This window comes from Streptomyces sp. CT34 (genome assembly GCF_000805335.1).
Lineage (GTDB): Bacteria > Actinomycetota > Actinomycetes > Streptomycetales > Streptomycetaceae > Streptomyces.
Genome location: NZ_KN708638.1, coordinates 3467014 through 3549743 on the forward strand (window position 1 = coordinate 3467014; position 82730 = coordinate 3549743).

At 66.4% G+C, this 82730-nt stretch carries 80 protein-coding genes, 1 tRNA gene and 3 pseudogenes; 42 read left to right on the top strand and 42 right to left on the bottom strand.

Going from position 1 to position 82730, the window contains the following annotated elements; genetic code table 11:
• On the bottom strand, positions 1-619 hold a 619-nt coding region (locus RZ84_RS36585), incomplete at its 3' end, for a TetR family transcriptional regulator (RefSeq protein WP_107068274.1).
• A gap of 102 nt (positions 620-721) precedes the next feature.
• Here RZ84_RS36585 and RZ84_RS39755 point away from each other — a divergent pair.
• The 3 genes from RZ84_RS39755 (at position 722) to RZ84_RS40125 (ending at position 1983) form a co-directional block, all read left to right on the top strand.
• Entirely contained in the window at positions 722-886 is a 165-nt protein-coding gene (locus RZ84_RS39755) for a hypothetical protein (protein WP_043264765.1), read from the top strand.
• 11 nt (positions 887-897) lie between these two features.
• Complete coding sequence (locus tag RZ84_RS15085; RefSeq protein ID WP_052230489.1) at positions 898-1179, top strand: hypothetical protein; 282 nt, start codon at positions 898-900, stop codon at positions 1177-1179.
• A gap of 465 nt (positions 1180-1644) precedes the next feature.
• On the top strand, positions 1645-1983 hold the full coding sequence (locus RZ84_RS40125) for a hypothetical protein (protein ID WP_157878819.1): 339 nt from the start codon (positions 1645-1647) through the stop codon (positions 1981-1983).
• 488 nt (positions 1984-2471) lie between these two features.
• Here the strand turns inward: RZ84_RS40125 and RZ84_RS15090 are convergent, their stop codons facing one another.
• From RZ84_RS15090 to RZ84_RS36595, 11 genes are all read right to left on the bottom strand, one after another.
• On the bottom strand, positions 2472-3875 hold the full coding sequence (locus RZ84_RS15090) for a peptide MFS transporter (RefSeq protein ID WP_157878820.1): 1404 nt from the start codon (positions 3873-3875) through the stop codon (positions 2472-2474).
• A gap of 743 nt (positions 3876-4618) precedes the next feature.
• The gene (locus RZ84_RS36590; protein WP_347232756.1) at positions 4619-4942 is read right to left on the bottom strand and encodes an antibiotic biosynthesis monooxygenase family protein; all 324 of its coding nucleotides are present in this window, start codon (positions 4940-4942) and stop codon (positions 4619-4621) included.
• Entirely contained in the window at positions 4939-5265 is a 327-nt protein-coding gene (locus tag RZ84_RS15095; protein WP_043264767.1) for an antibiotic biosynthesis monooxygenase family protein, read from the bottom strand. The genes RZ84_RS36590 and RZ84_RS15095 overlap by 4 nt, the downstream gene beginning before the upstream one ends.
• A 2-nt stretch (positions 5266-5267) precedes the next feature.
• The gene (locus tag RZ84_RS15100; protein ID WP_043264768.1) at positions 5268-6017 is read right to left on the bottom strand and encodes an SDR family NAD(P)-dependent oxidoreductase; all 750 of its coding nucleotides are present in this window, start codon (positions 6015-6017) and stop codon (positions 5268-5270) included.
• A 12-nt stretch (positions 6018-6029) separates the two neighbouring features.
• Positions 6030-6494, bottom strand: coding sequence for an SRPBCC family protein (locus RZ84_RS15105; protein ID WP_043264769.1), 465 nt, complete (start codon positions 6492-6494; stop codon positions 6030-6032).
• Positions 6494-6751 (bottom strand): acyl carrier protein, encoded by a 258-nt coding sequence (locus RZ84_RS15110; protein WP_043264770.1) that lies wholly within the window; start codon positions 6749-6751, stop codon positions 6494-6496. Before RZ84_RS15110 ends, RZ84_RS15105 begins: the two co-directional genes overlap by 1 nt.
• A gap of 31 nt (positions 6752-6782) precedes the next feature.
• Entirely contained in the window at positions 6783-8045 is a 1263-nt protein-coding gene (locus RZ84_RS15115; protein WP_043264771.1) for a ketosynthase chain-length factor, read from the bottom strand.
• Entirely contained in the window at positions 8042-9319 is a 1278-nt protein-coding gene (locus RZ84_RS15120; RefSeq protein ID WP_043264772.1) for a beta-ketoacyl-[acyl-carrier-protein] synthase family protein, read from the bottom strand. Before RZ84_RS15120 ends, RZ84_RS15115 begins: the two co-directional genes overlap by 4 nt.
• Complete coding sequence (locus RZ84_RS15125; RefSeq protein WP_241777714.1) at positions 9316-9705, bottom strand: cupin domain-containing protein; 390 nt, start codon at positions 9703-9705, stop codon at positions 9316-9318. The genes RZ84_RS15120 and RZ84_RS15125 overlap by 4 nt, the downstream gene beginning before the upstream one ends.
• Positions 9706-9740: 35 nt before the next feature.
• Positions 9741-10112 (bottom strand): TcmI family type II polyketide cyclase, encoded by a 372-nt coding sequence (locus tag RZ84_RS15130; RefSeq protein WP_043264774.1) that lies wholly within the window; start codon positions 10110-10112, stop codon positions 9741-9743.
• A gap of 176 nt (positions 10113-10288) precedes the next feature.
• Positions 10289-12226, bottom strand: coding sequence for an AfsR/SARP family transcriptional regulator (locus RZ84_RS36595; protein WP_347232757.1), 1938 nt, complete (start codon positions 12224-12226; stop codon positions 10289-10291).
• Between the two features lie 272 nt (positions 12227-12498).
• Here RZ84_RS36595 and RZ84_RS38935 point away from each other — a divergent pair, with 272 nt between their 5' ends.
• On the top strand, positions 12499-12660 hold the full coding sequence (locus RZ84_RS38935) for a hypothetical protein (RefSeq protein ID WP_157878821.1): 162 nt from the start codon (positions 12499-12501) through the stop codon (positions 12658-12660).
• A gap of 280 nt (positions 12661-12940) precedes the next feature.
• Positions 12941-13822 (top strand): helix-turn-helix domain-containing protein, encoded by an 882-nt coding sequence (locus RZ84_RS15140; RefSeq protein ID WP_043264776.1) that lies wholly within the window; start codon positions 12941-12943, stop codon positions 13820-13822.
• Between the two features lie 169 nt (positions 13823-13991).
• Here RZ84_RS15140 and RZ84_RS38940 read toward each other — a convergent pair whose 3' ends face one another.
• From RZ84_RS38940 to RZ84_RS38950, 4 genes are all read right to left on the bottom strand, one after another.
• A complete protein-coding gene (locus RZ84_RS38940; protein WP_157878822.1) occupies positions 13992-14150 on the bottom strand; it encodes a hypothetical protein in 159 nt (52 codons plus the stop codon).
• Between the two features lie 93 nt (positions 14151-14243).
• Positions 14244-14384 carry a hypothetical protein gene (locus RZ84_RS41110; protein ID WP_241777715.1) on the bottom strand — a complete coding sequence of 47 codons (141 nt, stop codon included), beginning with the start codon at positions 14382-14384 and terminating at the stop codon, positions 14244-14246.
• A gap of 265 nt (positions 14385-14649) precedes the next feature.
• Positions 14650-14853, bottom strand: a complete 204-nt coding sequence (locus tag RZ84_RS38945) for a transposase (RefSeq protein WP_157878823.1) — start codon at positions 14851-14853, stop codon at positions 14650-14652.
• 285 nt (positions 14854-15138) lie between these two features.
• Positions 15139-15321, bottom strand: coding sequence for a hypothetical protein (locus RZ84_RS38950; protein WP_157878824.1), 183 nt, complete (start codon positions 15319-15321; stop codon positions 15139-15141).
• A gap of 160 nt (positions 15322-15481) precedes the next feature.
• Here RZ84_RS38950 and RZ84_RS38955 point away from each other — a divergent pair, with 160 nt between their 5' ends.
• The 4 genes from RZ84_RS38955 to RZ84_RS15175 all read left to right on the top strand — a co-directional run bounded on the left by RZ84_RS38955 (position 15482) and on the right by RZ84_RS15175 (position 19012).
• Positions 15482-15964, top strand: a complete 483-nt coding sequence (locus tag RZ84_RS38955) for a hypothetical protein (protein ID WP_157878825.1) — start codon at positions 15482-15484, stop codon at positions 15962-15964.
• Entirely contained in the window at positions 15961-17307 is a 1347-nt protein-coding gene (locus RZ84_RS15165) for an MAB_1171c family putative transporter (RefSeq protein ID WP_157878826.1), read from the top strand. The genes RZ84_RS38955 and RZ84_RS15165 overlap by 4 nt, the downstream gene beginning before the upstream one ends.
• A gap of 45 nt (positions 17308-17352) precedes the next feature.
• Complete coding sequence (locus tag RZ84_RS15170) at positions 17353-17823, top strand: DUF4334 domain-containing protein (RefSeq protein WP_078894648.1); 471 nt, start codon at positions 17353-17355, stop codon at positions 17821-17823.
• 118 nt (positions 17824-17941) lie between these two features.
• Complete coding sequence (locus RZ84_RS15175) at positions 17942-19012, top strand: NAD(P)-dependent alcohol dehydrogenase (protein ID WP_241777716.1); 1071 nt, start codon at positions 17942-17944, stop codon at positions 19010-19012.
• 194 nt (positions 19013-19206) lie between these two features.
• Here RZ84_RS15175 and RZ84_RS15180 read toward each other — a convergent pair whose 3' ends face one another.
• Complete coding sequence (locus tag RZ84_RS15180; protein WP_043264781.1) at positions 19207-19872, bottom strand: TetR/AcrR family transcriptional regulator C-terminal domain-containing protein; 666 nt, start codon at positions 19870-19872, stop codon at positions 19207-19209.
• Between the two features lie 122 nt (positions 19873-19994).
• Between RZ84_RS15180 and RZ84_RS15185 the strand changes: the two genes are divergently transcribed.
• Positions 19995-20429, top strand: a complete 435-nt coding sequence (locus tag RZ84_RS15185; protein ID WP_043264782.1) for an ester cyclase — start codon at positions 19995-19997, stop codon at positions 20427-20429.
• 87 nt (positions 20430-20516) lie between these two features.
• Entirely contained in the window at positions 20517-21359 is an 843-nt protein-coding gene (locus tag RZ84_RS15190; protein WP_043269946.1) for an IS5 family transposase, read from the top strand.
• Positions 21360-21455: 96 nt separating this feature from the next.
• Here RZ84_RS15190 and RZ84_RS15195 read toward each other — a convergent pair whose 3' ends face one another.
• The 5 genes from RZ84_RS15195 to RZ84_RS15215 form a co-directional block, all read right to left on the bottom strand.
• Complete coding sequence (locus RZ84_RS15195; protein ID WP_043262602.1) at positions 21456-21860, bottom strand: hypothetical protein; 405 nt, start codon at positions 21858-21860, stop codon at positions 21456-21458.
• The gene (locus RZ84_RS15200) at positions 21857-22699 is read right to left on the bottom strand and encodes an IS5 family transposase (RefSeq protein WP_043262603.1); all 843 of its coding nucleotides are present in this window, start codon (positions 22697-22699) and stop codon (positions 21857-21859) included. The genes RZ84_RS15195 and RZ84_RS15200 overlap by 4 nt, the downstream gene beginning before the upstream one ends.
• A 637-nt stretch (positions 22700-23336) precedes the next feature.
• On the bottom strand, positions 23337-25211 hold the full coding sequence (gene asnB / locus RZ84_RS15205; protein ID WP_043264783.1) for an asparagine synthase (glutamine-hydrolyzing): 1875 nt from the start codon (positions 25209-25211) through the stop codon (positions 23337-23339).
• A complete protein-coding gene (locus RZ84_RS35040; RefSeq protein ID WP_052229949.1) occupies positions 25208-25741 on the bottom strand; it encodes a PNPOx family protein in 534 nt (177 codons plus the stop codon). The genes asnB and RZ84_RS35040 overlap by 4 nt, the downstream gene beginning before the upstream one ends.
• Positions 25738-26199, bottom strand: coding sequence for an anthrone oxygenase family protein (locus tag RZ84_RS15215; protein ID WP_347232758.1), 462 nt, complete (start codon positions 26197-26199; stop codon positions 25738-25740). The genes RZ84_RS35040 and RZ84_RS15215 overlap by 4 nt, the downstream gene beginning before the upstream one ends.
• 178 nt (positions 26200-26377) lie before the next feature.
• On the opposite strand from RZ84_RS15215, the gene RZ84_RS15220 reads away from it, so the two are divergent.
• Entirely contained in the window at positions 26378-27979 is a 1602-nt protein-coding gene (locus tag RZ84_RS15220) for an FAD-dependent monooxygenase (protein WP_043264784.1), read from the top strand.
• Between the two features lie 100 nt (positions 27980-28079).
• On the opposite strand, the gene RZ84_RS15225 is transcribed toward RZ84_RS15220, so the two are convergent.
• The 5 genes from RZ84_RS15225 to RZ84_RS15245 all read right to left on the bottom strand — a co-directional run bounded on the left by RZ84_RS15225 (position 28080) and on the right by RZ84_RS15245 (position 34680).
• Positions 28080-29678 carry an FAD-dependent monooxygenase gene (locus RZ84_RS15225; RefSeq protein WP_043264785.1) on the bottom strand — a complete coding sequence of 533 codons (1599 nt, stop codon included), beginning with the start codon at positions 29676-29678 and terminating at the stop codon, positions 28080-28082.
• Positions 29679-30056: 378 nt separating this feature from the next.
• Positions 30057-31625: a multicopper oxidase domain-containing protein gene (locus tag RZ84_RS15230; RefSeq protein WP_043264786.1), complete on the bottom strand. Its 1569-nt coding sequence runs from the start codon at positions 31623-31625 to the stop codon at positions 30057-30059.
• Positions 31622-32089: a hypothetical protein gene (locus RZ84_RS15235; RefSeq protein WP_052229950.1), complete on the bottom strand. Its 468-nt coding sequence runs from the start codon at positions 32087-32089 to the stop codon at positions 31622-31624. Before RZ84_RS15235 ends, RZ84_RS15230 begins: the two co-directional genes overlap by 4 nt.
• Before the next feature lie 252 nt (positions 32090-32341).
• Positions 32342-33025: a hemerythrin domain-containing protein gene (locus RZ84_RS15240; protein ID WP_043264787.1), complete on the bottom strand. Its 684-nt coding sequence runs from the start codon at positions 33023-33025 to the stop codon at positions 32342-32344.
• A 113-nt stretch (positions 33026-33138) separates the two neighbouring features.
• The gene (locus RZ84_RS15245; protein ID WP_043269954.1) at positions 33139-34680 is read right to left on the bottom strand and encodes an MDR family MFS transporter; all 1542 of its coding nucleotides are present in this window, start codon (positions 34678-34680) and stop codon (positions 33139-33141) included.
• A gap of 129 nt (positions 34681-34809) precedes the next feature.
• On the opposite strand from RZ84_RS15245, the gene RZ84_RS15250 reads away from it, so the two are divergent.
• Complete coding sequence (locus tag RZ84_RS15250; RefSeq protein ID WP_241777717.1) at positions 34810-35346, top strand: MarR family winged helix-turn-helix transcriptional regulator; 537 nt, start codon at positions 34810-34812, stop codon at positions 35344-35346.
• A 526-nt stretch (positions 35347-35872) separates the two neighbouring features.
• Here RZ84_RS15250 and RZ84_RS15255 read toward each other — a convergent pair.
• Positions 35873-36364: a MarR family winged helix-turn-helix transcriptional regulator gene (locus RZ84_RS15255; RefSeq protein ID WP_043264788.1), complete on the bottom strand. Its 492-nt coding sequence runs from the start codon at positions 36362-36364 to the stop codon at positions 35873-35875.
• Positions 36365-36842: 478 nt separating this feature from the next.
• Between RZ84_RS15255 and RZ84_RS15260 the strand changes: the two genes are divergently transcribed.
• The 4 genes from RZ84_RS15260 to RZ84_RS15270 all read left to right on the top strand — a co-directional run bounded on the left by RZ84_RS15260 (position 36843) and on the right by RZ84_RS15270 (position 41526).
• Positions 36843-37394 (top strand): RNaseH domain-containing protein, encoded by a 552-nt coding sequence (locus RZ84_RS15260; protein WP_241778059.1) that lies wholly within the window; start codon positions 36843-36845, stop codon positions 37392-37394.
• Positions 37395-37774: 380 nt separating this feature from the next.
• Complete coding sequence (locus tag RZ84_RS36610) at positions 37775-39838, top strand: Mu transposase C-terminal domain-containing protein (RefSeq protein WP_157878828.1); 2064 nt, start codon at positions 37775-37777, stop codon at positions 39836-39838.
• On the top strand, positions 39777-40493 hold the full coding sequence (locus RZ84_RS15265; RefSeq protein ID WP_347232807.1) for an ATP-binding protein: 717 nt from the start codon (positions 39777-39779) through the stop codon (positions 40491-40493). Before RZ84_RS36610 ends, RZ84_RS15265 begins: the two co-directional genes overlap by 62 nt.
• Positions 40494-40920: 427 nt before the next feature.
• Complete coding sequence (locus tag RZ84_RS15270) at positions 40921-41526, top strand: hypothetical protein (RefSeq protein ID WP_157878829.1); 606 nt, start codon at positions 40921-40923, stop codon at positions 41524-41526.
• Positions 41527-41824: 298 nt separating this feature from the next.
• Here the strand turns inward: RZ84_RS15270 and RZ84_RS15275 are convergent, their stop codons facing one another.
• Positions 41825-42211: a helix-turn-helix domain-containing protein gene (locus RZ84_RS15275; RefSeq protein WP_063772679.1), complete on the bottom strand. Its 387-nt coding sequence runs from the start codon at positions 42209-42211 to the stop codon at positions 41825-41827.
• Positions 42212-42363: 152 nt separating this feature from the next.
• Here RZ84_RS15275 and RZ84_RS38960 point away from each other — a divergent pair, with 152 nt between their 5' ends.
• The 6 genes from RZ84_RS38960 (at position 42364) to RZ84_RS36615 (ending at position 46826) form a co-directional block, all read left to right on the top strand.
• Entirely contained in the window at positions 42364-42543 is a 180-nt protein-coding gene (locus RZ84_RS38960) for a hypothetical protein (protein ID WP_157878830.1), read from the top strand.
• A gap of 54 nt (positions 42544-42597) precedes the next feature.
• A complete protein-coding gene (locus tag RZ84_RS15280) occupies positions 42598-43482 on the top strand; it encodes an IS982 family transposase (protein ID WP_043262718.1) in 885 nt (294 codons plus the stop codon).
• Between the two features lie 25 nt (positions 43483-43507).
• Positions 43508-44158, top strand: coding sequence for a hypothetical protein (locus RZ84_RS15285; protein WP_043264791.1), 651 nt, complete (start codon positions 43508-43510; stop codon positions 44156-44158).
• A 237-nt stretch (positions 44159-44395) separates the two neighbouring features.
• Complete coding sequence (locus RZ84_RS15290; protein ID WP_043264792.1) at positions 44396-45319, top strand: hypothetical protein; 924 nt, start codon at positions 44396-44398, stop codon at positions 45317-45319.
• Positions 45316-46065, top strand: a complete 750-nt coding sequence (locus tag RZ84_RS41115; protein ID WP_043264793.1) for a hypothetical protein — start codon at positions 45316-45318, stop codon at positions 46063-46065. The genes RZ84_RS15290 and RZ84_RS41115 overlap by 4 nt, the downstream gene beginning before the upstream one ends.
• Positions 45993-46826: a hypothetical protein gene (locus tag RZ84_RS36615; protein ID WP_241777719.1), complete on the top strand. Its 834-nt coding sequence runs from the start codon at positions 45993-45995 to the stop codon at positions 46824-46826. The genes RZ84_RS41115 and RZ84_RS36615 overlap by 73 nt, the downstream gene beginning before the upstream one ends.
• A gap of 1011 nt (positions 46827-47837) precedes the next feature.
• Here RZ84_RS36615 and RZ84_RS15305 read toward each other — a convergent pair.
• From RZ84_RS15305 to rfbB, 3 genes are all read right to left on the bottom strand, one after another.
• On the bottom strand, positions 47838-49241 hold the full coding sequence (locus RZ84_RS15305) for a class II 3-deoxy-7-phosphoheptulonate synthase (RefSeq protein ID WP_052229953.1): 1404 nt from the start codon (positions 49239-49241) through the stop codon (positions 47838-47840).
• Positions 49242-49347: 106 nt separating this feature from the next.
• Positions 49348-50217 carry a glucose-1-phosphate thymidylyltransferase RfbA gene (gene rfbA, locus RZ84_RS15310; RefSeq protein WP_043264795.1) on the bottom strand — a complete coding sequence of 290 codons (870 nt, stop codon included), beginning with the start codon at positions 50215-50217 and terminating at the stop codon, positions 49348-49350.
• A gap of 64 nt (positions 50218-50281) precedes the next feature.
• Positions 50282-51256 carry a dTDP-glucose 4,6-dehydratase gene (gene rfbB / locus RZ84_RS15315; RefSeq protein ID WP_043264796.1) on the bottom strand — a complete coding sequence of 325 codons (975 nt, stop codon included), beginning with the start codon at positions 51254-51256 and terminating at the stop codon, positions 50282-50284.
• A gap of 492 nt (positions 51257-51748) precedes the next feature.
• On the opposite strand from rfbB, the gene RZ84_RS42490 reads away from it, so the two are divergent.
• The 8 genes from RZ84_RS42490 (at position 51749) to RZ84_RS15355 (ending at position 60545) form a co-directional block, all read left to right on the top strand.
• Positions 51749-52684 carry an acyltransferase gene (locus RZ84_RS42490; protein ID WP_347232759.1) on the top strand — a complete coding sequence of 312 codons (936 nt, stop codon included), beginning with the start codon at positions 51749-51751 and terminating at the stop codon, positions 52682-52684.
• 41 nt (positions 52685-52725) lie between these two features.
• Positions 52726-53952: a glycosyltransferase family protein gene (locus RZ84_RS15325; protein ID WP_198539992.1), complete on the top strand. Its 1227-nt coding sequence runs from the start codon at positions 52726-52728 to the stop codon at positions 53950-53952.
• The gene (locus RZ84_RS15330; protein ID WP_052229955.1) at positions 53949-54533 is read left to right on the top strand and encodes a hypothetical protein; all 585 of its coding nucleotides are present in this window, start codon (positions 53949-53951) and stop codon (positions 54531-54533) included. Before RZ84_RS15325 ends, RZ84_RS15330 begins: the two co-directional genes overlap by 4 nt.
• A gap of 165 nt (positions 54534-54698) precedes the next feature.
• Complete coding sequence (locus RZ84_RS15335) at positions 54699-56867, top strand: prenyltransferase/squalene oxidase repeat-containing protein (protein ID WP_157878831.1); 2169 nt, start codon at positions 54699-54701, stop codon at positions 56865-56867.
• Positions 56868-56950: 83 nt separating this feature from the next.
• Positions 56951-58105 carry an MFS transporter gene (locus RZ84_RS15340; RefSeq protein WP_241777720.1) on the top strand — a complete coding sequence of 385 codons (1155 nt, stop codon included), beginning with the start codon at positions 56951-56953 and terminating at the stop codon, positions 58103-58105.
• Positions 58102-59034: an NADP-dependent oxidoreductase gene (locus tag RZ84_RS15345; protein WP_043264798.1), complete on the top strand. Its 933-nt coding sequence runs from the start codon at positions 58102-58104 to the stop codon at positions 59032-59034. Before RZ84_RS15340 ends, RZ84_RS15345 begins: the two co-directional genes overlap by 4 nt.
• Before the next feature lie 81 nt (positions 59035-59115).
• Entirely contained in the window at positions 59116-60054 is a 939-nt protein-coding gene (locus RZ84_RS15350) for an alpha/beta hydrolase (RefSeq protein WP_043264799.1), read from the top strand.
• Between the two features lie 161 nt (positions 60055-60215).
• Positions 60216-60545 carry an ArsR/SmtB family transcription factor gene (locus RZ84_RS15355; RefSeq protein WP_043264800.1) on the top strand — a complete coding sequence of 110 codons (330 nt, stop codon included), beginning with the start codon at positions 60216-60218 and terminating at the stop codon, positions 60543-60545.
• 226 nt (positions 60546-60771) lie between these two features.
• On the opposite strand, the gene RZ84_RS15360 is transcribed toward RZ84_RS15355, so the two are convergent.
• From RZ84_RS15360 to RZ84_RS15370, 4 genes and pseudogenes are all read right to left on the bottom strand, one after another.
• Entirely contained in the window at positions 60772-61119 is a 348-nt protein-coding gene (locus RZ84_RS15360; protein WP_078893795.1) for a DUF427 domain-containing protein, read from the bottom strand.
• A gap of 302 nt (positions 61120-61421) precedes the next feature.
• Positions 61422-62096 (bottom strand): annotated as a pseudogene (locus RZ84_RS15365) (transposase); the annotation flags it as partial.
• A gap of 171 nt (positions 62097-62267) precedes the next feature.
• Entirely contained in the window at positions 62268-62750 is a 483-nt protein-coding gene (locus tag RZ84_RS38965; protein ID WP_157878832.1) for a hypothetical protein, read from the bottom strand.
• 62 nt (positions 62751-62812) lie between these two features.
• Positions 62813-63136, bottom strand: a complete 324-nt coding sequence (locus RZ84_RS15370; RefSeq protein ID WP_052229957.1) for a helix-turn-helix domain-containing protein — start codon at positions 63134-63136, stop codon at positions 62813-62815.
• A gap of 518 nt (positions 63137-63654) precedes the next feature.
• On the opposite strand from RZ84_RS15370, the gene RZ84_RS15375 reads away from it, so the two are divergent.
• From RZ84_RS15375 to RZ84_RS15395, 5 genes are all read left to right on the top strand, one after another.
• Positions 63655-64086 carry a hypothetical protein gene (locus tag RZ84_RS15375; RefSeq protein ID WP_157878833.1) on the top strand — a complete coding sequence of 144 codons (432 nt, stop codon included), beginning with the start codon at positions 63655-63657 and terminating at the stop codon, positions 64084-64086.
• A gap of 433 nt (positions 64087-64519) precedes the next feature.
• The gene (locus RZ84_RS15380; RefSeq protein ID WP_043264802.1) at positions 64520-65092 is read left to right on the top strand and encodes a hypothetical protein; all 573 of its coding nucleotides are present in this window, start codon (positions 64520-64522) and stop codon (positions 65090-65092) included.
• 592 nt (positions 65093-65684) lie between these two features.
• Positions 65685-66479: an integrase gene (locus RZ84_RS15385; protein WP_157878834.1), complete on the top strand. Its 795-nt coding sequence runs from the start codon at positions 65685-65687 to the stop codon at positions 66477-66479.
• Positions 66472-67983 carry a hypothetical protein gene (locus RZ84_RS15390; RefSeq protein WP_043264803.1) on the top strand — a complete coding sequence of 504 codons (1512 nt, stop codon included), beginning with the start codon at positions 66472-66474 and terminating at the stop codon, positions 67981-67983. Before RZ84_RS15385 ends, RZ84_RS15390 begins: the two co-directional genes overlap by 8 nt.
• A 144-nt stretch (positions 67984-68127) precedes the next feature.
• Positions 68128-68203, top strand: a tRNA-Arg gene (locus tag RZ84_RS15395).
• 424 nt (positions 68204-68627) lie between these two features.
• Here RZ84_RS15395 and RZ84_RS41130 read toward each other — a convergent pair.
• Positions 68628-69356 carry a hypothetical protein gene (locus RZ84_RS41130; protein WP_241777721.1) on the bottom strand — a complete coding sequence of 243 codons (729 nt, stop codon included), beginning with the start codon at positions 69354-69356 and terminating at the stop codon, positions 68628-68630.
• Here RZ84_RS41130 and RZ84_RS15405 point away from each other — a divergent pair.
• A pseudogene (locus RZ84_RS15405) lies at positions 69343-69928 on the top strand (superoxide dismutase). The gene RZ84_RS41130 and the pseudogene RZ84_RS15405 sit on opposite strands and share 14 nt — an antisense overlap.
• Before the next feature lie 122 nt (positions 69929-70050).
• Here RZ84_RS15405 and RZ84_RS15410 read toward each other — a convergent pair.
• Complete coding sequence (locus RZ84_RS15410) at positions 70051-71298, bottom strand: serine hydrolase domain-containing protein (protein ID WP_052229960.1); 1248 nt, start codon at positions 71296-71298, stop codon at positions 70051-70053.
• 572 nt (positions 71299-71870) lie between these two features.
• On the opposite strand from RZ84_RS15410, the gene RZ84_RS38970 reads away from it, so the two are divergent.
• Both RZ84_RS38970 and recQ read left to right on the top strand, forming a co-directional pair.
• A complete protein-coding gene (locus RZ84_RS38970; RefSeq protein WP_157878835.1) occupies positions 71871-72038 on the top strand; it encodes a hypothetical protein in 168 nt (55 codons plus the stop codon).
• 235 nt (positions 72039-72273) lie between these two features.
• The gene (recQ, locus tag RZ84_RS15415) at positions 72274-74238 is read left to right on the top strand and encodes a DNA helicase RecQ (RefSeq protein WP_107068277.1); all 1965 of its coding nucleotides are present in this window, start codon (positions 72274-72276) and stop codon (positions 74236-74238) included.
• 78 nt (positions 74239-74316) lie between these two features.
• Here recQ and RZ84_RS15420 read toward each other — a convergent pair whose 3' ends face one another.
• Together RZ84_RS15420 and RZ84_RS15425 are read right to left on the bottom strand one after the other, a co-directional pair.
• On the bottom strand, positions 74317-75600 hold the full coding sequence (locus RZ84_RS15420; protein WP_043269979.1) for a sensor histidine kinase: 1284 nt from the start codon (positions 75598-75600) through the stop codon (positions 74317-74319).
• Positions 75597-76343: a hypothetical protein gene (locus RZ84_RS15425; protein ID WP_241777722.1), complete on the bottom strand. Its 747-nt coding sequence runs from the start codon at positions 76341-76343 to the stop codon at positions 75597-75599. The genes RZ84_RS15420 and RZ84_RS15425 overlap by 4 nt, the downstream gene beginning before the upstream one ends.
• A gap of 368 nt (positions 76344-76711) precedes the next feature.
• Here RZ84_RS15425 and RZ84_RS15430 point away from each other — a divergent pair, with 368 nt between their 5' ends.
• Positions 76712-77023 carry a hypothetical protein gene (locus RZ84_RS15430; RefSeq protein ID WP_052229961.1) on the top strand — a complete coding sequence of 104 codons (312 nt, stop codon included), beginning with the start codon at positions 76712-76714 and terminating at the stop codon, positions 77021-77023.
• Between the two features lie 146 nt (positions 77024-77169).
• Positions 77170-77352: pseudogene (locus tag RZ84_RS15435) on the top strand (transcriptional regulator); the annotation flags it as partial.
• 22 nt (positions 77353-77374) lie between these two features.
• Here RZ84_RS15435 and RZ84_RS15440 read toward each other — a convergent pair.
• Positions 77375-79000, bottom strand: a complete 1626-nt coding sequence (locus tag RZ84_RS15440; protein WP_241777723.1) for a glycosyltransferase family 39 protein — start codon at positions 78998-79000, stop codon at positions 77375-77377.
• A gap of 235 nt (positions 79001-79235) precedes the next feature.
• On the bottom strand, positions 79236-82181 hold the full coding sequence (locus RZ84_RS15445; RefSeq protein ID WP_043264806.1) for a D-alanyl-D-alanine carboxypeptidase: 2946 nt from the start codon (positions 82179-82181) through the stop codon (positions 79236-79238).
• A gap of 262 nt (positions 82182-82443) precedes the next feature.
• On the opposite strand from RZ84_RS15445, the gene RZ84_RS41135 reads away from it, so the two are divergent.
• The coding region (locus RZ84_RS41135; RefSeq protein WP_241777724.1) for a GOLPH3/VPS74 family protein at positions 82444-82730 on the top strand (287 nt) is incomplete at its 3' end.

Genomic DNA, 82730 nt, shown 5'->3' on the forward strand with positions numbered 1-82730 from the left:
AGTGCCTTCGGCCGATACTGATCAGCCGCAGCTGCCGCCGCGCCCGCCAGACCACCTCGTCCGCCGCCCCCTCGGCCCCGTCCTCCGCCGCGTCGATCAGCTCCGCGGCCGTCGTCACCAGCCGGTCCACATACAGCTCGGCCAGCATCCGCACGTCCTCGTCCCGCCAACCCGCCGACGCCGGCTGCGTCTTGAGCGCCTCGGCGACCTCCTCCGTGAACCGCGCCAACTCCCCCGCGATGGCCTGCCGCACGGCCCGCACACCGCCGTGCCGCTCCCGGGCCACGAACCGCACATGGGCGGGGTGTTCCCGCACATGCCGCTCCACGACCGCGACCGTACGGTCTATCCGCTCCTCCGCCGCCGGCTCCACGAGGATCGCGCGCACCATCGCGTGCAGGCTCCCCAGCGCCTCCTCGACGAGCGCGACGCCCAACTCCCCCATATCCCGGAAGTGCCGGTAGAACGCGGTCGGGGCGATGCCCACCACCCGCGTCACCTCGCGCAGCCCCAGACTGCTCAGGCTCTGCTCCTCCAGCAGCCCGAGCGCCGCGTCGAGCAGTGCCTGACGGGTCTTCTGCTTCTGGGCCTGCCGGACTCCACCCACACTGTGACTCATGTCATCCAGTAAACAACCGTTCTCCGAACCATTCCACTCCCGCGCAGTCGTAGACTGAGGATGTCAGTGAACAACTGTCCTCCGAATTCCGAAAGGAAGATCATGCTCTTCCTCGTCGCAGCCCTCCTCCTGATGGGGATCGCGCTGGGCACCGCGGCACACCTCCCCCTCCCCGTCACCCTCGTCGCCGCCGCGGTCATCGCCACCTGGCTGCTCGTCTTCTCCGTACGCGAACGCCGCAACCAGGCGGGAGGCACCCCCCGATGAACGCCGCCACCATGAAGCCGACCTCCGCCTCCCCCGCCTCCCCCGCCGCCCGCCCCGCCCGCTCCCACGCGGACGGCATGGCCGTCGCCTCCTTCGTCCTGGGCCTCCTCGGCACCCTGGTCCTCAACGTCGTACTCGGCCCCTGCGCCCTGGCCCTCGGCACCCTCGCCCTGACCCGCGGCACCACCCGCCGCGGCCGCGCCCTCGTGGGCATCGCCCTCGGCGCCGCCGACCTGATCCTCCTCGCCGCCCTCACCGCCGCCGACGGCACCCTCAGCTGGCACATCGGCTGACCCCACCCCGGCCCCGCACCCCACGCCCCCCACCCGCCATCCGCTACGCTTGTCGCCGGACCGGATCACCCGGGTCGCCCCGCCTCCGTGAGATGTGTCGAGAATTCCTTTTCCCCAGGTCAGCACGGGTGAGCTGCGAGCCCCGCAAACGCCTGCCTCGTGATTCCCAAACGCCACTCCTGCCTTTTCGCAGGACACGACAGGTGTAGCGGGTGTCGGTCAGCAGTCCCACTCCTGCCACCACAAGTCGAGGTCTCCACCTGGCGAGCGAGGCAGGTCTGACAGGTGTCATCCGGCCAGCCCTTCCGGCTTGCTACTTAAATAGCAAGATTGCAGGGTTCTGGTGTACCCACTCCTCACATCCCGTGGCCGCGGTTCGACCGGCGCGCCTACCTCCTGCTACTGGACGACCAGCACCGGCTCCTACTGTGCGGCGGATGCTGCAGCGGCTGGACGGTTCCCCAGGTGCGCATCGGCGAGGTCGGCAGCTTCGAGGCAGCTGCCACCAGGTTTTTGGCTGATCGCTTCCAGCTCCTCGACCCCGGCTTCGGATCCATATACGGAACGCGGCAGTCACGGCCGGACGACGACTGGGAATTCGATCGCGTCACCGCATCTCGCCTCTTCTTTGTTCGACTCAGCAATAGGCAGTCAGCGGCTATCGAGCTGAGTTCCGCCACGCACGTCAGGTGGGGACTTGAAGAACTAAAGAGGCGACGGCGAGAGATTTCCCCGGAAGGAGCCGTCCTACTCGTGACCGGATATGTCGAGGGATGGATTCCTGATGGCCCTATCTCACTTTAGCTTGCCGGGGATGGGTTATGCATCTACATATCATTGAGCTGCAGATTACCTTCTCGGTCAGCGGGATCGACATTCAGTGCGTCACTTCTGAGAGAGAGCCGTTTCCGCGTACCCATGATTGTACGCACCAGGCAGACGCAGCTGCCTCTCACGGCACGGCGGCGCTTGTTGGCCTCGGTCATGCCGCCGCGCCGGTCACGAGGCCGACACGTCCGCCGATCAGAGGCAGGCGGCGTTCGCAACCGGAAACTGAGGGATCGGCGAACGGATGGAACGCGTCTCGACGACGGCCAAGCTCAGCTGACGCCCACAACGCGCGGCTGCAGGCGGATCGCGCGCCCCGATCTCGCGTCGTTGTCGGGTGACGAGCACGTGCGAATGGCAGCGCTCACGTGGTCGCTCGCGGTGGAGTATGTGATCAGTAGACGAGCCGATGGGATGCCGCCGCCACGGGCGGCAGTACCCGCAACCGCAAAGGCGCATCTACCTCAATCACCCGGATGCGTCCGGATACGCAAATTATCGACGGATAGGCCGACTGCGACAGCTACCGCTATGACCAGGATTCCCAACGACAGGAAGTAGAGGGGGAGCGGGACAATGGCTGTCAACCGGAAGAGTTGACCGCCCAGAACAACACCGACTGCACCGAACAAGCCGTTGAGGGCGAGAAATTGGCTGGTTGCACCCGGCGGTGCGACTTCGGCCGCAAGCACCATCGCCGCTGGTGCCAGGGAGAGTTCACCCACCGCATAAAGCAAGTAGGCCAGCAGCAGCCAGTAAGGGCCAACCGGGCCTCGGAGGGCGATCAGCGCGGCCGCAGCCATCAGCAGGAAGCTGAACCCTCCCGCCATGAGTCCGGCGGCGAACTTCACCGGCGCTTCGGCCTGCGGACCGAGGCGGCGCCAGAGGCGGGCGACAATCGGGGCAGCCACAAGGACGAAGGCGGGGTGGACCGATTGGAACCAGCTGGCCGGCACCTCGAACCCAAGCACGTGACGATCAGTGTGGTGTTCGGCGAAAAGGTTCAGTACCGAACCACTCTGGGCGAAAACCATCCAAAACGCCGCCGATGAGGCCATGAGCATGGTGAACCGGCTCAGCTGACGCCGCGCAGCACGCCCCGTCCAGGGGGATCCGCGGCGCAGTAGCGCCAGGTAGCCGAACGGCAGGGAAAGGGTGGCCAGCCCCAGAACAGTAAGAACTCCGCTTACCGAGCCAGCCAGCGCCGCCACCGCCACCAGTACACCGACGACGAGAACAGCGGGAGCGCTCCTCCGCAGCACACGGGTTGCTTCGCTCCGGCGGATCGGTCGGAGCGGGCGCTGGCCAAGGTCGCCGAAGCGCCCCAGCGCGAAGGTGAACTGTAGGAGACCAATAGCCATTCCGAGCGCCGCAACGGCGAACCCCAGGTGCCAAGAGACCTTCTCTGCAACCAATCCCGTGGCGACCGGCGCGATCAGCGCACTGACTTGGATGTACAGGTAGAACAGCGAGAAGGCGGCCTCACGCTCCTTGTTGCTCTCGGTCAGCATCGCCACCAGTGCTGCCATGGCCGGCTTGACCAGCCCGGTCCCAATGACTAGCAACAACAGCCCGCCGTAGAGGGAGGCACTCCACGGTGCGGCAAGTACGGCATGGCCGCAGGAGATGAGGCAACCGCCGAGCAGAATCGACCGGCGGGCCCCCAGCACGCGGTCCGCCAGCCAGCCGCCCGGAAGCCCAGCCAAGAAGCTCAGCGACATGTAGCCGGCGAATACCGTGGTGGCTATCTGCGGCGCCATGCCTAGTCCGCCTTGACCGGTGGATGACGTCAGATAAAGGACGAGTATGGCAGCCATGCCATAGAAGCTGAAACGCTCCCAGAGGTCGACGGCGAGCAGGGTGCCCAAACCGCGCCTACGCCCCCTGGCGCGTTGAGCTTTGGTGTTGTGCCCTGCCACAAGTGATGTGTGCACTATCACCGCTCGGTCCGAGGGTGCATCGTTGCTCGTGGTCACTTATTCCTCCTTAGGAGTCGCAGTGGTCGACAGTCGATTGCGCACCGACAATGCCTGATCGATATCAAAAATTCCGCAGAGCCCCGACAAGTAAGCAGCATTTCAAAAAGGCACCGAATTAACCCATGAACCTACCTGCTTAAATGGCACCGCCGCCACACTGCCACCTCGAATCAAACCCACCACCAGCAGGCTTCGATCGAATCTCCAACTCCTCGCTGAATAATCCTGAAGCAGAAGGAGGAATGATGACACTGATTCGACTGCGCCTCATCGGGCAGACTCAGAGCCTGATACCGAAGAACCCTATACGACACGAATTCGGGATCCGGTCATGATGCGACATAACGAGGGACCCGCTACTGACCGTCGAGGCGCTCACGTTTCGCCGCGGGGCGTCAGGTCAGCCAGGGAGCAGATCACTAATGCGGTAGTCGAGCTTTACACGAAAGCGAGCGGCGAGCATGAGTACGCAATTCGAGTTATTCTGTCCAGGCAATTAAAGGATCCGGGACTCCCGAACATTCTCCACGAGAAGAATGACTCTGCATGAAGGAGAGGGAGGAAGAGCCGGCCGCAGCCTACACATGGCTGCGGCCGGCGTTGTCTCCTGTCAGCAAGGCTTCTGTCGTGACCTAGGCACCACGAACCGCGCCATAGCTGGCTAGCTCCCGATATATTTCAAACGGTCGCTCACGCTGGGTGTCCCGGAACTGACGAAGCGGGGCCGTCTGTTGCTTGTGCCCGGCACTGCTTTCCCAAGACGCAAACGCATCCCAGTTCGACCACCGGCTGACTACCACGTAGCAATCCGGGCGCCCCACTGCGGTAAGCAGTTCATTGCCGAGCAGTCCGGGTGTTCCCTCCATCCGCCGGCTGGCCTCGTGATAGGCCACGAGGACAGCCTCGGGATCATCGCTGAGATGGTAGAGGACCACCTCGACCGCGCCAATTGTCACGACTGTTGCCCAGCCGAGCCAGCTAGGGCCGCGACGACATGCATGGTGGTCATTGAACCGCCACTCCGGTAAGGATGAAGCAACTGGCGGTGCTTCAGATGCCCGTCACTGGTCTCGAACTCCCGGAATTGGGGCTCGTCCACCCAGTCACTGACGATGTAGTAGATCCCCTCCTCCTCGGCGCTCCGAGAAAGCCACTGACCGATGTTCGCCGGATGATCCGTGACCGAGTCGCCGACCTCACGCCATACCTGCTCGAAATCGTTCTCCATGCCGGTCTTGATCTGCATGCGTAGCATCACCCGGAAGACCTGATCAGACATTCTCATATCCCCCCGTCGACGTTGAACGTTTCACCGGTGACATAGCTCGACAAGTCGCTGAGCAGGAACAGCACCGGGCCAGCCAGCTCAGTCACGGTTCCGAGCCGGGCGAGCGCTGTCTTTTGCGCATACGTGGCGCGCAGTCCTTCGGCCCGGTCACGCGGCATGGCGTCGAATGCCTCGGTCTCGATCACACCAGGCGCGACGACGTTCACCCTGATGCCCTTCGGCCCGAGTTCCTTGGCAAGCGAACGGGTCAGGCCGATCATGCCGGCTTTCGCCGCGGTATAGTGCGCGCGGAGCGGGATCCCCGCTGCGGCACCGCGTGAGCCGATGTTGACCACAGAGGCCCCAGTCGCCAACAGAGGCAGTGTCTGCTGGATGACCCGGTAGGCAGCAGTGAGATTGGTGTCAAGGACCTTTGACCACTCGTCAGCAGCCAGTTCTCCGAACGAGATGTGGCTGATGACGCCGGCGTTATTAACCACTGCGTCGAGGCGGCCGAACCGTTCCCTAGCGATGCCGATCAACCTATCGACTTCGGCTATCTCTCCAACATCGGCGCGGACTACGTGGTGGGCACCACCGGTTTCCTTGAGCTCCCGGACAAGACTGTCGACCGCCTCGCCCTCGTGACGGTAGCAGGTGAGTACATCGGCACCTGCGCGAGCAGCCGCCAGGACAATGCCGCGCCCGATGCCGCGGGTTCCGCCCGTCACGAGGATCTTCTTAGCCTGTAGTGCCAATTGCATGAAGTTTCCCCTTCACTGCTGTGCGGCAACGCGCGCCGCAGCTTCGATCTTTGACTTGATCAGTGCCATCTGCACGACGGTGTTGCGATTGAGCCGCTCAGTCATGCCCGCGTCATCCAAGGGAGCTTCGGGCTGCATCTCGAAGTCCTGGATCCAGCGCATGCGGACCCCGGATGGCTGCTGCTGGTACTCCCACCGGATGTTCATGTACTTGAAAGGGCCTGTCTCAACACGGTGAGCACTCACCGTGCGGCTCTGCTCGTCCGCGACCCTCTTGGAGACCCAACTCCACACCTTGCCCGTTTCGTCAGGGTGCAGTGCGAGACGAAAGGTCACACTGTTTCCGTCGCGCTCCAGGATCTCTGCTGACGCGTACTCGCTGAACAACTGCGGCCAGGACTCGACGTCGTTGGTCATGGACCACACAAGGTCCATGGGCGCGTCTATGGTGATCGCGTTGTCGGTGTGCCCAGCCATCAGCGAGCCACCTCCACGAGGCGCCCGTTGACATACGTCACGACCTCTTGAGGCGTGGAGCCCTTCTCGACATCCCCGTCCGGTATCTCGATCCCGTACTCACGCTCGATACGGTTGACGAATTCCAGCAGGGCCAGTGAGTCGTAGCCGAGTTCAGCAAATTCCGTGTCAGCGACCGCCTTGCCGCCCAGGTCGATCTGCTCGTCGGCGCCGGCGCCGGCACGCAGGATCCTGATCACGTCCTCGACTGTAAACATTCTCTTCCTTCCTTTCTCTCGCCGTTTTCGTTTACTTCTTCACATTGCTACGGTTGCCAGCGCCAACCACGAGCGCCGAGGTGAATCCCCCGTATCCACGCGCGAGGATCAAGGCAGTCCTCGGTTTGGTCTGCCTCGGCCTGTCAAGCACCAGGTCGATCTCGCAGTCCGGGGCCACTCGTTCGAGCCCCGCACTGTGCGGGATCACACCGGAACTCAAGGCAAGAAGCGCGGTGGCGGTGTCCAGCACTGCTCCGCCGGCGTAGAGCCTTCCGGTCAAGGTTTTAGGCGCAGTTACCGGGACTCCGGCGGGACCGAACACCTCGGCAATCGCTCGCGATTCATCCAGGTCTCGCTCCTGCACTCCGGAGGCATCCGCGAAGACCATGTCCACCGCTTCGGAAGTGATCCGCGCGTCCGCGAGCGCCCGACGGATCACACCCGCCAAGGCTGGCGGGCGCGATGAGTCGGCCGGGGGATCGAATCCTGCGGCATAGCCAAGCAGTTCACCGTAGTGTTCAGCTCCCCGTGCTGCCGCAGCAGAGGCGGTCTCGACTACCAGCATGGCTCCGCCCTCGCCAGGGACGAAACCACAGGCGGAGGCGTCGAAGGGCAGGTAGGCACGGGTGGGATCGTCCTCGGTGGACAGGCCGCCCCCCGACATCTGGGCCACCAGGCCATAGGGGCACAGCGATGCGTCCGTGCCGCCGCTGAGCACCAACCGAGACCCCGTGTTCAGCAACCGGCGCGCCTGCCCGAGTGCGTCCAGGCCGCCTGCCTGTTCGCAGCAGATCACGCCACACGGCCCACGCATGCCGTGTTGGATGGAGACCTGTCCTGTCGTCGCGGCATAGAACCAGGCGATGGACTGGTAGGCACTCACCCAGGCTGGGCCCTGGAGGTAGAGCCTTTCCATCTCATGCTGGCCGAACTCGGTACCACCGGAGGAACTTGCCGTCACGACGGCCATCTCGTACTCAGGAAGATCCGCGGGATCCACGCCCGAGTCCTCAAGGGCGTGCGCCGCGGCCACCAGGGCGAAATGGGTGTAGCGGTCGGTCTGGGGAACTATCCGGCTCGACACCCCGTCCTCTGCGACGAAGCCAGGCACCTCCCCGGCCACACGCACCGGATATGACTCCGGATCAAATCGCATGATACGCCCGAGTCCACTCTTCCCGGCAAGCACAGACTCCCAATGCTGCTCGAGTCCGATACCCGTCGGCGCCACCACACCGAGTCCGGTGATCACGGCCCGCTCCCGAGGCCCAGTACCAAGGCCCGATGCTGTCATGCCGCTGCCCTCCCGCCGCTACTGGCTCCGCCCCGCACCATGGCGGTCTGGAACCCACCGAACCCGCTCCCGACGCTGAGGACTCGATCCATACGGTGCTCGCGTGCAGACACCGGTACATAGTCGAGATCGCACTCGGAGTCGGGGACGGTGAGATTCGCGGTCGGTGGCACGACCTGGTGCCGGAGCGCAAGGGCACAGGCTGCGATCTCCAACGAGCCGATGGCGCCTAGTGAGTGCCCAATCATCGATTTGATGGAACTCACAGGTACTTCATACGCGCGCTGTCCGAGACTCTTCTTGAAAGCGGCCGTTTCGTGTCGGTCGTTCTGCTTGGTGCCGGACCCGTGCGCGTTGATGTAATCAATGTCTTCCGGATTCAGCCGCGCGCGATCCAGGGCAGCCCGAATGGCCTCCGCCATCTCCCTGCCGTCCGGCTTGAGTCCGGTCATATGGAAGGCGTTACTACGCCCAGCAAAGCCCAGGATCTCTCCATATGTCTCGGCACCGCGGCGACGGGCGGCCTCAGCTTCCTCTATCACCATGACCGCCGCACCCTCTCCGAGAACGAACCCATCCCGCCGGCCGTCGAACGGCCGGGAGGCGTGCCGGGGATCCTCGTTGTTGGGTGTTGTCGCCTTGATCGCGTCGAAGCAGGCTGAGGTTATGGGCGACAGCGGTGCATCGGTTGCGCCGGCGAGTACCACATCAGCAGTGCCTTCCTCTATCAGCTGGACGCCGTATCCAACGGCGTCCAGCCCGGAAGTGCAACCGGTGGAGATCAGCGCAACCGGTCCTTCTGCAGCAGCCTCCCAGGCTACCTCCGCAGCGAGCGAACTCGGGACCATATACCCGTACAGATGAGGCACACCGTAGGTGTGGTCGACCAGCCACTGGTTGCCGCCGTCGGAGAGGACCGCGTACTCCTCTTCGAGACCCATGGTGCACCCCACCGCGCTGCCGACGCTCACGCCGACCCGGCTTGGATCGCCGCTCTGCAGATCGATACCGCTGTCGTCCATGGCTTCACGAGCTGCGACGACTGCGAACTGGGCAGCCCGGTCCATGCGCCGCGCTTGCTTCTGGGTCAGTCCTGCGGCGAGTGGGTCAAAGTCGCACTCAGCAGCGACCTGAGAGCGGAACTTCGAGGGGTCGAAGAGGCTGATTCGGCGAGTGGCGGTGCGCCCAGCTGAGAGAAGTTCCCAGTACGCCTCGCGGCCGACACCCCCCGGCGCGACAACTCCGACACCTGTGATGACCGCGCGGCGGGTCACCGCACACCACCGACCTCGGGGCTGCTCGCGTCCAGATGCACCGGCACCTCGGTGTCCACATGGCCGAGTTCAGGCCGTGGGGCGAGAGGCGACAGGTGGAAGACCGCTTCGGCCGGCTCTGTCCCAACGTTGAGCAGGCGATGCCGCATCCCGATGGGGACCAATAGGGAATCGCCTGGAGCGAGTGAAACCGGCTCGCCATCCAGGCTCATCTCCAGCCGCCCGCGAATGATGTGCAGGAACTCCTCTGAGTAAGGGTGGGTGTGCTCCGTCACGTACTCGCCAGGAAGCAGACGAAGCACACCTCCGAAGCCGGACGTGCAGCCGACGGTCTTCGGGCTGAGTGTGACCCGGATGTCTCCACCGCGCTTCGTGTTGGCCGCCACCGTTTCTGCGGCAACCTTGGCAGTCCCAGAAATGCTCACCTGCCACCGCCAAGGTTCTCGGCAACGGGCTTGGTCACAACTGAACCGCCGTGAGGCGTCCAACTGTAGAAGGGGACCGCCATGGCGTCCTTGGGTTCACGCCAGTCGGGATCGAAGGGCGAAATGAACTGGGCGAGACGGGTATTGATCTCCTGGTAAAGCGGATGGCTGCGCGCCCTGTACAAGTTCGGCGAAATGTCTGACTCTGCCTCGACCAAGTGGAAGTAGAGGTTGTGGAATGCGAACAAAGTTCGCCTCGACACCCCGATCATGTGTGGCAATTCGGAGCTGTCCGAATCGGTGAATACCTTGGCCACGTCCTCCGCGTCGGCGAGGTCCATCCTCGCCACAATCAGTGTTCGCTGCAAGATGCCCTCCTTGGCATGCTCTCGCTACCGACTTCATGCTGACGCGTAGCGTTCGAAGGACGCTCAAAATAGTCTGAAAGACTGCTGACGGCCGGCTGACGGCGTTCAAGCATGACAGCGGCTTGCCGCCCCCTTCGGGTTCGGCAAGCCGCTGTCATGCGTTATGAGGTGACGAGTTACCTCCGCGCACCGAAGTGCAGCAGCGAGTCATCGCTGCAACTATGCTCCACTGCCCTATCCAGCGGGTCGCGTTCGGACCATAGCCGCAGTAGAGCTTGTCTGATCAGCCGAGGAATCGTGTAGGCGGACTCCTGCAGGGTTCGTGACGACTTCGTGGGCGGCATGGGCAGCTCATCGACCAGATAGAGATCAACCAAGGAATCGAGCAGGGTCTCGAGATCCTCGCTGCCGGGCACCAAGTTCTTCAGATCGTCGACATGCCAATGGGTCTTCGCCCGGCCAGCCATGTGGCAAAGCAGCCGACGCTGTTCTTGTGAGAGATGCCGATAACTGGACTCGACTCTGCCTCCAAGAGAACACCCCTCCACCAGAATTTCAAGAAGCTTTGCAGTATTGCTATGAAGTCGGGAGGCCAGCCGGGCTGCCTGCCAGCCGGATCGGCTTGCCAGCTTCGCGGTGAGCGTTCGGATTGCCAGCGGCAGGCCTTCGCACATCCCCACTAGCTCTGGCACGACTTTGGCGTGGCTATCCCAGGACCATCCATCGGCAATAAGGTTGTGCAGTTCCAAGGCCTCACTCGAAGAGAGGCTAGGTATCTCGATGGATCGTCCGCTAGAAAGGCTCGGAACCCGATATCTACTGACAGCAATCACCGCACAGCCCGGTCCACCTGGTACAAACGGTTTCAGCTGCGAGCTCGTCAGCACGTCATCGATGATGACAAGGGCCCGTCGGTCGGCCGTCCAGCTGCGGAAGAGCCGACTGAGTTCACCGAGTTCCGACGGCAGCTCTTTCCGGCGGAAGCCACAGGAACTCAGAACCCCTGTCAGTACATCCGTGATGTCCGGTGGGCCGTCACCAACCTCTGAGAGATCGACGAACAGCTGGCCGTCGGGATAATGCTGGCGCAGCCGGTGCCCGGCGCGGACAGCAAAAGCTGTCTTGCCTACGCCTTGACGTCCGCGGACATCGACTACTCGAACTCCCGGATCGCTACCTCGCTCAGCGCTCAGGTAGCTCTGTATTTCGTGGAGTTCAGAAACACGTCCGACGAAGTCAGTCGTGTTGGCGGGTAATTGTGAAATTGTCACGCCGGAGGCAGTGGCGGCGACAGTCGGCCGGACAGCCGCCGCACTTCTGGTCGATTTTACGTTGTCCACGAGTATCTGCTGATGCATCTCTTGAAGCTCCGCCGACGGCTCCAATCCCAGTTCGTCCACAAGTCTGGCTCTCAGGGTGCGGAACACATCCAGGGCATCGCCTCGGCGACCGAGCATGCTCAAGGTACGCATTAGCAAGCCAGCGAATGCCTCATGCGTCGGGTGCAGCCAGAATGCCTCGGAGACCTCGTCCAGCATGGCTTCTTGCTGACCGATTTCAAGCATTAAAGAGAATCGCTTCTCCATGACATTCTTCCGCCGTTCCTCCAGCATGGTGGACCAAGCGGAGAGACGTCGACCACCGGCCACGTCAACCAAAGCCTGTCCCTGCCATATACGCAGCGCCTCCTTGAAAGTGCGCACCGCCTGCACCGTGTCACCGCTCCGCGACTCTCCCTGCCCTTGATCGGCAAGCCGTTCAAAGCGGTACGCGTCAACAGACTGCCGGCCCTCCAGCTGCAGTTCATACCCGCCCACTCTGGTAACAAGAGCGGGCGAGAACGAAATTGGTGGCGCAGCGAGTGGTAAACTCGTATGTTCTGTGACCAGCTGCAAGCGTTGGCGCAGCTGATAGATGTATGTCTGAAGAGTGGTGAGCGCTTTAAAGGGAGGGCGCTCTCCCCATAGCTCCTCGCAGAGCCGTTCCACACTGACCATCGAATTTGCACTCAGCACCAGCATGGCGAGCACTTGCCGCAATTTAGGAGCCGAAGGAGTCACATCCTCGCCGTCCCGACATACTCGCAACGGACCGAGAAGACTAATCTCGAGCACCCAATCCCCCTAGGATTTCGATCAAATTCGGACGTCACCCCGCTACTGGAATTCAATTCCCCAATAACGCGGAACAGACAGAACGACTTAGAGGACGCCTAATATAGAGATGCATTGATGCGCGGCATCATTTTTGTTTGCTTGCAGATATCAACCCGTCACAGCGGTCTTATGGTTTCTGACGCCCAGTGAGGACTGCCCGCCCCCCTGCTGGCGTCGTTCAACGCCCATCAGCAGTTCGGGCGGGGCCGTCCCCGTGTTACGAGAGGCCCGTGTCTACGGCGGTCGTGCTACTGGTGACGCGGTGGTTGCGCTTGGCGGCGCTACCCAAGACGTTCAGCGTCTCGTTCGTGACCAAGCACCGCCAGTTCACCACGCTGAGCGAGGCCGGCCAGCACGCGCTCCTGGACGAACTCGGCGCTCGGGCGCGCTGACCGGGCCGTATCCAGGTCGGCCGTCTCACTAGACTTGAAATCTTCCGACCCAGTGTCGATGCCGAGCGCATGGCATACATGAGGGTTGCGCATGAACCGTTCCCCACCGACAAGTTCATACGCACCCCCTACGAGCGCCAAGCGCGCCACAGCGCGAGGCCTCACGGCCGAGCACGCACAGCCCCCGATCGCAAAAACTACATCACGTGCCTCTGGAGATCAACGCATTGCTGGTTAAAGTTGCTGCTGTCGCTCCTTCCACAGCAGCGCGGGAGGCCCTGTGCAACGCCATATCGACGTCGAACGCCTGAAGCTAGTTCGGCGGATCCGCGACGTCCGACTGCAGGACATCGCCGAAGCCCTTGGCTACTCGGCACACACCCAGGTCAGTGCATGGCTGAAAGGTGATGCGACCCCGCCACCGGAAAAGCTGCCCGCTTTGGCAGAAGCCCTCGGTGAACACATCGACGACCTGTTTCCTCGGGATGGCGAACCCGACTTGGCGGACCTTAGGTGCGATGCAGGCATTCCGCGCAAGGATGTACCTGTGATCATCGGAACCCGGAGTTCCGTCCCGATCAGAAACGCTGAGCGCGGAAAGCGGAGGCTCGACCCGGCATTCGTGGGGCCGCTCGCTGATGCCTACGGGGTGAGCATCAACGAGTTGCTCGCCGCGCAAGACCGGTCCTTCGGTGGGAGTGAGACGGCAGAAACCAACCGACCGCCCGAGTTGCCTACCTCCCTCGCCGAGAAGATCAGTTACCTTCTGGGGCGCCTTCCTGAGGGCAACCGGCCTTCGGACGCAACCATAGCTGGCGCGATCAACGGCAAGGCTGGCGCTGACATCATCCGGCCGAGCCAGGTAAGGGCGCTACGCACCGGGCAGCAGCCGTCAGGAGAGGTTTTGGTCCACGTACCTGGAGCGGTCCTTCATGAGGGACTGTCCGCAGTCTTCGACGTCCCTGCGCTCTACTTCCAGTCCAACGACGAGATGGTTCGGCAAGTCGTCGAGACCATCCGCTTCCTCGCCCAGCGCGAGGATGTCGAGTTGCACCCCCGCGGGGCCGTGGAGGGACTGTCTGGTCCCATGCTGGCCAAGCTGAACGAACTGCTGGATGAAGCCCGCAAGGCCGAGGACATGAGGCGGCGAACCGTGGAGTAGCAGCTACCCCGGTCTTCTGGATCTCGCTCTGAGCTGCTCCAGGTTCCATGGAGTCCGATCTCAACTGGTGAGCGCGGTTTGCGGGGTTCGCTCCTGGTTCCGCCAGAAGGCTTTCTTGTTCTCGGCGGTCGGCACGTAGTTGAGGGTGGAGTGGAAGCATCCTTCGTTGCTACATGCCCCACTGGAACCTCGCCCGCTCGACCTGGTCGACGTCCCGACAGGCCAGGGCCCATTGCACCGCGATCAGCTCGGCTGTGCCGTTCAGAGCCTCGGCCATGGCGTTGTCGTACGAGTCGGCGACGCAGCCGACCGAGGCAGCGGCGTCCATATCGACGGACCGGTCGGTGTGCCGAATGGACGCGTATGGCCACCCGCGGTCGCTGTGATGAATAGACCCAGGATCGTTCTTGATGCGGCGCCTTCAGAGGGCTATCCCCATTGCGCCCAGGGGAAGTTCGGTGCGCATGTGGCTTGCGACTTGCCAGCCGACGATCACGCCGGAGAACACGTTCAGGACGAACGCCCCATACGCCCAGCCGGACCAGGTGCGGACATTCGTCATATCCGCCACCCAAAGCTGGTCCGGCCACGAGTCCGCGAAGTCGCGGCCGACCCGGCAGCTCCCATTAGGCGGACGGGGAGCTGACGGTGCCGGCACGGTGGTCCGGCGCCGTTGCCCATGGATCACGCCCTCCAGACCCAGCTCGCGCATCAGCCACCCGACGGTGCAGCAGCCCACACCGATGCCCTTGCGCCGCAGCGCGCGCGTGAGCCGCCGCGTCCCATAGGGCCGCCCGACTCAGCGTGGATCTGCTCGACCAGCGGCGTCAGCTGCTCGTCGCGGAGTCGGCGGGCCGACTTCGGCCGCTTCCTGCCGGCATTGCCCGTGCGTGCGCCTCGGCCTGGCGGACCCAGCCGCGCAGGGCTTCCTTGTCGATGCCCAGGCCCTTGGCGACGTGCGTGATCGACCGGCCGGCTTCGACAAGATCGAGGACCTTGCGCCGGAACTCGGCCGGGTAACTACGGGGCACGGAAGCCTCCTTGAGTCTCTGGAGCATCATCTGTCCAGCAAGGCGACTCCACCAGACCCGGGGCACATCAGGGACTCCACAAAACCGGGGGCAGCTCAGAATCGTTCAATTCGCGACATTTATCAAACGTTTACCCACCTGTCCTTAGCTGCTGGCACTCCCCGGACGCATGACGCGCCAGTGGATGACCAGCAGGGAGCAGCCATCCGTACGCGAGTGAAGCTTTCGTCAGCCAGGATCACCGCGCTCAGGACTCTGTGCCTGGCCGCTTCGACGGCCAACCGTTCAGGGCAGCAGATCAGCGGAGACCGTGGCTCCGACGCAGTCGAAGAACGCGAAGATCAACAACTTCGCGACGTGCGTCTTCACGGCGGAGACGCCGGGATACCTGATGTCGTCGACCATCGCCGCATCGGGAATCGTGGCTCGTGGCCCGGTGTCGGACGCACCATCGCGCACAATGGACACAGGCTGCAGTGAACGTGAAGAGGTTTCATCGCTGGATTCAGTGTGTCAGCACCGAGGGGCAGGGTTGTTCGCGTCGAGAAGGCTGCGGGAGCTTCGCAGGAACTGCGAAGCAAGGCTCAGCAGCCTCCCACTGCCCACACCTTTCACAATCGAAGGCTTAGTGGCAAACGTCGAGCAAGCACGTGGCAAGCAGCTTCGCTTGGTTGCCATCCAGGAATCCGAGGACATGCGCAGAGCCTGTGGGCTTCGAGCCAAGCTCAAAGACTGCACGTTCATTTTGTACCGCCCTAGACCGACACAGTCTCAGACAAACCATTTAATTCTTCATGAAATTGCCCATGAGTGGCTGGGACACTCCACCACGCTCACGACAAATGAGCTGGAACAGCTCATCCCGGACCACCTTCACCAGTTAATCCAGCGGTATGGCAGAGACGCAGAGATCCAAGCCCGCGCCCGCTACGGAACTGTGGAAGAACAGGAGGCTGAGCTCGGCGCATATGTGATCGAGCAACTGGTTTCCCGAAGCCGGGCCCCGGCAGTCGGAAACGATGTCATCAGCCAGCTGGAGCACACGCTGATCCACCCGGTTGCCCCACCACCACACATCCGCACCCAGCACGATCAGGATCCCCAGCCGTGACCCTCATTGATGACCTCAACTACTTCGCAGCAACGGCCATGACGGCTGTTGCTGCGTGGCGTGCGCCAGCTGTTTTGCGCCACGGGGACACTCAGCGGCGCGCGTTGTGGGGCTGTTACAGCGGATATGCTGCAGCTTCCTGGCTCAAGTCCCCCATCGGGGCAGATGCGATGCGGCTCGTACCGATCGCGGAAGTAGACGTGCTCTTACAGGAGTACCTCGGCACCGCCGCCATCGCGTCGATCATCACCTACGTATCTGCCAATTACGGTAGACACCATCCGACAACCTCGCCGCGGCACGTGATGGCCTCCCACCACATTGCCCGGCTCTCGCCTCGCGTGGCCATCGGCGTCGTAATCGCACTGACAGTGGTCTTCTTCACTGCCGTCGACCGGACCGAATCGAACTCGTCAACTGACTTCGCCGCTGCCCACATCGGTGAGTGGGGCGCCGCTCTCTTTTTGTCAATCCTATACGTGTACTTGGCGGCCAGCTGCATCGTTACGGGTTATCAGTGCGCCAGCGCTGCTCGACGGGCGGAGTCCCGCCTGCTGCGCATAGGCCTCGCCCTCATAGCGACTGCAATGGGGATTGGGCTGTCCTACGTGATCACCCGCACAACCTACCTGTGGACCGCCGTGGCCATTCCCACCAGCCGATCCGCTGCGCCTGCGATCACGCACATCACAGCAGCCATGACGGCGACCCTGTTGGTGGTCTTCGCTGCCGGCGGCAGCATCCCTGCGGCCACCGCAGCGACTGCCCGGTGGTCCACGATACGCCTGTTGGCAGGCTTGTATCCCCTGTGGCGGGACCTAGTCGAGACGTTTCCGGATGTGTCATTCCACCAACGTCTCGGCCAGGCAAGGCTAGCTCCTATTTGGCGCGAGCTCACGGACTGGTCCCTGCCCCTCAGCGTGCGGCTCAGCATCCGTGTGCATACCCTCGCTGACGCAGTCGAGCAACTACGGGACTATGCGCCGCCGGGCTTGTTCCACGCCGCAGAGGACGTTGTCGAAGAGTCCGATGCGGACTGGTCCAACCCTCGGGCGGCAGCCGAGGCGTTGTACATCAAAGCAGCTCTGCAGGCTGTTGCTCATGGACGATACACGAGCGGCTCGTCGGAACCCCTGCCGAAGAAACCGCTAGCCACCACCGAGGACGAAGCACGATGGTGGGCCCAAGTACAGCGCGAGTACGCAGCCATATACCCGCAACAGGCCGAAGAGCTCCTGCGCGCTATCTACTCAGCATCCCATGCAGCATCACGGCTGCCAGAGGGGTCAGGGAAAGCGCAATCCATAGACCAAGATGCAGTATCCAACAGCCCGCAGGAGTAGTGGCGTTAGGCTCAGTAGAGGCCGATGACAGGGAGTGATCGCTACATGGACCGCAAGAAGGCCCTTGCCCATATCGCCGCCATCCGGGCATCCAGTGACATGGCGTTGAAACCTGCCGAGTTAGATCAGCTGTGGGCAGTGCTGCCGACCGTTCGCCCTGAGGAGATCCTAGGCATGTGGAAGGGAACCGGGATCACCACCGGACACCGAGTGGAGAGCCTGCTGGCCCAGGCCAACTGGTATGGCAAGACCTTCCATTCCGTTGATCATGTGGAGCCTCTGATTTGCCGTGACGAGCACGGCGCGCTGTTCTCGGACGCCGAGCTGGCCAAGGGCGAAGCGAGCCTGTGGGCAGTGGAGTTCCGCGGGGAGACGACTGCCACGATGGTGTATGACGGCCAGCCTGTACTCGACCACTTCAAACGAGTCAGCGACAACACCCTCCTGGGTGTCATGAACGGCAAGAACGTCCTGGATGAGGGACAGCACTTCTACTTCATCCTCGAACGCGTCTAAAAGCACCCCTACTTGTCCTGACGATGCCCCACGCAGGCAACGCCCCATGCCCTCCTGGTCGGCGCTCACAGCTGGCACTACCCCAAGGAAGACGTAAGTGCGGATACAAGCAGCGCTGGTGGAATCCCCCGGCGGCCCCTTCACCCTCCAAACTCTCGATCTCGATGCGCCGCGGCCGGAGGAAATCCTCGTCCGGATCACCGCCAGCGGCATCTGTCACACAGACCTCAGCATGCGGCAGATCTGGCCCCGGGAACGTCTTCCCATGGTCTTCGGCCATGAAGGTGCCGGCGTCGTCGAGGCCGTGGGAGACGCGGTGACCAACGTCGCCCCCGGCGACCACGTCTGCCTCACCTACCGAAGCTGCGGCACCTGCGAACCATGTACGGCAGGGAGTCCGGCGTACTGCGAGCTCGCCGGTGCCCTCAATGCCGCCGGTTCCCGTCCCGACGGCAGCACCCCTCTCTCCCACACCGACGGCACCCCGGCCTACGGCAGCTTCTTCGGCCAGTCCGCGTTCGCGACTCACTGCCTCACGACCGAAAGCAACACCATCAAGGTCCCCGCGGACCTACCCCCAAGTGTGGTAGCACCGCTGGGGTGCAGCGTCCAAACCGGCGTCGGTACCGTCCACACCGTCCTGCAACCGCGACCGGGGGCCGCACTGGCCGTTTTCGGAGCCGGCAGTGTCGGCCTGAGCGCCATCATGGCAGCGGTCGCCGACGATCACACCGTCATCGCCATCGAGCCCCTCGCCGCACGCCGCGCGCTGGCGAAGGAACTCGGCGCCACAGTCGCCATCGATCCCACGGCCGAGGACGATGTGGTGGCGGCTGTCCGCGACCTCACCCACGGCGGGCCGCACTATGCCATCGACACCACCGGTCAACCTGCCGTGGTGTCCCAGGCTCTCCACGCCCTGCACAAACAGGGAACACTCGCGCTGGTCGGCATCGGCAGCGCGCAGTTCGACACCATGACCGTGATGACCAAAGGACTTACCATCCGAGGCGTCACCGAGGGCGACGCCATCCCCGCCAAGGCCATCCCACAACTGATCCGCCTCCACAAGCAGGGCAAGCTCCCACTCGAGAAACTCATCACCGAATTCCCCTTCACAGAAATCGAAACCGCCGCCGAGGCCGCGATAGCGGGCCGCGTTGTCAAACCCGTCGTCACCATCGGTTGAAGTCTCGATCCATCCACGCCGGCTTTGGGAGTGATCTCATGGGGCTGGCGGGGCGAGACCCGATGCGGCTAAGAGCGCCTGGCAGTAGGGGTGAAGCGTTGGTGGTGGACATTCCGGAAACAGAACAGGTACGAGCCGCAGTGATCACGGAGTTGTCTACGCTCAGTGATCAGTAGCGGCTGGCGACTCGGGGTTCAGCCCTCGCGCAGTTCGTTGAACCCGAGCAGCATCGCGTCGACGGCGAAGGCGAAGCGTTCCTTGTCGTCCACTCCTGCTCGGTCGCGTGCAGCCTTGGTGATGAGCGGATATCGCTCGGTCGCCAGCTGGGCCAGCCAGCCTGTGCCGCCCGCTTCGTGTGCGTCGACGGCAAGTTGTGCCTCCATGACGGTGTGCCCGATCGTGAACACCGTCACTGCGTTGAGGGCGTGCAACGCGCGACCGAGTGGAAAGCCGTTGTCCGTCAGCATGCGCAGGCACGCCTCGATGTCGTCGAGTGTCGCCTGGGTGACCGCTGGGCGAGAGGCGGCGAGCGGGAGGACGGCCGGGTGCCGCAGCAGGCCCTTGCGCAGCGCCTTCGCGTACTCACGCAGCGCCTCCCGCCAGTCGGCGGACTTGTCCATCGCCGGTGCAGCAGCTCTGAACACCTGCTCCACCAGTCCGTCGAGCAAGGCGGCCTTGTTCGGGACGTAGTGGTAGAGCGTCATCGCCTCGACGTCGAGCTGCTCACCGAGTGAACGCATCGTCAGGGCCTTAAGCCCGCTGCGGTCCACCAGGTCCAGTGCCGCGTCAAGGATTCGTTGCCGGCTCAGTCCCACGCGCTCGCCACGGCCGCGCCGTGCGCCCGGCTTCTCGGCCGTCATACGTCGCCCCACCTCTCCACCCCGAGCGTTGACATTCTTACAAGGTAAGACAAGAATCGACCCAGACGATACTTACGTTGTAAGAATCCGAATCCGTTTCCTCGACACCGCAGGAGCTGGAGATGCCCTCCACCACCGCCCTCGGCAACAAGCAGGTCGTTCTCGGCTTCATCACCGCACTCAACGACCGAACGAGCCAGGACTGGGTGCGGTATCTCGCGCCGGACGTCATCGACCACAACAAGATCATTTTCGGTGAAGAGGAAGCACCCGGCGCTGCGATTGAGGGCTTCCGGCAACAGCTCGCCGCGTTCAGCGCCGAGCACCCGGACGATGGCTTTCGCCTGGAACAGCTCATCGCCGAGGGCGATGATGTCGTAGCCCGGCTTCGGGTGCGCGCCGTCCACACCGGGTATCGCCCCCGGACACCCAAGCCGACCGGCCGACGCTGTGACGTCGAACAGATCTGGATCTTCACGGTACGCGGCGGCCGGATCGCTGAGATCCGTGCTGTGAGCGACCGTCTCGGCATGTTCCTCCAGCTCGGCTGGGACTAGCCGAGCGGGAACTGAAGCAGCGTGTCAGAGCAGGCACGAGCCGCAGTAATCATGGAGTTTCTACGCTCAGTGATCACCGGAGGGGCCGTGCCTGTCTTGCCAGCGTGCCTGCTCGAACCCCTGTGGGACCAGTTCTCAGCTCTCCTGCCCGAGCACGTGGACAGCCACCCGCTCGGCTGCCACAACCCGCGCATCGCGGACCGCGTGGTCTTCGAGCACGCGATCGCCGCTCTGATACACGGCTCCGGCTACGAGCGGGTCGCCAGCCCCGGCTGCTCAGACCGCACGATCCGACGCCGGGTCAAGTACTGGGCCCAGCTGGGAATAGCCGAGCAGCTGCACGCTCTGGCGCTACAGGCGTACGACCGGATGATCGGCCTTGAGCTGGACGAGCTGTCCGTGGACGGCTGCATCACCAAGGCACCCTGCGGCGGCGAGACCGCCGGGCGCTCCCCGGTCGACCGAGGTAAGCAGGGTCTGAAACGGTCCGTAGCCACCGAAGCCCGCGGCATTCCGCTAGGCATAGTCTCAGCCGGGGCCAACCGACACGACTCACCGCTGCTCGTGCCCACTCTCAAGGCAGCGAAGGAGCAGGTCGGGCCCTTGCCCGAGCAGACCAACGTCAACTTGGACCGAGGCTACGACAGCAACAAAACCCGCACCGCACTGACAACGCTCGGCTTCACCAGCGAAATCGCCAGCAAGGGCGTCCCTGCCCCGATCCAGGCCGGCAAGAGGCGGGTCGTCGAGCGCAGCCACTCGTGGATGAACGGCTTCGGCAAGCTCCGACGCTGCACCGAGAAGCGCAGCCGGGTCGTCGACTTCTACCTCTACCTGGCCGCCGCAATCGTCACGCTACGTATGCTCATCCGCCGCGCCACCCCGCTCTACCGCTGGGCCAACCGCCCCACTACCAAGAGGCTCAACTGATGCCTACCGCCGGGCGTTCTAAGAGGGCGGTTCGTGAGTTGAGGTCCGTTTCGAGGTGAGGTTGGGGCATGGCTGCTGGTCGCGGGCCTTCGTCGGTTACAGCTTCCTGGCGAAGTTGCCGGTATCGATCTCGGTCAGGATGCCGAGCTTGACCAGGCGTTTCAGCTTGGCGCGAGTGCCTTCGATGTTCTTTGGCAGCAGTTCGTGGTCGAGGGCTTCGCAGACATCGCGGGCCCGCAGCGGGCCACTGGCCTGGTTGAAGACGGCGAGGATGTGGGGATAGTCCGGGTGATCGGGCAGTTCGGGTGAGGTGGCCTGGGCGGGAAGCCGGTCGGCGAGGGCGGTGACGGTCTTCCGGGTGATCGCCAGGTGCTCGAGGTGGGTCTCAGCCTCGTGCAATCGCCCCTGCAATTCCGTGATCTGGGTGCGGAGACCGTCGGCCAGGGCCCGGGCGGCATCCTCCTGGAGGCCAAGCGCGTCGAGCAGGGGCTCGACGTTCACACTGTCACCGCCTCGCGCCAGGTGGGGGTGTTCGCACCGGTCAGGCGGCGGGCCATGACATGGCTCATCGCCCAGTAGACGCGGGAGGCGGAGGAGGAGGGGCGGTGCTCGTAGTCGCGGACCAGACGCCGGTGCAGTATCAGGATCCCGTAGGTCTGCTCGACCCTCCACCGCTTGGGCAGCGGAACGAACCCCGCATCCTGCGGGTTGCGTTCGACGATCTCGACGTCGATGCCCAGGCCGGCTCCATGCGCGACGACCTGGTTTTTGAAGCCTTGGTAGACCAGGGCCTTGCGGACGGTGCCGCCGGCGTGCTCGGCGACCTGCTCCAGCAGTGCGATGCCCGCGGCGTTGTCGTGGGTGCTCGCGGCCAGCACGATGACGGCGATGACCAGCCCGAGCACGTCGACGGCCAGGCCCCGCTTGCGGCCCGGCACCTTCTTCGCCGGATCCCGGCCGGTCGTCGTGGCGGGGACCCCGGCGGCCGCATGGACACTCTGGGTGTCCAGCACCACCAGGGTCGGGTCCTCTAATCGCCGGGCCCGCTCACGGACCTGGCAGCGCAGGAGCTCGTGGATGACCTGGTCGGTACCGTCGTCCCGCCAAGCCGCGAAGTAGTAGTACGTCGCGCTCTTCGGCGGCAGATCGTGCGGCAGGTAGGCCCACTGACACCCGGTCCGGCCCTGGTAGAGGATGGCGTTCACGATCTCCCGCATCGCATAGGCGCCCTGGTGGCCGCTGACCGAACGGTGCCGGTCCTTCCACCCGGCGATCACCGGCTCGATCAGCGACCACTGCTCGTCCGATAAGTCACTTGGGTACGGCTTGCGTTCACTCACTCCGCCACACCAGCAGATCACCGGCTGCGGACCGGCAGATTCCGCCCGTGCCCACACCATCAGGCGACGACAGAGCCACCCAAAGACTCACGAACCGCCCTCTAAGGCGGGGTCCCTGGTGAGCGCTTCGCGCCGCTGGGTCGGCCCAATGGAAGACCTGCCGAAGAAGATCGGCATGGGCGCTGGCTGAGCGGCTGCAGTGGCTGCTGAAGGCTCGGCGGGGAACATGAGCCAGCCGACTGTGCGAGGTGCGCGGCTACGCGCTCAGCCACCTTGGCTGCCCGGACACCGCGCTTGCGGTTGACGAATCGAAGGCGGAGAAGAAGGCAGACGTCGGTTAGGGCGGCCTTCCAGCGCTGCGGGCTGGCAGGGGGGCGCAACTGCCAGCCGTGGCCTCGGTCGTCGCTCCACCCCCGTGGCGACCGCGCCCTTCGACCGCGCGCGTCCTCTGCAATCTGAAGCCAGATAAGCAGCCATGGCGGCTTATCCCAGGTCTTGAAGGAGCTACTCCTCCTCGTTGATCAACGCTGGCCTGTGTTTGGAACCGGCCGCTACACCATTGACTGTCCGCAAGGATTGGAGTCGGACGGCCGGCTCGCCGCATGCGAGACCGGGCCGCCCTCCTACTCCCCGCAGTTCAGAGCCGCAGATCGACGTGATACTCGGTGATCCAGGTCTCGAGCTGGATCATCATCTCCATGCTCGCTCGCTCCACCCAGGCGAAGGCGCCGCTGGGTGCACCCTCGGCGGACAACACCGCCTTGGTCGCCTCGACGTCCAGCAGTGAGGTGATGGCCGAGCCGGGGTCCGTTGCCAACTCGGTGAAGCGCGATCGCACGAAGTCCCCGTACGCCGCCTCTTGCGTGGTCGGGTATGCGCTCTTGCGCCGGTTGAGTACGGGCTCGGGGAGCAGATCCCCGACCGCGGCCCGCAGCAGACTCTTCTCCTGCCCGTCCACCCGCTTCATCCCGGCCGGCACGTTATAGACGTATTCGACCAAAGCCCGATCACAGAACGGCGGCCGGAGCTGGACACCGTGCGCCATGCTCATCCGGTCCGCCCGGTCCAAGTGGGTGGGAGCCCAGCGGGTCAGAGCAAGGTAGGTCACCTCACGGGCCCGTCGCTCCTCCGGACTCTCACCCACAACGTGCGGCACCTCAGCGAGCGCGTCGCGGTAGTGCTGATCTGCGTAATCCATGAAGTCGAGCTCCCTGCGGAGCGAGAGGTCCACAAGCGAGCAGCCGAGACCGCCAGCCGCAGCATTGTGCCCCCGCTCGAAGGAGACCCATGGGAAGGTCTCGGAGTTGCTGTGCTGCGGGTCGTAGGCCCAGAAATAGCCATTGAACACCTCGTCCGCTGTCTCACCGGAAAGCACCGCCGTGATCCCCGAACGGCGGAGCGCCTTGAAGAAAAGCAGCAAGGAGGCGTCCATGTCTCCCAGTGGAGACGGTGCATCCTGACTACGCAAGGCTGCCGCGTGTGCCTCGTGATCGGCGAGCAGCGCTGTATCAAGCAGGATCTCTGTGTGCTCGGTGCCGATATGGCGAGCCGCAAGCTCGGCGTACGGCGCGTCCGGCGTGGCCCGCATCGTAGGGTGCGGTTCAAAGTTCTCCGTGTACCCAGAAAAGTTGACCGAGAAGCTCCGCAACGATCCTGGATGCAGTCCCTGTGCCTGTGCCTGCTGAGCGAGTGCCGTGAGTGCGCTCGAGTCGATTCCTCCGGAAAGCATTGCTCCGACTGCCACGTCCGCGCGCAGGTGGGCGGCTACGGAGTTCGCCAAGAGCCGGCGCACCGTGGCGACGGTTTCGCTGAGGCCGTCCGTGTGCGGTCGGGCAGGCAGCGACCAGTACCGCGACTGACTGCTGCCCGACCGACGTATGGAAAGCAGGTGCCCCGGCAGCACTTCCCGGATACCACGGAACACGCTCGTGCCCGGCTTGCGGCTGTGGGCGAACAGCTCACGCAGCCCATCGGCGTCCACCACCGGATCGACCGCCGGATGGGCGAGCAGTGCCTTGGGCTCCGAGCCGAACAGCACACCGGATCCTGTCAGGAAGTAGGACAGCGGCTTGACGCCAAGCCTGTCCCGCGCCAGAAGCAGCTCCTGCCTCCGGACATCCCATACAGCCAGAGCGAACAATCCTTCGAGATGGGAGAGGAACTCGGACCCCCACTCCACATAGGCATGCAGCGTCACCTCCGCGTCCGAACGTCCGGTGAACCGATGGCCTCGTGCCACCAGCTGGTCCCGCAGTTCAAGGTGGTTGGTGATGGCCCCGTCCAGGGTTGCCACCGCTATCGGTCCGTTGTCGCCCACAAAGACGACTGGCTGCTGTCCGTGCTCCAGATCGATCAGTGCGAGGCGCCTGTGAGCCAGAGCTGCTGGTCCATCAGCCCATTCCGCCGCACCGTCAGGTCCGCGGTGGGCCAGCGTGGCTGCCATGTGGCGGACCGTTCCGGTTTCATGTGAAAGATCCCGCTCGAAGTCCACCCAACCAGCTATTCCGCTCATGCCAGTTCCCTTTCGTCGGGCACAGTGTTTGTCGATGGAGTTGCCTTCAGGCACTCGGGGTCCCGAGACAGCACTTCCACCAGTGACAGGCCGCAGCGGGCTACCGCATCACTGAAGTCGGTGAAGCCCGGCTCGGACCCGTGGTCGACAGTGATCCCAAGGCGACGCTGCGCCGCTGCGCCATAGCGCCGGTAGAGCTCCACGTACCCCTGTGCTGTGGTCTCGAGGTCCGGCACCAGCATGAAGCGCACCGGCCGCCGCAGGCCGCGCCAGGTCAACTCGCCGTTGGCGCCGCCCGCGAAGTTGTAGCGCCACGGGCTGCCGGTAGCCACTACGAGCTTCTGGCCCAGGCGATGGACCCCGGCAGGGACGATGTACGGGTGGCCGGTGCGACGGCCGGTGAAATGCAGCAGTGCGAGGTGCTCCGCGATCGGTCCGGGATCTGGTCGGGAGAGAAGCTCGCACATCTGCGCGTTGGCCGTCTTGCGCTCTGCGCTGTCGGGGAGAGCGCGCTCGATGACGGGTTTCACGACACCACCACCGCGATGGCGGTCAAGATGCAACCGATGACAGCAAAACAGGTCCGCATCAGGTGCCAGTTGCGCCACTGAATCCGTGGATCCTGCCAGTCCGGCCCGAGATCCTTCGGATCGGTCTGCTTGACCCGGCGGTTGATCGGTACATTCTTGGATTGCGACACCACGGCCACGCCTACCAAACACACCGCTGCTGCCGCAAAGACCACCCGGGGGGTGCCCGAACTCCGGACCGAGGAGACCAGGTCGATCAATGCGGAGCCACTGACGATGAAAGGCATGATCCGGTCGTAGCGCCGACCAAGCAACTTATGGGTGACTACATACCGATCCGGGGTCATCGCAATCAGCGCGGGCATCACGCTGATCGCAACGGCGAACAGCACACCTGCGACGATGCCTGTTCCGACAAGAGCCAACACCCTTAGTGTCGCCTCCATCACTGCCTGCACAATGCTTTCCTCCGCTCAGTTCTCAATCTGGAACCACAACTCCGAGCTTCACGCGAGCAGGTGGTGCATCAATCGAATCCGTCTGAGTGCAGACACAGGGTCCACCGTCGTCACCCCAGGCTGCTTCGAGCGCTGAAGTGTGTCATCGCTCTGGATGAACAACATCGAAGGAGCGGGAATGACTGATGAGACAACCGACGTACTGATCGTGGGCGGCAGCATGGTGGGCCTGGCGCAGGCGCTGTTCTTGGCCGAGCAAGGTATCCGCCCGATTCTGGTGGAACGGCACTCTGAGGTGTCAGCACACCCCCGCGCCCAAGTTGCCAACCGCCGGACCATGGAAATCATGCGGGCGCTTGGCCTGGAGGAGGCGATCCGCGCTCGCGAGACGCCGCATGCGCAGTATGGCGAAATCCTGCAGGTCGACTCCCTCGTTGGTTCGGAACTCGGCTGGTTCGAAGGACTGTTCCGGAATGATCCCGATGATGTGGCGGTCACAGGCTCGACGCTGATCGGGCAGGACCGCCTGGAGCCGATCCTGCTGGAGCGTGCACGGGAACTCGGAGCGGAGATCCGCTTTTCCACGGAGCTGGTCTCCCACGAGCAGGATGCCGAAGGTGTCACCGCAGTGCTGCGGAACCTCAAGGACGGCTCACAGCATGCCGTCCGAGCCCAGTACGTTGTGGCCGCCGACGGCTCCCGGGCCCAGATCCGCAAGGAATTGGGCATTGGCGCCCATGGGCAGGGCGTCTTCGGTCGCCAGATGAGCGTGATCTTCCGAGCGAATCTTGATCCATACGTCGCAGGCCGGAAGTTCTTTCTGTGCTTCGTCAACAACCCAGCGATCAAAGGTGTCCTGGGCAGGGCAGGCAGCTCGGAGTCCCATCGATGGGTACTGGCGCCCAGCCTGATGCCGGAGGAAAGCCACGAGGAGTACAGCACAGACGAATGTGTGGCGCTGGTTCGTGCTGCGGTTGGTGTGCCCGATCTGGCTGTCGAGGTGGAGTCCTCGACAAGTTGGGAAATCGCCGCATCAGTCGCTGACCGGTTCCGGTCCGGTCGGGTGCTGCTGGCTGGTGACTGCGCCCATGTCATGCCGCCCACGGGTGGTTTCGGCGGCAACATGGGAGTGCAGGATGCCCACAACCTGGCCTGGAAGTTGGCCTTGGTGCTCCGCGGGCAGGCCGGACCCGAACTGCTGGAAAGCTACGAAACGGAGCGGGTCCCGATTGCCGAGTTCACTGTGGAGCAGGGCATCATCCGTTACCTGCAACGCAATGGACTGGATCAGGATCGTGCATCACACCACCAGCCGGAGACGACGGTACTGTTCGGCCACCTCTACCGGTCGAATGCGGTGCTTGCTGAACCAGGCCCCGACAGCCTCGCACCGGTCGAAGACCCCGCTCTTCCCTCAGGACGCCCTGGCACCCGCGCTCCGCATCTGATGCTCTGCCCGGAGGGCCAAGTCGTTGCGCTACACGACCTGATGCGAGGCGGCTTCTGGCTTTTGGCCGGGCCGGACGGCGGGGCGTGGAAGCGAGCCGCCGACATCGTCCGCATCGATACTGGGCTCCCTCTCTCCTTCCACCTAGTCGGATCGGCCGAGTCGTCCAAAACAGTCGAGAAGTTCACCACGCAGTATGGAATCGGGGCATCCGGTGCTGCGCTCATACGCCCTGATGGCTTTATTGCCTGGCGTACGGCGATCCTCCCGGATGACGCTGTCGAGGTCCTCACTAGCGTCTTCGACCGCTTGCTGTCACGCACGCACGATTAGTCCCGCAGCAGCAGTGGGTCCCGGTTCATGTAGCGGACCGGGACCCATGGCCTTTCTTGCCTTCCAGGAACAGGATGACCCGGCCCTGGAAGGAGTTCGATTAGTCGTGGGCCAGTATCCTGCGGATTGCCTCGGTCAACGCCAGCCCGTGCTCGCCTCCGGTCCGCCAGCACACGAATCCGTCCGGCCGGACTAGCACCGCCCCCCCCTCTGGCAAACCGTAGCGCCGGCGGAACTCTCCGTCCTGGTCATTGAACCGTGCACCAGGGCCGATCACATGTACTTCCAGAGGCGGGAGGCCAAGCCGCGCCGCAGAACTGGCCATCGCCTCAGCCCACGGACCCGCCGTGGAGTCGGCGAGTAGAGTGAAGCCCTTTCCGAACAGGTCGATCGTGGTCAGTTGGCCATCCGGGCCATCGATGACCACGTGGGGTGCACGCGCTCCTGGCTGAGCGCTCGGCTGCTCAGCATCCTCGAAAATCCCCGTGGGCTTTACGCCTTCCTGGATGAAGGCACCGGCCTGGTAACGGTAGCCGAACGTCACGGTTGCCTCATCCAGTAGCTCGGAGGCTACTTCCTCGAATTCCTTGCCTTGACGCACCGCGAAACGGAGCATTGCCTGCTTAACGGTCTGCTCCGCTATGGGACGCCGCTCGGCGTCATAGCTGTCCAGCAGCCCCGGCCCCGCAGCGCCTGACAGCACCATGGAAAGCTTCCAGGCAAGGTTGTAGGCGTCCTGAACTCCCGTGCTCGCGCCGAAAGCCCCTGTGGGTGGCATCACGTGCGCGGCGTCACCGGCGATGAAAACCCGGCGGGTGACGAATGCATCCGCGACCCTCGCGGAGATGTCCCAGGCCGGCAGGTCGGTGGACTCGACCTTCACTGGCAAGTCGGGCACGCCGACCGCAGCCCGGATCACTGAGGCACACCGCTCTTCGGTGAAGTCCTCTGCCCGCTCTCCCTTGTCCGGGAAGAACGACACGTTGATGACCCACCGCCGATCGTTGTCGATGGGGATGATCGTTCCGCGCACTTCGGGGTTATTGACGTATGCCGCAATGATCCGTCGCCCGCGCAGAGCCTGCTCGAGATCGGCTTCGAAAAAGATGCTGACTAGGTTGGTGAGAGTGCCGCGGCCGTGGGCACCGATGCCGACCATCTCACGTACGGGGCTGCGACTACCGTCCGCGGCGATCACGTACTCCGCATAAATTTCTACGGTGTCGCCAGTGGTGAGGTCCCTCGTACGCACCAGCACGCCGTCGGAGGTCTCGGTAATTTCCTCGGCTCGGGTGTTGAAGCGCACGTCCGCGCCGACTTCGACCGCCCGGGTCCGCAGGATGGGCTCCAGCTGGTTCTGATCGATCAGGGTCCACTGGGTGGGGCTGATACGGCTGATGTCCTCAGGCGATGCGTTGGGCATCCGCACGCGCTCCTGGCCAGCGAGCGACTCGACATGAATCAGCTCGCTGTTGCCGGAAATGGGCGAACGCCCGGCACGCACCCTCTCCTCCATCCCAACCGCGCGGAAGAGCTCCATGGTTCGCGGGTTGATGGCACGTGCCTTGGGGTGAGTGGAGGTGTCCGGATGCCGCTCCACCAGCATGCTCCGCACCCCGTGCTCCGCTAGGAAGACGGCGGCGGAGAGCCCGGTGAGGCCCCCACCGACGATCAGTACCGGCACCTTGTGCTGTGTCATGACCTTCTCCTCAGGTTCGTGATCCCCTGCCCTTCCGGATATGCCGTCTGGCTTGCACCAGTGCACAGCGGGGGTCCTTCCCGAGCCTCTCCGGTGGGTTTCAAGCAGGGCTCTAACAGGGCTCGAAGAACGCTGAAGTCACACCGATGCCACATGGAGAACCCACAAGGGCCGCCTACCGGCGGCATCGGCAGGCGGCCCCTTGGGACAGAGCGCTTTCGCGCTGCTGTCAGTGGCCCACCGCGTTCGGGGGATGTTGCGGTCGGCCACGTCGAGAGATGGCCGTGGTCAAGTGCATCGGGCCCGACCGCCCGGTATGCACGGCTCCGCTGAGCCGCCTAGCGGGTAGTGACCCCGGCGCATCACGAATGAACGGGTTCAGATGACCTGGAAGTTCGCCATCATGGCCATGTCTTCGTGTTCGAGGTTGTGGCAGTGGAGCATGTACCGACCGCGGTAGCCGTCGAAGCGTGCCAACACTTCCACCACCTCCCAGGGGCGAACGTCCACGGTGTCCTTCCACCCCGCGTCCGCTGGCTGGGGAGGGCGGCCGTCCCTCGACAGCACCTGCAAGCGAGCAAGATGCACATGCACCGGGTGGTGGAAGTCGCTGGTGAGGCGCCACCGCTCCACCGTTCCCAGCTTGGGGGTGGCCCAGCTTTCCGACGGGGTGAACGGTCGCCCGTTGATGGTCCACATGCCGTCAGCATTCATCCGGAAATCGAAGCGCCGCGTCGTCGCCACTTCGTTCGGTTGCAGCCGCTCCAACTGCACGAGCCTGGTCGGAATCGGCACAAAATCCTTGGCACGACGGGTGACCCGGAAGCGCAACACCTGCCCCATGGCGCCAGAGGCAAGCGTATTCACCATTGTGACCTCGGCCCCGGGAGCGAGGTGGGAGAAATCGACCACAAACTCGAAGCGCTCGGCCGGAGTAACGGTGATCGACTCAAGGGCCTGCGGTCTCGCCAGCAATCCCAAGTCCGAGGCCACCTGAACCAGCGGCAGACCGCGATCGTCGGAAGTGCGAAGTGCGAGTCGGTATCGTCGGGCGTTTGAAGCGTTGAGAACACGCAGCCGATAGGTGGCCGCTGTCACCTCCACAATGGGCCACGGGGCGCCGTTGACTAGCTGGACGTCGCCCAAGACTCCATCCGTGTAACCAGGCTCTACCCCTGGTGTGCGACTGAGGGTCGAGTCCAGAGACGGATAGCGGAACGAACCATCGGCCTCAAAGGAGCGGTCGCAGAGCATCAACGGAATATCGCGGTCCCCCCGTGGCAACTGGACAGCGCCCTCGATGTCGTCCTGCACGAGGAAAAAGCCCGCCAGGCCGCGCCAGATTTGAGGGCCGGTGAAGTCCATACGGTGGTCGTGATACCAGAGTGTCGCGGCCTGCTGATTCATCGGATAGGTGTAAGTCCGCTCGCCTAGCACGGACATTCCCCCAGCCTCCCCGGCCATACCCGGCATCGCCCCTGGCCCCTTCGGCCCACCATGGACCGGGCGGAGGAGGTCGGTCGGGTAACCGTCGGACCCAGGGGGTGTGACGCCGCCGTGCAGATGCGTGCTCGTCGGTACCGGCAGAGTGTTCACCACGGTCAGCTTGGCGGTGCGGCCGGCCCGTGCTGTGAAGGTCGGACCGGGAAAGGTACCGTCGTAGCCCCAGACAGTGGTACGGGTCCCTGGCAGAATCTCGACCTCAGCCGCCCGCTGGACCACTCGGTACTCGTCCGCCCCATTCGCGATCCGCACCGGGACCGCAGTCCGAGGCAGCGGCAACGGAACCTGAAACGGCTGAGGCAGAGGCAGCCTTGAGGTCAGCACCGCCCCTGTAGGGCCGTCAGGTCGCGAGCCGAGCCGCCTGGCTGTCAGAGCGCCAAGCCCGACTGTGGCAGTCGCCACCGAGGCCGCGCCCAGAAAGCCACGGCGTGACAGTCGATTCACTGTCCGACCTCCCCACTGCGGCCTGTGCGGACCCTAAAGGTCCACACGGCGAACACGATGGCGCAGCCGAAGATCGCAGTACCGAGTGGGATGTGGTAGAGCAAGTTGCGGTCATGGCCAAGAGCCATCTGCAGCCCAGTCAGTACCAACAGAAGAACCGTTGTGACTGCCGGCCACGCCGAGGTGAGACGTGAGCGCCACACTCCAAAAGCGACTACTATCTCGATCAGACATACAACACCGAGTACCTGAGCGGTGGCGTTGTGGATTTGGAGAAGCTCGACATTGCCGGTGACGAAATCACCAGCCAAGATCGCCTGCAACAGCACCCCGGCAGCAAACAGCAGGGCAGTGGCCCGCAGGAGGACCAGGAATAATCGCGGCCAATGGATGCTGGCACCCGGATACTCTTCCTGTGAGCTCGCCGCCGAGTCGTGATGAACGGCGTCCGAAGTAGGATTCATGGTATCTCCACGCGGCTTGGCCGAACCTCGGCCGACAGTTCGGCAGTAAGGGAAGTGAGTTTCACATGAAGCGCTCCAGTGGGGCGCTCAATCGACGCGGCCACTGGTGCTCGATAGCTTCGAGGCTGACCTCCTGGTTTGCAGTTCTCAGCCTCAGCAACGCCACACCCAGACACGCCCTCTAAACCGACGAGCAGGGGCTGTTCCCAGGGCACGCCGCCCACAGTGCATTCAGAGAACTTTCCAAGGTGGTCAGATCACACCGCGCCAGATCCTGGCAATGAGATCTTGGTACTCAGCCCGCCACTCGGGAAGTACTTGGTTCATGTGAGCTTGGAAGTGCGGCGGGAGTCCCGCGACCACAGCCTTGCTTACCTCGGAAGGGACGCCTTCCTCGGACCACGTCACTACCAGCCACATCGGCGGCTCGTCGAGATCCTCCTTGTCATTCTCCCCTTCTCCCGGCGCCAGTTCGCTCGGTTCGATACGCTCGACCAGGGTCGGCACGATATGCCTCTCCTCCAGATCGAGGTGGCGCCCTAGGGACACCGCAAACTCCGCGCTGGCCGTCCGCGCCGAGGAGATCGCCGCAGGCGTCGACAGATTTTCCATGTGCTCACTGACCGCGGCCATTTGGGCGTCGAGTGCTTCATGCTCAAGCTCAATCTCCTTGAGCACTGGAGCGAGTTCCGCTGCTCGTGAGAGCACCAGCGGGAAGAGAACGTTGTCTTCGTTCTCACTGTGGTCAGTCAGCACCCAGCAGAAGAGCCGCCAGTGCTCGGCTAGCAGAGCCGCTTGCTGGACGTCCAGCGGATCGAGAATGTCAAGCGCCTTCGGGAAACGCCCCAGCTCTCGCCGAAGTGCGTGGTGGATCATCAAGAACATCGTGGCTGCGGTCGCGTTCCCACGGCCATCGAGCTGAAAGTCATTCTCCATGTTGTTCTCCTATGGCTGTGCGAGTAGATGGTTAGGGGGCAAGTCGCGACGGGTAGCCGCTGCACCTATGCAATAGGCAGTCGGTTCTCCGGCAGAGGACCGACGGACTGCTGTTAAGATCCCCAGCTCCGCTCTTGGACCACGAGGTCCTTCACGAAGAGAGCAGCGACGATGGCTACGACCGCGATGAGGGCAGCAGTGAGGAAGACCGGGCTTAGTGAGTGCGCATATGCCTGGGCCAGCCCTTCGCGCACAACCTCCGGCAGCCCCGTGGACACGGTCGTGTTCCCCTCACCCAGCCCGCGTGGTGCGCCCCCGGGTACGTACCTGGCGATCTCATGGCGCAGCCGGCTGTTAAGGATGGTGGCGAAAACCGAGACCCCGAAGGATGCACCGAGCATCCGACTGAAAGTCACTGTTGAGGTCGCTGCGCCCATATCGCGTCCCGGGGCAGTGTTCTGCACAGCGGTGATGACGACCTGCTGAGATAGACCGGAACCTATGCCCAAGAGAAACATGTAGAGACCTGACACGACACGGCTCGTGTCCACGGTCATGGTGGACAGCAGATAGCACGAGGCACTCAGGACCAGCATGCTGGCGGGCAGAAACCACTTGTATCGGCCGGTCTTGGAGACGACGCGTCCGACCAATGAGGAAGTCAGCATAAGCCCCAGCATCATGGGCAGCAGCAGCAGGCCGGAGTTGGTTGCTGTGACACCGGAGACCATCTGCAGGAACAGCGGAAGGAAGAAGACCAAGCCGAAGCTACTGAGGCCTGCAGTGAAGGCGAGTGCATTGCTCAGTACGAATGTGGAGTCTCGGAACAGTCTGAGCGGGATCACCGCCTCGCTCGCGGACCGCTCAACGGCGACCCAACCGACAAGCAAGATCAGGCCAGCAACGGCGAGGCCGATGATGATGTTGGAGTCCCATGCGTATCGTGAGCCAGCCCAGTTGGTAATCAGCACGAGACAGACAAGGGTGCCGGTCAGCAACAACATGCCCATGTAGTCAATGGTCGGCCGCTCCGCACGCCTAGAAACCTTGAGGAATACGCCGACCAGGAGTAGAGCGATCGCGCCAATGGGCAGGTTCACATAAAAGACCCACCGCCAGGTCAGGTGGTCGGTGAAGAATCCGCCCGCCATCGGCCCAGCAACGGCGGACAGAGCGAACACGGCAGTCGAGTACCCCTGGTATTTGGGCAGTTCACGGCGATCGAACAGGTCGAAGGCCAATGCGAATACGGCGGCCATCACACCTCCAGCGCCAATACCCTGGAGAATTCGGAAGGCGATCAGCTGGTCCATGCTCTGCGCGAGGCCGCATGTCGCCGATCCTGCGAGGAAGAGCACTACGGAGACCATGAAGACGAGCTTGCGTCCCAGCAGGTCTCCCAGCTTTCCGCCCAGCACGGTCGCCACGCTCGAGGCAAGGATGTACACCGTGCTGACCCAGCCGATGTGGTCGATGCCGCCGAGATCTCTGACGATGGTTGGGAGCGAGGTGGCCACGATGGTCGTATCCAAGGTGGCCATCAACATCGCGAACAGCAGGCCGAAGTAGACGATCACCGCGTTCCGGTGGCTCATGAGTCCGGGTTTCTGCGGCGCTTCTGCGTCTGAGTCCGACGTCTTCGGTTCGGCGGACATCACAGCTCCTTCAGGGTTGGTCCGCTGCCAACTGGACACACTGCCCAGCGCACATATGTGTGAAGTTCCATTAGATGCGCTGAGCATATGACTGCTTCAGGCAGGTGTCAACGAGCTAACATGTCGAGCATGAACAGATCTCCGGACAACGACTCCACGGGCCCCGCGCTCGCTGCGATCGAGCGGGCAATGATCCGGATTCGTCGCAGCCAGACAAGAAGGACTCTCGGCAAGATCGTGGGCGAGCGACTCGGCCGCCCTTTCGATCCATCGCACGGCTTCGTGGTCGACGCCCTCGAGGAGGAGGCGGACTATCCAGGGCAGCAGGTCACCGTCGGATTGGTCGCCGAACGCCTCTCCGTCGACCCTTCACGCGCTAGTCGCCTGGTCGCGGCGGCCGTCGAAGCTGGCTACGTCAGGCGAGTCGCCTCCCAGACCGACAGTCGGCGCATCTGCCTGGAACTCAGCGCCCAAGGCCAAGAGCTCGCGGAGCTGGCACACCAGGTACGCCAGGACTACTTCGGTGCCCTGACCGACGATTGGACGGACGCAGAGCGTGACGAATTCGCTCGATTGCTCACGAAGTTCACCAGCGGTCTCGCCGGAAAGTCCAGTTCCCCCAATGCGCAGGAGAGCCGACTGGCAAGTGCGCCCCGGCGGACATAGCGATCATCCAAGGCATCGCTGATGGCACCTCCCGCCTGTACTGAACAGGCCGCACACGGCGGGTAGATGCAAACCCCTCACGCGCCCTTCGCCTATGCGACCCACCTTCGGCGGGCCTGGCGCTCGCACCTCGACGACAGCCGAACCTGGACCCCTGACGGCGCGTGAGTCCTGATATTTGTTGCAACACCCTTGATAATGCTGCGCATTGATGGCTCGGCCAGGACGAAGTACTGGCGGCTTCTGACCGAGCAGGGCTATGTCCCAAGACTCTGGTCAGGGACAACGAGGCTGGCGACGGCTGGGGTTGGCAAGGTCCGAGCTTGCCGCATCCGCCGGTTTGCCATCCGCTGAGATGTTCTTGTGCCGGCACCGCGATCTGGAAACACGCGCGCCCCTACCGAATCCGGGGCGGTTCGCCAGGATCCGCGCCACGAAAAACAGAGCACGAGTCAGCGGACTGTGCTGCAGGTAGCCCAGGTGGGGTCGACGCTCGGCTCGCCAGCTTGACTCGCCTGATGGAGCGTCATCTGCGCCACGGCAGTTCGGCGCTGTCGTGCGGGGCGAGGCCCTCGGCAACGACTCGCATGATCTCGCCTAGTTGGCACACTTGCTCCTCGGTAAGCCGGTCGAAGAGCGCGCTTCGAACCGCCTCGGCATGACCAGGGGCCGCGGCATTCAGGACCGCCATGCCCTCATCGGTGAGCACCGCCATCTGAACACGACGGTCGCTACGGGAGTCTTCGCGCCGCACCCAGCCGTCCTTCTCGAGCCGCGAGATGGCGCGCGAAAGACGACTGCGGGTGATTTTCGACCGTTCTGCGAGGTCAGTCATCCGCATGCGGCGTCTCGGTGTTTCGAAGAGCCAGACCAGTAGGGAATAGTAGGTGTGCGGCATCCCAGCGTCCCGCTGGAGCTGCCGGTCCAGATGGTCAGAGAGTAACTGAACAGCGGCCATGTAGGCGCGCCATGTCCGCTGCTGATCGGCGTCCAGCCAGCGGGGTTCCGTCGTCGCCATGCCTTCAGGCTACTGGAACTTTGTTTTCGGCAAACGATGTTGACGCAATGTCCCTTACATGGGCTGAACGTCACTTCGCCGAGCAGCTCCATATGTCATTCTGGCGGCGAAGTCACCCTACAACACTGTGACTTCACTGCCGCAAACCGCGCCGACTTCGACGTAAGGCCGCTCTGCCAGATGCTCGCGCTGCTCTCGCTACCAACGACACAAAGCCACAGGCAGAGTCGTGCCGAATGGCGAGCCGCAGAGGCCCGTTCGTCTCCGAGATCCACAAGATTCACACGGACTACCGCGGCGCCTACAGTGCTCCTTGCGGCGCAAGCCCTGCAAACACCTGCGGCCCGTACGGTGACGGCCATCTCCCCAGCAGTGCGATCATGCTTCGCTCGCGTGAGATCTCTCCGTCGGGCAACCACCCCTCCCAGTACCCGTCCATGAGGAGGGGCAACGTTTCAGGTGGAGCTTCCCCTTGATCGTGGACACAGAAGCCTGCCACACGATCTGGCCCGGCCTCCAAAACATTCGCTTCGGCAGCGGGCCCCTACCAGGCGACGACCTGCGCCCCCAACGATCCGTCGCCGTGGTCGCCAACAACACCTCCTATGGTGAGGTGCCCGCCCCGGTGGAGAACACCGCCAGCCCGCGGAAGAGCCTCAAACGCCCGTCCAAGCCGCAGGATCGCCTCTACCGACGCACCACCAGCACTGGCCTCGTCAGCTGGTACATCGCCCAGACCTCTCGCACCTACGAAGGCTTCAGCCAGGCCGGCAGCATCGGCGGCCTCCACACCCGTTTCACCCTCCCCAAGGACGACTGGGCCCTCCAGCGCGAGGACTGGCACAGCTTGACCGCCACCCAGATCACCGTCCCCCACGCGGGGAACCGGGCCCGGAACAACTCGCCGCCCTCGCCTCATAGTTGTGCCACCAGTCGGTGGCCGGGGAGGCACGCACCCGCCGCCCCGTCCCCCTGCACGTCGCCGACGCCGTGGACCGCGCGCACCCCGATTACCGGGGCCCAGCATTGAGCCCTCCGCCGCCCCTTCAGCCGAGGAGACGGAGGACAGCATGTAGCACTCGAGGGTGGACGAAATCGTTGCTGCCCTCATCCCGGCAGCGCGGTAGGCGTCCATGCCGTCCGTGTCCGGGAAGGCTCGGCCACTTCGGCACCGAGCGTCGGGATGATGACGGCGTCCCGCCAGGTGCACGTCCGGATGAGCAACGCGGCCCGGGGCGCGTTGCGGGATGCGTATTGCTTAATTGTTTTTACGGGGGGACCGTGCCGACCGACCTGCGTGGGTAAGCTCACACAGGTCGGCTGATCCGGTTGCCCGCCCTTGTGACCAGCCGCTGGTCCGGCGGGAGGTCCTTCGTGGTGGGACGTAGGTCGCGAGGGGGTGAAGACCCGTTGAAGGCACGAGGGCCACAGCAGCTCGTGCTCGGGAGCCGGGTCCGCTTCAACGACCGTGCCTGGACCGTCCTGGAGTTCGGCGACGATGGCGTGTACCTCTCCAATGCTCTGGGCGAGTCCATCCGCATGCGGGCCGCTCAGTTGGTGAACATGCCGGGCTTCGAGGTCACCGGTCCGGAGGGCTGCCAAGACGGGGAGAGCGGCGGCCTGCAGGGGGTGCCCACCTCGGCGCTCGAGCAGGCCCGGTGGTGGGAGCGGCATGTGCTCGAGGTCGTCACCGGCCTGTCGCCAGAAGCCGGCAGACGTGCGGTTCCCCAGCACTGCTATGACCCGCGGGTTTACTCGCTAGCGGAGCGGGAGGAGGCCAAGGCCGCCGAACTGCGGGCTCAGGGGGTTGACGGGGCATCGGTGCGAACCGTGCGCCGCAAGCGCCAGCGCTATCAGTGCTACGGCCTGAAGGGGCTGATAGACGGCAGGGTCAAGCGAGCAGAGCCTCCGGGCGCCCGCCAGGATCCCCGTCTGCTTGAGGCCCTGCTCTTAGTCATGGCAGAGCATCCGGGGCCGCCTCGGCGATCGGCTGACTTCTACCGCCGGGAGACGGCCCGGCTCCTGGAGCAGCAGTGGTTCGGGCCGGAGGCAGTGTGGTTGCCGTCCCGCTCGACGTTCCACCGGCTGGTCAACAAGATTGCGGCGCAATCTGCCACCCTCCCGGGGCAGCTTGCATCCACGGCGGATGCGCTCCCTCCGAGGGCGATGCCCCATGCGGCACCCACCCGACCGGGGCAGCGGGTACTCGTTGAGACCATGCACCTTCCCATCGGAGTGGGTCAGGACGACGGGCAAACTCAGCCTGCTCTCATGACGGCCGCCTTCGACGAGCTGACGCACTCGGTGTGCGCGGTGCTCGTCCACGGCGGCCGCAGTGTGGTGAACGGGCAAGGACTGCTTGCCCGGTTGTGCTCGGCCTACCCGGCCGACTCCAGAGTGCCCGCATCTTCGGATGCGAGGGCAGGAGCTGCCCCCGAGGTGGTCGACGCCCTGTTGCCGGTCGTCCCCGAGTACCTCGTCGTCGAGCAGGGTCTCCTCTATAGGTCGCACCCCTTCCTCGCGGAGTGCCGCAGACTCGGCATCAGCGTGGTGCGACCCTCGCCCACTGCAAAGGGCACGGGCGAGATGTTGCTGCGGCGGTTCGGGGAATTGTTCCTGGACCAGTTGCCCCAGACACCGGCTGCGGGCGACGGTACCGCACGGGAGTGGACCTTGCCCGAGCTGCAGTCGCTGGCGAACAAAGCGGCCTCGACCTGGCAGCAGCAGCCGACTGAGAGGCTGCTCCGGGTCGTCGGGCCCGGCATCGAACCCACCCCGCAGGCCGCCTACATGACAGGTGTTGCCCGTACCGGCGTCCTCCAGCTTCCCCTGTCTGCCAACTCCTATCCGGCTCTGCTGCCGAGCACACGGCGGGCCGTCACTCACCTCGGCATCCACGTGCACGGCCGGACCTACGACGGATATGCCCTGCAACGCCTCAGAAGCGGCCGCCCCTCGGCCGACCCGGTCAGGACCCAGATTGAGGTCCGGTTCGATCCATTCGACGCCCGCCAGGTATGGGTCGAGGAGCGAGACGGCTCCTGGGCCACGCTTCCCCTCACCCGTGCTCCCGCGTCCGCTCTGCAGCCCTTCAGCAGGCGCACGTGGGCAGCCATACAGTCCCGCCGACAGCCTGGCCAAGTCCCTCACCCCAGCGCGGTAACCACGCTCGCGTCCGGGCCACCGCCGACCCGGATGACCCTGGTCGACACCCCTGCGGTGCACGACCTCAGCTTGACCTCGCTCGAAGGCTGGCGCCGCTACCTGAATACGGCGACAACACATGATCCTTTCCCTGCCGACGAGCCGGACTGGGGGGGACAACAAGACGCGGCTGGCCTATCACGCCCAACTTCCGCTACTGGAAACCCCCTTCCTACGCAGGATAACTGCGCGCGCGGAGCAGCTACTGATCCGCAACCAGCACATGCCGGTGGGCCGGCGCTCCCTGTTGGTGTCCGGCCCTGCTCATAGCGGCAAGACCACGGCCTTGGTCACCTTCGGCCGGCACTACGAACTCCGGACCTTCAACCGGTGGCTGGACGATCGGGAAGAGGACCGCGTCCCGACCCTCTACGTATCGCTGCGCCCTGCGGCCACGGCGCGCACGGTGCTGAGCGATCTGGCAAGGTTCCTCGGACTTCCCACACGCTCCCGCCCGACGCTGGCGGACCTGTCCGACCAGGTGTGCGATTCCCTGCTGCGGCTCGGCACGGACGCCGTACTGATTGACGACATCCACCGGCTGCAACCTTCAACCAGGGGTGTGCAAAGGGCCGTTGATGTCCTGCGATATCTCGCACAGCAGCTGCCCTGCGTGTTCGTATACGCCACCGCGGATGAAAAGCATCCGTTCCTGACCGCCGACGGGCTCGGACGCCCTCCCCTCCTGCGGGCCGCTCCCCTTCCGTACGGCCACGACTGGGAGCAAGCGATCGACGCCCTGGAGCGGATGCTGAGGCTGCACCGCCATACCCCCGGCTTGCTCGCGGCCCAGTCCCGCGTCCTACACCGGCGCACCCGCGGCCGGGTCGAAGCACTGGCTCACCTGGTGCGTTCCGCGGCGATTCAGGCGGTACTCGACGGCAGCGAGCGCATCACCCAGCAAACCCTGGACGCCATCGGCTAAGCAGCCCGCCACCACGCCGCGACCCATCTACACGGCCAGGCGCACCCCTGCCTGACAGCAGGCCCTGAGCAAGGACACCCCTCAGCGCAACCGCCGTTCCCGGCCCGTCCGGTCACACGCCATGTCCCACCCATCCCCGTGTTGCGCTCCTTTGCCTGTCGCTCTACGGCCTCTTAGAAACCAGATTCAGCGAGTCATCGACCCTCTAATAGCAGCAGAGCACCTGATGTCATGGCACAGATCGTCTCCTCAGGGGCGGCACCTCTGGACGCCCCGCATGCGCCATAACGGACATCACGCATAAACTCCCGGTTGTCTGGCGGAAGTTGACTGATCTGACCCCCTTCTGCGCCTCACTTTGACCGAGTCAGGCGTCTGTGTCAGAACGCCCCTCACGGGAGGCTGCAGCAGCCCTAATCTGTCGGTCATGAGCCTGACCGCCCCAGCCCCCGATGAGCAGTTGGGGGCCGCCTGCGCGTTGGAAGCCCGCATCTGTGAGTGTGATGCGCTGATCGCCTCTCGCAGCACGGCGTTGCGCCAGTTCGAGGAATCCGTCGTCAAGACCCGTGAAGAGATCGCGCAGGCCACCGCGATGCGCTCGGGCATGGAGTCCGCGCTGGAGACACTGCGCACCGCCGAAGCCCAAATGCAGCAGCAGCTCGCGACCTACGACGCGTGGGCGCATCCGCCCCGCCTACGGGTGGTGGACGACGCATCCACCCAGGAGACCCCTGAGGTGACCGAGCAGTCGGAGCAGGCGGTGGATGGTGCGCTGCTCGCCGATGCACCGACGATCACGATCAACAAGGTGCGGGCTGCGCCGATCATGAAGGTGGTCTCCACGGAGCCCGAGCGGGAGTGGAGCGTCAAGGACGTCGCCACAGCGCTCGAGGAAGCCGACGCAGCCGGCGAGAAGCGCGTCCGCTCCGGGCTGGAGGAGCTGCACCGCAAGGGTGTCCTGGCCAAGCGGCCGGCCGAAGCAGGATCGCGCCTGACCTACCGGCAGATCGCCAACTGGAGGCCGCTGCCCTGAACTAGGCCTAGACACAAGAAGACCGCCGTGGCGTGGATAACGGGAGTTGGAGCCTCCTAGCCACGCCGAGCGGCGGTCTGCGCCCGTGAAGGTCGCACATGCGACGCTAGCGCCTCTTGGCGCCCGGCGTTGCCTGTTCGACCGATTTCATCTCACCTATGGATCGAAAGGTCGAACACGCATGCCGTTTTACACTGCCCCATCGGGGCCTCCTCGCCATCGCGATCTTGCTCCACCCGGCCCCGGCCGGTACCGCGCCGCGGCACCGGCGGGATGGACTCCACGCAGCCACCGCGCCCTACGGGTCGGGCGTCGCCGCAGGCACGGCGGCCGGGCAAATGTCCGGATCACACGGCCTTCCCCGATCATCCCGCGGCCAGGCGGTGTGGTTGGGCCACAATGGGACGCCGAGAGCACCTTCGAGGCTCGCCACGGTGAGCAGGTCGGGCCACACCTTGCCGGCCAGCACGTGCGCGATCGCCTGCCGGTTGACGTCGCTGGCTTTCGCCAGGGCGTTGGCGCTCATCTCCTGCTCTTCCATGGCCTCGGCGAGCGCACGGCTCACGGCCTGGGCGACCTGCGCCCCCAGATGTTCTCCCATTACCGCGCCCATTTCCGCGCGAGGCCACTGGCCGCGGATGACGCTTTCGTAGGGAGGTTTCGCACGTCGGTTTCCTCCAGGCATGCGGACAGTCTGTCCGAGGAGCCGCCAGGATGCGCACCTCCCCCAGGCATGCTACTTGTCCACCATGGTGGTGTGCAGCTGTTTCCGCGCGCCTATGAGGGCCTCTGCGGCGCAGCCGCAGAGGGATCGGCCATGAGTACGGGAGGTGCCAGGTGAGCGCACGTCAGAGCCCCCGACTCCCCTCGGCGCGCCCGCTGCCCACCCGCAGGGCACCCGTATCCGAACAGGTCGTGATCGTCGGAGCGGTGTGCCGGGCGACCGGGCTGTTCTCCGCGCGGGAGTTGGCGGCCTCGATCGAGGTGGCCGCGGACAAGGTGCAGCTAGATGAATGAGTCCGATGTTTGTGCTGGCCGCGACCATGGCGAAGGGCGCCCGTTGGCTCGTGTGTGACGACAAACCTAGACGCCCTTCTGGCGGCACTCTACGTGTTCATCGACGACCATGTGGCCCCTCGTCGCCGGATCGGGCGACCCCCGAAACTGACAGACGCCGAACTGCTGTGCCTGGCCGTCGCCCAGGTCCTGCTCGGCTTTCCCTCTACCCGTCACTGGATCCGCTTCGCGCACGCCCGCCTACGACACCTCTTCCGCTACCTGCCCCAGCAATCCGCCTACAACAAGCGCCTGAACGCCGCCGGCCCACTGATCTCGGCCGTGCTCCAGGCACTGGCCCAGCAGGTGCCCACCTGGCACGACAACCTGCGCCTGGTCGACTCCACCCCACTGCCGTGCGCCGCCTCCCGCCAGACAGTCAAACGCTCCGAACTGGCAGGGCACGCCGGATACGGATACTGCCCCAGCCATTCCCGCTTCTTCTGGGGCTTTCGGCTCTACCTGCTGACCACCGCGGAAGGCATGCCCATCTCCTGGTGCCTGGCCCATCCCAAGATCGGCGAACGGGAGGTGATGACCGCACTGCTGGAACGCGACCACCACCTCGTACGCTCCGGCCAAGTGATCCTCGCCGACAAGGGCTTCGCCGGAAGGGAGTTCGAGGCGTTCCTGACCGAGAGCCTGGGCGTCCATCTGGTGCGTCCGGACCGGAAGGACGAGCCCGTGCGACACGGCCGTCTCGCCCGTGTCCGCCAATGGATCGAGGCCGTGTTCGCCACACTCAAAGGCCAGCTCAGCCTGGAACAACACGGAGGCAGAACCCTGCCTGGAGTGTTCGCCCGCACCGGCCAACGACTCCTCGCACTCGCAGCAGGTGTCTGGCACAACTGGACCACCGGCGCCAAGATCAAACGATCCCTGACCGCCTTCGACCACTGAGAACATCGGACTCATTCATCTAGTGATGGCGTTCTGGCGCACCTGCGGCCTCGTCGAGCGGGCCCCCGGGCGCGGCATGTACCAGCCGACCAAGGCCGCCATGGCAATGGCCCCCGCCTGGGAGGAAGGCCTGTTGGAGGGCTGCCTGGCGCTGCGCGGCGCACTGCGCTCCCAGTGGTTCACCAAGTCCGTCCGCACCCGCCTGGCCCAAGGGCCCGGACTGCGCGAAGGAGTCGTCGCGAAACTCATGCGCCAGGCCCAGGTGGGCAAGGAGTACCGGCTCGAGGTCGACACCCTGGTGGACCTCATGGTCGAGATCGGCATGCTCATCCCGCAGCCCGACGGCTACATGAGCTGGTACGAGCAACCACAGACCCCACCCGCACCTGCAGCCGTCGAGGCCGCCGCATCTGCCCCCGACGCCGCCGCGGACAGCGCGGGCGACGAACCCGTCACACCCGCCCCGGTGATCCCCGAGCCGCGCACGCCCGTCGGTGAAGGCTCCGGGATCGGCGAGGACGGGGACCTCATGGCCCTGCTGAGCCGTCCGCTGCAACTGGCAGATCTCACCCGCCTGTCCCGCGAAGACCTGCTGACCCTCCACGGCCACCTCGCCGGGCTGGCCGACGCCGCCGCGAAACTCAGGAGCCGCCCCTCGAGCACGCCCACCGACTGATACGAGAACGGGCCCAGCGGTGCCGGATTCCTTGGCCGGAAGGCGCCGCCGGACCCCCGCCTCCACCCATCACCGCGGCGCGGCACAGCCACGCGCACGACCGAAAGGGCTTCAGCATGCCCACACACACCAAGGCGTGGGGCGCCATCCACGGTAGCGCGCCCGCCCACCCCGACGGCCCCCTTGGGCGCCGCCACTCCCACACCGTCCTCCCTTCCGGCATCGCGGGAGGCCACCATGGCTAGGGTCCGGCTGAGCACAGCGCTGCGCTTGGTCGCGCATGTCTGGCAACACCGCGCCGACAACGGCGACTTGAGCATCGAAACCGTCGAGCTCTACATCCAGATCATCGAGCGGCTCCTGCGCTTCGCCGACGCCCACAACGTCACCCGGCTCGACGACGTCACCAGCACGCTCGCCCTCGCGTTCATCGAAGCCCCCGGACACGACCGCCACCAGGGCATCATCCTCAACCCGGCGGCCGGCACCCGCCGCCAGCGGCGCTCCGCACTCGAGGCACTGTTCTACGAGGCCCGCGCCCAGGGGCTGACCAAAGCGGCCCCGCTCGTCGACCTGCCGCCTATTCCCCGGAGCACCCGCAAGCCGGGCACCCAACTGGACGAGGCCGACATCCAGCAGCTGCGCTTCCAGGCAGAACGGGGCATGCCCGACACCCGCCATGCCGCACTCCTGGCCCTGCTCCTCGCCGGACTGCACAGCGCCGAGATCGCCAAGGCCACCACCACCGACCTCGACCTCACCGGCGCCGGCGTGTGGACCGACGGTGCGACACGCACCCGCGCACGCAACTGCCCCCTGGACGACTGGGGCGCGCATGTCCTGGGCCTGCGCTGCGCCCACCTTCTGCGCGCCGGCGCACCCGGCATGCCGCAGCCTCTGGTCACCGGAGCATCCTCCGCCTACCGGGCCCAGGCCAGCGTCTGCTCCGGATTCGGCGACATCGCCCGCCGCAGCGGTCTGGCCACCTCGCAGCGCAGGGTCGAACCCAAGGACATCACCCGCTACGTCGCCCGCGCGACCCTCCAGGAAACCGGCCAGCTCTCCGAAGTCGCCCGTCGCCTGGGCCTGTCCTCACTCGACAGCGCCGCCTCTTTCGCCTCGCTCCGGTGGCTCCCCGACAACGACGGGGAGCCCTCATGAACGCCCCCAAGCGCAACAGCCGCGCCCGCACCAAGAAGAAGACCACCGAGGGCAAGAGCTGGGTCCTCGCAGCCATCCCCGACGACGCACTCGGCTCGGCGTCGGACGCCCCGCCCCGGCCAGGACCAGAGGCTCCGCCACTGGCCATCGACGAACGCTTCGAGCACCTCGTCCGCAACCCCGCCCTCTACGCGATGGCCCAGCAGATCCTGCCGCCTCAACCCCTGGGGAAGGTGGGACGTCCGCTGGCGTATCCGGCATACGTCTACTTCATCTTCCTCTGCTCGATCTCCATCTTCGGCTCGGCCCGCGGCACAGCAGCCCACCTCGCCCGCGCCTTCTGGTGGGACCCCGTACGCATGGCCGTCAGGGACTTCATCAGCACCGAGGAAGCCGACGCCCTCCCGCCCACCGGCCCCACCCGAAGCCAGTGGAACTACTTCTTCCACCACCACCTCAAGAAGATCGTCCCCGATGTGCGCGACGCCAGCCGGGAAGCATGGATCCAACAGGCCCTCGACCACGGACTCATGGCTAACAAGTCCCGGGGCAGCTGGATCTATCCCGAGCGCGAGCAGTACTGCACGGCGACGCCACGGTCGCATGCCCGCCCTCCGACCACACCCACACGGAATTCATCGACAAAGAGACCGGAGAAAAGCGATTCCACCGGGTGGACCCAGACGCCAGCACCACCACCGAGGGCGGCGGACGGAAAGTCTACGGAAACAAATTCCTCTCTGTAGCCGTACGAACAGCGAATTCACCCCACAGAAGGATCATCCTCGCCCTGGAATCCGTACGCCACAAAGCCCGCGCCAAAGACCCGCACCGCGACGACGAAGGCAAAGCCACAGTCCGCCTCGTCAAACACATCATGAGCAAGGCCCCCGGCCTGCGCGCCTTCACCTACGACACCGCCCTGCGCGGAGTCCACCGCGCCCCGCTCATCGCTGAAGGCCTCGTCGTCTTCACGCCCCAGCACAACGGCCTTGAACCCCAGCCCCTGCAGAAATACAAAGACGGCTCGTGCGGCCACGACTCGCGCGGCCACGACCTGTACGCCGCCGCAGGGCGGGTATTCGAGCGCCACATCACCGTCAACGGCGAAACCCACTACACACCCCTCCCGGTCCTCGAACTGGAATGCCGAAAAGGAAACACCACTCGCTTCTACCAGCGCATCGAAATCCCCTGCGCCAACACCAAACACTCTCTTCGCATCCGCGTCGACGAAACAAAAGAAGACCGAGAAAAAGACCCGTCCACAAGAAGGGCGCGATTCAACCGGACCGAACATCTCAGGCAAATCGCCCCTGACACACCTGCTGGCCGCCGCCTCAAAGGATTCCGGCAGGACAGCGAATCCCAGCACTCGCGATTCGACCAGGCGTACCCGCATAAGCGGGTTCCCGTCTATGGCGCCGACGCCGCACTCCTCATTTACATCGGATACGCCTGGGTGAACAACTCCACCGCCCGAGCCCTCCGCCAAAGCAGCCCCTGACCCCACCCACGACCGCCACCAGGCTGTGGCAGCTCTGGCTACAGAACTGCCACAGCCTGACCTCCAGCCCTGCACCGGCCGACTGCTGACCTGCCGGCGGATCCCATCAGCCGCCCGACGAGCCGCGCCCTGATCCCCACCCGCTACACTGTCCGCGGTGGCGCAGGCTTTGTTGCCTGCGAGCACCACAACACTGCCGGGAAACAGACTGAACCGATTCGCCCACCTTCGGGAGAATTTCAGACACATTTTCCGACAGATCCCCGCCTCCGCGCCTCCGTGGGCCTTGAGGAAAATTACAAAGGCGCAGGTCAGAGACCCATCTCAGTGAGGCCCGGGAACGCCTATTCTCCGAATCGGGAACGGCTGTGGATCTTCGCAGGTCAGTTGGGAGGCGCCGCGTGACTGACGCCTCAGCACATCCCGGCCTCTACACTGGGGCATTTCTTTGACAAGCAGGGGCCGATCACCACTGAGGGCTGAGCTGTCCACTCGGACGTCGCAGTCCCCGGCCAGATGCCCCAGATGCAGGGCGAGGCCGGTCATTGGGCAGCCTCGAACAAGGCAGGGAAACCTGTGAGTGAGGGCAGTGGAACCGCATCGCACACTGCTACGCGGCCAGGGCACTTCTACATCCTTGGCAATGCGGAGGTCGGGGCTGCCTGCGACTGCACGGACCTGGCGGCTTCGTCTCCCAGGGCAGCGAGGTAGCGCTCGGCGATTTTCCAGTGGCCTGCGGCCGCCGCTTTATCGTCAGTCCACGCACCTCACGGTGATCAACAGTGGCTGCACCCGCGAGCGCCAGTCACTGCCGTGCCTGGACGCCGTCGCCGCCGAACTCAACGGCCGCCCACGCACACGCTCGGCCGGGAAACCCCAGCCGAGCGTCTGGCTAAACTGCTCGCGACTTGATCAACTCACCGCGGCGTTGCAACGACCCCTCGGATTCGCCCGTGGGCCACTCACTCTCCTCACGCGTTGCCAGCCCAGGCGCTGCGAACTCACCTGCGGTCAGTCAGCGCAGCCCGCAGATTTGCTGCTGCCTCGACGGCGGGCTGCGGTCTCCGTTAGAAAATCGGCCACCAGGAACGCGAGATCAAGTGACTGGTGGCGGTTCAAACGGGGGTCGCAGGTTGACTCGTACCGGAATGCTAGGTCCGCAAAGCCGATCTCTTGGCCGCCGCCGACGCATTCGGTGACGTCGTTTCCGGTCAGCTCCACGTGGATGCCGCCAGGGTGGGTGCCAAGTTCGTGGTGGACCTCGAAGAAGCCTCTGACCTCGTCAAGGACATCGTCGAAGCGACGTGTCTTGTGGCCGGAGGGAGCTTCAATCGTATTGCCGTGCATGGGATCGCAAATCCAGGCGACCCGGGCACCAGTGGCGGCGACCGCTTCCACGAGCGGTGGAAGCGATTCGCGAACCTTGTCTTTGCCCATGCGGGTGATGAACGTGAGCCGCCCAGGGATCCGGTCCGGGTCGAGGCGGTCGATAAGCCGCAGCGCGGTGTCAGCGGTCGTGGCAGGCCCAAGCTTGACACCGATTGGGTTAGCGATGTGAGAGAAGTACGCGACGTGGGCGCCGTCAAGTTCGCGCGTCCGTTCACCGATCCACAACATGTGGCCGGACGATGCGTAGGCGTGCCCTGTGGAAGCGTCCCGTCGTGTCAGGGCCGATTCGTAGTCCAGCAGTAGCCCTTCATGGGAGACGAAGAACCCGGAGCTGTCGAATCCCTGTGGTCGTGCGCCTGTGGCGCGCATGAATTCGAGGGTGTGGTCGATGCGGTCAGCCAACCCCTCGTACTGCTCCCCTAGAGGTGAGCCTTCGATGAAGGCTCGGTTCCACTCGTGGGCCTGACGGAAGTCGGTGTTTCCATCGGCAATGAACGCCCGTACCCAATCGAGGGTGTCGGAAGACGACTGGTACATCCGGAGCAGCCGTTTCGGGTCCGGGATGCGGGACTCGGGGGTGAAGGGGAAGCCGTTGACTGCGTCGCCCCGGTAGACCGGCAGTGTGACGCCTTCACAGGTCTCAGTCGGCTTGGACCGGGGCTTGGCATACTGGCCGGCGAGGCGGCCCACCTTGACGACGGGTATGGCTGCGGCATAGGTAAGGATTGTGGACATCTGGAGCAGGGTGTTCAGCTTGTCGCCGACGGCGTCGACGTTCACCCCACCAAAGGTCTCAGCGCAGTCTCCGCCCTGCAGGAGGAATGCCTCCCCACGTGCCACGCCGGCGAGGCGGTCCCGCAGCTGGGCGCACTCGCTCCACGGAACGAGTGGCGGCGAGGAGGCGAGATGGCCCGTGACATTTTCGAGCGCGATCGGGTCTGGCCAGGTCGGCTGCTGGGCGGCCGGCCGACCGTTCCAGGAACCCGACGAGACGGTGCGCAACGCATCGGGAAGAAGTGTGTCCACGACCTCTCCTGCATAGTTCGGTCTGAGGTGTGCCGCCTGCTCGAACAGCTCCGTACGACAGGCGGGAGGAACGGCCGCACAACGAAGACGGGCCGAGGGGTGGATGTCAGGCGCTGGCGAGTTCCATCACGTAGCGGCCGTAACTGGACGAAGGCGAGAGCTCCTTGCCGAGCAGGCTTAGTTGTTCCTTGCCGACATAGCCCATGCGGTAGGCGACCTCCTCCAGGCAGGAGATGCGGATGCCCTGACGCTTCTCCAAGACCTGGACGAACATCGCCGCTTCGAGCAGGCTGTCGTGTGTGCCTGTGTCGAACCACGCCGATCCGCGGCCCAAATTGACCAGGCGTGCCCTGCCCTCCTGGACGAAAGTGAGATTGAGGTCGGTGATCTCCAACTCACCGCGTGCCGACGGCTTGAGACTCGCGGCCCGCTGGACAGCCTCGGCGTCGTACATGTACAGCCCCGTGACCGCGAGATTGGATGCGGGGCGGGCGGGCTTCTCTTCCAGCGACACGATGGTGCCAGCGTCGTCGACGGTGGCAACGCCGTACCGCTCCGGGTCACTCACCGGGTAGCCGAACAGCGTGCAGCCGTCTAGACTCGCGGCCTCTTGGCGGAGCATGTCCGGAAGCCGATGCCCGTAGAAGATGTTGTCGCCGAGGACGAGGCAGATCTTCTCGCCCTCCGCGAAGGGCCCACCCAGCACGAGGGCCTCTGCGATACCACGTGGGGCTTCCTGAACGACGTAGCTCAGGGAGATACCCAGCCGGCTTCCGTCTCCGAGGAGCGACTGGTACGCGGCCAAGTGCTCTGGCCCGGAGATGACAAGGATCTCCCGGATACCGGCCTGCATGAGAACTGACAGCGGGTAGTAGATCATTGGCTTGTCGTAGACCGGCAACAGCTGCTTGGAATGAACGCTTGTGAGCGGGCGCAGCCGGGTTCCGGAGCCGCCGGCGAGGATGATGCCGCGCATTGTGTCTCCTTGTTCGGGGCGTCGTCTGTCGTGCTGATCGCGAGGACGTTCGGAGCAGTGGGCGTCAGGCGGCGGTCGCGGTCAGCGGTTGCCACCAGGAAGCGTTGTCGCGATACCAGGCGACGGTCTGTGCCAGGCCCTCCTCGAAGCTGACCTGCGGCTGGTAGCCGAGAGCCCGCAGTTTGCCGTCATCGAGCGAGTAGCGCCGGTCGTGGCCCTTCCGGTCGGCCACGGAACGCACGGACGACCAGTCGGCCCCGCATGATTCGAGGATCACCTCGGTGAGTTGACGGTTCGTTAGTTCGCGACCGCCGCCGATGTTGTAGGCCTCGCCGGGGAGCCCCTTCGCGAGGACGAGGTCGATTCCGCGGCAGTGGTCGTCGACATGCAGCCAGTCGCGAACGTTCAAACCGTCTCCGTAGAGAGGGATGGAACCGCCCTGCAGGAGGGTGGTGACGAAGTGCGGGATGACCTTCTCGGGGTACTGATAGGGGCCGTAGTTGTTGCTACAGCGTGTGATGCTGACGTTCATGCCATGAGTGCGGGCGTACGACCGCACCAGCAGGTCGGCGCCGGCCTTGGCCGCCGCGTAGGGCGAGTTGGGCGCAAGCGGCCATTCCTCGGTCCAAGAGCCGGAGTCGATGGACCCGTACACCTCGTCTGTGGAGACGTGAACAAACCGCGGGACGCCGATGCTCAGCGCAGCCTGCAGGAGATTGTGCGTCCCCAGGACGTTGGTGGTAACGAACTCGGTGGAGCTGCTGATGGAGCGGTCCACGTGGGTCTCGGCGGCGAAGTTGACCACGGCATCGACACCGTGCAGGAGCTCTGGCACCAGGTCCGTGTCCGCGATATCCCCCTGGACGAAGCCGAATGCGGCATTGCCTGAGACTGGCGCGAGGTTGGCGAGATTGCCGGCGTAGGTCAGCTTGTCGAGAACAGTAACCCTGTCGGCCATTACATCCGAACGACCGTCGAGCAGCCGACGGACATAATTACTACCGATAAAACCGGCTCCACCGGTTACCAGTACGTGCATGTTTAACCCACCCTTCGACGGGTCTCCCCGTGGGCTTCAATGGAATAAATATCCACCGGGCGGCGGGAAAGAGGTAATGATCAATTCCCCCCTCGCGCAGGCATCGCCCGGATTTTGCGCAGCCTGGGCGCAGGGCTCACGAAGCCATGACGATGATCGTAGAACATCGAACACGCCTGCGCAACGACGTTCCCGGCGGAGCTCCATGAGTGATCTCGCTGGATGTACAAGCTGCAGGCCGGCACAGCAATGAGCTAACAAAAAGAGAGTCACGTCACTTCCCGACCGGAAGGTAGCGTTCCACTGGAATCGATGTGCGCACGCATGTGACTGCAATAGCCAACGAGTTGAGCAGCACCTTGAAAGACCTTGCGCATTCGATGGGTCGGTCGCTAGCTTCGCCCTCCATGGAATGTTTAGCCGCCCGCCGGAACAGTAATATCCAACTATCTTTCGGATTTCTTGCCAGGAGGCGGCATGGGGGGCATGCTTATGAAATTCGACCGTGATGTTCAAGCGACGGTCTCGCCCGGAGCGCTGATCGAGGCGGAGACGGAGATCTCCCCGGACTCGACCGTCGGCCCAGGCGCCTGGATCCGCTTCGGGACCGCCGTCAACGCGTCCGTTGTGGCGGGCGGAGTCTTCATCGGCTTCCGCTGTCGCATCGAGGCCGCGCACATTGTCTCCGGGTGTCAGATCGCCTCCTTGGCCCATATCGGCAAACAGGGTGGAGCATCGGTTCGGGTGGAGGCCGGGGCCTGGATCGGCGCCCGAGCCGTGATCGACCCCGGTGTCCGCATCGGTCCAGGCGCTGTGGTGGCAGCCGGCGCGCATGTCACCACCGATGTGCCGCCGGATGCGATCGTCGTGGGGCGCCCCGCGCGTCACCTGCGCTATCGCGAGGTGTTCGAGGACGGTGCTCCTGATTTCAGCGCCATTGTCGCCAGGGTGCGTGCCCGCAAGGACGCCAATCACAAGCCGGTGCCCACCGGTTGGACCGCTGCAGGCGGCGGTGTTCTCGACGCCGACCTGTCGGGCGGCCCGCGAGTTGACCTGGGTGCTGGGGTGATCGCCATGGGGCGCGCCGACGGCCCGTCGCGCCGCGGCGGCCTCCGGGTCGCTTCCGACGTGCGTATCGGCACGCTGTCCGTGCTTGAGGCATCCGACGGCATCAGCATCGGGGCCGGCACGGAGATCGGCCCCGAGACGCTCGTTGTCTCCAGTGGCCATGACCTGACCCGTCGTTCACTGCCTTGGCGAGGTGGGCCTGTCTCCATCGGAGAGGGCGTACGCATCGGTGCGGGAGCGACTCTCGTCGGCCCCTGTGTCCTCGGCGATGGCGCCGAGGTCGCCCCGGGCGCCGTCGTCGTGGGGGATGTCCCCGCACGGCACACCACATCTGGAGTCTTGGAAAGGAAGAGTTCATGAGAATCGTCCTGGCCCCCGCCCCAACAGGTTCGGGTCACAACATGCGCACCCTCGCCCTCACCCGGGAACTGCGCCGTAAGGTCCCCGACGCGGAGCTGACCGTGCTGCTCGGCTCTCTGCAGTCGACGTTCGGCCCCCTCTTCGAGGAGGCGGGCGTCAAGGTGATCGACGTTGCGGGCGACCATGTCGACCACGCGACTCACAGCAACCTGACCCGTGACTTGAGCTGGACGACGTACGTCAAGGAGTACCTCGCACCGGCCTTCGTCAACGGCGAACGGATGCTGGGCTATCTCTCGCACTATCAGGACCTTGAGCCGGACCTCGTGGTCAGCGACTACAACATCTCGGCCAGCATGGCGGCCGCCTTCGCCGGCATACCCCACGCGCTGGTGACAGAGCGGTACGACTTCACCCTCTGCCAGATCGATGACCAGACGCTGGAGGCGGGAGGCTTCCGGATCAACCGCGAAGATCTACGACGGGGCCGCAACGCCCTGCACGCGGTCTTCGAACAGATCGTCACCACGGCGGAGCTCGTTCTGACCGACAAGCCGTACGTACCGGAGCTCGACGAAGGCACCGCCGTAGCCCGCGCGATGCGCGAGGGCAAAGCGGTCTTCACCGGGCCCATGATCCGCGACATACCCGGCCGACGGGACAGTGCCACCGTCCGCGCCTCGCTCGGCCTCGGGCCTGGCCCAGTCATGGTTGGTTCTGTCGGCGGCACCACTATGTTCCAGGAGAACAAACAGCAAGTCATCGAGTCCTACATCCACGCCCACCAGCGTCTGAAACAGCACCACCCGGACCTCCAGCTCGTCCTTCTGGGCCGCGAGAGAGTGGAGGCGCCCGACGACGTGGTCGTCCTTACCTACCTGCCCGACTGGATGCCACTGCTCCAAGAGGCCGACGTCCTGCTGTCGGCGCCGGGATGGATCACAGTGACCGAGGTGGCCGCCCTACGCGTGCCCACTGTCTTCGTGCTCAGCAGCCTCGGGGAGTACCACGAGGTCGAGGCATCCGATCGGCTTGGGCGGCTCGGCTTCCCCTCTCTCGTAGCACCCTCGACAGAGGAACTCGCCAGTGTGGTAAAGCCATTGATCGGCAGTCGGGTGGCCGAACCGACCCCGGCTCATCTTGCGGTAGCCCCGAACGGTTCGGGTACGACCAAGGCCGCGGGCCTGCTGGCGGACGCCGCGCGAGCCGCCCACGCTCGTCTTGGGCGCCCGGCTCCGGTCGGCACCACCGAGGGAACCGGGCGGTGAGCGGCCCCCAGCAGGCCGGCGACGTATCGGTGATCGCCGGTGCCACGCGCATGTTGCTGACGAGTGATGGCTCAACCACCGTGCTCCTGGAGGCGCTGCTCGACTGCAGCCTCAGCGTTCAGGTCGACAGGCAGGAGTTCGTGCCTGTGCCTCGGCTGGCCTCTGCGGCGGTCACCGCCCTTGGCCTCGTCCCGGGAGGCACAGCTGTCGAACGGGCCTCCACGCTGCGCACGTCTACGGGCGCGACGGTCAGCCGGAACTTGGTGGTCTTTACCGCACCACCTGCGGGCTGGTCCGGTTCGGCCGAGGACCTCGCCCCCCTGGGCAAGCGGCTGCGCGAACAGCGCACCCGGCAGCACCGGGAGGTCCTGTCTTCCGGTAGGGCCCAGTGGCACGACGGTGTCCACAGCAGGCCCTGCGCGTACAAGGAGTACGTCATCACGTGTGACGACGGCGGAAAGCTGTACGTGCACGAGCGATTCAGCCCCGATCACGTACGCCCGCCCGTGGACCACCGCCCCGATCGAAGCAAGGTGCCACAGGTGGCGGCCAGACGCGCGTACCTGCCGACCACCGGCTGAAACTGGTCAGTCCCCTGGGGCAACACTCCAAGTGCTGTTAGCATGGCGCTTAGTTCGATGTTTCACGAAGAACGAATAATGGACTCCGAACCATCACGCCCCCGGCGAGTCAGGAGCCAACTGATGAGTCCTCCCTCTCTGCGTACCTTCGTCCTGGATCAGCTCTTGGACGACAACGCTCGGGTCCCCGCTGTCATCGGGCGGGACGCAACCGATGTGATCACCCCGGATCGCGCTCTGCGGGACGCGGCTCTCGCACTACTGGTGTTGCCCGGATCCGACGACCAGGAGCTTGCGTCCCGGCTCCTCGACGCGCTGCGCGAGTTCGATGACCTTGAGCACCCTGGCTTCCACGAATTGCTCGACGTCACCGGAGCACCGCACGTCGTGGGAGATGTCCGTACCCCCTCGTCCCAGGCTCTGGCAGGCTGGGCTCTGTACCGCGCCGGCTCGCTGCTAGGCGAGGAAGCCCTCGTTGCCGCGGCGCATGAGTGTTTGCGGCAGGTCATAGAAGCGGTGACCGCGCACGGTTGGCCCGCACGACTCGACCGGTCTTGGGCCACCATCTTGGACGGCGCAAGCCCGTTGGAGGAAGCTGCGGTCCTGGTCCTGGCCGCTGATGCGGTGGACGACGGCGCGCCTGAATGGTCCACCTTCCTCGACGTTGCCGCACGACACCTGGAGCGGTATGTCCACGAGAACGGCGTCTGGGCCTGCCTCACCCCACGCGGTGAACCGGACACGATGTACGGCCACCGAGCCCGCGCCGGCGCTCTCGCCGCCCTCGCCTGGGCGGCACTTCACGACCGCGGCTGCCACGATCGCGCCGCCGACCACGCGCGACAAGCGCTGCTGCACGTCCAGGCGCACCACCCCCACGTCGGCGCCCGGGGCTACTGGGACCGCAGCGATGCGGCCTCCGTGGTCCGCGTCGACCCCGTAGCCGCTCTGCACGGGCGGCCCGACTCGCCGTTTCCCGCTAAGCTCCTCGCCGACCATGCCCTGCTCGCGCTCGCCGCCCGCAGGGTCACCGCACTCGGCGAGGTCGGCGGCGACGCGGACGTACAGCTCAAGGCGCTGGCTGAGGAAGCCACTGCCGAGGTGGAGCGGTACACCGATCCACAGGCCGGTGGGGTCTTCCAGGGACAGGGCAGCTGGTTCTCCACCCCCGTTGACCCGACCGTGCCGCTGGCCCGGCATGTCATGGCGCCGCCCCGCAGTACCGGTTCGTTCGCTGTCGGCAACACCACGTACGTGCCGTTCCACCAGAAGCATGCGCAAACGCAGCTTCTGGCGCTGCGGGCGCTCGGCGACCGGACGCCCACGGCCTCAAAGGCACCAACCCTGGCCGAGCCGCTGGAGCCCGTGCCTTTCGACAACGACCTGAGCTGGGTGACGAGCGCGCCGCTGTCCGAAGGGCTGGTCGACATCCCGGGGTACCTGCGTTGGTTGAGGTCCACCGCTTCGGGGCTCGGCTACGGGCTGACCCCATACCCAGCGCCGCTTGGACTCAGGTCCGATCGCACCGCGCAGACATTTTCCGTTTTGCACGTCGTCTCCGACTTGATGGCCCTCGGGGAGCCGGTACCTGACGTGCCGGGCGTGCTTACAGGGGTGTTCGCCACCCAGAACACGGACGGGGGGTTCGGCGAACAGCCCGGTCTGCCGTCCGAGGCGTTCACGACGTACTGCGCTGTGCTCACAGCGGTCGTCCTTGGCGGCGGCGACCATCCGGCGTTCGACCGCGACGCCTGCGTGGAGTTCCTACGCGCTTGCCAACGCTCCGAGGGCGGCTTCGGTAACGCCCCCGGCTATCCGCCCGACGCGTGGCACTCTCATCTGGCCGCGCTCACTCTGGTCGCACTGGGAGTCCGGCCGGACCACGAGGACAACCTCGTTGAGTTCCTGGTGAGTTGCCAGAACTCGGACGGAGGCTACGGCAACCTGCCCGGCTCGCCATCCGATACGTTTGCCACCTTCCGCGTCGTGGACACCCTGGTCGCCCTTGGGCTGCGTCCACCGCACGCGGACAAGACGGTCGCCTGGCTGCGCGGCCTGCAAACCGAGGCGGGCGGCTTCCGCTACCGGGAATCCAGTGTGGAGAGCTTTGTCGGCTCGTACCACGCCATCGCCGCGCTCTACGTCCTGGGAGCCTTGCCCGCCGACACCGCCGCCTGCATGCGCTGGCTCGCGGCCCGGCAAAGCGCTGACGGCGGCTTCTCCCGGACACCCGGCGGCCCCTCGGAGACGACCGACGAGGGGTTCATCGCGATCCAGGCCATCCACATGCTCGAAGGGAAGCTCAACCGCTCTTGGGCGGTGATGATGACATGACCAGTGCTGCCTCAACCTCGACTGCGGCTGTCCCCACGTCTGACACGAGCCGGCGTGCTCCATCGGCGCGGACCGTCTCTCTGTTGTCCTTCGCCACGATGTTCGTCATCGGCACGGACACGTTCCTCGTTGCGCCGCTCCTACCGACTCTGGCCCATACCTTCGCAGTCTCCGCGGATGTCTCCGGTTGGATGGTCAGCGCCTACGCTCTCGGCTACGCGCTGTTCGCGCTGATCGCAGGGCCACTGTCGGACGGGCGCGACCGCCGTCGAGTGCTGCTCACCGGTCTTGTCGGGTTCACCTTGATGACCGCGCTATGCGGCTTCGCCCAGGGCTTCTGGACGATGATCCTTTTCCGGTTCCTCGCCGGCGTAAGCGCCGCGTTCGTTTCCCCTCAGATCTGGGCTTCCATTCCGGTCCTGGTGAAGCCGGAGCAGATCGTGCGCACCATGGGCTTCGCCACGGCCGGTCTGTCCATCGCGCAGTTCGCGGGCATCCCGCTCGGCAGCTGGCTCGCGGCGGACTCCTGGCACCTGCCGTTCTGGGCGATCGGCGGGATATCCGTCCTGCTGTGGCTGCTGTTGGCCCGCTTCTTCCCGTCAGTGCCAGGCCGCCCGGGTGCTTCCGGGCATGGCGCCCGGGCCATCTTCGGCACTTACGGCACGGTCTTCGGCAGCGGCCGGTTGCGCTGGTTCCTCCTTGGCTACCTGGTCTTCCAGACCGGCAACTTCGAGGCCATCTCCTTCTTCGGCTCCTGGTTCACCAAGGACTTCAACCTCAGCGTCGCCTCTGTGGGCACCGCAATGATGGCCGTCGGCGCGGGCAATGTCGTCGGCTCCCTGTTCGGCAGCCGTCTCGTGCAGCGCCTGGGCCTTTATCGCTCGCTGCTGACCGGCGTACTGGTCATGGTGGTGCTGTACTGCCTGGTGTCGTTCTCACCGAACCTCGCCACGGCGCTGGTACTGCTCGCACTCGTCATGATGGTCGCCGGCTTCGTCTTCCCGGTGTTCATGAGCATCCTGCAGCAGCAGACCGAGACCGCGCGCGGAACTGTCTCCTCCCTGGCCAACGCGGCGATGTACATCGGCACGACCATCGGGGGCGCAGTTGGCGGCATCCTGCTGACCAAGGTCAACGGCTTCTTCGGCGTGGCCGCCTTCGCGATCGCCGCCTATCTGGTGTCGCTCGTGGTCTACGGAGCAGCTGGTGCCTTCCGGCACCAGGAGGCCGACGGATGAGTACAGCCGCTCTTTTCGACCGGTACGGAACCCCGGAGGAGCTGTACACCACCGAGATCCCGGTCCCCTCTCCGGGCTACGGCGAAGTGCTGGTCCGCTACACCGCGATCGGGGTCAACCCCATCGACTGGAAGATCCTCCGCGGCGATCTACGCACTCAACTGCCGTTGGCCTTCCCTGGCTGCCTCGGTGTCGAAGCGGCGGGCGTGGTCGTGGAAACGGGCGCCGGAGTACGACGGTTCTCGGTCGGTGACGCCGTAATTCGCCACGGTCGTCCCGGCACCTACCGGATTCACGAGGTGGTGCCGGCGTCTCAAGAGGCCGATGAACTCACCGCCATGCCCGCTCGTTTCTCCGCCGAACAGGCTGCGGTCCTGCCTGTAGCCGCAGGTACTGCTTACTCCGCCCTGCGTCAGGTCGGACTGCGCGCTGGGGAGCGGCTCCTGGTGCACGGGGCGTCCGGCGGGGTGGGCCTCGCCACGGTCCAGCTCGCTCTACTGATGGGCGCGGCCGAGGTCATAGGAACCGCCTCCCCCCGCCATCACGAACTGCTGTTCCGTCTCGGTGCGACTCCCGTCGAATACGGCAGCGGGCTGCCAGAGAGGCTTGCCGCCTTCGGAACCATGGACGCCTCGGTCGACTGTGCGGGAGGGCCACAGCCCACCGTAGCCACGGTACGGCTGGTGGACAGGCCAGCCCGCCGCGTGACCATCGTCCCCGACCCCGAGGCTCATGCCCAGGATGTGCCGTTCGTTGAGCATGTGCCGTTGGAACTCGCTTCCACGCTCGACCTCATAGGCCATAGCGCCTTCGAACTCCCCATCTCTGCCCGCTTCCCGCTTTCCCGGGCCGCCGAGGCACTCGCCCTGAGCCAGAAGGGCGGTTCCGGCGGGAAGATCGTCCTCCTCCCGGACGGGATACCGCAGTAACCGGACAGGAGCATCAACACCCCATTGTTTTCAGCCTCCTGACGGATCACCCCCGTATCACGAACGAACAGAGAACTCACTATGTCCTACCGCTACGACAGTGACCTCATCGAAGCCGCAGGGAACTTCGGCGTCTTCGATCTGACCAACCCCCAGGAGACCCGAGCCAAACTGATCGCGGCCAGCGCCGGGCGCCCCGCCCCCGACACCACCGGGGTCGAGGTCACCGACCTGGAGATCCCGGGCCCCGCGGACAACCCCCGTGTTCCGGTGAGGGTCTACCGGCCCGCCGGAGTCGACCAGACTCTCCCGGCAGTCCTCAACATCCATGGTGGCGGCTTCGTGATCGGCCGGATCGAGGTCGACGACGCCACATGCCTGGACATCGCGCGCCGGGTGGAGGCCGTCGTTGTGTCCGTCGGCTATCGGCTTGCCCCGGAGCACCCGTATCCGGCTGGCGCCGAGGACTGCTATGCCGCCCTGCTGTGGCTGGCAGAGCACGCGAGCGAACTCGGCGTTGACGCCACTCGCATCGCGGTCCACGGGATCAGCGCCGGCGGGGGCCTGTCCGCCGCCGTCACCCTCATGGCCCGTGACCGGAGCGGCCCCGCCATCGCCTTCCAGTACCTTGACCTGCCCGAGCTGGACGACCGGTGCGACACCCTGAGCATGGCCCGGTTCACCGATACCCCGGGCTGGAACACACCGAATGCCGCAATCAGTTGGAGGCACTACCTGGGCGAGCGTGCAGGCGGCGACGACGTGCCGGTGTACGCAGCCCCTGCCCGCGCCAAGGACCTCTCGGGGCTGCCCCCGGCGTATGTCGTGGCGTTCGAGTACGACCCGTGCCGGGACGAGGCAGTAGCCTACGCGGAGACCCTCTTTGCCGCGGGCATCCCCGTCGAAGTGCATGTCTTCTCCGGTGCTTACCACCTGGCGTATCTGATCCCGACGGCAAAGGTGTCCCGACGGCGAGCCGAAGAACGCGTCACCGTACTGCGGCACGCACTGCACGGCTGAGCGTGGGTACCGCTCCTGGGCCCGCGACCACTGCGGGCCCAGGAGCGGTAGCATGCGAGCCATCATGTTCTATCATCGTAGAACTTTGAATTAGATATTACCTAGGCTTAACCTTGGGGGAGTGAGCCATAGCGACACATGCCGACAAGGAGGTCGTGACAATGCGCGCCAAGCTCTACCACCCGGACCGGCGAGATATCTCCCTGGACAAGGTGCTGCATGCACTGAGTGATCCGATTCGCCGCGACGTCGCACGCGTCATGCATCAGGAAGGCTCGCGCGCCTGCGGGCAACTGAACTATCCCATCGCGAAGTCGACGCTCTCACACCACCTCAAAGTATTGCGAGAGTCCGGTGTCATGCACACTGAAGTCCGAGGCACCGCACGGGTGATCACATTGCGGCGCGAGGACATCGAAGCCCGCTTCCCAGGTCTGCTCGATGCCGTACAGGTCACCGCCCCTGCTCCGGAGGAAACGGCGAGCGCGTGAGCGTCCACGCCAGGCCTCCACGCACACACCATGCTGCTCCGCTTTAACTCCCTTTGTAGACACGTTCGATGAGCAGGCACCTACCGAAGGATCAAGGCTTCACCCCGTTTCCCGCCGGAAGACGGGGTGAAGCCCTCGGATGGAGCGCGTCTTTGCCCTCCGCGGAAGCTCGCTACCGGTGTTCTTCGCATACGTGGCCGACTGTGCGCCCACTCCCCGTACAGCATCATCGTCGAATCGCCCGCGGTGGCCTCACCATCCGGACCGGTTCGCACCGACGCCGGGAGTCGCTGTGCCGAGTGCCTTCGATGGTGACGCCGTTCCAGGAGGCGACGTGGTTCTTGATCCGGCGGGCCAGGGTGGTGGGGTGTGGGTAGTACCAGGCGGCGTTGGGGTTGGGTACGCCGTCGACGGTGAGGGTGTGGCAGCGGGCCATGCCCTTCCAGGGGCACAGGGACTTGGTCGGGCTATTGGTGAAGTACTCGCTGTGCAGCGACTCCGGCGGGAAGTAGTGGTTGCCTTCCAGCACCTTCGTACGGCGTGTCTCGGCGAGCACCACGCCGTTCCAGATCACGGAGAGGCCGAGCGGGCCGGGGCGTACCTGTTCAAGCCATTGCGGCAGGTTATCGAGTCGATTAACCAGACCTTCAAGGGGCAGCTGTCCTCGGCGGCCAGTTCCAGGATGGTCTCCCGGGTGATCTCCAGTCGTCTCAAGGTGTCTTCAGCGGCGGCGAGTTGCTCCGTAAGACCGGTGATCTGATCACGCAGCCATTCGGCCGTCTCGCCAAGGAATTGCTGTCGGGTGTCGATCTTGTCCATGAGCTCCCTCCTCCAGGCTCCCACTGGCCGGGGGGCCGACTGCCAGGCCGGCGGGTCGCGCCAGGTCGGGGTGGCGCGGGTGAGGCGGTGGAGCATGACGTCGGTCATGGACCAGTCGATCATTGCCACCGAACTCGGCGGCTTCGTCTCGAAGTCGCGCACCAGGCGGCGGTGGAGCATGAGGGTGCCCAGGGTCTGCTCGACCACCCACCGCTTGGGCTCCGGGGCAAATCCGCGAGCGCCGGGCTCACGCTGGATGATCTCCACGTCGACACCGAGCCCTTTGCCGTGGTCGACGACGGCGCTCTTGAACCCCGCGTCCACCCATGCCTTCGTGACTGTCGAGGCACTGTGGGCGACCTCGTCCAGCAGTGCGATCCCGATGGCGTTGTCGTGCACGCTCGCCGCCACCACGACGGCGATGACCAGGCCGAGGACGTCGGTGGCCAGGCCCCGCTTGCGGCCCGAGCTCTTCTTGCCCGGATCCAGTCCGGTCGTCGTGCCGAAGTAGTAGTACACCGCTCCCATCGGCGGCAGGTCATGTGGCAGGTAGCGCCACTGGCAGCCGGTACAGGCCTGATACAGGATCGCGTTCACGATCTCCCGCATCTCGTACCGACCCTCGTGCCCGCTGACCGACGGGTGCCGGGCCTTCCACCCGGTGATGACCGGTCGGATCAACTCCCAGGCTTCATCCGACAGGTCACTCGGGTACGGGGGACGCCCGCCCACGTCCACCAGCACACCGCAGCGACAGCGAACCGCAGGATCGGGACTGGACAACCTGCCTTCAAGCACTACGAGAACCGCTCAAGACTCGCATAACACCCTCTGAGGTCTTGGCCGCGTCGCCGCAAAGGCTGCGCCTACACTGCTGAGCCTGCGTTTGGGAGCATCGCTTGCTCACTGCAGCGTGATCCACCCTTCAGGAAGCCATCCATGCACATAGCCCTCCAGGAAATGGTCCAGGTCGGGGATCCCCAAGTAGTCGATGACACAGGGCACTTCGGGGTGGGCAAGCCAACGGAGGCAGGCTGCGCCGCGGTAGGGCGAGCGCGGGATACCGGATGAGTCGACATGCGCGGTGAACAGCCTGGCCGGCTTGCGAACTTCGTGTAAGGCTCCGTAGGGACGCAGAGCTTCAAGGCGGCCGACCAGGTCCCCCAAGCGTGCCTCCGCCTCCGGAACGATTCCCTTCAGCAGACGCGCGGCAGCTCCCGCATACGATTCCCCGGCGTGCCGGCGGGTGGTGGGCAATGCGGGTGGGCCGTCATGTGCGGGACCATGGTCGAGCAGCGCCACTCGGTGATTCCCGTCGAAGCAGGCCACCAGCACGTCACGCCATCGGGACGGTGCATACATGCACATGAGGTGAATGTAGAGCACATCGGGGCTCCGCGCGCGTCCACGCGAGCGGAAGGGGCACACCCCGTCTGACGGTGGGTGCTCTACGGCACGGGGGGCAAGGAGGGCAGAGCCGCGAGCCCGGGCCACACCTGGAATCCGAGGGCGACCTCCAGCCGCGCAAGGGTGCCGAGGTCGGGCAACACTTTCCCGTTGACGACGCGGCTGATGGTGGAGTGCGTGATCCCTGTGCTCTCCGCCAAGGTCCGTAGGCTTTGCCCGCTGGAGGCGAGCGCCCTCTCCAGATTGCGGGCCAGCGCTTGTCCATAGTGGGCACTGGCAGGGGCGTCGGCGGCGAGAGCTGCATGCGGCCAGGAACCGCCCACGACATAGTCGCGCGGCACCTTGTCGTTACTGCTCCGGGGCATGCCCGGATCATCCCACGCACCCATCGGTCACCAACCCTTCGTTCCGCATTCCAGGCGTCTCACTTGAACCGATCGGTGCATACATACACCGCAAGGCCAGCAGCGACACCTCTCGGGCGTCTTACGTGAGGCAGGTGCACTCGTACGGGGCGCTCGAGCCGCGGCGTCTACACGCCCGGCGTCAGTTCTCCGCGCCTGCGCGCCCCCTATTTTTCGCCACCCTTACCTCACTGACGCTCCGTGACTGAGGCGTTTCGACAAATGCGGTGGCCAGGTTGCGAACACGGCTCAGGAGCGCGTCACTCAAGAGTGGCACCGTAGCGGTTTATTCGAATTTCGTTCGGATTGACTGAGGTGTTTACGCTGCACTTCTGCGACCAATCCACGAATTGCCGCATTGCGCCTCGGGATCCAGTGGTTAAGATCCGTTCCAGTTTCTTGAGGCGGGTCGAGGGGAGGTCCTTTTCGTGCAGCCACATCTGGTGCGGCAGTTTCTCGTTGAGCTGAGGTCTCTCGCTTTGGACGATGCCAAGACGCTTGCCGAGACGAAGGACCGCCTCGCCAGGGCCGAAGCGACCGTGGCGGCGGTTCGCGCAGCCTGCGACTCCGCAGCCCGGCGCGCCGAGGTGTCACAGCGTGTCGCGGATGGCGCCGAGAAGTTGCTGCGAGCCAGGGCAGATGCCCGGCAGGGGCCTCATGCCGCGGAAGACGCGCAAGAACGGACGAGAACAGCACCACGGACGCTGGCGCAGGAACTACTCGCCTTCATCCGGGGCCGGCGGAGCGCCACCCGGAAGGAGATCGTCACGTACCTGTCGTCCGCGCGCCCGGACCTCAAGCTCAGTGGACTGGGCCCGGAGATTTCCGACCTGGTGAAAGCCGGCCTGCTGATTCGCGTCTCCACGGGCCTTTACACCACGCCTGAGAACGCCGGAGGTGGCGCCATGTAGACGACTACCTGCCTTCCGAATCAAGACCTCGTCAAACATGCGCAAGTGCCGCCGACTCATTGGGAAACGTCGGCGGCACGGGGACGCGCGGATTGCTGGGCTCACGCATCACTCGTTATTGTAGGCGGTTTTTCGAGTGCGCGAGAGCCCGACACGAATTCGGCCTCTCAATATCAGGCCGAGAGATGGGCTCACTTTGTCTCTTTTCTCCCATGCCGATCCGGTTTCTGATTGGCCTCGCGGTTCCACGTCGGCCGGCCAGCGGGCACGCAAGCGCGCCGGCAAAGCATCACCCCGCCTTACTCTCCCGAGCTATCGAGCGAACCCCGTACAGCAGATTGGATTCGTCCTGGCACTGAACGAGCTCGACAAGGGAGGCGGCCCCGTCTCGCGGCAAGCCCTGGCCGAGCGAGCCGGCAAGGGAGTAGCCACGGTGGTCGACTGCATGGGCTTCCTCGCGGACATCGGGCTGGTGGAAGCGGGCCGCGGCCAGTACGCGATCACCGAGCAGGGCCGGGCGTTCGCGGTGCTGTGGTCGCGGGATCCCGCGCGTGCGCGGCTGCTGCTGCACCCGCTGCTCCAGGCGCACTGGTCCGCCACGGCAGTGACACGGCACCTCGCGTCCGGCCCCCTGCCACAGGCGAAGTTGGCCGAGTTGCTGGGCTCTGGCCTCCCCGGCGTACGGGCCCGCGGCATGTATCTGGTCGAGTGGCTCGTGATCGGGCTGGTCGTAGAGCGTGACGAGCAGCTGCACGTCCGTCTGGCGGCGACGGACGCCTCCGCACCCCCCAAGCGGTCCGAGGCGGACACGGCTGCGGAGGAGTCGGTCTCGGAGGACAGCGACGCATCGGGAACAGCCGGGGGCGACGGTAGCGACGACGCCAGCGGCAGCAGCCTGCTGGGAATGACGTTCCAGGAGATCAAGGAGCTGCCCGAGGACCGCTACACGGCGTTCCTCGAAGGCGTGCTGCAAATCCTGGACAGTGCTCTGGCGCCCACTGCCTGAACACCCGAGCTCCCTTAACACTCCAAGACGCACGGAGGCGGGCCCTGGTCCGGCGCGGCCGGACCAGGGCACCTCCGGGGTGGCGACTGGTGTCTGCGCTGGACTCTGGAACCCGGACGCAGAGGGTTCAATCCCCTCGCCATCCACCCCTTGCCGACCAGCATGGCATTCCTCAACCGAAAGGAACCAGTACCCGTGCGGATGACGCCAGTACGCCCAGTTCCCTGACGCGCCTTCAGTCAGCGCCTCTTCTCTACACCTCGCCAACCGGTTGGGCGATCTCCCGTTGCAGGCCCGGCCACCCGCCCCCACCGTGGTGTATGTACGCACCGCTCGTGTGGAGGTGAAACTTTGCACCATCCCTGCCCTGCCCGGCCACCAGGACAACACCCGGCGCCCCTCCCTGCCTCCCCGCCCGTCCGCCATGAGCAGTGACATCCCACTCGCCACCGGCATCGGAGCCGTCCTGGATCACTGGCAGTTCCTCGTGTTGCGCGGCGAGATGTCCCTGCAGACACTGAACCGGTTCGACCGGCTCTTGCGCCGGTTCGAGTCTTACGCGACAGTCCGGGGAGCGGTGTCGTTCACAGACGTGGATGAGACTGTCGCGGGACAGTTCATCGACGCCTACGGCCGTACCCGTCACGGTCACGTCGCTGACGCGTCCCTGTCCACGCGGCACCTGCGCCGCAGCGTGCTGCGGATGTGCTTTGCCACCGCCCTCAGCCTTGGCCTTACCGACGCCGACCCCACCCGCGACATCCGGCTTCCCCCCAGGGTTGTGGGCGAGACCCGTCCGCTGGACGAAGCCGAGGCGGTCGAGCTGCGCCACGCTGCGGACTTCGGGGACCGTCCCACCCGGCATGCCGCTGCCGCCGCCCTGGCTCTGGCCGGCGGCTTCAGCGGCGAGATCGGGCACATCAGCCCAATGGATCTCGATCTGCCGACGGCACGGGTATGGATGCACGGCTCGTCCAAGACACGACCCCGATGGTGTCCACTGGATGCCTGGGGCGCGCAGGTACTCGCCGCCCGCGCCCACCACATCCACGCCACCACACCAGGCTGCGAACTGCGGCGGCTACGGCTTGCCGTCTCACCCCGCAACGGCACCTGCGAGCAGATCCAAGCCCGCGTCTGCGTCGCCCTGCGCGATCTGCTCAAACGCATCGGACTCACCGCCGACCAGGCGGTCCGACCCGCGTCGATCACCGCATACGCCGGCTGGGAGACCTTCACCCGCACCCACCGCATCGAGGCCGCAGCCCGTCACCTGGGGATGTCCTCCCTGGACAGCACCGCCGCACTCATCGGCCACCACTGGCGCCCCGAAGACGACCACGACCACACCCGCACGACACCGAACGGAGACGGCAACCATGCCTGAGGACCTCTTCGGCGCCCCCCGGCCCCGCCACTGCCGCAAGAAGGCCGCACGCCGCACGCTGGAGACCGACCTGCGCACCGTCTCCCAACGCATCTGGGACATCGCCCAGTTCGAAGACGTCTACCGCCTCGCTTCCATCCTGGAAAACGTGCCCGGACCGCGCGCGGGGCGCCCTCCCGCCTACCCGCCCTACATCTACGCCCTCTTCCTGACCCTGCGCGGTATCCACGGCTCGGCCCGCTACTGCGCCGGCGACCTGCAGAACCCGACCGTCTGGAACACCCTCCGCGACGGCATCACCCGCCACCTCGGCCCCGACGAAGCCCGCCGCCTGCCGGCAACCGGCCCCACCCGCCACCACTGGCAGCACGCCCAGCGCGCCCTCCTGATCCCACGACTGGAACAGCTCAACGAGACCTTCGAGGACCTCGCCCTGGCCCAGGCCCTGCGCCAAGGACTCCTGCCCGCCCCCACGCGACGCTCCTGGAGCAACCCCCAACGCCACCAACTGATCGCCGGTGACGGCACCGTCGCAAAGTCCCCCACTCTGTCCACCACGCCCTACAGCCTCGACCCCATCACCGGCGAAATCCGCCGCCACCGCGTCGACCCCGCCTCCTCCTGGCAGAAGGAAGGCGGAACCGACCCCGACGACAACACCAACCACGCGGTGCTGGGCAGCAAGTTCGTGGTCTTCTCCACTCGCCACCGCGGCTACTTTCGGCGCGTCTTTCTCAGCTACCGCCACGTCCCCCACGACCATCCCGGCGGCGAAGCCGCTGTCGCCCTCGACCTCGCGTGCGCCATCCTGGACGCCGCCGACGGCTGCATGGGCGTTCTCTATGACGGGGCCCTGCGCGGAATGCACCGCGACGTCATCGCCCGCCGCGGGCGCCTACTGATCAACAAGCAGCACAAGGGAACCAAACCCCGCTACATCCGCACCATCGGCGTCGGCCGCTGCCGCCACGAACTGTGGTCCAACGCCGGCCGCGTCCACGAACGCTGCTTCCTCGACGACGGCACCAGCACCCTGCGCCCCCTCCCCGTCCGCAAACTCGAACGCCGCAGCAGCACCCACACCCACCGCTGGTACCACCTGCTCACCGTCCCCTGCCCCCGCGGCCTCCACGAACACCGCGAAGCCGTCGGCGTCACCACCACCCCCGGCGAACGAGACGACGGACACAGCGACACCGAAACCGGCTTCCACCGCGCCGAACACCTCCTGCAGATCCCGGACGACACGGCGGTCCACCAAAGCCTCTACGGCGGCCGCGAAGACACCGAAGCCGGCTTCTCCCAGTTCGACCGCTCCCTGTGGAACCAACGGATGATCGCCTTCGGCGCCGAAGCACAAAGCCTCGTTGTCCCTCGGCTTCCTCCTCGCCCAAAACGCCACCAGCGCCGCCCGCTACCGAGAAGACCCCATCTACACCGACGCCGAAACCGAAGCCACCGACCACAACAGCAACGACCGAAAGCACTGACGACCAAGCACTGACCACCGGGGCCGCCGACCGTAGCCCCACCACCACACCTTCATCCGCTACCCTGTGTGGGGCCGCCCTCAGCGGCGGCCCCTACCCTTGCCGGCAGCAGGTGAGCGCTCACACAGAGTATTCACCAACGTTTTCCGCAAGGCCCCGCCTCCGTAGCTCAGGGGATAGAGCACCGCTCTCCTAAAGCGGGTGTCGCAGGTTCGAATCCTGCCGGGGGCACCACGTATTACCCGCTGACCTGGGGTTTCTCCCCGGAGAGGCGTTCTGCTCGGCCTCGGACCGCTCGTCCGGGGCCGTTTGCGTGAGCGGTGCGTGAGCGGACGGGGCCCCAGGCCGTGATCTTCCGCCCGACGGATCAGCCCCCGGCACGGAGGCCGAGCATGATCGGTGCGCCCGCTCCCCTTCGGCCGTCAGCAACTTCTCGGACCGAGCACGCAGTCGCCGCACAGTGTCCCTGCGGCGTCGGGGGCGGCGCGGTAGATCAGGCAGCAACTGCGGCGCCGGAACCGTGCGTCGGTGCCCTGCCGGGTGTGGGTGTCACGGAGCAGTTGATGTGGCAGGAGGGCCGCGGCGGCCTTGTGTGCTCGTTGTCCGCTGGAGGGGGCGGAGGCAGTGACGCCCGTTGCCGCTCCGTTGATCGCGGAGGCTACGTTGCCCGACAGGACGCCGGGGGGAAGACGGAGAGGGGCTCAACTGCCCTGACGAGTTCCTGTATTGGGCCTTCGAGCAGGTCGTCTGCTGTTCGGCTGGAGGCGGGCGGGGACGTTGGGCCGATGGCTGTCAGGGCGTCCTGCGGTAGCGAGAGGGGGAAGGCTCCACCGAGGGAGGACTGCAAGTGCGCGTTCGCGAGGGGGAGGGACAGCCGGAAGTCGTGCAGGGTGGCGGCCAGGGCCGGGGAGATGAGGCGTGCGACCAGCCCAAGGTGGGTCACGGGGGCTGCGACCCGTAGCTCGACCGCTTCGGGCGGGCGTCCGCTGCCGGCGGCCAGGAACGTGCGGACGGCCGTTGCACGGTCCAGCAAGGGCTCAGGGTTCCGGACCAGTTCGCTCATGGGACGCCAGGGAGCGGTGGGGACCGATCGTGCACCGTGGGTGTCGAAGGCGAAGAACGGTCCGAGGGCCGCGATGTGTTCCAGGACCGCGGCCCCGGTTGCGTGTGCGTCATGGGGCGATGGTCGGTCGGGGCTGTGCGGGGGCCGGTTGCTCGGATGCCTGCTCGGCCGGTTGAGCAGACGCTCGGCCATGGGGCCGAAGACCAGGGCCAGGGTCGTCCACAGCAGGGTCTGGGCGGTGACGGAGTAGAAGCGGAAGGAGAAGCGGAAGGAGAACAGCACGTCGGCCGGGAAGCCCGGGTAGACGGCGTTGGCTCCGGTCATCAGCCCGGAGATCATCGAGCTGCACCACGACAAGCACCACGCCGCGTATGTGAAGGGCGCCAACGACACCCTGGAGCAGCTCGCCGAGGCCCGTGACAAGGACGCCTGGGGCAGCATCAACGGCCTGGAGAAGAACCTCGCGTTCCACCTCTCCGGCCACATCCTGCACAGCATCTACTGGCACAACATGACCGGCGACGGCGGCGGCGAACCGCTGGACAAGGACGGCGTGGGCGAACTGGCCGACGCCATCGCCGAGAGCTTCGGCTCCTTCGCCAAGTTCAAGGCCCAGCTGTCCAAGGCCTCCGCCACCACCCAGGGCTCCGGCTGGGGCGTCCTGGCCTACGAACCGGTCACCGGCCGCCTCATGGCCGACGTTGCCCTGGTGGTCGTAGATCTGCTCCGTACCCATCCTCGTCTTCGACGCCTGGGAGCACGCCTTCTACCTCCAGTACAAGAACCAGAAGATCGACTTCATCGAAGCCATGTGGAACGTCGTCAACTGGCAGGACGTCGCCAAGCGCCACACCGTCGCCAAGGAACGCGCCAACAACCTGCTGCTCGCCCCGTAACACGATGAGGGCGGTCGGCTGACCCCACCGCGCCGCGTTCGCGGACGAGAGCAAGCGGAGCAAGCGGCCTTACCGGTACCGATACCGGTAAGGCCGCTGCGCGTCGGGCGGGCTCCTCGGTATCAGTTCTCGGTCGGGACGATGGTGCCGAAGGAGGCGGCGGCTATCTGCTGGATGTTGCGCATCTCGCCGCCGTTGAGGTCGGTGGGGTTGACGGAGTAGACGATCTTGCGGGAGAGGTCGCGGGTGGCGAACACACCGCTGGTGTAGCCGGGGCGGGAGCCGGTCTTGCCCCAGACCACGACGCCGTTGGACGCCTTGACCCGCATCAGGCCCATGGTCATGCAGGCCCGGCCGGCGTCGGCCTCGGTGCGGCACTGGCTGCTGTGGAAGCTGGGGACGTCGGGGACCGCGAAGAGCTCGGCCTGCTGGGCCGGCGGGAGGAACCGGCCTCGGAGGAGGGCGGTGATGAAGCGGTCCAGGTCGGCGGGGGTGGAGATCATGCCGCCCTCGGCCCAGGGCCAGGGGCTCTGCTCGGTGACGTCCACCGGATGCGTGGTGCCGTCGGCGGACCCCACCGTCAGATAGCCGTGCGCGTGCGGGCCCGGCAGGCGCGGGTCGTCGGCGTCGGGGACGTGGGTGTCGTGCAGGCCGAGGGGCCCGGTGATCCGGGACCGCACCTCATGGGCGAAGGTGTGGCCGGTGGTCTTCTCGATCAGCACGCCGGCCATGTAGTAGTTCATGCCGTTGTACTGCTGCGCGGCGCCCGGCGCGAACTGCATCGGCTGACCGGCCATCAGGTCTATCACCTGCTGCGGGGGGAGGCTCTTCAGGCGGTCGGCGGCGAACCACTCCGGGCTGCCGTCGCCGAATTCCGGGCTCGCGGCGCCGCGTGGCAGACCGCTGGTGTGGTTGAGCAACTGGCCGACCGTGACGGGCGGCAGACCGGCGGGCAGGACGCCCGGGAGGTAGTGCTGGACGGGCTCGTCCAGCTTTATCCGGTGCTCGGCGGCGAGTTGGAGGACGATGGTGGCCGTGAAGACCTTGGAGATGCTGCCGATCCGGATGTGCGCGTCACTCGGGACGCCCTGACCGGACTTCAGGTCGCCCACGCCCGAGGTGCCCGACCAGTGGCCCGCGCTGCCGGTGATCCGCACCAGCGCGCCGGTGACGTGCGCGTTCGGCAGGCCGCCGATGGCCGCCTTCAGTGCGGCCGGGTCCAGCTCGGGCAGCGTCGCGGAGGCAGCGGCTGATGCCGGGGCCGGGCCGGCGGCGAAAACGGGCGCGGCCACACCTGCGACCAGAGCCGTCAGCAATGCGCCGGAGGCGGCCACGGTGGTCCAACGGGTGCGACGGGCAGAGCTGTTCACGATGGGGCTCTCCATGGTGGTGGCGGTGGGACCGGTGATCGACCGGCCCGATCACGAGTCTCCTGCGCACCGGCAGCCCGGCTCATCAGGGAATGTCCCTGAGAAAACCCTGAGCGAACCCCTGTGGCTGATACCGAGTCGGAGTGCCGGGGATCCGCGGTCGCCACGCAGGTGGCACACACGCCGTGTGCGCAGAAGGCCGAGACAGAAGGCGGGAGTCGGGAGTCGGGGAGAAGGGGGGCGGGGAGCTGTCGCAGGGATCGCACGCGGAGAGATCAGCCGGTGCCGGTGCGAATCCTGGGCAGCGGCCCGGAGCTGCGGTGGCTTCCCGCGCCGACGAGGTCGCCCGCGTCACAGCATGAGCGGCCAGGCCGGCGAGCGTCTTCGTCGGGAGAGCCTGCCGATCGGTCGATCGGTCGGTCAGACGGAGGGTCGGTCAGACGGAGGGTCGGCCAGACGGAGGGTCGGTCGGTCGGACGGACCGGCGTGGCCGAGCGGGGCTCGATACGGCACATGACCTCACTGGCGCAAACCGGCCACACCTACCCGAGACGATCTATACCATTCACCCCATGAACCCCTCTATCGCTCCCGACGAGGCGAACGAGCGGATACGCGCATTCATGGCCGCCCGCCCCGGCGGCGCGCTGTCGCCCGAGGAGCAGGCCGAGTACGAGCAGCTGCTGGCCGCGTGGGCGGAAGCCGTGCACATGCGGTCGGCATCGGCGTGGACCCCGTGAGACGCGGGAAGCGCGCCACCACCATCGCCACCGCCAGACAGCAGAGGCCACCCGGGAACGTTCCCGGGTGGCCTCTGCTGTCTGGCACTGTCCGCCGGTGGTGTCCGCCGGTGGTGTCTGCCGGTCGGCCCGGCGGGGCGGGTGGAGTTATCCACAGGGTGAGCGGCGGGGGTGGCGGGGCTCGTACGCTTTCGGGGTGGGTTCGGCGGAAGCGGGAGTGGTCGTGGGCGTGGATGTGGACGTGGATGTAGACGGTGCCCCGGAGACGGGCGGGGCGGCGGACGAGGCGGTGCAGGTGCTGCGCCGGGTGTTCGGGTACGACGCGTTCCGCGGGAGTCAGCGGGAGATCATCGAGCATGTGGTGGGGGGCGGCGACGCGGTCGTGCTGATGCCCACCGGGGGCGGGAAGTCGCTGTGCTACCAGATCCCCTCGCTGGTGCGGCCGGGCGTCGGGGTCGTGATCTCGCCATTGATCGCGTTGATGCAGGACCAGGTCGATGCGCTGCGGGCGCTCGGGGTGCGGGCCGGGTTCCTCAACTCGACGCAGGATCTGGAGGAGCGGCGGCTGGTGGAGGCCGAGTTCCTGGCCGGTGAGCTGGATCTGCTGTATCTGGCGCCGGAGCGGCTGCGGGTCGAGCAGACGGTGCAGCTGTTGGACCGCGGGAAGATCTCGCTCTTCGCGATCGACGAGGCGCACTGTGTCGCGCAGTGGGGGCACGACTTCCGGCCGGACTATCTGGCGCTGTCGATGCTGCACGACCGCTGGCCGGACGTGCCGCGGATCGCGCTGACCGCGACGGCGACCGAGGCCACCCACGGCGAGATCACCTCGCGGCTGCGGATGGCGGACGCGCGGCACTTCGTGGCCAGCTTCGACCGGCCGAACATCCAGTACCGGATCGCGGCCAAGAGCGAGCCGAAGAAGCAGCTGCTGGAGCTGGTGCGCGGGGAGCACGCCGGGGACGCCGGCATCGTCTACTGCCTCTCGCGGGCCTCGGTGGAGAAGACCGCGCAGTTCCTGGTGGACAACGGGGTCGCCGCGGTGCCGTATCACGCCGGGCTCGACGCCCGTACGCGCGCGGAGAACCAAGCGCGGTTCCTGCGGGAGGACGGACTGGTCGTGGTCGCCACCATCGCGTTCGGGATGGGGATCGACAAGCCCGATGTGCGGTTCGTGGCGCATCTGGACCTGCCGAAGTCGGTGGAGGGGTACTACCAGGAGACCGGGCGCGCCGGGCGGGACGGGCAGCCGTCGACGGCCTGGCTGGCGTACGGGCTCCAGGACGTGGTCCAGCAGCGGAAGATGATCGACGGCTCGGAGGGGGACGAGGCGCACCGGCGCCGGCTGTCCGCCCATCTGGACGCGATGCTGGCGCTGTGCGAGACGGTGGCGTGCCGGCGGGTGCGGCTGCTGGCGTATTTCGGCCAGGAGAGCGGCCCGTGCGGCAACTGCGACACCTGCCTGGCCCCGCCGCAGACCTGGGACGGGACGGTGCCCGCGCAGAAGCTGCTGTCGACGGTGGTGCGGTTGCAGCGCGAGCGGGGGCAGAAGTTCGGCGCGGGGCAGATCGTCGACATCCTGCTGGGGCGCAAGACCGCCAAGGTGATCCAGTTCGATCACGACGCGCTGAGCGTCTTCGGGATCGGCGAGGATCTGCGGGAGGCCGAATGGCGGGGCGTGGTGCGGCAGTTGCTGGCACAGGGCCTGCTGGCCGTCGAGGGCGACTACGGCACGCTGGTGCTCACCGAGGCGAGCGGCGAGGTGCTGCGCGGGCAGCGCGAGGTCCCGATGCGGCGGGAGCCGGAGAAGGCGGCGCGGGCGGCCAAGGCGAAGGCCAAGGCCAAGCGGGCGCCGGTGGATCTCCCGGAGGAGGCGCTGCCGGTCTTCGAGGCGCTGCGCGCCTGGCGGGGGCGTACGGCCAAGGAGCAGGGCGTGCCGGCGTATGTGATCTTCCATGACGCCACGCTGCGGGAGATCGCGACGGTTCGACCGGGCACCACGGCCGAGCTGGGCACGGTCAGCGGCGTCGGCGAGAGCAAGCTCGCGAAGTACGGGGAGCAGATCCTGGATGTGCTGGCCGGGCGGGATGCGGGGGAGGCGGGCGAGGCAGCCGCCGGGGACGGCCCCGCGAAGACGCCGGAGCCGCCGGCCGCGGAGGAGGACGTGGTGCCGGAGCCGCCGGACGACATCGACTGGTGACGGCGACTGGTGACAGAGCATCGACTGGTGACGGGATCGTCCGGTGGCGACATCGAGCGGTGAGGAAGGGTAGGGGGTTCAGGGGGTGGTGCGGTCCGGGGGGTGAGGCGGGAAGCCGAGGAGGGCACGGGCGCCGCCGTCGGGGGCGTTGGTGAAGTAGACGCCGATGCCGAGGACGGCGGCCTGTCCCACGGCGATGGTCAGGCCCAGACCGTGGCCCCTGCCGCGGCCCGGGGCGTCGGTGCGGAAGCGCTGCGGGCCGTGGTGGAGCAGGTCCGCGGGATAGCCGGGGCCGTGGTCGCGCACCTCGATGGTGGGGATGCCGCCGGGCAGGGCGTCCACGGTCACCACGACCGGGGGCCGGCCGTGCCGGTGCGCGTTGATGACGAGGTTGGCGAGGATCCGGTCCAGGCGGCGCCGGTCCGTTTCGACGACGGTGTCGGCGAGGATCCGTACGTCGGTGTCGAGGCCGGTGGCGCGTACGGAGCGGGTGACGAGCGGGCCGAGTGCGCAGGCGGCGAGGTCGGCGTGTTCGGTTCCGGAGTCGAGCCGGGAGATCTCCAGCAGGTCCTCGGTGAGCCGGTGCAGGGCGTGCAACCGGTCGTTGATCATCTCCTTGGGGCGGCCCTCCGGGAGGAGCGCGGCGGAGGCGAGGATTCCGGTGAGCGGGGTGCGCAGTTCGTGGGCGACGTCGGCGGTGAAGCGCTGCTCGGCCTGGAGGCGGCCCTGGAGGGAGCCGGCCACCGAGTCCAGGGCCGCCGCCACCGCCGCCACCTCGTCATACGCCGCCGGGCCGCCGCGCGGCCACTGACCTGCGACGTCGCCCACCCGGGCGTCCAGGTCGCCGGCGGTGATGCGGCGCGCGACGGCCGCGGTGGTGGTCAGCCGGCGGCTGATGCGCCGGGCGAGGAAGAGGCCGGCGAGGGCGACGGCGGTGGCGGCGAGTACGGCCGAGCCCAGGATGGCGGTGTCGAACTTCTCCAGGGTGCTGCGGGTGTTCCCGTAGGGCGACCAGACGGCCATGATCTGGTTTCCGGCGGGCGCCGCGGCCCACATCACGGGCTGTCCGCGGTAGCTGCCGACCATGCTTCCGCGCCGCCCGCGGTGCACCAACTTCCGCAGTTCTTCCGGGAGTTCGGACGGATCCAGGACGGAGTTGATGCCCTCGCGGGAGGTGCCGTACTCGAAGAGGTCCAGTGCGGAGTCGAGGTCCGCACGGGTCTGCTTGCGGACCTGGCCGACGGTCTGGCGGGCCACCGCGTTGTGGACGAGCACGCCGAGGACCGCGGCGACCGCGCAGCACACCGCCGTCACGGTCAGTGCGATCTTCCAGCGGAGGGAGACGGGGCGGGGGCGCCTCATGGCGGGGTCCCGGGCGGACCGGGGGCGGCCCACGGAGCGCGCCGGCCGATGCTCGTCGGGGACGGGGGCGCACCGGTGGGGGCGGGCGAGGGCGGTCCGGGCGAAGGGGGTCCGGGCGAGGGCTTCGGCTTGTGGGCGAGGTCGAGGGTGAGGTCCCACAGGCCCATGGAGTGGCCGTCCCAGACGTAGTCGGTGACGCTGACGTAGCGCGGGTCCTTGGTGGGTTCGCGGACCGCGAGATGGCCGGCCGCCAGTTCGACGCCGGCGAGGACGCCGCGCAGCGCGAGGATCCGGGTGACGACCGCGTTCCGGACGGTGTAGACGCGCAGATCGCTGGTGCGGCGGTCGAGATCGACGACGGTGATCAGGTCGGGCTTGCCGTCGTCGGTGAGATCGTGCAGCTCGGGGCGGCGTACCGAGCGGGGCGCGGGCGCGCGGTCGCCGTCGGAGGTGTAGTCGGCGTCGAGGACGGCGAGCGGGTCGGCGTGGGTCATGTCGCCGGCGGGGATGCGCGGGACGCCGTGGAGGGGTTTGAGGGCGGCGGGGTTGTCGCTCTCGCGGAGCGGCGCGGGGGTGTACTGCGGCCAGAGTTCGTGCGGGGCGTGCACGCTGCGCGCCTGCCCGTCGTCCTTGAGGCCCTCGGGGCTCGCGCAGCCGGCGACGGGGACGAGGGCCAGGGCCAGGGCGGCCACGGCGGTGCGGGTAGTGGGCGTCGCGCCCGCGGGGCGCCGTCGGTGCCGCATGCCGTTGTCACCGCCTTCGCCCGCCGTGTGCCGTTGCCTCGCCCGCCGTGTGCCGTTCGCCGGCGGGCGAAGCGCGTCCGCCGCATCCGCACCAATGCCTTCAAAGGTCAGCATTACGGGCATAGCTCGACCAAGCTACCCAAGGTGGTGCGGTAGGGAATCTTCAGGACGGCCGTTCCGGCGGCTGCCGGACAACTGTTCCGGCCGTTCCCCCGGCGGGCGCCGCCGGCCGCTCCGTTTCACGACTGACCGGAGAAGGTGAGGGTGACTGTTACACAACGTATGGATCGCCGTTATGGACGCTCCGTAGCGTGCTGCCCCGTACCGCACCCCAGGACGGCACCGGCCGTCCACGACGAGGAGTAGCCATGCGGGCTCAGCGCCGCTCCGTGATCCGTACCGCCACCGTCGCGACCGGCGCGCTGGTCGCCCTGCTGCTTCCCGCGGGCGCCGCCTTCGCCGACTCCGGCGCACACGCGGGCAGCCGGAAGGCGATCCTCCTCCCCGACGAGGGGCTGGCCGGCATCGCGGAGAAGGCCGGGCAGCTGCCGAAGTCCGGCCTCATCGGCGGCGCGGGTGCGCTGGGCGCGGCGGGCGTCGCCTTCGCGGTGCGCCGGCGCGGCAACCACGACGCCCCGCACACGGCCGCCGCCGGCAGCGCACACCGCGCGTCCCGCTAGGACGGCCGACCTCCCGCCAGGACAGCCGAAGAGCCGACCTCCCGCCAGGACGGCGGACCTCCTCCCGCCAGGGCCCGCCCGGCATCCAGGAGCGTCGACACAGACGTATCGGTGGCCGCCGAAACGTCGCGGCGGACAATGGGCACATGGCCTCCCCGCCCCCTCCGCCGTCGTCCGACCACAGCTCCGAGCCGGCCCGGCTGGCGGGGCTGCTGGCGGACCGCACCCGCGCCGCGTTCTGCCTGGCACTGCTCGACGGACGGGCCTGGACCGTCGCCGAACTCGCCGGGTACGCGCAGGTCGCGCCGTCGACCGCGAGCGAGCATCTGACCCCGGACGGCACCCGGGCGCTCAGGGAGCTACTGGGGATCGACGGGGCGGCGGCGGGACTGGTGTGACGGGGGCGGCTGTGACGGGCGCTGTGACAGGGGCCGCGCGGCGGGCCGTCGGTCCGGGAGCGCGTGGCCGCGGCCGTCCGGCGCGCGGCCTCGGCTGTCCGCGGCCCGCCGGGGGCTGCCGCACCGCGTCCGCCCCGTCCCGGCAGCCGCCCCCGGCGCCGCCGGCCCGCGCATAGACCGTTATCCGGGCGCCGCGCACCTCCGTGCTGCCGCACACCACGAACTCCCCGCGCAGCGTGGCCCGTTTGGCGAGCTCCTGGTCGTTGTCGTCGGCCGGCTGCCCGGCCGGGTCGCCCGCCACGACGATCCGGCGACTGGCCAACATCCGGTCGCGGATCCGGTCGCCGGAGAGCTCCGTCCCGTAGAGGGTGTGGGACGCCACCGGACTCCTGTCCAGCGCGAGATCGTCCAGACCGCGGAAGTCGTGCGGCCGGGTCGCCATCCAGACACGGCGGCGGGACGGCATGAACAGGAGCCCGTCGCCCGGCTCGGACACCTCACGCACCGCCTGGGCGACGGCGGTGGCGTCGTCGACCCGGCTGTCCGGGCTGCGCAGATGCACGTCCACCGGCAGCAGCGCGGCAAGGGCCAGTGACAGGGCCAGCACCCGCCGCAGCAGCCGGCCGCGGGTCTGGCCCAGCTCGCCCGCCGGCCGCAGCAGCCGGGCCAGCGCGGCACCCGCGACCAGGGCGAAGCCGGCGACGTAGTAGAGGACGTAGCGGTCCACGTAGGCGGGTTCGACGTGGGAGAGGAGGAGCAGGAGGAGGGTGGGCAGGATCAGCAGCGGGATGCCGACGGCGCGCAGCCCGATCGGGCCGCGGGAGAGTATGCGGACGCGGGCGCAGCCGAAGCCGAGGACCGCGAGGACGGCGAACGTCAGGAGCTGCAGCGGGTCCGGCCACATGAGCCAGCTGATCTGGGCCGACTGCCGGGTGCTGAAGACCGCGAGCGGGGCGAGTCCGGCGAGGACGGCGACCGCCGACAGGGCCCAGGCGCGCAGCACGCGGCGGGGCAGCCGGGCCAGTATGACCGCGGCGCCGTGCGCGGGCAGCGCCAGCGCCGCGAACTCGTGCAGCAGGCAGGCGAACAGCATCAGCGCGGTGTAGCCCCACCACGACTGGCGGCGCGGGCGGGCGGCGGCGAGCACCAGCAGATACGTGGCCCAGACGACCAGCGCGCAGATCGTCGCGTAGGAGCGCCCCTCCTGCGCGTACTGCTGCACGACCGGGATCAGCGCGAAGGCGAGCCCCGCGAACAGCCCCGCCCGCCGCCCGACCAGGCGCTCCCCCAGCAGCGCGATCCCCGCCGCGGCGGCCGTCATCGCCACGACCGACGGCAGCCGCAGGCCGATCACCGCGCCGAGGGTGCTGCCGAGGGTGGCGTCGTAGACGACGAACCAGACGTGCATCAGCGCGTAATACAGGCCGTGCACGACATCGACATGGAGCAGCGTCAGCCACAGATCGGACAGGCTGCGGTGCGCCATGTCGTAAGTGGCCGCCTCGTCACGCCAGATGGCGTCCTGCCGGCGGATCCCCCACGCCCCCAGGAACAGCATCAGCCCCGCGGGTGCCAGCACCACCGCGCTCCGCAGCGCCCGTGCCGCGGTGGCGGATGAGGCGGGGGCGGAAGCGGACGCCTGATACGTCTTGTGCGCTGGCGCTGCGTCGATGACGGGCTCCGGTCGCGAGGGGACGGAGGGGCGGTACGGGCGGGGACGGAGGGGCGGGGGTACGGGCGGGGTGCGGAAGCGGGCCGGCGGCGGGGAGCCCGGGGCCGGGCGGCCGTCGTCACGGCCGCCCGGCCCCCGCGGCTCACCCCAGGCGGGTCAGCTTCGCCCCGAACGTCGGCTCGGCCAGGTCCGATTGCAGCGCCACCGGGACCTTCTGCTGGCTCGCACCGTTGCCGACCGTCAGCTCGCCGACGACCGTACCGGCCTTCGCCGTGTGCGGTACGGCCTTGCCGCCGTCGCCGATCGAGAACGTCGCCTTCATACCGGGCCAGCCGACCGCCGTCAGGTCCTTGGTGGCGACCACCGGCGTCCGGCCGTCGAGCCCGTCGTCCACGTAGCCGACGACCTGTCCCTTCTTCACCACGGTGGCGGAGGACAGCGCGTCCTTGGCCGCGCCGATCACCTTCTGGCTGTTCTCCAGGGCCAGTTGGAGATGGGCGTTGGGGTCGGTGCCGCGGGCCCGCTGGTCCATCGTCACACCGAGCAGCAGCTGGTCCTTGCCGCCGACGGTGCGGTATGCGGCCCACATGAAGGCGCCGCCGGCCGGCGAGCTGGAGCCGGTCTTGATACCGCGGACCACGCCCGGCATCGTCGTCAGCAGGCTGTTGTTGTTGTAGATCTTGTCCGGCAGACCGTCGATCTTGACGTTCTCGGTGGTGACGACCGCGCGGAAGGCGTCGTTCTTCATCACCGCCTCGGCGAGCCTGAGCTGGTCGACGGCGGTGCTGACGGTCGTCTTGTCGAGACCGCTGGGGTCGGTGTACGTGGTCCGGGTCATGCCCAGGTCCTTGGCGGCGGCGTTCATCTTCTTCGTGAACGCGGCCTCGGACCCGGAGTCCCAACGGGCCAGCTGGCGCGCGGCGTTGTTGCCCGACGGGATCATCAGCATCTGGAGCATCTGGTACTCGTTGAACGTCTGCCCCGCCTTGAGCGGCACCCGCGACTCGTCCTTGTTGTGCGAGTCGGCCTCCGCCTTCGCGTCGATGGTGATCGTCGCGCCCTTCTCCCCCTTCTTCAGCGGGTGGTCGCGCAGGATCACGTAGGCGGTCATCACCTTGGCGACGCTCGCCGTCGGCACCGGCTTGGCCTGGCCGGACGTGCCCAGGCTGCCCACGCCGACGACCTCGGCCGCGGCCTGGCCCTGGTCGGGCCACGGCACCGAGAGCTTGCCGCCCTGAAACGTGAACGCCGTCGACGAACCGACCGCCAGCGTCGGGTCGGGCAGCGGACGCAGCGACTGGACGATCACGAAGATGATCCCCAGCAGCACGACCAGCGGGGTCCAGATCTTGATCCGCCGGATGACCGTGCGCAGCGGAGTCTCGGGCGGCGGCGGGGTGTTGGTGAGCTGCGCCAGCAGGTCCAGCGGCGGCAGCGGCTCCTGCCGGGTCCGCTCGGACTCCGACTCGGCGGCGGACCCGGCACCGGATTCGGTGCCGGACCCCGTCGCCGAACCGACCTCGGCGCCGGCCGCGGTGGCGGAACCCGCCGCCGGCGGTGCGACGGCCGGCTTCTCGGTGGGCTTGGGCGGTACGGCGGCCGGCAGCGCACCGGGCGCCGCAGCCGGCGCCTTCTCGGGAGCCTTCGCCGCCGTGCCGCCGTCGCGGTCGCCGTCGACCTTGCCCTTGCCCGCCTTCTCTGCCTTCTCCGCCGTGTCTGCCGCGTCGCTCTTGCCAGCCGTGTCGCTCTTGTCGGCCTTCTCGGCGGTCTCGGCCGCCTTGTCGGCCGTACGGGCCGGAGTCCTGGGCGCGGTCTTGCCGATCGACCGCTCCGCCGCACCGCCGTCCGTCGACTTCAGCGCCACGAACTGGCTGGTCCGCTCGGCGTCCCGCTCCTCCTCGGCCCCGGGCTTGGCGGCGTCCCCGGCCTTGGCACCGGCCCCGGCCCCGGCTTCCTTCGCCTCGCCGTTCGCCTTCTCCTCGCCGTTCGCCTTCGCCTTCGCGTCGGCCTCGTCGGCCTGCTTCGCGGCGCCCTTGTCGATCTTGAAGGTGGTGGTCGGGCTGTCGACGGGACGTTCCTCCGCCGCGCCCTCGCTCTTCGCCTCCCCCTCCTTCTGCTTCGCAATGGCAAACGTGCGCGTCGCGTCATCGGCCGGCGCCTCGTCGGCGCTCCCGGCCACCGCCGTCTTCAAGCCCGCCGTCTTGAAGACGGCGGTGGCCTGGTCCACAGCCGGGGAGTCCGACACGGCGGCAGCCCCGCCACCGGACCCGGCCCCGGGAGCCTCCCCCTTCACACCCGCACCGGCCTTCGCGTCCGGCTCGGCATCGGCCGCCGGCTTCGCGCCCGCCTTCTGCGCAGCCTTGCCGTCATCAGCAGCCTTGCCGTCCACCTTCTCGGCAGGCTTACGGTCCGCCTTCGCGCCGGCTCCGGCCTTCGGCTCCGCGGCCGGCTCGGCACTCTTCGCCGACTCGGCGACCGAGGCACCGCCCGCACCCTCGGGACCGCCCGCACCCTCGGCACCATCCGCGTCCTCGGCACCGCCCGCACGCTCGGCGTCGTCCGCAGCGTCATCCGAGCCCTCGGCGCCGTCCGCGGCGGGGTCCGTGGCCCCTGCATCGTCCGTACGCGCGACCCAGGCCGCCACAGCGGCCCGTAGACGGTCGTCGCCGCCCGCGGCCCCGGCGTCGCCCTCCGCGGCCTCCTGAGGCGCCTCAGACTCCTTCACGGGCTCCGGCGTACGCCCAGCGTCGCCACCCGAGCCCTTCGCGCCCACCGCCCCCTTGGAGTCCTCGGAGCCCTTGGAATCCTTGGAGCCCTTGGCCCCCGCCGAGTCCTTCGGCCCCTTCCCGGCCCGCGACTCCGACGACGATCCCGATTCCGGCGCCGATCCCGATTCCGACTTCGCTTCCGACTCCGACGGCTCCGCGTCCGCCGTATCCCCGTCGTCCGCCCCGGCCGGCTTCGCCGCCCCGCCCCCGCCCCCGCGGCTGACGGACAGCCGCGGATCGCGTTCGGTGCGCGCCGTCTCCCCCGACGACTGCTCCTTGTCCGACTTCTTGTCCGACTTGTCGGGGGACTCGCCCGCCACCGATGTCTCCTTCACTACGTCGCACTGCCCTGCCTGGTGCCGGCCGGTACCAACCTGCACCAGTGTTCCCAAGTGTCCTGTGTCCCAGCGGCGCCACCCCACCGCGACGCGTACCGGTACACGCCGCACCCCGCAGAAGATGTTGCCGACGTGCTAGACGAGAACGACATACCTACCGGTTCCCTACCGAACCCCCCACGCACCCTCGACAGATGAATGTGAGAGGGGTCACCCTGTCATTCATCCACGCGGGGAGGCATGGATGGGCAGGAGCCGCAGAACAATTCCGGAGGAGCTTCTGCTGCTGGCTTTGGACCCGGCCACGGGCACCACAGCGCAGCCGCAGTCGCTCGACCTCGGCCTGGCCGGGGCCCAGCTAGTAGAGCTGGCTCTGGCAGGACGGATAGCCCCAGACGGGGATCGTATCGCCGTGGTGATGGCACGGCCGACAGGAGATCCGACTCTGGACTCCGCGCTCGAACTGCTGCGCCGACGCGGCAGTCCGGTGCGCGCGGTCCACTGGATCGGCGGGGCCCCGCCGGGGGGGGG

Bases quoted from the DNA above. Each gene is read 5' to 3' on its own strand.
- RZ84_RS38940 (WP_157878822.1), bottom strand. From the start codon at position 14,150: ATGGACGCCGCTGCCTCGGTCGGCTGCGTCGCCGACTCGTACGACAAC.
- RZ84_RS15285 (WP_043264791.1), top strand. From the start codon at position 43,508: ATGGCGTTCTGGCGCACCTGCGGCCTCGTCGAGCGGGCCCCCGGGCGC.
- RZ84_RS39755 (WP_043264765.1), top strand. From the start codon at position 722: ATGCTCTTCCTCGTCGCAGCCCTCCTCCTGATGGGGATCGCGCTGGGC.
- RZ84_RS15275 (WP_063772679.1), bottom strand. From the start codon at position 42,211: ATGCCTGGAGGAAACCGACGTGCGAAACCTCCCTACGAAAGCGTCATC.
- RZ84_RS15180 (WP_043264781.1), bottom strand. From the start codon at position 19,872: ATGACGGCCGAGAAGCCGGGCGCACGGCGCGGCCGTGGCGAGCGCGTG.
- RZ84_RS15420 (WP_043269979.1), bottom strand. From the start codon at position 75,600: ATGAGGCGCCCCCGCCCCGTCTCCCTCCGCTGGAAGATCGCACTGACC.
- asnB (WP_043264783.1), bottom strand. From the start codon at position 25,211: ATGAGCGGAATAGCTGGTTGGGTGGACTTCGAGCGGGATCTTTCACAT.
- rfbA (WP_043264795.1), bottom strand. From the start codon at position 50,217: ATGCGCGGCATCATCCTCGCCGGCGGCTCCGGAACCCGGCTGCGCCCG.
- RZ84_RS15110 (WP_043264770.1), bottom strand. From the start codon at position 6,751: ATGTTTACAGTCGAGGACGTGATCAGGATCCTGCGTGCCGGCGCCGGC.
- RZ84_RS15325 (WP_198539992.1), top strand. From the start codon at position 52,726: ATGCGCACCCTCGCCCTCACCCGGGAACTGCGCCGTAAGGTCCCCGAC.
- RZ84_RS15250 (WP_241777717.1), top strand. From the start codon at position 34,810: ATGAACAGATCTCCGGACAACGACTCCACGGGCCCCGCGCTCGCTGCG.
- RZ84_RS15290 (WP_043264792.1), top strand. From the start codon at position 44,396: ATGGCTAGGGTCCGGCTGAGCACAGCGCTGCGCTTGGTCGCGCATGTC.
- RZ84_RS41130 (WP_241777721.1), bottom strand. From the start codon at position 69,356: ATGACCGGAGCCAACGCCGTCTACCCGGGCTTCCCGGCCGACGTGCTG.
- RZ84_RS15345 (WP_043264798.1), top strand. From the start codon at position 58,102: ATGAGTACAGCCGCTCTTTTCGACCGGTACGGAACCCCGGAGGAGCTG.
- RZ84_RS15390 (WP_043264803.1), top strand. From the start codon at position 66,472: ATGCCTGAGGACCTCTTCGGCGCCCCCCGGCCCCGCCACTGCCGCAAG.
- RZ84_RS15355 (WP_043264800.1), top strand. From the start codon at position 60,216: ATGCGCGCCAAGCTCTACCACCCGGACCGGCGAGATATCTCCCTGGAC.
- RZ84_RS42490 (WP_347232759.1), top strand. From the start codon at position 51,749: ATGAAATTCGACCGTGATGTTCAAGCGACGGTCTCGCCCGGAGCGCTG.
- RZ84_RS38970 (WP_157878835.1), top strand. From the start codon at position 71,871: ATGAACCCCTCTATCGCTCCCGACGAGGCGAACGAGCGGATACGCGCA.
- RZ84_RS15225 (WP_043264785.1), bottom strand. From the start codon at position 29,678: ATGACACAGCACAAGGTGCCGGTACTGATCGTCGGTGGGGGCCTCACC.
- RZ84_RS15350 (WP_043264799.1), top strand. From the start codon at position 59,116: ATGTCCTACCGCTACGACAGTGACCTCATCGAAGCCGCAGGGAACTTC.
- RZ84_RS41115 (WP_043264793.1), top strand. From the start codon at position 45,316: ATGAACGCCCCCAAGCGCAACAGCCGCGCCCGCACCAAGAAGAAGACC.
- RZ84_RS41110 (WP_241777715.1), bottom strand. From the start codon at position 14,384: ATGACGAATGTCCGCACCTGGTCCGGCTGGGCGTATGGGGCGTTCGTC.
- RZ84_RS15240 (WP_043264787.1), bottom strand. From the start codon at position 33,025: ATGGAGAATGACTTTCAGCTCGATGGCCGTGGGAACGCGACCGCAGCC.
- RZ84_RS15235 (WP_052229950.1), bottom strand. From the start codon at position 32,089: ATGAATCCTACTTCGGACGCCGTTCATCACGACTCGGCGGCGAGCTCA.
- RZ84_RS15425 (WP_241777722.1), bottom strand. From the start codon at position 76,343: ATGCGGCACCGACGGCGCCCCGCGGGCGCGACGCCCACTACCCGCACC.
- RZ84_RS15085 (WP_052230489.1), top strand. From the start codon at position 898: ATGAAGCCGACCTCCGCCTCCCCCGCCTCCCCCGCCGCCCGCCCCGCC.
- RZ84_RS15255 (WP_043264788.1), bottom strand. From the start codon at position 36,364: ATGGCGACGACGGAACCCCGCTGGCTGGACGCCGATCAGCAGCGGACA.
- RZ84_RS15105 (WP_043264769.1), bottom strand. From the start codon at position 6,494: ATGGCTGGGCACACCGACAACGCGATCACCATAGACGCGCCCATGGAC.
- RZ84_RS15245 (WP_043269954.1), bottom strand. From the start codon at position 34,680: ATGTCCGCCGAACCGAAGACGTCGGACTCAGACGCAGAAGCGCCGCAG.
- RZ84_RS15100 (WP_043264768.1), bottom strand. From the start codon at position 6,017: ATGCAATTGGCACTACAGGCTAAGAAGATCCTCGTGACGGGCGGAACC.
- RZ84_RS15185 (WP_043264782.1), top strand. From the start codon at position 19,995: ATGCCCTCCACCACCGCCCTCGGCAACAAGCAGGTCGTTCTCGGCTTC.
- RZ84_RS15220 (WP_043264784.1), top strand. From the start codon at position 26,378: ATGACTGATGAGACAACCGACGTACTGATCGTGGGCGGCAGCATGGTG.
- RZ84_RS15430 (WP_052229961.1), top strand. From the start codon at position 76,712: ATGCGGGCTCAGCGCCGCTCCGTGATCCGTACCGCCACCGTCGCGACC.
- RZ84_RS15370 (WP_052229957.1), bottom strand. From the start codon at position 63,136: ATGCCCCGGAGCAGTAACGACAAGGTGCCGCGCGACTATGTCGTGGGC.
- RZ84_RS15095 (WP_043264767.1), bottom strand. From the start codon at position 5,265: ATGTCTGATCAGGTCTTCCGGGTGATGCTACGCATGCAGATCAAGACC.
- RZ84_RS15170 (WP_078894648.1), top strand. From the start codon at position 17,353: ATGGACCGCAAGAAGGCCCTTGCCCATATCGCCGCCATCCGGGCATCC.
- RZ84_RS15115 (WP_043264771.1), bottom strand. From the start codon at position 8,045: ATGACAGCATCGGGCCTTGGTACTGGGCCTCGGGAGCGGGCCGTGATC.
- RZ84_RS15270 (WP_157878829.1), top strand. From the start codon at position 40,921: ATGAGCCTGACCGCCCCAGCCCCCGATGAGCAGTTGGGGGCCGCCTGC.
- rfbB (WP_043264796.1), bottom strand. From the start codon at position 51,256: ATGCACGTACTGGTAACCGGTGGAGCCGGTTTTATCGGTAGTAATTAT.